The 114122-nt window shown below is 71.8% G+C and carries 98 protein-coding genes, 1 tRNA gene and 3 pseudogenes (1 of these 102 cut by a window edge); 49 read left to right on the forward strand and 53 right to left on the reverse strand.

Features of this window, described 5'->3' with window-relative positions:
- Positions 1 to 87, reverse strand: partial view of a hypothetical protein gene (locus ASC60_RS43755; protein ID WP_267892809.1) — the 5' portion only. It extends 42 nt beyond the left edge of the window; the window shows 87 of its 129 coding nt (coding positions 1–87); it begins with the start codon at positions 85 to 87; its stop codon lies beyond the left edge, outside the window.
- Positions 88 to 202: 115 nt separating this feature from the next.
- Here ASC60_RS43755 and ASC60_RS19660 point away from each other — a divergent pair, with 115 nt between their 5' ends.
- A complete protein-coding gene (locus ASC60_RS19660; protein ID WP_055552671.1) occupies positions 203 to 586 on the forward strand; it encodes a helix-turn-helix domain-containing protein in 384 nt (127 codons plus the stop codon).
- Between the two features lie 46 nt (positions 587 to 632).
- Here ASC60_RS19660 and ASC60_RS19665 read toward each other — a convergent pair whose 3' ends face one another.
- Entirely contained in the window at positions 633 to 1778 is a 1146-nt protein-coding gene (locus ASC60_RS19665; RefSeq protein ID WP_055553104.1) for a class I SAM-dependent methyltransferase, read from the reverse strand.
- A 101-nt stretch (positions 1779 to 1879) separates the two neighbouring features.
- Between ASC60_RS19665 and ASC60_RS19670 the strand changes: the two genes are divergently transcribed.
- The 8 genes from ASC60_RS19670 (at position 1880) to ASC60_RS19705 (ending at position 10572) form a co-directional block, all read left to right on the forward strand.
- Positions 1880 to 2107, forward strand: a complete 228-nt coding sequence (locus ASC60_RS19670) for a zinc-binding dehydrogenase (protein WP_079038494.1) — start codon at positions 1880 to 1882, stop codon at positions 2105 to 2107.
- Between the two features lie 387 nt (positions 2108 to 2494).
- Positions 2495 to 3577, forward strand: a complete 1083-nt coding sequence (locus ASC60_RS19675; protein ID WP_055553106.1) for an NAD(P)-dependent oxidoreductase — start codon at positions 2495 to 2497, stop codon at positions 3575 to 3577.
- Position 3578: 1 nt separating this feature from the next.
- On the forward strand, positions 3579 to 4763 hold the full coding sequence (locus ASC60_RS19680; protein ID WP_055552675.1) for an endonuclease/exonuclease/phosphatase family protein: 1185 nt from the start codon (positions 3579 to 3581) through the stop codon (positions 4761 to 4763).
- Between the two features lie 115 nt (positions 4764 to 4878).
- Positions 4879 to 5937 (forward strand): UbiA prenyltransferase family protein, encoded by a 1059-nt coding sequence (locus tag ASC60_RS19685; RefSeq protein WP_055552677.1) that lies wholly within the window; start codon positions 4879 to 4881, stop codon positions 5935 to 5937.
- 69 nt (positions 5938 to 6006) lie between these two features.
- Positions 6007 to 7182, forward strand: coding sequence for a glycosyltransferase family 4 protein (locus ASC60_RS19690; protein WP_063787172.1), 1176 nt, complete (start codon positions 6007 to 6009; stop codon positions 7180 to 7182).
- Positions 7179 to 8156, forward strand: a complete 978-nt coding sequence (locus ASC60_RS19695) for a YbhN family protein (RefSeq protein ID WP_079038495.1) — start codon at positions 7179 to 7181, stop codon at positions 8154 to 8156. Before ASC60_RS19690 ends, ASC60_RS19695 begins: the two co-directional genes overlap by 4 nt.
- Positions 8157 to 8310: 154 nt before the next feature.
- On the forward strand, positions 8311 to 9702 hold the full coding sequence (locus ASC60_RS19700; RefSeq protein ID WP_055552681.1) for a UDP-glucose/GDP-mannose dehydrogenase family protein: 1392 nt from the start codon (positions 8311 to 8313) through the stop codon (positions 9700 to 9702).
- A 162-nt stretch (positions 9703 to 9864) separates the two neighbouring features.
- Positions 9865 to 10572: a lytic polysaccharide monooxygenase gene (locus tag ASC60_RS19705; protein ID WP_055552682.1), complete on the forward strand. Its 708-nt coding sequence runs from the start codon at positions 9865 to 9867 to the stop codon at positions 10570 to 10572.
- Positions 10573 to 10595: 23 nt separating this feature from the next.
- Here the strand turns inward: ASC60_RS19705 and ASC60_RS19710 are convergent, their stop codons facing one another.
- Positions 10596 to 11654, reverse strand: a complete 1059-nt coding sequence (locus ASC60_RS19710; RefSeq protein ID WP_055552684.1) for a LacI family DNA-binding transcriptional regulator — start codon at positions 11652 to 11654, stop codon at positions 10596 to 10598.
- A 266-nt stretch (positions 11655 to 11920) separates the two neighbouring features.
- On the opposite strand from ASC60_RS19710, the gene ASC60_RS19715 reads away from it, so the two are divergent.
- The 11 genes from ASC60_RS19715 (at position 11921) to ASC60_RS19765 (ending at position 23718) form a co-directional block, all read left to right on the forward strand.
- A complete protein-coding gene (locus ASC60_RS19715) occupies positions 11921 to 13087 on the forward strand; it encodes a Gfo/Idh/MocA family protein (RefSeq protein WP_055552685.1) in 1167 nt (388 codons plus the stop codon).
- A gap of 7 nt (positions 13088 to 13094) precedes the next feature.
- The gene (locus tag ASC60_RS19720; protein WP_055552687.1) at positions 13095 to 14069 is read left to right on the forward strand and encodes a PmoA family protein; all 975 of its coding nucleotides are present in this window, start codon (positions 13095 to 13097) and stop codon (positions 14067 to 14069) included.
- Positions 14070 to 14074: 5 nt separating this feature from the next.
- A complete protein-coding gene (locus ASC60_RS19725) occupies positions 14075 to 14833 on the forward strand; it encodes a cupin (RefSeq protein ID WP_055553108.1) in 759 nt (252 codons plus the stop codon).
- Between the two features lie 65 nt (positions 14834 to 14898).
- Positions 14899 to 16200: an ABC transporter substrate-binding protein gene (locus tag ASC60_RS19730; protein ID WP_055552688.1), complete on the forward strand. Its 1302-nt coding sequence runs from the start codon at positions 14899 to 14901 to the stop codon at positions 16198 to 16200.
- Complete coding sequence (locus ASC60_RS19735; RefSeq protein ID WP_055552690.1) at positions 16197 to 17159, forward strand: carbohydrate ABC transporter permease; 963 nt, start codon at positions 16197 to 16199, stop codon at positions 17157 to 17159. Before ASC60_RS19730 ends, ASC60_RS19735 begins: the two co-directional genes overlap by 4 nt.
- The gene (locus ASC60_RS19740) at positions 17156 to 18031 is read left to right on the forward strand and encodes a carbohydrate ABC transporter permease (RefSeq protein ID WP_107097119.1); all 876 of its coding nucleotides are present in this window, start codon (positions 17156 to 17158) and stop codon (positions 18029 to 18031) included. Before ASC60_RS19735 ends, ASC60_RS19740 begins: the two co-directional genes overlap by 4 nt.
- 6 nt (positions 18032 to 18037) lie before the next feature.
- A complete protein-coding gene (locus ASC60_RS19745; RefSeq protein ID WP_055552692.1) occupies positions 18038 to 18625 on the forward strand; it encodes a hypothetical protein in 588 nt (195 codons plus the stop codon).
- A complete protein-coding gene (locus ASC60_RS19750; protein WP_055552694.1) occupies positions 18622 to 20415 on the forward strand; it encodes a hypothetical protein in 1794 nt (597 codons plus the stop codon). The genes ASC60_RS19745 and ASC60_RS19750 overlap by 4 nt, the downstream gene beginning before the upstream one ends.
- A 161-nt stretch (positions 20416 to 20576) precedes the next feature.
- Entirely contained in the window at positions 20577 to 21737 is a 1161-nt protein-coding gene (locus tag ASC60_RS19755; protein ID WP_055552695.1) for a Gfo/Idh/MocA family protein, read from the forward strand.
- Positions 21734 to 22891 (forward strand): dihydrodipicolinate synthase family protein, encoded by a 1158-nt coding sequence (locus tag ASC60_RS19760; RefSeq protein ID WP_055552697.1) that lies wholly within the window; start codon positions 21734 to 21736, stop codon positions 22889 to 22891. Before ASC60_RS19755 ends, ASC60_RS19760 begins: the two co-directional genes overlap by 4 nt.
- On the forward strand, positions 22888 to 23718 hold the full coding sequence (locus tag ASC60_RS19765) for a sugar phosphate isomerase/epimerase (RefSeq protein WP_055552699.1): 831 nt from the start codon (positions 22888 to 22890) through the stop codon (positions 23716 to 23718). Before ASC60_RS19760 ends, ASC60_RS19765 begins: the two co-directional genes overlap by 4 nt.
- Before the next feature lie 25 nt (positions 23719 to 23743).
- On the opposite strand, the gene ASC60_RS19770 is transcribed toward ASC60_RS19765, so the two are convergent.
- The 4 genes from ASC60_RS19770 to ASC60_RS19785 form a co-directional block, all read right to left on the reverse strand.
- The gene (locus ASC60_RS19770; protein ID WP_055552701.1) at positions 23744 to 24133 is read right to left on the reverse strand and encodes a hypothetical protein; all 390 of its coding nucleotides are present in this window, start codon (positions 24131 to 24133) and stop codon (positions 23744 to 23746) included.
- A gap of 97 nt (positions 24134 to 24230) precedes the next feature.
- Positions 24231 to 24584, reverse strand: coding sequence for a hypothetical protein (locus ASC60_RS19775; RefSeq protein ID WP_055552703.1), 354 nt, complete (start codon positions 24582 to 24584; stop codon positions 24231 to 24233).
- Positions 24581 to 25231 carry a sigma-70 family RNA polymerase sigma factor gene (locus ASC60_RS19780; RefSeq protein WP_055552704.1) on the reverse strand — a complete coding sequence of 217 codons (651 nt, stop codon included), beginning with the start codon at positions 25229 to 25231 and terminating at the stop codon, positions 24581 to 24583. Before ASC60_RS19780 ends, ASC60_RS19775 begins: the two co-directional genes overlap by 4 nt.
- Before the next feature lie 71 nt (positions 25232 to 25302).
- Complete coding sequence (locus ASC60_RS19785; RefSeq protein ID WP_055552706.1) at positions 25303 to 25710, reverse strand: hypothetical protein; 408 nt, start codon at positions 25708 to 25710, stop codon at positions 25303 to 25305.
- 420 nt (positions 25711 to 26130) lie between these two features.
- Here ASC60_RS19785 and ASC60_RS19790 point away from each other — a divergent pair.
- Positions 26131 to 26569 (forward strand): annotated as a pseudogene (locus ASC60_RS19790) (serine hydrolase domain-containing protein); the annotation flags it as partial.
- Positions 26570 to 26773: 204 nt separating this feature from the next.
- Here ASC60_RS19790 and ASC60_RS19795 read toward each other — a convergent pair.
- The 7 genes and pseudogenes from ASC60_RS19795 to ASC60_RS19825 all read right to left on the reverse strand — a co-directional run bounded on the left by ASC60_RS19795 (position 26774) and on the right by ASC60_RS19825 (position 34420).
- A complete protein-coding gene (locus tag ASC60_RS19795) occupies positions 26774 to 27886 on the reverse strand; it encodes an LCP family protein (protein ID WP_079038496.1) in 1113 nt (370 codons plus the stop codon).
- Positions 27883 to 28167, reverse strand: a pseudogene (locus ASC60_RS38480) (transposase); the annotation flags it as partial. The pseudogene ASC60_RS38480 and the gene ASC60_RS19795, both read right to left, overlap by 4 nt.
- A 173-nt stretch (positions 28168 to 28340) precedes the next feature.
- Positions 28341 to 28739, reverse strand: a complete 399-nt coding sequence (gene rbsD, locus ASC60_RS19805; protein ID WP_055552711.1) for a D-ribose pyranase — start codon at positions 28737 to 28739, stop codon at positions 28341 to 28343.
- On the reverse strand, positions 28736 to 29662 hold the full coding sequence (locus ASC60_RS19810; RefSeq protein ID WP_055552712.1) for a ribokinase: 927 nt from the start codon (positions 29660 to 29662) through the stop codon (positions 28736 to 28738). Before ASC60_RS19810 ends, rbsD begins: the two co-directional genes overlap by 4 nt.
- Positions 29663 to 29848: 186 nt before the next feature.
- Positions 29849 to 31798 (reverse strand): substrate-binding domain-containing protein, encoded by a 1950-nt coding sequence (locus ASC60_RS19815; protein ID WP_055552714.1) that lies wholly within the window; start codon positions 31796 to 31798, stop codon positions 29849 to 29851.
- Positions 31788 to 33407, reverse strand: a complete 1620-nt coding sequence (locus ASC60_RS19820; protein WP_055552716.1) for a sugar ABC transporter ATP-binding protein — start codon at positions 33405 to 33407, stop codon at positions 31788 to 31790. The genes ASC60_RS19815 and ASC60_RS19820 overlap by 11 nt, the downstream gene beginning before the upstream one ends.
- Positions 33404 to 34420: a LacI family DNA-binding transcriptional regulator gene (locus ASC60_RS19825; protein WP_055552718.1), complete on the reverse strand. Its 1017-nt coding sequence runs from the start codon at positions 34418 to 34420 to the stop codon at positions 33404 to 33406. The genes ASC60_RS19820 and ASC60_RS19825 overlap by 4 nt, the downstream gene beginning before the upstream one ends.
- A 208-nt stretch (positions 34421 to 34628) precedes the next feature.
- Between ASC60_RS19825 and ASC60_RS19830 the strand changes: the two genes are divergently transcribed.
- Positions 34629 to 36836, forward strand: coding sequence for an ATP-dependent RecD-like DNA helicase (locus ASC60_RS19830; protein ID WP_055552720.1), 2208 nt, complete (start codon positions 34629 to 34631; stop codon positions 36834 to 36836).
- A 186-nt stretch (positions 36837 to 37022) separates the two neighbouring features.
- On the forward strand, positions 37023 to 38312 hold the full coding sequence (locus tag ASC60_RS19835; protein ID WP_055552721.1) for a citrate synthase: 1290 nt from the start codon (positions 37023 to 37025) through the stop codon (positions 38310 to 38312).
- Between the two features lie 477 nt (positions 38313 to 38789).
- Here ASC60_RS19835 and ASC60_RS19840 read toward each other — a convergent pair whose 3' ends face one another.
- The 3 genes from ASC60_RS19840 to ASC60_RS19850 all read right to left on the reverse strand — a co-directional run bounded on the left by ASC60_RS19840 (position 38790) and on the right by ASC60_RS19850 (position 42086).
- Positions 38790 to 41081: a cation-translocating P-type ATPase gene (locus ASC60_RS19840; protein WP_055552723.1), complete on the reverse strand. Its 2292-nt coding sequence runs from the start codon at positions 41079 to 41081 to the stop codon at positions 38790 to 38792.
- Positions 41078 to 41299, reverse strand: coding sequence for a heavy-metal-associated domain-containing protein (locus tag ASC60_RS19845; protein WP_055552725.1), 222 nt, complete (start codon positions 41297 to 41299; stop codon positions 41078 to 41080). Before ASC60_RS19845 ends, ASC60_RS19840 begins: the two co-directional genes overlap by 4 nt.
- 136 nt (positions 41300 to 41435) lie before the next feature.
- Positions 41436 to 42086 carry a TetR/AcrR family transcriptional regulator gene (locus ASC60_RS19850; RefSeq protein WP_055552727.1) on the reverse strand — a complete coding sequence of 217 codons (651 nt, stop codon included), beginning with the start codon at positions 42084 to 42086 and terminating at the stop codon, positions 41436 to 41438.
- A gap of 168 nt (positions 42087 to 42254) precedes the next feature.
- On the opposite strand from ASC60_RS19850, the gene ASC60_RS19855 reads away from it, so the two are divergent.
- Positions 42255 to 44669 carry an MMPL family transporter gene (locus ASC60_RS19855; protein WP_055552729.1) on the forward strand — a complete coding sequence of 805 codons (2415 nt, stop codon included), beginning with the start codon at positions 42255 to 42257 and terminating at the stop codon, positions 44667 to 44669.
- Positions 44670 to 44703: 34 nt separating this feature from the next.
- Here ASC60_RS19855 and ASC60_RS19860 read toward each other — a convergent pair whose 3' ends face one another.
- The 8 genes from ASC60_RS19860 to ASC60_RS19895 form a co-directional block, all read right to left on the reverse strand.
- The gene (locus ASC60_RS19860) at positions 44704 to 44916 is read right to left on the reverse strand and encodes an AlpA family transcriptional regulator (protein ID WP_055552730.1); all 213 of its coding nucleotides are present in this window, start codon (positions 44914 to 44916) and stop codon (positions 44704 to 44706) included.
- Between the two features lie 150 nt (positions 44917 to 45066).
- Positions 45067 to 46089, reverse strand: a complete 1023-nt coding sequence (locus ASC60_RS19865; RefSeq protein WP_055552732.1) for a Gfo/Idh/MocA family oxidoreductase — start codon at positions 46087 to 46089, stop codon at positions 45067 to 45069.
- Positions 46090 to 46123: 34 nt separating this feature from the next.
- Positions 46124 to 46981, reverse strand: coding sequence for a sugar phosphate isomerase/epimerase (locus tag ASC60_RS19870; protein ID WP_055552734.1), 858 nt, complete (start codon positions 46979 to 46981; stop codon positions 46124 to 46126).
- Positions 46982 to 47085: 104 nt separating this feature from the next.
- Positions 47086 to 48105, reverse strand: a complete 1020-nt coding sequence (locus ASC60_RS19875) for a Gfo/Idh/MocA family protein (RefSeq protein WP_055552736.1) — start codon at positions 48103 to 48105, stop codon at positions 47086 to 47088.
- Positions 48106 to 48198: 93 nt separating this feature from the next.
- Complete coding sequence (locus ASC60_RS19880) at positions 48199 to 49119, reverse strand: sugar phosphate isomerase/epimerase (RefSeq protein ID WP_055552738.1); 921 nt, start codon at positions 49117 to 49119, stop codon at positions 48199 to 48201.
- Between the two features lie 185 nt (positions 49120 to 49304).
- On the reverse strand, positions 49305 to 50177 hold the full coding sequence (locus tag ASC60_RS19885; protein ID WP_055552740.1) for an ATP-binding cassette domain-containing protein: 873 nt from the start codon (positions 50175 to 50177) through the stop codon (positions 49305 to 49307).
- A gap of 5 nt (positions 50178 to 50182) precedes the next feature.
- Positions 50183 to 51253: an ABC transporter permease gene (locus ASC60_RS19890; protein WP_055553114.1), complete on the reverse strand. Its 1071-nt coding sequence runs from the start codon at positions 51251 to 51253 to the stop codon at positions 50183 to 50185.
- Positions 51254 to 51261: 8 nt separating this feature from the next.
- Positions 51262 to 52272, reverse strand: a complete 1011-nt coding sequence (locus tag ASC60_RS19895; RefSeq protein ID WP_107097126.1) for a sugar ABC transporter substrate-binding protein — start codon at positions 52270 to 52272, stop codon at positions 51262 to 51264.
- A 289-nt stretch (positions 52273 to 52561) separates the two neighbouring features.
- Here ASC60_RS19895 and iolC point away from each other — a divergent pair, with 289 nt between their 5' ends.
- The 8 genes from iolC (at position 52562) to ASC60_RS19935 (ending at position 61974) form a co-directional block, all read left to right on the forward strand.
- Entirely contained in the window at positions 52562 to 53506 is a 945-nt protein-coding gene (iolC, locus tag ASC60_RS19900) for a 5-dehydro-2-deoxygluconokinase (protein ID WP_055552742.1), read from the forward strand.
- Between the two features lie 81 nt (positions 53507 to 53587).
- Entirely contained in the window at positions 53588 to 54466 is an 879-nt protein-coding gene (locus ASC60_RS19905) for a hypothetical protein (protein WP_055552744.1), read from the forward strand.
- 64 nt (positions 54467 to 54530) lie between these two features.
- Entirely contained in the window at positions 54531 to 55472 is a 942-nt protein-coding gene (gene iolB / locus ASC60_RS19910; protein ID WP_055552745.1) for a 5-deoxy-glucuronate isomerase, read from the forward strand.
- Positions 55469 to 57346 carry a 3D-(3,5/4)-trihydroxycyclohexane-1,2-dione acylhydrolase (decyclizing) gene (iolD, locus tag ASC60_RS19915; RefSeq protein ID WP_055552747.1) on the forward strand — a complete coding sequence of 626 codons (1878 nt, stop codon included), beginning with the start codon at positions 55469 to 55471 and terminating at the stop codon, positions 57344 to 57346. Before iolB ends, iolD begins: the two co-directional genes overlap by 4 nt.
- Before the next feature lie 28 nt (positions 57347 to 57374).
- Entirely contained in the window at positions 57375 to 58871 is a 1497-nt protein-coding gene (locus ASC60_RS19920) for a CoA-acylating methylmalonate-semialdehyde dehydrogenase (protein WP_055552749.1), read from the forward strand.
- A 146-nt stretch (positions 58872 to 59017) separates the two neighbouring features.
- Positions 59018 to 59482 (forward strand): hypothetical protein, encoded by a 465-nt coding sequence (locus tag ASC60_RS19925; RefSeq protein WP_055552750.1) that lies wholly within the window; start codon positions 59018 to 59020, stop codon positions 59480 to 59482.
- An 84-nt stretch (positions 59483 to 59566) separates the two neighbouring features.
- On the forward strand, positions 59567 to 61687 hold the full coding sequence (locus ASC60_RS19930; RefSeq protein WP_055552752.1) for an FUSC family protein: 2121 nt from the start codon (positions 59567 to 59569) through the stop codon (positions 61685 to 61687).
- A gap of 92 nt (positions 61688 to 61779) precedes the next feature.
- Positions 61780 to 61974, forward strand: a complete 195-nt coding sequence (locus ASC60_RS19935; protein WP_055552754.1) for a hypothetical protein — start codon at positions 61780 to 61782, stop codon at positions 61972 to 61974.
- On the opposite strand, the gene ASC60_RS19940 is transcribed toward ASC60_RS19935, so the two are convergent.
- From ASC60_RS19940 to ASC60_RS19950, 3 genes are read right to left on the reverse strand one after another with little or no spacing between them, the layout of a single operon-like run.
- The gene (locus ASC60_RS19940) at positions 61946 to 62704 is read right to left on the reverse strand and encodes a succinate dehydrogenase/fumarate reductase iron-sulfur subunit (RefSeq protein WP_055552756.1); all 759 of its coding nucleotides are present in this window, start codon (positions 62702 to 62704) and stop codon (positions 61946 to 61948) included. The genes ASC60_RS19935 and ASC60_RS19940 overlap by 29 nt on opposite strands.
- Positions 62701 to 64647 carry a fumarate reductase/succinate dehydrogenase flavoprotein subunit gene (locus tag ASC60_RS19945; RefSeq protein ID WP_055552758.1) on the reverse strand — a complete coding sequence of 649 codons (1947 nt, stop codon included), beginning with the start codon at positions 64645 to 64647 and terminating at the stop codon, positions 62701 to 62703. Before ASC60_RS19945 ends, ASC60_RS19940 begins: the two co-directional genes overlap by 4 nt.
- A gap of 1 nt (position 64648) precedes the next feature.
- Positions 64649 to 65395, reverse strand: coding sequence for a succinate dehydrogenase cytochrome b subunit (locus ASC60_RS19950; protein WP_055552760.1), 747 nt, complete (start codon positions 65393 to 65395; stop codon positions 64649 to 64651).
- A gap of 83 nt (positions 65396 to 65478) precedes the next feature.
- On the opposite strand from ASC60_RS19950, the gene ASC60_RS19955 reads away from it, so the two are divergent.
- The gene (locus ASC60_RS19955) at positions 65479 to 66414 is read left to right on the forward strand and encodes a LysR family transcriptional regulator (protein WP_055553117.1); all 936 of its coding nucleotides are present in this window, start codon (positions 65479 to 65481) and stop codon (positions 66412 to 66414) included.
- A 16-nt stretch (positions 66415 to 66430) separates the two neighbouring features.
- Here the strand turns inward: ASC60_RS19955 and crcB are convergent, their stop codons facing one another.
- From crcB to ASC60_RS19970, 3 genes are read right to left on the reverse strand one after another with little or no spacing between them, the layout of a single operon-like run.
- On the reverse strand, positions 66431 to 66805 hold the full coding sequence (gene crcB / locus ASC60_RS19960) for a fluoride efflux transporter CrcB (RefSeq protein ID WP_055552762.1): 375 nt from the start codon (positions 66803 to 66805) through the stop codon (positions 66431 to 66433).
- Positions 66802 to 67134: a DUF190 domain-containing protein gene (locus ASC60_RS19965; protein WP_055552764.1), complete on the reverse strand. Its 333-nt coding sequence runs from the start codon at positions 67132 to 67134 to the stop codon at positions 66802 to 66804. The genes crcB and ASC60_RS19965 overlap by 4 nt, the downstream gene beginning before the upstream one ends.
- Positions 67131 to 67574: a CrcB family protein gene (locus ASC60_RS19970; RefSeq protein ID WP_055552766.1), complete on the reverse strand. Its 444-nt coding sequence runs from the start codon at positions 67572 to 67574 to the stop codon at positions 67131 to 67133. Before ASC60_RS19970 ends, ASC60_RS19965 begins: the two co-directional genes overlap by 4 nt.
- A gap of 121 nt (positions 67575 to 67695) precedes the next feature.
- Between ASC60_RS19970 and ASC60_RS19975 the strand changes: the two genes are divergently transcribed.
- Both ASC60_RS19975 and ASC60_RS19980 read left to right on the forward strand, forming a co-directional pair.
- Complete coding sequence (locus tag ASC60_RS19975) at positions 67696 to 67917, forward strand: MbtH family protein (RefSeq protein ID WP_055552767.1); 222 nt, start codon at positions 67696 to 67698, stop codon at positions 67915 to 67917.
- A gap of 79 nt (positions 67918 to 67996) precedes the next feature.
- A complete protein-coding gene (locus tag ASC60_RS19980; RefSeq protein ID WP_055552769.1) occupies positions 67997 to 68986 on the forward strand; it encodes a zinc-dependent alcohol dehydrogenase family protein in 990 nt (329 codons plus the stop codon).
- A 22-nt stretch (positions 68987 to 69008) separates the two neighbouring features.
- Here the strand turns inward: ASC60_RS19980 and tgmB are convergent, their stop codons facing one another.
- Together tgmB and tgmA are read right to left on the reverse strand one after the other, a co-directional pair.
- Positions 69009 to 69941: an ATP-grasp ribosomal peptide maturase gene (gene tgmB / locus ASC60_RS19985; protein ID WP_055552771.1), complete on the reverse strand. Its 933-nt coding sequence runs from the start codon at positions 69939 to 69941 to the stop codon at positions 69009 to 69011.
- A 25-nt stretch (positions 69942 to 69966) separates the two neighbouring features.
- Positions 69967 to 70158: a putative ATP-grasp-modified RiPP gene (gene tgmA / locus ASC60_RS19990; RefSeq protein WP_055552772.1), complete on the reverse strand. Its 192-nt coding sequence runs from the start codon at positions 70156 to 70158 to the stop codon at positions 69967 to 69969.
- 856 nt (positions 70159 to 71014) lie between these two features.
- On the opposite strand from tgmA, the gene ASC60_RS19995 reads away from it, so the two are divergent.
- On the forward strand, positions 71015 to 72346 hold the full coding sequence (locus tag ASC60_RS19995) for a hemolysin family protein (protein WP_055553119.1): 1332 nt from the start codon (positions 71015 to 71017) through the stop codon (positions 72344 to 72346).
- Complete coding sequence (locus ASC60_RS20000; RefSeq protein WP_055552774.1) at positions 72343 to 73410, forward strand: hemolysin family protein; 1068 nt, start codon at positions 72343 to 72345, stop codon at positions 73408 to 73410. The genes ASC60_RS19995 and ASC60_RS20000 overlap by 4 nt, the downstream gene beginning before the upstream one ends.
- A gap of 52 nt (positions 73411 to 73462) precedes the next feature.
- On the opposite strand, the gene ASC60_RS20005 is transcribed toward ASC60_RS20000, so the two are convergent.
- The 4 genes from ASC60_RS20005 to ASC60_RS20020 form a co-directional block, all read right to left on the reverse strand.
- Positions 73463 to 73741, reverse strand: a complete 279-nt coding sequence (locus tag ASC60_RS20005) for a hypothetical protein (protein ID WP_055552776.1) — start codon at positions 73739 to 73741, stop codon at positions 73463 to 73465.
- Positions 73738 to 74085, reverse strand: a complete 348-nt coding sequence (locus ASC60_RS20010; RefSeq protein ID WP_055552778.1) for a DUF6247 family protein — start codon at positions 74083 to 74085, stop codon at positions 73738 to 73740. Before ASC60_RS20010 ends, ASC60_RS20005 begins: the two co-directional genes overlap by 4 nt.
- Before the next feature lie 29 nt (positions 74086 to 74114).
- On the reverse strand, positions 74115 to 74444 hold the full coding sequence (locus ASC60_RS20015; RefSeq protein ID WP_055552780.1) for a hypothetical protein: 330 nt from the start codon (positions 74442 to 74444) through the stop codon (positions 74115 to 74117).
- 242 nt (positions 74445 to 74686) lie between these two features.
- Positions 74687 to 74759 (reverse strand) — tRNA-Arg (locus ASC60_RS20020).
- A 383-nt stretch (positions 74760 to 75142) separates the two neighbouring features.
- Here ASC60_RS20020 and ASC60_RS20025 point away from each other — a divergent pair.
- The 7 genes from ASC60_RS20025 (at position 75143) to ASC60_RS20055 (ending at position 84298) form a co-directional block, all read left to right on the forward strand.
- A complete protein-coding gene (locus tag ASC60_RS20025; RefSeq protein ID WP_055552782.1) occupies positions 75143 to 76759 on the forward strand; it encodes a dynamin family protein in 1617 nt (538 codons plus the stop codon).
- The gene (locus ASC60_RS20030) at positions 76756 to 78846 is read left to right on the forward strand and encodes a GTPase (protein ID WP_107097120.1); all 2091 of its coding nucleotides are present in this window, start codon (positions 76756 to 76758) and stop codon (positions 78844 to 78846) included. The genes ASC60_RS20025 and ASC60_RS20030 overlap by 4 nt, the downstream gene beginning before the upstream one ends.
- Positions 78847 to 79036: 190 nt before the next feature.
- On the forward strand, positions 79037 to 79489 hold the full coding sequence (locus ASC60_RS20035; protein WP_055552784.1) for a single-stranded DNA-binding protein: 453 nt from the start codon (positions 79037 to 79039) through the stop codon (positions 79487 to 79489).
- A 206-nt stretch (positions 79490 to 79695) separates the two neighbouring features.
- A complete protein-coding gene (locus tag ASC60_RS20040; RefSeq protein ID WP_079038497.1) occupies positions 79696 to 81117 on the forward strand; it encodes a Cys-Gln thioester bond-forming surface protein in 1422 nt (473 codons plus the stop codon).
- Between the two features lie 240 nt (positions 81118 to 81357).
- Positions 81358 to 83022: an energy-dependent translational throttle protein EttA gene (gene ettA / locus ASC60_RS20045; RefSeq protein WP_055552787.1), complete on the forward strand. Its 1665-nt coding sequence runs from the start codon at positions 81358 to 81360 to the stop codon at positions 83020 to 83022.
- A gap of 5 nt (positions 83023 to 83027) precedes the next feature.
- Positions 83028 to 83501, forward strand: coding sequence for a thioesterase family protein (locus ASC60_RS20050; RefSeq protein ID WP_055552789.1), 474 nt, complete (start codon positions 83028 to 83030; stop codon positions 83499 to 83501).
- Positions 83498 to 84298, forward strand: coding sequence for a hypothetical protein (locus ASC60_RS20055; RefSeq protein WP_055552791.1), 801 nt, complete (start codon positions 83498 to 83500; stop codon positions 84296 to 84298). The genes ASC60_RS20050 and ASC60_RS20055 overlap by 4 nt, the downstream gene beginning before the upstream one ends.
- Before the next feature lie 31 nt (positions 84299 to 84329).
- On the opposite strand, the gene ASC60_RS20060 is transcribed toward ASC60_RS20055, so the two are convergent.
- Positions 84330 to 84734, reverse strand: coding sequence for a globin (locus tag ASC60_RS20060; protein WP_055552793.1), 405 nt, complete (start codon positions 84732 to 84734; stop codon positions 84330 to 84332).
- 105 nt (positions 84735 to 84839) lie between these two features.
- Here ASC60_RS20060 and ASC60_RS20065 point away from each other — a divergent pair, with 105 nt between their 5' ends.
- Positions 84840 to 85892: a methyltransferase domain-containing protein gene (locus ASC60_RS20065; protein WP_055552795.1), complete on the forward strand. Its 1053-nt coding sequence runs from the start codon at positions 84840 to 84842 to the stop codon at positions 85890 to 85892.
- A 276-nt stretch (positions 85893 to 86168) separates the two neighbouring features.
- On the opposite strand, the gene ASC60_RS20070 is transcribed toward ASC60_RS20065, so the two are convergent.
- The 13 genes and pseudogenes from ASC60_RS20070 to ASC60_RS20130 form a co-directional block, all read right to left on the reverse strand.
- Positions 86169 to 87410 (reverse strand): FHA domain-containing protein, encoded by a 1242-nt coding sequence (locus ASC60_RS20070; RefSeq protein WP_055552797.1) that lies wholly within the window; start codon positions 87408 to 87410, stop codon positions 86169 to 86171.
- A gap of 60 nt (positions 87411 to 87470) precedes the next feature.
- Positions 87471 to 88830 (reverse strand): annotated as a pseudogene (locus ASC60_RS20075) (VWA domain-containing protein).
- Positions 88831 to 88948: 118 nt separating this feature from the next.
- Positions 88949 to 90244, reverse strand: coding sequence for a PP2C family serine/threonine-protein phosphatase (locus tag ASC60_RS20080; RefSeq protein WP_055552799.1), 1296 nt, complete (start codon positions 90242 to 90244; stop codon positions 88949 to 88951).
- Between the two features lie 3 nt (positions 90245 to 90247).
- Entirely contained in the window at positions 90248 to 92746 is a 2499-nt protein-coding gene (locus tag ASC60_RS20085) for a serine/threonine-protein kinase (protein WP_079038498.1), read from the reverse strand.
- Entirely contained in the window at positions 92739 to 94067 is a 1329-nt protein-coding gene (locus ASC60_RS20090) for a hypothetical protein (protein ID WP_055552801.1), read from the reverse strand. Before ASC60_RS20090 ends, ASC60_RS20085 begins: the two co-directional genes overlap by 8 nt.
- 176 nt (positions 94068 to 94243) lie before the next feature.
- Positions 94244 to 95290 (reverse strand): glutamate ABC transporter substrate-binding protein, encoded by a 1047-nt coding sequence (locus tag ASC60_RS20095; protein WP_055552802.1) that lies wholly within the window; start codon positions 95288 to 95290, stop codon positions 94244 to 94246.
- A 20-nt stretch (positions 95291 to 95310) separates the two neighbouring features.
- The gene (locus ASC60_RS20100; RefSeq protein WP_234357045.1) at positions 95311 to 96720 is read right to left on the reverse strand and encodes a hypothetical protein; all 1410 of its coding nucleotides are present in this window, start codon (positions 96718 to 96720) and stop codon (positions 95311 to 95313) included.
- A 133-nt stretch (positions 96721 to 96853) separates the two neighbouring features.
- Complete coding sequence (locus ASC60_RS20105) at positions 96854 to 97936, reverse strand: N-acetylglucosamine kinase (RefSeq protein ID WP_107097121.1); 1083 nt, start codon at positions 97934 to 97936, stop codon at positions 96854 to 96856.
- A gap of 98 nt (positions 97937 to 98034) precedes the next feature.
- Positions 98035 to 99297 carry a 6-phospho-beta-glucosidase gene (locus ASC60_RS20110; protein ID WP_055552804.1) on the reverse strand — a complete coding sequence of 421 codons (1263 nt, stop codon included), beginning with the start codon at positions 99295 to 99297 and terminating at the stop codon, positions 98035 to 98037.
- Positions 99294 to 100202, reverse strand: a complete 909-nt coding sequence (locus ASC60_RS20115; protein WP_055552806.1) for a carbohydrate ABC transporter permease — start codon at positions 100200 to 100202, stop codon at positions 99294 to 99296. Before ASC60_RS20115 ends, ASC60_RS20110 begins: the two co-directional genes overlap by 4 nt.
- Positions 100203 to 100216: 14 nt before the next feature.
- Positions 100217 to 101170, reverse strand: a complete 954-nt coding sequence (locus ASC60_RS20120) for a carbohydrate ABC transporter permease (protein WP_055552808.1) — start codon at positions 101168 to 101170, stop codon at positions 100217 to 100219.
- 11 nt (positions 101171 to 101181) lie between these two features.
- On the reverse strand, positions 101182 to 102510 hold the full coding sequence (locus tag ASC60_RS20125; protein WP_055552810.1) for an ABC transporter substrate-binding protein: 1329 nt from the start codon (positions 102508 to 102510) through the stop codon (positions 101182 to 101184).
- 96 nt (positions 102511 to 102606) lie between these two features.
- The gene (locus tag ASC60_RS20130) at positions 102607 to 103830 is read right to left on the reverse strand and encodes an ROK family transcriptional regulator (protein WP_055552812.1); all 1224 of its coding nucleotides are present in this window, start codon (positions 103828 to 103830) and stop codon (positions 102607 to 102609) included.
- A 226-nt stretch (positions 103831 to 104056) separates the two neighbouring features.
- Between ASC60_RS20130 and ASC60_RS20135 the strand changes: the two genes are divergently transcribed.
- Complete coding sequence (locus ASC60_RS20135; RefSeq protein WP_055552814.1) at positions 104057 to 105994, forward strand: protease pro-enzyme activation domain-containing protein; 1938 nt, start codon at positions 104057 to 104059, stop codon at positions 105992 to 105994.
- 69 nt (positions 105995 to 106063) lie between these two features.
- On the opposite strand, the gene ASC60_RS20140 is transcribed toward ASC60_RS20135, so the two are convergent.
- Complete coding sequence (locus ASC60_RS20140; RefSeq protein WP_055552816.1) at positions 106064 to 107146, reverse strand: mechanosensitive ion channel family protein; 1083 nt, start codon at positions 107144 to 107146, stop codon at positions 106064 to 106066.
- Between the two features lie 420 nt (positions 107147 to 107566).
- Between ASC60_RS20140 and ASC60_RS20145 the strand changes: the two genes are divergently transcribed.
- A complete protein-coding gene (locus ASC60_RS20145; RefSeq protein ID WP_055552818.1) occupies positions 107567 to 108103 on the forward strand; it encodes an HNH endonuclease in 537 nt (178 codons plus the stop codon).
- 87 nt (positions 108104 to 108190) lie between these two features.
- On the opposite strand, the gene ASC60_RS20150 is transcribed toward ASC60_RS20145, so the two are convergent.
- On the reverse strand, positions 108191 to 111205 hold the full coding sequence (locus ASC60_RS20150; protein WP_055552820.1) for a beta-N-acetylglucosaminidase domain-containing protein: 3015 nt from the start codon (positions 111203 to 111205) through the stop codon (positions 108191 to 108193).
- 465 nt (positions 111206 to 111670) lie between these two features.
- On the opposite strand from ASC60_RS20150, the gene ASC60_RS20155 reads away from it, so the two are divergent.
- Together ASC60_RS20155 and malQ are read left to right on the forward strand one after the other, a co-directional pair.
- A complete protein-coding gene (locus ASC60_RS20155; RefSeq protein WP_055553126.1) occupies positions 111671 to 111916 on the forward strand; it encodes a hypothetical protein in 246 nt (81 codons plus the stop codon).
- The gene (gene malQ, locus ASC60_RS20160) at positions 111916 to 114093 is read left to right on the forward strand and encodes a 4-alpha-glucanotransferase (protein WP_055552822.1); all 2178 of its coding nucleotides are present in this window, start codon (positions 111916 to 111918) and stop codon (positions 114091 to 114093) included. Before ASC60_RS20155 ends, malQ begins: the two co-directional genes overlap by 1 nt.
- Positions 114094 to 114122 lie beyond the last annotated feature (29 nt).

Consider the following 114122-nt stretch of genomic DNA (forward strand, 5'->3'; position numbering starts at 1 on the left):
GTCGTCCGCGTGGCGGAACTCGCCCGCCCCGTCGAGCGAGAGCTGTCCGGAAACGTGGGTCAGATCGCCGGACGTGGTGGAAGACATCGAGGGTGGCCAACAGTCCCGCCCTTTCCGTTCCACTCTCTTGTGGTTACTCGGAAACTGTAGGAGAGTGACGGCTGACCTGGAAGAACACACTTTTCGGTGGCTGAGGAACCTGATGGTGACCAAGCAGCAGCTCAAGGGCCTGCCCGAGGACGCGGACCTGCGGCGCGCGGACTCCCTGGCGCGGGAGATCTTCTCGGACGTCGCCAACAAGTGGGCGCTCCTGATCATCGAGGCGCTCGGCGAGCGCACCCTGCGCTTCAGCGAACTGCGCGACGAGGTCGAGGGCGTCAGCCACAAGATGCTCACCCAGAACCTGCGCATGCTGGAGCGCAACGGTCTGGTCGACCGGAAGGTGTACCCCACGGTGCCGCCGCGGGTCGAGTACACCCTCACCGGGCCGGGCCGGGCCCTGCGCGCCACGGTCGACGCCCTCTGCGACTGGACGCACCGGCACCTCGGGCACATCGAGGGCGCGCGCCACCGCTTCGACGCCTGACGGGCGCGCGGCGCCCGGCGGTCCTCCCGGGCGCGTGGGCGTTCCCTCACCCCGCGGCCAGCCGCCACAGGGACGTCACCTCCGCGGCGCGGGCCCGGTGCAGCGGGTCGGCGGAGTCGGTGGCGCGGGGGTGGACGGGCCGGGTGTCCAGCCGGTCGACGACCCGCAGCCCGGCGGCCTCGAAGGCGTCCAGCAACTCCTCGCGGGTCCGCAGCCCCAGATGCTCGGCGAGGTCGGAAAGGATGAGCCAGCCCTCGCCGCCGGGGGTGAGGGCGTCGGCGAGCCCGTTCAGGAAGCCGTGCAGCATGCGGCTGCCGGGGTCGTACACCGCGTACTCGACCGGCGAGCTGGGGCGCGCCGGGACCCAGGGCGGATTGCAGACGATCAGTGGGGCACGGCCGGGCGGGAAGAGGTCCGCGCACACCACCTCCACCCGATCGGCGACGCCCAGCCGCTCCACGTTCTCCCGCGCGCAGGCCAGCGCCCGCTCGTCCTGGTCCGTGGCCACCACGCGCTCCACACCGCGCCGCGCGAGAACGGCGGCCAGCACGCCCGTCCCGGTGCCGATGTCGAAGGCGGCCGTGGGGGACGCGGGCAGCGGGGCTTCGGCCACCAGGTCGACGTATTCGCCGCGCACCGGCGAGAAGACCCCGTAGTACGGATGGACGCGGTCCCCGCCGAGCGCCGCGATCTCGACGCCCTTGACCCGCCACTCGTGCGCGCCGATCAGCCCCAGCAGTTCCCGCAGCGAGATCACCGACGGGCCCTGCGCCGCGCCGTACACCCGCGCACACGCCTCCCGTACGTCGGGCGCGCGGCGCAGCGGTACGGCGAGGCCGGCGTCCAGCGGCACCAGCAGCATGCCCAGCAGCCGGGCCCGCCGGCCCTGCTCCTGCCGGTGCCGGTGGAACGCCTCGGCCGTGCTCTCCGCCGGCCCGCGCCGCCCCCGGGGCCGCCGCGGCCCCCGGTCGACCCGCCGCGCCAGCGCGGCGAGCAGCTGCCGGGCGCCCTGGTAGTCGCCGCGCCACAGCAGCGCGGTGCCCTCGCAGACGAGGCGGTACGCGGCGTCGGCCGTCATCCGGTCGTCCGCGACCACCACCCGCCGCGGCGGCGGCGCGCCGCTCTCGGAGCGCCACTGGGCGGTGTGGGTCCGGCCGTCCTCGGGCCACTCGATGAGGTGCTGCGTGCTCAGGGGGTACACCTTTGCTCTCGTGCCGTTCGCACCCGCGGTGCGTGTGGGTCGATCCTTCCGGAGGACATCATGCCGATCGCCGGTGGGGCAGGGGGCCGAGCATGAGCGCGGTGCGCGGGCGCGGTCGGGTGCGGTTCTTCAGCGGCAACCCCCGGCGCCCGCTGCTGGCCGACCTCGCCCGTCTCGTGGTGGAGGGGAAGCCGCGTCCGATGGTCGACGCGGTCTTCCCCCTGGAGGAGATCGCGGCGGCGCGCCGGGTCCTGGCGCGGGGCGGAGTGCGGGGCACGTACGTGGTCCGCGTCGACCAGGCGACCACCGGTCAGCCCTGACCGTGATCACTGGTCGGGTGGTGCCCGGTCTTTGATGCTGCCCTGATCACGGGGCCGGCCAACATCGTTTGACAGTGGGACACGTCACTCAAGGGGGCACCTTGATCGAATGTCATGATCATGCCATAGTCATGATCGCTTCGCACTTCGGTGACAGAGGGGAGAGGGGCCCGTGGTCCGTCTCATGAGCCTCGAAGGGGCCGGGAAGATGAACGTCGAGAACGCGCACAAGCTCAGTCGAACGCGCAATGATCCTAGGAAATCCTGGCTGAGGATCTCCTTAGCCTTAGGATCCAGTTCAGGCCAGGTCCTCATCCATGTGGCCGGGGATGCCTCCCCGGGCGCCGCGCTCGTCGGCCGCCGCGCGTGTGAGGGGGCGATCTCGTGGTGACCGGCGCCCCGGACACGCCGCCGTACGCGGGCCGGTCCGCTCTTCCCGCCCGTGTCGCCGTCACCGGTGCCGCCGGGGTGCTCGGCGTCAGCCTGGTGGACCGTCTGGTGGACTCCGGCAGCGAGGTCCGGGCACTCGATCTGCGGCCGATGCCCGCCCAGCCCGGACTCATGCCCATCGCCGGGGACATCCGTGACCCGGCGGTCCTCGCCGAGGCGTTCCGAGGCGTCGACGCCGTGGTGCATTCCGCCTCCGCGCTGCCCAGCTACTCCGCGGCCGACATACGGTCGATCGTCATCGAGGGCACCACGACCGTGCTGAAGGCGGCCCGTGCCGCCGCCGTGCCCCGGGTGGTGCACATCTCCACGACCGCCGTCTACGGACTGCCCCAGAAGGTGCCCACGCCCGAGGACTACCCGAAGAGGCCCGTGGATCCCTACAGCTCCGCGAAGTCGGCGGCGGAGGAGATCGCCGAGCGGTTCCGGGCGGAAGGGATGAGCCTGTCGGTGCTGCGTCCCAAGACCTTCCTGGGCCCGACCCGCATGGGGCTGTTCGACATGCTCTTCCAGTGGGCCGAGGAGGGCAGGAACTTCCCCATGCTCGGCACGGGGGAGGTGCGCAGCCAGATGCTGGGGGTCGACGACCTCGTGGACGCGGTGCTGCTGGCGCTGACCGCCCCGGACGAGGTGGCCTGCGACACGTACAACATCGGCGCCGCCGAGTTCGGCACCCTGCGGGAGGACTTCCAGTGCGTACTGGACGCGGCAGGGCACGGCAAGCGGGTGGTGTCGATACCGAGTAAGCCCGCGGTGGCGGTGCTGCGCGCGCTGGCACGGGCCAAGCTGTCGCCGGTGTACGACAGGCTGATACTCAAGCTGCTCGCCGATTCCTACGTCAGCATCGACAAGGCCCGCGACAAGCTCGGTTTCCGTCCCCGGGTGTCCAACCAGGCCGCCATCTTGCAGTCCTACGACTGGTGGCGTGGCCAACGGGCGACCGCCGCGGCGGGCCGCGCCGGACGGACCAGCGGCGACCCCTGGCGACAGGGCATGCTGACGCTGGCGAAGGCGTTCTTCTGACATGCCGGCCACCGGAGTCGGAGGGTCGGACAACAACCCGCTCTTACCGCCGGCCGACCGGCAGGGCGTGCTCCCGGACGGCCCGCCGGATGGCCCGCCGGACAGGCCGCCGACAGGCCGCCGGCGTACGGCCACGCGCCTGCTGGTGGCGGCCACGGCGGCCTGGACGGTCTTCCTCGTCCTGCTCGTCCTCCTCGCCGGCCGCTGGTGGCCGTGGAACATCGTCCAGCTCATCCCACCACTGACCCTGGTGGTGGTGCCCCTGCTGCTTCTGTGCCTCGTACCGTTGCCGGCGCGGCCGGTGCGCCGCCGGCTCTCCATCGCCTTGGTCGTCCTGCTGCTGGCCGGGGGCCATCTGGCCGGATACGGCCCGGGGTGGGGCACCGCCACCGCCAGCCCCGCCGGTACGCCGGTCAAGGTGTTCGCCTGGAGCACCCGCTTCTGGCAGATGGGCGACGACAAGGACGCCTTCTACGACTTCCTGCGCCGGCAGGACAGCGATGTGTACCTCCTCCAGGAGTATCTGTACTGGAAGGACGACAAGCCGGTCCGCATCGACGACTCGGCCCGGCTGCGCGCGGAGTTCCCCGGCTACCGGGTGTCCGTGGAGGGCGAGTTGATCACCCTCTCCCGGCTGCCCGTGGTGACGGCACACCACCGGCGCGCTGCCGGGGGTGAGGACGCCTGGTACTGGAAGGGGACGAAGTTCCAGCGCACCGACATCCGGGTCGGCGGGCGCACGGTCTCCTTCTACAACGTGCATCTTCCGGTGCCCGTGCACCCCGGCAACCCCCTGAAGGTCAGTACCTACCGAGAACACCGGAACCGCGGCATCTGGTGGACGCGTGAGCTGCGCAAGCTGCGCGCGGATCTGGCCGGCAACCGCCACCCGTCGCTGGTGGCCGGCGACTTCAACTCGCCCTGGATGGAGCTGTCCTCCCTGGGCGCCGGCACTCAGTTGCACAGCCCGACCGGCTCATGGCTGCCCGTCCGCACCTGGCCCATCTCCGGTTTCGCACTGCCCCGGCTGTGGCGCCTCGACTGGCTGTTCACCCATCACGGCCTGGCTGTTTCCAGCGATCGCTTCGATGACGGCGGCGAGGACTTCTCGGACCACGCCGGCCAGGAGATCCGTGTCGTCGTCCCGGACGAGGCGGGCTCCGCACAGCCCACGCACACCCCTTGAACCCCAGGAAGGGAAGCACCGTGGCGCAACCCGACAGGTTCGATGTGAAGGTGACGCTCGACTCCTCCCCGTCCCGCGGAGTCGCCGGCAGGCGGCTCATGAGCGGTGCACGGTCATGAACTGGCTGGGCAGCGACGACATCATGGACGACCAGGGCGGCCCGGCCGCGACGGCGTCGCCCGGTACCCGGGCGGCCGTGCCCACCGCGGCGCCGACGATGCCCACCCCGGAACCGGTCCGCGCCACGAACGGCTCGCACGGTCCGCTCCGGGAGGGGACCGCGGGCGCGGAGCCCCGGCGTTCGCGGTTACCGGCGCCGCTGGTGCTGTTGCGCCCTCGGCAATGGGTGAAGAACATCTTCGTCCTCATCGTCCCGTTGGCCGTGGATCCCGCGGTGTTCTGGCACCGCATCGCATGGGCACTGGTCACCGCGGTCGCGTTCACGGCGGCCTCCGGTGCGGTCTACGTCCTCAACGACTGGCTCGACCGGGAGCAGGACCGGCTGCATCCGGTGAAACGTCACCGGCCGTTGGCCAGTGGCCAGGTCGGTCCACTTGGCGCGCTGCTGCTGGGCGCGGGATGCCTGGGCATCGCGGCGACCCTGGGGGCACTGCTGCCACCGCCGGTACGGGCTGCCGTCGTCGGGTACGCGGTGCTCAATCTGGCCTACTGCCTGGTGTTGAAGAACTACCCGCTGGTCGATGTCAGTGTGGTGGCACTCGGCTTCGTCCTCCGTGCCGTGGCGGGCTGTCTGGCGGTGGCGGCGCCCTTCAGCCCCACCCTGATCATCTGCGTCTACTGCACCTGTCTGCTGATGTCGCTGGGCAAGCGGCGGCACGAGCTGGTGACCGCGAGCCTGCGGGGGCAGGCGGCCGCACAGCGGCCCGCCCTCGCGGGGTACTCGGTGCCCCTGCTCGACCAGCTCACGGCCGTGCTGCTGGCCGCCACGCTGATCAGCTACGAACTGTTCATCCTCTCGGCACCGCAGCCGCACGCCGCCGTGCTGGCCGTCGTCACCGTGCCGTTCGCCGTCTTCGCCCTCTGCCGCTATACACAGCTGCTGTCGGTGCACCGCAGCGGTGGGGAGCCGGGCCGGGACGTGCTCATGGACATGCCGCTCATGATCAACGCGGCTCTGTGGCTCATCTGTCTGGCCGTCGGCCGGCTCGTGTGAGGCACGACGAGACACGACGAGACACGACGAGAGAAGCCGCACATCGTCAGCAGGGGAAGGGAACTGTTCATGCGTGACCACGAATTCGATTGTGCGATCGTCATCAACTACTACGCGCCGTACGTCAGTGGGCTGACGATCCATACCCAGCGCATCGCCGAGGGCCTGGTCGAACGAGGGCATCGTGTGGCGGTGGTGGCCACGCAGCACGACAAGTCGCTGCCTCTTCGCGAGGTCCGAGGCGGCGTCTCGGTCTTCCGCAGTCCGGTCCGCCGGACGATCGGCCGGGGACCGGTGAGCCCGGAGTTCGTGTCCCTGGCCCTGCACGTCGCCCGCAGGTCGGCGATCGTCAACCCGCACGCGCCGATGCTCGAAGTGGGACCCATCGCCCTGGGCGTGCGAGGCCGACCGCTGGTGACGACGCACCACATGGACCTGTGGCTGCCCTCGGGAGCGGTCAACGCGGTCGCGACGCGTGCGGTGGACGTGTCCACGTGGGCCGCGCTGCGGCTCTCCGACGCGGTCGTGGTGAACAGCACCGATCAAGCGCGGGGTTCCAAGCTGTGGCCGCTGATCAAGCGCAGGAACTGGCGGGGAATCGCCCCGCCGTGCCTCGACCGGCGCGGTGGTGAGCCCAGTTACCGCGACGGAAGCGGCATGCACATCGGATTCCTCGGGCGTATCGTCGAGGACAAGGGAATCGAATATCTGATTCGAGCATTCCAGATGCTCGATGATCCGGATGCTCGCCTGCTGATCGGCGGTGACTGGGTCAAGGTGGCCGGCGGCGGAATCGAAGACCGGCTTCGGCCGCTCATCGGCGACGACAAGCGGATTCAGATGCTCGGCCTGCTGAGCGGAAGCCAGATCGACAATTTCTACGCGTCGATCGACGTCTTCGCTCTGCCGTCCGTCGCCGAGTCCTTCGGTACCGTCCAGGCCGAAGCGATGATGGTCGGCGTTCCCTCGGTCACCACGAACCTTCCAGGAGGGCGTTCGCCCGTCCTGGAAACGGGATTCGGCCGCCGTATCCCCCCGCGTGACCCGGCGGCGCTGGCCCGTGCGATCACGGAGCTGGCGGCGCTGACTCCCGAAGAGCGCGCCGAGGGCGGTCGCAGGGCCCGTGACCTCTACAGTGTGGACACCTCCCTCGACGCCTACGAGGAGCTGTTCCAGCAGGTCACCCCGATGCGAGACCACTCCTCGGTGATCGGCGCGCGGCGTCAGAACACGCTCATGCGATGACGGTGAACGCGGTGAAGAATCGCCGGCGCATGCTCAAGCCGCTCAAGGCGATCCTCTATTCATCCATCGTCGTCTTCCTGTGCTGGCAGGTCTGGAGCGTGCGGGACGGACTCGGCGACAGCATACGTTCACTTGGCTGGCCGGTCGTCGGTCTCGCCACCACGTTCACCGTGATATCGCAATTCCCCGGTTTCATCGGGTGGAAAATGCTGGTCGCCAGTGCCGGGATACGGCTCACGTTCTCCGACGCGGCCTGGATCTACTTCACCTCCGGGGCGACGCGATATCTGCCCGGCGCCATCTGGCCCGCTGTCACCCAAGCCGCGCTCGCGAAGAAGGTCGGAGCGCCGGTGACCAAACTCGTGAGCACCGGTCTGGCCGCGGTCGTCCTGACCGCGCTCAGCGGCGGCATGGTGGGCCTGCTGGCGTTCCCCCGCCTGGTGGCGGACGATCCGACGTGGTGGCTCATGCTGCCGGTCCTGCTCTCCGCGTGCGCGGTCATGCTGACACCGCGCCTGCTGGGGAAGCTGCTCGCTCTCGGGCAACGCGTGCTGCGCCAGGGAGAACACGAGGTCGCGCCGCCCGATCGCGGGGCCTCCCTGGGGATGATCGCTCTCAGCATCCTCGGATGGTGTGGCAACGGAGTGCACGCGGCGATCATCGCGATCGCCTTCGGGGCACCCCCGCTCACCGCGGCGACGCTGGGCATCGGCGGTTTCACGCTCAGCTCCGTCGCCGGAACCTTGTCCCTGACACCCGCCGGTATCGGGGTGCGTGAGGCGGTGCTCGGTCTCACGCTCGGCGTTCTGATCAGCGGTCCGAATCTGGTCACGCTGCTCCTGCTGAGCCGGGTCCTCACGACCCTGGGCCACGTGAGCGTGACCCTTGGCGTGCTGGGACTCCTGGCCGGCAACCGTCACCTGAAACGGCGACGGAGCAAAGAGAAGACGCTGGACGCGCTGTCCGCGAGTTGAGCCCGCCCGGGATGCGTATCGGCACCCGCACTGTTCACGTCGAGCGACGTGGCGCGGCGCGCCCGCGTGAAGACGCGCCGCGCCACGTCCGCCGGCGACCCCTCGGCCACCCTTCCCGATCTCGTCTGACCACCGAGAGACTCTGGAGGTATCCATGGCAGCCATCGCAGGACCGGAGAAGACCACCCGCCCGAAGCCCGATGACGGCACCGACGTGCCCGCTCCCCGGCTGACCGTCATCGGCACCGGCTACCTCGGCGCCACCCACGCGATATGCATGGCCGTCCTCGGCTTCGACGTCCTGGGCGTCGACGTGGACGAATCCAAGATCAAGCTCCTCGGCGAGGGTGAGGTGCCCTTCTTCGAACCCGGTCTGCCCGAACTGCTGGCCAAGGCCACCGACTCCGGCCGGCTGCGGTTCACCACCAGCTTCGAGGAAGCGGCCGAGTTCGGCGACGTCCATTTCATCTGCGTCGGCACCCCCCAGCGGCAGGACTCCGACGCGGCGGACCTGCGGTACGTCGACAGCGCGGTGACCGCGCTCGCCCGGCACCTGCGCCGCCGTGCGCTCATCGTCGGCAAGTCGACGGTGCCGGTGGGCACCGCCGCCCGGCTGACCGAGCTGGTCCAGCGCCTCGCCCCGGCCGGTGACCAGGTCGAACTCGCCTGGAACCCCGAGTTCCTGCGCGAGGGCTACGCGGTCGACGACACCCTCCGCCCCGACCGGCTGGTCTTCGGCGCCTCCTCCCCGTGGGCCGAGGAGCGGCTGCGTGCCGCGTTCGGGCCCGTCATCGCCGGCGGCACACCGGTGGTCGTCACCGACCTGACCACGGCCGAACTCGTCAAGGTCGCCGCCAACTCCTTCCTCGCCACCAAGATCTCGTACATCAACGCCATGGCCGAGGTCTGCGAGGCCACCGGCGGCGACGTACGCGACCTCGCCGAGGCACTCGCCTACGACGACCGCATCGGTGGCCGTTTCCTCAAGCCAGGTCTGGGCTTCGGCGGCGGCTGCCTGCCCAAGGACATCCGCGCCTTCGCCCACCGCGCCGAGGAACTCGGCGTCGGCCAGGCCGTCGCCTTCCTGCGCGAGGTCGACGCCATCAACAAGCGCCGCCGGTCCCGCACGGTCGACCTGGTCCGCGAGCTCGCCGGTGCCCCGGGCGGGGACCTCACCGGCGTCCGCGTGGCCGCGCTCGGCGCCGCCTTCAAGCCCAACTCCGACGACATCCGCGATGCCCCCGCCCTCGATGTCGCCTCCACCCTGCACCGGCTGGGCGCCCACGTGACCCTCGTCGACCCGGAGGCCACGGAGAACGCCCGCCGCGTCCACCCCGAACTGGACTACGGCACGGACGCGATCTCCGCCGCCACCGGGGCCGACGTGGTCGTCCTGCTCACCGAGTGGGCCCAGTTCCAGGAGATCGACCCCGAGATCATGGGCTCTGTCGTCGCTCGACGCCGCATCGTCGACGGCCGCGACGCCGTGGACGCGGCACGCTGGCGCGCGGCGGGCTGGGAGTACCGGGCGCTCGGGCGGCCCTGATGCGCGTGGCCCGGGGCGCGGCCCGCTGCCGCGCCCCGGGCGAGATGACGCCGCGTCATGCGTATGGCCGCCGCTCGGATCCCACCCTACGATGGGAGCGCTCCCGCGCGCAGCGCGCGACACCTCGTTCCCGCACACTTCGACGCGGATCCGGAGGCTCTCATGAATTGTCATGATCATGCTCGTCGCTGGGGTCTTCGCGCCTCGGCCGTCGCGTCGGCCGCGACGCTGCTGACCACCCTGGCGCTGGTGGACACCGCCGCCGCCCACGGCTCGGCCATCGGTCCGGCGTCGCGCAACTACGGGTGCTGGAAGCGCTGGGGCGGCGACTTCCAGAACCCGGAGATGAAGACCAAGGACCCCATGTGCTGGCAGGCGTGGCAGGCCGACGCCAACGCCATGTGGAACTGGAACGGCCTCTACCGCGAGGGCGTCGCGGGCAACCACCAGGCCGCGCTGCCCGACGGGCAGCTGTGCAGTGCCGGACGCACCTGGTCCGGGCGCTACAACGCGATGGACGTGCCCGGGAAGTGGGAGGCCACCCCGGTCAACAACAGCTTTACGTTCAAGAACCACGACCAGGCCAAGCACGGCGCGGACTACTACCGCATCTACGTCACCAAGCAGGGCTACGACCCCACGACCCAGCCGCTGCGCTGGAGCAACCTCGAACTCGTCGCGCAGACCGGGAAGATCGCGCCCGGGGAGGGGGAGCCCTCCAGCGATCCCAGCCTCAACGGGGTCACGGTCTCGATCCCGGTCAACGCGCCCGGGCGTACCGGGCGCCATGTGGTGTTCATGATCTGGCAGGCCAGCCACTTCGACCAGACGTTCTACTCGTGCAGCGATGTGATCTTCCCCGGCGGCTGACCCGCCGAGTCGTGGTGTCCGCCTCAGTGCCGAGGCGGGGCCGTGGAGGCGCGGGCCATGAGTTCGGCGCGCACCATCGCCACCCCGCCCGGCGGCTGCGGCTCACGGCCCAGGGCCAGCCGCCCGGCCCGTACGCCCGCCTCGTGCAGCGGCAGCCGGACCGTGGTCAGGGCGGGGACGGCGTCGGCGCTGAAGGGGAGGTCGTCGAAGCCCGCGACCGACACGTCCTCGGGGATGCGCAGGCCCTGGTCGCGCAGGGCCGCGCAGACGCCGAGGGCGATGGTGTCGTTGGCGGCGACGACGGCGGTCAAGCCGACGTCGCGGCGCAGGAGTTCGAGGGTGGCGTCGTAGCCGGAGGCCCGGTCGTACAGGCCGTGGACGGTCAGCCGCCGCGCGTCCGCGTCGAGCCCGGCCGCGGCCAGGGCCTCGCGGTGGCCCTCCAGCCGGTGGCGGGTGGTGGTGCGGTCGGCGGGGCCCGCGACGTAGCCGATGCGGCGGTGGCCGAGGGCCAGCAGATGCTCCGTCAGCCGCCGGGCGCCGCCGCGGTTGTCGAAGGTGAGGGTGATCGCGTCCTCGATCGGGGGCCGTCCGCACAGCACCACCCGGGTGCCGGAGGCGGCGAGCCGGGACGCCTTGGTGGCGACGGCGGCCGCGTGGTCGGGGTGTTCGACCGCGCCGCCGGTGAGGACGACGGCGGCGGCGCGCTGGCGCTGGAGGAGGGTGAGGTAGTTCAGCTCGCGCTCGGGCGAGCCGCCCGTGTTGCAGATGACGGCCAGCTTCTCGGCGCCCCGCCCCGGCTCGGTGCCGGCGCCGCCCGGGGGACCCATCTCGGACTGCACGGCGCCCGCGATGATGCCGAAGAAGGGGTCCGCGATGTCGTTGACCAGCACCCCGACCAGATCGGACGTGGCGGCGGCGAGAGCGCTTGCCGGTCCGTTGACCACGTACTCCAGATCCTCCACGGCACGCAGCACCCGGGCCCGGGTCGATTCGGCGACCGGATAGTTGCCGCTCAGGACGCGCGACACGGTGGCCGCCGAGACCCGAGCCCGTGCGGCCACGTCGGCCAGGGTCACTGCCATGTTTCCTCCGTTGGATGGTCACCTGGGTCGTTGGTGGGACACCGCGTGCGCCAGGGGCTGTCTTGCCGATCATGCCGGGCGACAAGACACCCCCTGGTGGGGCCGGGTCAATGCTCTCACTGGTCAGGGCCGCCGCGGCCCTCGCGTACCGAACCGGGAACGGGTGCGGGAATCTGTTCGCCGGGGTCTTGTCCTGACATCCGGACCGTGCCTAGGGTCGACCCTCGGCAAGCGCTTTCCGTCCCGTTGGCGAGGAGCCTCACTCCATGGCCGCAGCAGCCACCGCCCGTATCCGTGCCGCAGTCATCGGCACGGGAGCCATCGTCACGGGCAGCCATCTGCCCGCCCTGCGTGATCACGCCGACCGCGTCGAGCTGGTCGCCGCGGTCGATGTGGACGCCGGCCGGCTCGACGCCTTCCGCGCGACGGCGGCAGAGAGCGCCGGATTCACCGTCGCCGGCTATCCCGATGTGGCCGCGATGCTGGAGGCCGAGCGCCCCGACCTGGTCCTCATCGGCACCCCGCCGTCCCTGCACCGCGAGCAGACGGTGGCGGCGCTCCAGGCGGGAGCGTGGGTGCTGTGCGAGAAGCCGCTGTGCCTCACGCTCGCCGAGTACGACGAGATCGCACAAGCGGAAACGGAGGCGGGCGGGCCGTACGCGTCCGTGGTCTTCCAGCACCGCTACGGCTCGGGCGCCGTCCACGCCCAGGACCTGCTGACCACCGGCGCCCTCGGCCGCCCCCTGGTGGCCCACTGCCAGACCACCTGGCACCGGGACACCGCGTACTACGCCGTGCCCTGGCGCGGCCGCTGGGACAGCGAGGGCGGCGGACCCTCCATGGGCCACGGCATCCACCAGATGGATCTGCTGCTCCACCTCCTCGGCGACTGGACCGAGATCCGCGCCATGGCCGGGCGGCTGGTCCACGACGTGGAGAGCGAGGACGTGTCCACCGCGCTGGTCCGCTTCGACAACGGAGCCATGGCCACCGTCGTCAACAGCGTGCTCTCGCCCGACGAGGTCAGCCGCATCCGCATCGACTGCGCGGACGCCACCGTCGAGCTGACCCACCTCTACGGCCACCGCAACGACGACTGGGTCTACACCCCCGCCCCGCACGTCCGCGACGAGCCCGCCCGGCAAGCGCACTGGCGCACCCTCGCCGCCGATCTGCCCAGCTCGCACGCGGCCCAGCTGACCGGGCTACTGGACGCCATGCGGGACGGCGTACGGCCGCCGGGCAGCGGCCCGGACGCCCGCCGCACCCTCGAATTCATCGCCGCGCTCTACAAGGCGGCCTTCACCGGGCGGCCCGTGCACGCGGGAGAGATCGCGCCCGGCGACCCGTACTACGACGCCATGCACGGAAACCACCCCGAGTGGGCTCCGAAGGCGCCCCAGGCCACGAACGCCGCGAAGAAGGAGAGCTGAGGCCGTCATGACCCAGCAGATCACCGTCACCCACACCCACGGGACACGGATCTCGGTCGCCTCCGGCGGTGTCGAGCTGATGGCCTACGTCTACGCGCCCGACCCGGACGCCTTCGAGGCCCGCAAGCCGTACGCCCACCCGCTGCGCACCCTCGCCGGAAGCCCGGTCTCCGGCTACCGGCCGAACGACCACCGCTGGCACAAGGGCCTGCAGATGACCTCCAGCCATCTGTCCGGCCAGAACTTCTGGGGCGGCAACTCCTACCTCGGCCCCGACCAGGGCTACCAGCGGGTCGAGGAGCGGGTCGGCTCCATGCGGCACGACGGGTTCGAGGAGTTCACGGTCACCGACGACCGGCTGCGCTTCACCGAGAAGCTCACCTGGGTCGCCAATCCTTCCCTTCACCACAGCGGCGGCCAGGAGTGGGCGCGCGAGCTGCGCACCATCGAGCTGCACTCGGTCGAGCCGGACGAGGGCACCTGGGCCCTGGACTGGTCCATCCACCTCACCAACATCCGCGGCGAGGCGCTGCACTTCGGCTCCCCGACCACCGCGGGCCGTGAGATGGCCGGATACACCGGGCTGAACTGGCGCGGCCCCCGCGACTTCACCGGCGGCGACGCCTTCGGCCCGGACGGGCGCGGCGGCGAGGGCGAGGCGGGCGCCTCGGACCTGATGGGCACCCCGGCCGCCGACGCCCCCTGGATCGCGTTCACCGGGGAGCACGACGCCATCGACGCGCACTCGACACTGCTGTTCGCGCACGCCCCGGAAAACCTGGACAACGCTGCCGCGATCCACGCCTCCCACTGGTTCGTGCGCTCCGAGCCGATCCCCTCGGTCGCCCCCTCGTGGGCGTTCTTCGAGGAGTTCGAGCTGCCGCCGGGGGAGTCCTTCGGCTACCGCTACCGCGTGGTGGTCGCCGACGGCGCGTGGGACCGGACGCGCGCCGAGGGCTACCTCAAGAACCACGGGTGGTGAGCGACATGGCCGCGTCCTCTGCGATGCCCGCCCCTCTGCCGGGTGGCGTGGGGATGTCCCACATCAGCGCGTACGACTGGGAGGCAGCCGACGGTGTGTGCGGCGGCAGCCCCCACCTCCACCTCGCCTGCACCGAGGCGTACGTGGTCACGGCCGGGCGCGGCGCCGTCCAGACCCTGACCGTGGCCGACGGCTTCAGCGAGACGCCGCTGGAGCCGGGCGCGGTGGTGTGGTTCACCCCCGGCACGGTGCACCGCATGGTGCAGGGCGGCGGCCTGAAGGTGACCGTGCTGATGCAGAACAGCGGGCTGCCCGAGGCCGGGGACGCGGTGTTCACGTTCCCGCCCGAGGTGCTGGCCGACCCCGGGCGTTACGCGGCGGCGGCCGCGCTGCCCGCCAAGGAGGGCCCGGCGGCGGAGGTGGCCGCCCGGCGCCGCCGGGACCTCGCGATCGAGGGCTACCTCACCCTGCGGGCCGCCGCCGAGAAGGGCGACGACGCGCCGCTGCGCGCCTTCCACGAGGCGGCGGTGCGGATCGTCGCGCCCAAGGTCGAGGACTGGGAGCCGCGCTGGCGGGACGGCGCGCTCGCCGCCGCTCAGCGCACCGGTGAGCAGCTGACCGCGCTCGCCGCGGGCGACCCGGCCCACCTCGCCGACGCCCGGGTCACCGCGACCGGGCCCAGCCGCCGCGGCGGCTACGGCATGTGCGGACGGCGGGACGAATACGAACTGCCCGGCGCCACGCTCCCGTACTACGGCGAATAGGCACCGGCATCCCCCCCACATGGACAGGCACATCGGCACATCACAGGAGGGAGGTCGGTCCGGCGATGCGCAAAAAAGGGACAACGGTGTCCTGCGCACTGTCTCTCGTCCTCACACTCGGCGGGACCCTGACCCTGACGGGCTGCGGCGGCGGTGAGGGCGGCGGCTCGGGCGGCAAGGTCACCCTCCGGTTCGCCTGGTGGGGCAACCCCGACCGGGCCGCCCGCACCGAGGAGGCCGTCAAGCTCTTCGAGAAGCGCCACCCCGGCATCGACATCAGTACGTCCTTCGCGGGTTTCGACACCTACAAGGCGAAGCTCGCCACCCAGGCCGCGGGCGGTGACGCACCCGATGTGATGCAGCTCGACTACCGGCAGATCGACCAGTACTCGAACTCCGGGATCCTGCTGGACCTGGACAGGTACCCCGAGCTGCGGACCGCCGAGATCGACAAGGGGCTGCTGGCCACGGGTGTGGTGAACGGCAAGCAGTACGCGATTCCGGCGGCCCGCAACACCGAGACGGTGGCGTACGACTCGGCGCTGTGGCGCGCGACGGGCATCCCCGAACCCACCCCCGACTGGACGTGGGACGACTGGGCCGACGCGATGCTCAAGCTGTCCAGGTCGAAGGCCGCGGGGGGCCAGGCCGGCTCCACCGACCCCGGTCAGAGCGAGGACATCTTCGAGGTCTGGCTGCGCGGGAAGGGCAAGGCCCTCTACACCCACGGCGGTACCCGCCTCGGCTTCGACGCCGACGACCTGACGCGCTACTGGCAGTGGTGCACCAAGCTGCGCAAGGAGGGCGCGGTGGCCCCGGCCGAGGTGACCACCCGGATGGACGGATCGGTGGAGACCACCGCGCTGGGCCTGCGCAAGGGCGTGACCAGCTTCAACTGGGACTCGGCGGCCAGCGGTTACCAGGCGATCATCGGCGAGGGAAAAGTGAGACTCGCGGCGCTGCCGGTCGACGTGACCGGGAAGCGGGGCCAGTTCTTCAAGCCGTCGATGTTCTTCGGGGCGTCCGCCAAAACGGCACACCCCAGGGAATCGGCCCGGTTCATCGACTTCCTGCTCAACGACCCGCAGGCGGGGGCCATCCTCGGGGCTTCCCGGGGCATCCCGGCCAATGAGTCCAGCCGGAAACGGGCGCTGCCCAAGCTGGAGGGCTTCGACAAGGTCGTCTACGACTACCAGAAGCAGTTCGAGGGCAAGCTCGATGCCCCGCCGGAGGCCCCGCCCAAGGGCGACGCCTCCCTCCAGACCACCTTCCAGCGCGACTACGACCAAGTGAGTTACGAGCGAATGTCTCCCCGCGAGGCGGCCGAGGACTACATCACCGAGGCGAAGGCGGAGCTGAGGCAATGAGCACGACCATGACCCGCTCCGAGGACGGCGCTGCCGTCCGTACCGGCGAGCGGCGGCGGCCGAAGCGCGAACGGCAGGGCGCCGCCTGGGTGTTCCTGTCGCCGTGGGTGCTCGGTGCCGCCGTGCTGACGCTGCTGCCCATGGCCGTATCGCTGTATCTGTCGTTCACCGACTACGACATGTTCGACGCCCCGAGCTGGGTGGGCCTCCGCAACTACACCCAGATGTTCACCGAGGACCCCCGCTACTGGCGGTCGGTCACCACGACCCTCACCTATGTCGTGATCGCGGTGCCGCTGCAGCTCGCGGCGGCCCTCGCCGTGGCGCTCGGGCTGAAGCCCGTCAGGCGGGGCAAGGGCTTCTACCGATCGGCGTTCTACGCGCCCTCGCTGCTCGGCGCGTCCATGTCCATCGCCCTCGTCTGGCGGGCGATCTTCAGCAACGGCGGCACCGTCGACAAACTCCTCTCCGGCGTCGGCATCCACACCGGTGGCTGGACCACCAAGCCGGGCTGGGCGCTGCTCGCGGTCGCGCTGCTGACCGTATGGCAGTTCGGTGCCCCCATGGTGATCTTCCTGGCGGGGCTCCAGCAGATACCGGTGGAGTTGTACGAGGCGGCGGCCGTGGACGGGGCGAGCTGGTGGCGGCAGTTCCGCTCGATCACCATCCCGATGCTGTCCCCCGTCCTCTTCTTCAACCTGGTGCTCCAGATGATCCAGGCGTTCCAGGTCTTCACCCCCGCCTTCGCGGTCAGCGGCGGACAGGGCGGGCCCGCCGACTCCACCCTCTTCTACACGCTCTACCTCTACGACCGCGGCTTCGTCGCCTCTCACATGGGCTACGCCTCCGCCATGGCGTGGGTGCTGCTGATAGCCATCGGAGCCGTCACCGCGGTCCTCTTCCGGACCTCCCGGGCCTGGGTCTTCTACGCCAACGACAACAACGAGGGGGGCCGATGACCACCGCCCCGATCACCACCACCGCCCCGGTGGCGCGGCGGCGGCCAACGGGCCGGATCGTCCTGCACATCTGCCTCATCGCCGTGCTGCTGGTGATGCTCTATCCGCTGGCCTGGATGGTGGCGACCTCGTTCAAACCCGCCGACGAGGTCATCGCCAGCCTCAAGCTGCTCCCCAGCCACCTGGAATGGAGCAACTACACCACCGCCCTGGAGGGCGTGAACGAGGTCAGCGTCGGCCGGCTGCTGTGGAACTCGCTGCTCATCGCGTGCGGCGCCGTCCTCGGCAACGTCATCAGCTGCTCGCTCGCCGCGTACGCCTTCGCCCGGCTGCGGTTCCGGATGCGCGGGCCGCTGTTCGCCTTCATGATCGCCACGATCATGCTGCCGCACCACGCGATCCTCATCCCGCAGTACATCATCTTCAACCAGCTCGGCATGGTGAACACCTACTGGCCGATGATCCTGCCGAAGTTCCTGGCCACCGACGCCTTCTTCGTCTTCCTCATCGTCCAGTTCATGCGCGGGCTGCCGCGCGAGCTGGAGGAGGCGGCCCGGATCGACGGCTGCGGGCCCTTCCGCTCCTTCTTCAGCGTCATCCTGCCGCTGACCAGGCCCGCGCTGATCACCACCGCGATCTTCACCTTCATCTGGACCTGGAACGACTTCTTCACCCAGCTCATCTACCTCTTCGAGCCGGAGAAGTTCACCCTGACCCTGGCCCTGCGCTCCTTCGTGGACGCCTCCAGCCAGTCGGCGTTCGGCCCGATGTTCGCGATGTCGGTCTTCGCCCTGCTGCCCATCGTGCTCTTCTTCCTCGCCTTCCAGCGCTTCCTGGTCGAGGGCATGGCCAGCTCCGGGCTGAAGGGGTGAGCCGCCATGCCGTCCTCCGCGACCACCCGTGAACCGGGCGAGCTGACCGGCCCGCGCTTCGCCCTCTTCGCCGACGTCCTGGCGGTGGGCCTGGCCACGGCCGCCGCCTCGCTGCCGCTGATCACCGCCCCCGCCGCCATGTCCACGGCCTGCGCCGTCCTCGACCGGCGGGTGCGGGAGGACGCCCCCGCCACCGCGGGCGGCTACCTCCGCGCCCTGCGGGCCCGGCTGCGCACCGGCGACCTGCTGGCCGGGGCCGGGATGCTGGCCGGTGGCGCGCTGCTGCTGTTCAACGCGCTCGCGTCCGGGGCGGGCCTGCCCGGCGCGGTCGCCTTCCGGCCCGCGCTGCTCGCGGTGGCCGGGCTGCTCACGGTCGTCCTGCTGCGGGCCTGCGCCCGCCCCGAATCGGCGACGAGCTGGCGCACCGCGCTACGCTCGGCCGCGTACGCCGGTGTGCGCACCCCGCGCGCGAGCCTCGTGCTGCTGCTGGCCGTGGCCACCGCCGCCGTCTGCGCCTGGGCCTATCCGCCCCTTCTCTTCCTCGTCCCCGGTCCGCTCGCGATCGCCGCCAGAGCCACGGAGCACCACCTTTGAGCCTGCCCCGACGTCACTTCCTCGCCGGATCCGCCGCAGCGGGCGGGTTTCTCGCCGCGCCCGGCGCGCCCCCGGCCGCTGCCGTCGGCCATACCGACAAGCCGTTCCTGGAGCTGCTCACCAAGGCCGCCGACAAGCGGGTGGCCGAAGTGGTCGACGGGCTCGACGCCACCCTCGCCCAGCTGAACAACCTCGGCCAGGCCCGCCCCGCCGCCCGCAGCCTGCGCCTGCTGACCTCCGTCCACGTATGGGCCGACGCCGAGCACCACCACGACGCCGCGCTCATCGCGCCCATGACCCGGCTCGCCGACGCGCTGGCCGCCGCCCAGTTCGACGACGGCCTCTTCGACCAGGGCGCGGTGCACTCCCCGCCGGACACCGCCTTCTCGATCGTCGACCTGGGCCTGCTGTACGGCCTGCTGGACGACGACGACCACCCGTCCACCGCGAAGGTCCGCGCCACCCTGAAGAAGATCCTCCGCAAGGCCGGGGCGGGGCTCTCCACCGGCGGGCTGCACACCCCCAACCACCGCTGGAAGGTGTGCGCCGCGCTCGCCCGCGTCAACTCCTTCTGGCCCGACGACCGCTACACCCGCCGCATCGACGACTGGCTGGCCGAGGGCATCGACCAGTACGAGGCGGGCCAGTACAGCGAGCGCAGCGCCACCTACGCGCCCATCGTCACCAACCCCGCGCTGCTGACCCTGGCCCGGCTCACCGACCGCCCGAAGCTGTACGACACCGTGCGGCGCAACCTGGAGGCCACGCTCCACCTCGTGGAGCCCAACGGCGACGTGGAGACGGTGCATTCGCGCCGCCAGGACCAGAAGACGGTCAAGCACCTGTCCGAGTACTGGCTGCAGTACCGGGCGCTGGCGATCCGGGACAAGGACGGGCGCTTCGCGGCCATGGCCGAGACCGTCCAGCGGCGCGGTGCGGACCAGACCTTCGACGAGACCCCGCTCGGGGACTTCCTCGCCGAGGTGCTGGACGAACCGGAGCTGGCCGCGCCGCTGCCGAAGGCCACCGCCGTGCCGTCGGAGTTCACTTGGCACGACAAGGACAGCGGGCTGGTGCGGATCGGCCGGGGCGCCACCCGTACGTCCCTGTTCGGCGGCACGGACTTCCCCGACGTCCACGCGATCTCCTCGGGCCTGTCCACCAACCCGACCTTCTTCAAGTGGCGCAAGGGCGCCGCGATCCTGGACTCGCTGCGGCTGTCCCCGCAGTTCTTCTCGCTCGGCCACTTCCGCGCCGAGAACGTCGAGCGCACGGCGGACGGCTGGCGGCTGTGGGCGGACGTCCGCGCCGGATACCACCTGCCGCTGCCCCCGCAGCACCGCCACCCCGACGGCCGCTATCCGCTGACCGACGACGGCCGCTTCTGGTCCGCGATGGACTTCCCGCACCGCCCCAAGCAGTGGCGCACCCTGCACACCGAGGTGCGGGCGGCCGAGGCGGACGGCGGCTGGAACCTGGACGTCGAGGTCGGCGAGTCCGAGGTCCCGCTCGCCCTGGAGCTGTGCTTCCGCACCGGGGGCACGCTGACCGGCGTCGAGCCCGTGCCCGGCCAGAAGGACACGTATCAGCTGGTCAAGGGGTACGGGACGTACACGTGCGGCGATGACGTGATCACCTTCGGCCCGGGCAACGGCAGCGGCCCGCGCCAGCCCGCCGTCATGGACCCGGGGGAGCGCTATACCTGGATGGGCGGCGATCTGCCGGTGTCCGGGCTGCGCGTGCTGATCACCGGGCGTTCACCGCTCGTGTATCGCTTGACTCTGCGGTGACTCCGCGGTGAAGCGCTGACTGACCCCTGTGCCGCCCCCGTGCCCGCTCTGTACAGGGATGGCCGGGGGAGTTAGCGTAGCCACTAGTAAGCGCTTACTGTGAAGCGCTTACTGCGATGCTGTTACCACCTCTGGTGACCTTGGTGAGGAGACGAAGCCACGTGACACGTAAGACCGTGCGGATCGCCATGAACGGTGTGACCGGCCGGATGGGATACCGCCAGCACCTCGTCCGGTCGCTCCTCGCCATCCGCGAACAAGGCGGCGTCGACCTCGGCGACGGCAGTGTGCTGTGGCCCGAACCGCTGCTCGTCGGCCGCCGCGAGCACGCCCTGAAGGAGATGGCCGAGCGCCACGGCCTCGACCCCGTCGCCGACGTCTCCACCGACCTGGACGCCGTGCTCGCCGACGACAGCGTCGACATCTACTTCGACGCGCAGGTCACCGCCGCCCGTGAGGAGGCCATCAAGAAGGCCCTCGCGGCGGGCAAGCACATCTACACCGAGAAGCCCACCGCCACCGGCCTCGACGGCGCCCTCGAACTGGCCCGGCTCGCCCAGGCCGCCGGCGTCAAGCACGGCGTCGTCCAGGACAAGATCTTCCTGCCGGGGCTGCTGAAGCTGAAGCGGCTCATCGACGGCGGCTTCTTCGGGAAGATCCTCTCGATCCGCGGCGAGTTCGGCTACTGGGTCTTCGAAGGCGACTGGCAGAGCGCCCAGCGCCCCTCGTGGAACTACCGCGCCGAGGACGGCGGCGGCATCGTCGTCGACATGTTCCCGCACTGGGAGTACGTCCTGCACGAGCTGTTCGGCCCCGTCCGCACCGTCCAGGCCCAGACCACCACCCACATCCCGCACCGCTGGGACGAGCAGGGCAAGCCGTACGACGCCACCGCCGACGACGCGGCCTACGGCATCTTCCAGCTCGAGGGCGGCGCCATCGCCCAGATCAACTCCTCCTGGGCGGTCCGCGTCAACCGCGACGAGCTGGTCGAGTTCCAGGTCGACGGCACCGAGGGCTCCGCCGTCGCGGGCCTGCGCAACTGCCGCGTCCAGCACCGCTCGGCCACCCCCAAGCCGGTCTGGAACCCCGACCTCCCGGCCACCGAGTCCTTCCGCGACCAGTGGCAGGAGATCCCGGACAACGAGGAGTTCGACAACGGCTTCAAGGCCCAGTGGGAACTGTTCCTGCGCCACGTCGCCCTGGACGAGCCCTGGCGCTGGGACCTGCTGGCCGGTGCGCGCGGCGTCCAGCTCGCCGAGCTGGGCCTCGCGTCCTCGGCGGAGGGCCGCCGGCTGGACGTGCCGGAGCTGACGCTGTGACCCTCCACCTCCCCGCGCCGGGCGGCACCACCCGCCCCTACGAGCCCCGCACCGAACCGCTCTCCCCGACGACCGGGGCCCCGCTCACCTCCCGCGTCGTCTTCTCGGCCGCCCACGTGGTCGCCGACCCGTACGCCGACGTCAGTCCCGACAGCCCCGCCGCCGTCGACTGGGACGCCACCCTCGCCTTCCGCCGCCACCTGTGGTCGCACGGGCTCGGCGTCGCCGAGGCCATGGACACCGCCCAGCGCGGCATGGGGCTGGACTGGGCGGGCGCCGCCGAGCTGATCCGCCGTTCGGCGGCCGAGGCGAAGGCGGCCGGCGGCCGCATCGCCTGCGGTGTCGGCACCGACCAGCTGCCGCCCGGGGACCGCACCCTGGACGAGGTCCGCGCCGCCTACGAGGAACAGCTCGCCGTCGTCGAGGCCTCCGGCGCCCAGGCGATCCTGATGGCCTCCCGCGCCCTGTGCGCCGCCGCCAAGGGCCCGGACGACTACCTCGACGTCTACGGCCATCTGCTGCGCCAGGCCACCGAGCCGGTCGTCCTGCACTGGCTGGGCCCGATGTTCGACCCGGCCCTGGAGGGCTACTGGGGCAGCGCCGACCTGGACGCCGCCACCCGCACCTTCCTCGACGTCATCGCCGCCCACCCCGACAAGGTCGACGGCATCAAGGTCTCCCTGCTGGACGCCCAGCGCGAGATCGACCTGCGGCGCAAGCTCCCCCACGGGGTGCGCTGCTACACCGGCGACGACTTCAACTACCCCGAGCTGATCGCGGGCGACGACCGCGGCTTCAGCCACGCCCTGCTGGGCATCTTCGACCCGCTGGGCCCGCTCGCCGCCGAGGCCGTACGCCGCCTGGACACCGGCGACACCGCGGGCTTCCGCGCCCTGCTCGACCCCACCGTGGAACTCTCCCGCCACCTCTTCCAGGCCCCGACCCGCTACTACAAGACCGGCGTGGTCTTCCTGGCCTGGCTGGCGGGCCACCAGTCGCACTTCACCATGGTGGGCGGCCTGCAGTCGGCCCGTTCGCTGCCGCACCTGGCGCGGGCGTACGAACTGGCCGACGGACTCGGTCTGTTCCCGGACCCGGCCCTGGCGGAGTCCCGTATGAAGCACCTGCTGTCCGTCCATGGAGTCGCCCAATGAGTTCCGTGCCGCGCCTGAGCCTGAACCAGGAAACGATCAAGCAGTGGTCGCTGCCGGAGCTGGCGGAGGGCTGCGTCAAGGCGGGCGTCACGGGCGTCGGTCTGTGGCGCGAACCGGTCCAGAAGTACGGAGTGGAGGCCGCCGCCCGGCTCATCCGCGACGCTGGCCTGACCGTCACCTCGCTGTGCCGCGGCGGATTCTTCACCGCGCTCGACCCCGATGAGCGCGCCGCCGCCCTCGCCGACAACCGCGCCGCCATCGACGAGGCCGCCACCCTCGGCACCGACACCCTGGTCCTGGTCTCCGGCGGCCTCCCGCCCGGCAGCCGCGACCTGTTCGCCGCCCGCGAGCGCATCGCCGACGCCCTGGGCGAGCTGGGCCCGTACGCCGCCGAGCGCGGCGTCCGCCTGGCCATCGAACCTCTGCACCCGATGTACGCCTCCGACCGCTGCGTGGTCTCCACCCTGGCCCAGGCCCTCGACCTGGCGACCCGCTTCCCGGCCCACCAGGTCGGCGTCGTCGTGGACACCTACCACCTGTGGTGGGACGACACCATCGCCGCCCAGATCGCCCGCGCCGGCTCGGAAGGCCGCATCGCCGCCTTCCAGCTCGCCGACTGGATCACACCCCTGCCGGAGGGCGTGCTGCTGGGCCGGGGCCAGCTCGGCGACGGCGCGGTCGACTTCCGCTGGTTCCGCGAACAGCTCGACGCGACCGGCTACGACGGCCCCATCGAGGTCGAGATCTTCAACCCGGACCTCTGGGCCCGCGACGGCGCCGAGGTCCTGGCGGAGGTGGCCGACCGCTACCGCGCGCTGGTGCTGTAGCGACCGCCGTCGGCTGCCCGTTCGCCTATGGGACCACCGCTGGGGCCACCGCTGGGGTCACCGCGTATCCGGGCACCGACGGCCACCGCACGGTCAACACCACCGACTCCTCCTCCGCGCACCAGGAGTGGTCGACGCCGCGCCCCCACACGACGTAATCACCCTGCTGCTCCAGGAGGACGCTGCGGCCGGGCAGCTCGACGCGGAAGCGGCCGCTGATCAGCACCAGCAGAGCCGTCCGCTCCTCGCCCCGCACCCACTCCGCCCGCTCGTCCCCGGGCGGGTGGACGCCCCACTTGATCTCCACATCCTCACTGTGGCGGGGGTCGTCGGCCTCCTTGAAGTGCCCGAGGATCCACCCCCGGTCCAGTGCCGCGTCCTTGCCCGCGTTGCCCACGTACACGTTGTCGTTCACGCCTTCGGAAGCTAGCAGGTGGGAGCCCCTGGAGCGCGGGGCGCCGTACGGGCCGGCCGCGATCCCCGCGCTCGGTGCCGATTTCCGCCCCAGCCGGTCAGCGCGGCAGCCCCGGGGCCGGTTTCGAGGGGGACGGCCGGGGGCGGGTGCTGTCGCCCGGGGTGGAGGTGGGGGCGGGGGCGGGGGTGGGGGTGTCGGAGACGCGGGGGTGGTGGGCCGGCGGCTCCGGACGGCTTCGCCCCGGCGAACCGGGAAGGAGCAGGAAGCACAGGACCGCGGTGGCGGCCGCGGCCGCGACGACGAGGGACGCGGTCCGCCGGATCCGGCGGGTCCCCCAGGCCCGGCCCACGGGAGGCCGCGCCGGTGACAGATCGTGGGCGGTGATGAGCCGCGCACGGGCGTCGAGGGCGGTGCGCAGCCGTCGTTCGACGGCGGGACGCCTCGTTGTCATCGGTCCACCTCCAGCAGCTTCTCGAGGGTGTCCAGCGCGCGGCTCGCGGTGGACTTCACCGTTCCACGGGACACGCCCAGGGTCTCCGCTATCTGTGCCTCGGTCAGGTCCGACCAGTAGCGCAGCACCAGTACCTCACGCTGACGCCGGGTGAGTTTCGCCAGCGCGTCCAGAACCTGGCGGTGCTCCTCGGCGAGCAGGAGCCGCTCGTCGACCGGCGCGCCCTGCCCCTGGTGGGGCGGGGTGTACGCGCGCGCCGTGCGGCGTCTGCGCAGCACGGAGCGGGCGGCGTTGACGACAGCGGTGTGCAGATAGGCGTGCGCGTCCTCCAGGCTGTCCAACGCGGAACCGTGCCTGCGGCACACCGCGGCGAAGGCGTCCTGGACGACGTCCTCGGCGGTGTGCTGGTCGTCCACCAGGAACACCGCCAGCCGGACCATGTCCAGCCGCCGGGCCCGGTACAGATCGGCCAGCGTGGGGCTCGGCTCCCGGCCGTTCCGGCCGCCTTGGCCGTCCCGGCCGTCCACCGGCTTGAGCAGCCGGAACCGCCGCCGGGCGCGTGGCGGTTCGACGCCCGGCGGCGTGGCGGTCGTCCGGGTGCGGCGGAGCAGCCGGACCCACCACGGCAGGACATGAGTGAGCTGCATCGTCCTCGTTCACCTCATCGGTGGGCCGGGGCCGGCTCCGGATCCGGCCCCGACCCATCCGGGACTGGCGGCTAGGGGCGGGCCGGAGCGGAGGGCACCGGCTTGGGGTGTGCGGAGCCGGGGACGGACGGGACGGGCTTGGGCTGGGTGTCGTCGGGGGTGGAGGGCACGGGCTTGGGGTGCGTGGAGCCGGGGACGGACGGGACGGGCTTGGGCTGGGTGTCGTCGGGGGTGGAGGGCACGGGCTTGGGGTGTGCGGAGCCGGGGACGGACGGGACGGGCTTGGGCTGGGTGTCGTCCGGGGCGGACGGCACCGGCACCGGGGTGGACGTGCTCGATGTGGTGGCCGGTCGCGCGTGGTCGGCGGTGGCCGCCTGGGCGGCCATGCCGCCGCCCACGAGCAGGGCGATGCCGGCGGCCGACCCCAGCACCCAGGTGCGCGCGGGGCGGCTCGGCTTTTGTGCGCGGATGTGCCGCATAGGGACGACTCCAAGAGGTCGGGGGAACGCTGACGGGTCAGGCGGCGCCGGAGGCCGGAAGACCCACCCCGGAAACCCGCCTTCACCCCACCAGACGTGCGGCCCCACCCGGGGTTGTCGCGGCCACCCGGAAATTTTTCCGCGACGGCGGGGCCACCTCTCCGCGGCGCCGGAGCAAGCCGATCAACCCCCGGGGCGCGAGCCGCGTCACTCACACCACGGGGGCCACCCGGGCCCCACGGCGACCCGGAGGTCTGCGGATGAGACAGAGAACGGCACGCGGGGGCTTATGCGCCCTGGTGGTGAGCCTGGCCGTGGGCGCCGCCACCCTCGCGCCCGCGCACGCCGCCACGACGGACGGCCACGAGGCCACGCGTGACGCGCTGCGGGAGTGGGTGGAGGAGGGCGGGATGCCCGGGGTGGCTGCCCGGGCTGGTCCGGGGCAACGGGAACGACGGTGGCGGGATCACCCTGCGGCGCCTGCTCAACCACACCAGCGGCCTCCACAACTACACCGACGACCCGGACTTCCAGGCCAACACCTCCGGCGGCGGCTTCCCCGAGCACCGCTACGACACCTACACGCCCGAGGATTTGGTGGCGGTCGCGATGAAGCATCCGCCACACTCCGCGCCGGGCGGGGAGCCGCGGTACTCGAACACCGACTACGTCCTCGCGGGGATGGTCATCGAGAAGGCGACGGGAACACTCCTACGCGCGGGAGGCGACGCGGCGGATCATCAAACCGCTGAAGCTGCGCGAAACGTCGTTCCCCGGCACCAGCCCGCGGACGCCCAGGCCGCACCCCGTCGCGTACTCATGGCTCCACGACGACTCCCCCGGCGCCCCGGTCCACGACGGAGTTCTGCGGACCTGAAGTAACGGATCAATAACTTCAGAAAATCGTGCAACCCTTCCGCACCCTGGCCGGTCGTACCTGGCATCGGGCTTCCTGGGAGGGGATCTGGGGGGATTTCAGAGGAAGCCCTGGGGAGGGGAAACGAGGGGCCTGGTCGACGGACCGGGCCCCTCGAAACGCGTCTCCGCCTTGTCCTGGGGGTGCCTAGCGCAGGTCGCGGCTCAGGGGGCGGTCGTGCCTCAGCTCGCCGAAGAGCTTGTTCGCCCGCGCGGTGTTCCACCGTACGGCGCTGCCCTTCGAGGTCCGGAAACCCAGGCTGGAGACGGGGACGTTGATCCGCTGCCCGTGGCCGGCCGTCACGCCCTTCATCGCCTCGAACAGCGACAGGAGATCGGGCATGCTCATGCCCTTGTCGACGATGAGGGTGTCCAGCCCCGCGCGTATCGTCGGATAGAGCGTGAACGGGTCGAGTGCGACACCCGGCGTGGCGGCCTTGTGGGCGAGCGCGGCGAGGAATTTCTGTTGATTCTTGGAACGTCCGAGGTCTCCCTGGGCCTCTTGGTGACGCTGCCGGACGAATGCGAGCGCCTGGGCGCCATCGAGGTTGTGACAGCCCTTCTTCAGATTCAGCCCCGACTTCTCGTCCTTGACATTCTTCTTCACGCACATGTCCACGCCACCGACCGCGTTCACCAGACCCACGAAGCCCGCGAACCCTATTTCCGCGTAGTGGTTGATGCGCAGACCCGTATTGCGCTCGATGGTGCGGATGAGTAAATCGGGACCGCCCAGCGAGTACGCCGCGTTCAGCTTGTTCCGGGCCGCGCGGTAGTGCTTGCCGGTCTCGGGACGGATGAAGGAGGGAATGGTCACCCAGGAGTCACGCGGGAGGCTCATCAAGGTGCTGCCGTGGGCACCGGTGTGGAGCACCATCACCGAGTCGGTGCGGCCGCCGTCGGCGGAGCCGGTGTGCAGTTGCTTCTTGGTGGCGCCGGACAGTCCGTTGCGGCTGTCGGAGCCCACGATCAGATAGTTGGTCCCCTTGCCGTGCGGCGGGCGGTCCGCGGCGGCCTTGTCGAGGTCGACCCGGCGGTCGAGGGCGCTGTCGGCCCAGACGTAGGTGCCCGCGGCTGCCAGGAGCGGCAGGCGGAGCAGGAGGGTCACCGTCCGCGCGATCCGGCGCCGCCGGCTGGCGGGCTGCCTGGGCGGTCTGCGTCTGAGGGACGGGCCTCCGCCGGAGCCCGTCCCGCCCCCGCGCTGGGGCGGGACGCCCGGCCATCCCGCGGCCCCCGGGGGTGCCTCTATGTCTTTCGTCAAGCGAGGCGTGGGGTTCGGGGTTCGTAGAAGGTGCCGTCGCGGAGCATGGCGAACAGCACGCTGATGCGGTGGCGGGCCAGGCGGAGAAGTGCCTGGGTGTGGGTCTTTCCGCGGGCCCGGCACCGGTCGTAGTAGGAACGGGAGGCGGGATCGTGCAGTGCTGCGAACGCGGACAGGAACATCGCGCGTTTGAGCTGCCGGTTGCCGCCTCGTGGTGCGTGTTCGCCGTGGATCGAGGTTCCCGACGACTTCGTTGTCGGGGCGAGGCCGGCGTAGGAGGCGTTCGCCGTGACAAAGAACTCACTTATGGCCGAAGGGCGGCAGTGGCGCCGAGGGCGGTTGACAGGTCGGCGCATTTGATGATCGAATCGCCAACCTCTCAACCGCGAGCCGGAATACGGTTATTCGCGCCGCCGTTGAATTTATTTCGCCGCATCGTTTTCGGCGGAGTGATTCAGAACGGCACGCCGCACCGCAGCAGTACGTTCGCGTACGGCCGCGCCTCACCGGTCCGTACGACCAGCTTCGCCGTGGCCGTCCGGGACTTCAGCTCCTCGTGGGACACGAGATCCAGCGCGGGGTAGGGGAAGCAGGCGTCGAGCAGGGCCATCGCCGCCGGGTTGTGCTCGCTCACCTCCTGCGCCGCGACCGCCCCCTCGGTCACCAGCTCGTCCAGCAGCCCGGTCAGCACCTGCTCGAAGGACGGCACACCCTCCCTGAAGGCGAGGTCGACGACGACGGGACCGCAGGACGGTATCGGCAGGCCCGCGTCGCACACCATCACCGTGTCGGTGTGGCCCAGCAGCGCGATACCCGCGCTGAGATGACGGTTGAGGATCCCCGCGCGCTTCACAGGGCGGCCAGCTCGTCGGCGGTCGGGAACGACACCTGCGCCCCGGCCCGGGTGACCGCGGCCGCGCCGACGCGTACGGCGTACCGGACCGCGGTCTCCAGGTCGTCGCCGACGCCCAGGCGCCAGGCGAGCGCGCCGGTGAAGGCGTCACCGGCGCCCGTGGTGTCCACGGCGTCGACCGGCAGGCTGGGGACATGGACCGTACGGTCGCCGTCGGCGACGAGCGCGCCCGCGCCGCCCAGGGTGACCACCACCGAGCGCGGGCCGCGCGACAGCAGCGCCGACGCCCACGCCTCGGGGTCCGTGGCGTCCCCGGCCGGATCGCCGCTCAGCAGATACCGCGCCTCGTGCTCGTTGACGACGAGGGGATCGCACGCGGCGAGCACCTCGGCGGGCAGGGGCGCGGGCGGGGAGGGGTTGAGCACCACGCGCGGCCCGGGCCGGTCGCCGAAGCCCGCGTCCGCGGTGCGCACCACCTCGGCGACCGTCTCCAGCGGGATCTCCAGTTGGAGGGAGACGACGCGGGCGGCGGCCAGCAGGCTCCCGGCGCCGCGCACGTCTCCGGGGGTGAGCCGGGAGTTGGCGCCGGGGGAGACCACGATGCTGTTGTCGCCGGAGGGGTCCACCGTGATCAGCGCCACTCCGGTGGGCGCGCCGCCGACCAGGACCCCGGCGGTGTCGACCCCGGCCTCCCGCTGCGAGTCCAGCAGCAGCCGGCCGTAGGCGTCGTCGCCGACCCGGGCCAGCAGGGCGGTGCGGGCCCCCAGCCGGCCGGCGGCGACGGCCTGGTTGGCACCCTTGCCGCCGGGGTGGACGGCCAGGTCGGAGCCGAGGACGGTCTCCCCGGCCCCGGGGCGGCGGTCGACGCCGACCACCAGATCGGCGTTGGCCGAGCCCACGACCAGCAGGTCGTAGTCGTGCATGCGGTATGTCCTTTCAGACGGGCGATTTTGTCAGCTGTCACTCGTCAGCCGTCACTCGTCAGCTGTCACTTGTCAGCTGTCATTCGTCGGCTGTGGCTTGTCAGCTGATACCTGTCAGCCGATACCCGTCATCCGTCAGTGGTCAGCCGACACCTGTCATCTGGTACGTGTCAGCCGGTGAGCCGTTCACTTCGCCGCGACGACCTTCACCGGGACCTTGACCGCACCGGCGATCTTCTCACCCTTCGCTGCCTTGATCGCGTTCCGTACGACCAGCCGCCCCAGCTGCTCGGGCTGCTGGGCGACGGTCGCGGTGAGCGTGCCGTTCCGTACCGCCTTGAGACCGTCCGGCTCGCCGTCGAAGCCGACGACCTTGACGGACTTGCCCGCCTTGGAGCCCAGCGCCTTGATCGCGCCGAGTGCCATCTCGTCGTTCTCGGCGAAGACGCCGTCGACGCCGGAGTGGGCCTGGAGCAGGTTGGTGGTCACGTCCAGGGCCTTGGTGCGGTCGAAGTCCGCGGGCTGCTTGCCGACGACCTTGATGCCCGGGTAGGCCTTCAGCCCCTCCGCGAAGCCCTGGCCGCGCTCGCGCGAGGCGGACGTACCGGCGACGCCCTGGAGGACCAGGATCCGGCCCTTGCCGCCCAGCCGCTCGGCCAGCGTCTTGGCGGCGAGCTTGCCGCCCGCGATGTTGTCGGAGGCCACCAGGGAGGCGATGTCCGCCTTGTTGACGGTCCGGTCGGCCGCGAGCACCGGTATACCGGCCTTGTTGGCCGCCTTGACGGACGGGCTCGCCGCGTCGGAGTCGACCGGGTTGATGATGATCGACTTCATGTTCTGGCTGGTGAAGTTCTGTATCTGATTGGCCTGCTGGGAGGCGTCGTTCTGGGCGTCGGTGACGGTGAGGCTGATCCCGGCGCGCTTGGCCTCGGCCTGCGCGCCCGCCTTGAGCTGGACGAAGAAGGGGTTGTTGAGGGTCGAGACCGACAGCCCCACCTTGGTCTTCGCGCCGCTGTCCGAACCGGAGTGCCACAGGGACGAGCCGAAGGCGAACGCGGCGACGACCACGGCGGCCACCGCGAACTTCCCGGCGTTCACGGCCGCCTTGCGGCCGCCGCCGGACGGACCGCCCGCCGAGGCGCCCGGCGCCGCGGGGCGGGCCCCGGCGCGCCGGCGCACCGTGTCGAGCAGTACCGCGAGCGCGATGACGACACCGATGACGACCTGCTGCCAGAAGGCGGAGACCTCCAGCAGGTTGAGCCCGTTGCGCAGCACGGCCAGGATCAGCGCGCCGATGAGCGTGCCCGACGCCTTGCCGACGCCGCCGGACAGGCTCGCGCCGCCGATGACGACCGCGGCGATCGCGTCCAGTTCGTAGCCGACCGCCGCCTGCGGCTGCGCGGAGGACAGCCGGGAGGCGAGCACGATGCCCGCGATCGCGGCGAAGCCGCCGGACAGGGCGTAGATGACCAGCTTCTGGCGGCCCACCCGGATGCCGGAGAGCCGGGCCGCCTCCTCGTTGCCGCCGATCGCGTACATCGCGCGGCCCGTGTACGTACGGCCCAGCACCGCGGAGGTGATCAGGCCCATGGCGATCATCACGAGCACCGGGACCGGCAGCCAGCCGCCGAGCGTGTCGCCGAGGCCGGACACCGAATCCGGGACGGAGATGGGGCTGCCCTGTGAGATGACCAGGGCGAGGCCCCTGCCGACCGACAGCATCGCGAGCGTGGCGATGAACGACGGCAGCTTGCCGAACGACACCAGCGCCCCGCTGACCAGGCCGCATGCGACGCCGGTGGCGACGGCGAGCAGCGCCGCGAGCCATACCGGCAGCCCCTGCGAACTGGCCGACCAGGCGAGCACGGTGGCGGACAGCGCGGCCACCGAGCCGACCGACAGGTCGATGCCCGCGGAGACGATGACGAAGGTGACGCCGAAGGCGAGGATCGCGGTGACCGCCGCCTGGACGCCGACGTTGAGGAGATTGTCGGTGGTGAGGAAGTCGCCGGACAGCAGCGACATCGCCGCCACCAGCAGCACCAGGGCGCTCAGCGCGCCGTTGTCGAGCAGCACGCGGCGCAGTACGGCCGGGCCCCCGGGGTCCTTCGTGGACGCGAGCGTGTCAGTGGCCACGGGAGCCCTCCTTTTCGTTGACGCCGACTCCTTCGTCGGCGCCGTCTGTGCTTCCTTCGACGCCCTTGACGTCCTTCACCGCCAGGGCCATGACGGCGTCCTGGGTCGCTTCCCGCGCGGTCAGCTCTCCGGTGATCCGGCCCTGCGCCATGACCAGGACCCGGTCGCTCATGCCCAGCACCTCGGGGAGGTCGCTGGAGATCATCAGGACGGCGTGGCCGGAGGCGGTGAGTTCGTTGATGAGCTGATAGATCTCGACCTTGGCGCCCACGTCGATGCCGCGGGTCGGCTCGTCGAGGATGAGCACCTTGCTGTCGGCGAGCAGCCACTTGCCGATGACGACCTTCTGCTGGTTGCCGCCGGAGAGGGTGCGCACGCGCTGGTCGAGCCCGGCCATCCGGACCGCCAGCTGCTCGGCGATCCGTTCCGCCGCGCGGCGCTGCCCGGCCCGGTCGACGAACCCGGCGCGGGTGGCGCCGCGCAGCGTGACCAGGCCCAGGTTCTCCTGTACGGACGCGTCCAGGACCAGTCCCTGGCCCTTGCGGTCCTCGGGGACGAGGCCGATCCCGGCGTCCATCGCGGCGACCACGTCATGGCGGGGCAGCGGCACGCCCGCGACCTCGACGGTGCCGGTGTCGTACGGATCGGCGCCGAAGAGGGCCCGTACGACCTCCGTGCGGCCCGCCCCGACGAGACCGGCGAGGCCGACCACCTCCCCGGCACGCACGTCGAAGTCGATGTCCTGGAAGCTGCCGCCGCGGCCGAGCCCCCGGACCTTCAGCAGCGGCTCACCCGCGTTCCCGGACGCGCTGCCGGAGGCCGGGCGCTCCCTCGGGTACTGCTGCTCGATGGACCGCCCGACCATCAGCCGCACCAGTTCGTCCTGATCGGTGGTGGCCGGGACCTGGGTGACGCTGCGGCCGTCGCGCAGGACGGTCACGCGGTCGCCCAGGGCGGCGATCTCCTCCAGGTGGTGGGTGATGAAGACGACGCCCACCCCGTCCGCGCGCAGGGTGCGGACGATCCGGAAGAGCTTGTCGACCTCGTCCGTGGTGAGCACGGCGGTCGGCTCGTCCATGATCAGAACGCGGGCGTTCAGGCTGAGCGCCTTGGCGATCTCGACCATCTGCAGCCGGGCGATCCCCAGGTCGCTGACGCGGGTACGGGGAGAGACGTCCACGCCGACGCGGGCGAGGAGTTCGGCGGCCCGCTCGTCCATCGCCGTACGGTCGACCAGCCCGAAGCGGCGCGGCTGACGGCCCAGGAAGATGTTCTCGGCGACGCTGAGGTCGGGGACGAGGTTGAACTCCTGGTAGATGGTGGCGATGCCCAACCGCTCGGCGTCCTGCGCGCCCTGGATGCGGACCGGGTTGCCGTCGACCAGTACGCGTCCCCCGTCGGGGCGGTGCGCGCCGGACAGCATCTTGATCAGCGTGCTCTTGCCCGCGCCGTTCTCGCCGAGGAGGACGTGCACCTCGCCCCGGCGGAGGTCGAAGTCGACGCCGTCCAGCGCGACCACGCCGGGGAACGTTTTGCGGACCCCCTCCATCCGCAGGATCTCCTCCCCGTGGTCCGCCGGTTCCGGCTCGGGGCTGGGCGTCGTGGTCATGGCGTGTTCCCTTCGGGCTCGCCGCAGGAGCGGCGGGGGACCAGGCGGGCGGACAGGGTCACCGATGCGGCGGTCCGCCCCTCCACGCGGTCGATCAGCGCGCCGACGGCGGCGTGGCCGAGGTCTCCGGTGGGCTGGGCGATGGCGGTGATCGGCGGATCGGTGTGGACGAACCACGGGATGTCGTCGAACGCGGCGAGCGCCACGTCGTCGGGCACCCGCAGCCCGCGGGAGCGGATCTCGTCCATCGCGCCGAGCGCCATCAGATTGTCGGCGGCGAAGATCGCCTCCGGGGGCTCGGGCAGGTCGAGGAAGCGGGCGGTCACGCGCCGCCCGCTGTCGGCCTGGAAGTCGCCCTGGCCGATGTGGTCGGCGGGCAGGGCGAGGCCGAACTCGCGCAGGGCGGAGCGGAAGGCGTCCACCCGTTCGCGCCCGGTGGTGGTGGCGGCCGGGCCCGCGATGATGGCGAGCCGGCGGTGGCCGAGGGCGTGCAGATGGGCGACCAGATCGCGGACCGCGCCCCGGCCGTCGGTGCGCACGACGGGCACCTCGTCCAGCCCCTCGCCCTCGATCCAGCGGTCGACGAAGACCATGGGCGTGCCGGTGCGGGCGGCGTCCAGCATCAGCGGGGAGCCGCCGTCGGTGGGGCTGACCAGCAGGCCGTCGATGCGGCGGTCCACCAAAGTGCGGACGTGGTGGTCCTGGAGGTCGGGCCGCTCGTCGGCGTTGCCGATGACCACGCTGTAGCCCCGGTCCCGGGCCGCGTCCTCGACCGAGCGGGCCAACTCGGTGAAGAAAGGGTTCAGCACATCGCTGACGACCAGCCCGAGGGCACGGGTCTGATGGGTGCGCAGCGAGCGGGCGACGGCATTGGGCCGGTAGCCGAGGTCGGCGACGGCGGCGAGCACCTTGTCCCGGGTATCCGTACGGACGGCCGGGTGGTCGTTGAGCACCCGGGAGACCGTCGCGACGGAGACCCCGGCGCGCCGCGCCACGTCCTTGATGGCCGGCATCGCCCCACCTCCTCGTGGAATCGATTACATCGATGACGCCGAGGGAGATTGGAATCGATTACACGAGGGCGGGGCAAGATGCCGGAGCGGGCCGCAATCGGATCGTGATGTTCCGCTCCGCCCGAACCGTCACCGCGGGCCCTTCGGATGACCCACAGGCTCGCTTTCGCCCCGGCCCGGTGTCCGCCCCTGGCGGTACGGTCGGTGCATGCTCAAACTCGCGGTGGTCGAAGGGGTTCTGGAGCGGATCACCTACGCCAATGAGGAGAACGGGTACACGGTCGCCCGGGTCGACACCGGCCGTGGTTCGGGCGATCTGCTGACCGTCGTCGGCTCGCTGCTGGGCGCACAGCCGGGCGAGTCGCTGCGGATGGAGGGCCGCTGGGGTTCCCATCCGCAATATGGCAAACAGTTCACCGTCGAGAACTACCGGACCGTCCTGCCCGCCACCGTGCAGGGCATCCGGCGCTATCTCGGATCGGGTCTCATCAAGGGCATCGGCCCCCGGATCGCCGACCGGATCACCGAGCACTTCGGCGTCGACACCCTCGACGTCATCGAGGAGCAGCCGAAGCGGCTGATCGAGGTCCCCGGCCTCGGCCCCAAGCGGACGAAGATGATTGCCGCGGCCTGGGAGGAGCAGAAGGCCATCAAGGAGGTGATGGTCTTCCTCCAGGGTGTCGGAGTCTCCACCTCCATCGCGGTGCGGATCTACAAGAAGTACGACGACGCGTCGATCGCGGTAGTGAAGAACGAGCCGTATCGGCTGGCCGCCGACGTCTGGGGCATCGGCTTCCTCACCGCCGACAAGATCGCCCAATCGGTCGGCATCCCGCATGACAGCCCCGACCGGGTCAAGGCCGGTCTGCAGTACGCGCTGTCCCAGTCCGCCGATCAGGGCCACTGCTACCTCCCCGAGGAGCAACTGATCGCCGATGCCGTGAAGTTGCTCCAGGTCGACACCGGTCTGGTCATCGACTGCCTGGGCGAGCTGGCGGCCGAGGACGAGGGCGTGGTGCGCGAACCGGTGCCGGGCCCGGAGGACGGCGAGCCGGTCTCGGCGGTCTATCTCGTGCCCTTCCACCGCGCCGAGATCTCGCTGGCCGGTCAGGTGCGGCGGCTGCTGCGCACCGAGGAGGACCGGATGCCCGCCTTCCAGGGCGTGGACTGGGACGCGGCGCTGGGCTGGCTCGCGGGGCGCACCGGCGCCGACCTGGCCCCCGAGCAGAGCCAGGCGGTGCGGCTCGCGCTCACCGAGAAGGTCGCGGTGCTCACCGGCGGCCCCGGCTGCGGCAAGTCCTTCACCGTGCGGTCCGTGGTGGAGCTGGCCCGCGCCAAGAAGGCCAAGGTGGTGCTCGCGGCCCCCACCGGCCGGGCCGCCAAGCGGCTCGCCGAGCTGACCGGGGCCGAGGCGTCCACGGTGCACCGGCTGCTGGAGCTGAGGCCCGGCGGGGACGCGGCGTACGACAAGGACCGCCCGCTGGACGCCGACCTGGTGGTCGTCGACGAGGCGTCGATGCTCGATCTGCTGCTGGCCAACAAGCTGGTCAAGGCGGTCCCGCCGGGCGCCCATCTGCTGTTCGTGGGGGATGTGGACCAGCTGCCGAGCGTCGGCGCCGGGGAGGTGCTGCGGGATCTGCTGGCCGACGGCAGCCCGGTGCCGGCCATCCGGCTGACCCGGATCTTCCGCCAGGCGCAGCAGTCCGGGGTGGTCACCAACGCCCACCGGATCAATTCCGGCGCCCCGCCGATCACGCGGGGCCTGTCGGACTTCTTCCTCTTCGTGGAGGACGACACGGAGGAGGCCGGGCGGCTCACGGTGGATGTCGCGGCCCGCCGCGTGCCCGCGAAGTTCGGCCTCGACCCCCGCCGTGACGTGCAGGTCCTCGCCCCGATGCACCGTGGCCCGGCGGGCGCGGGCACGCTCAACGGACTGTTGCAGCAGGCCATCACCCCGGCCCGGCCGGACCTGCCGGAGCGGCGTTTCGGCGGCCGGGTCTTCCGTGTCGGCGACAAGGTGACGCAGATCCGCAACAATTATGAGAAAGGGGCCAACGGGGTCTTCAACGGCACGGTTGGAGTCGTCACCTCCCTCGATACCGATGAGCAGCGGCTGACCGTGCTGACGGACGAGGACGAGGAGGTGCCGTACGACTTCGACGAGCTGGACGAGCTGGCTCACGCCTATGCGGTGACCATCCACCGCTCCCAGGGCAGTGAGTACCCGGCCGTCGTGATCCCGGTGACCACCGGGGCCTGGATGATGTTGCAGCGGAACCTGCTGTATACGGCCGTGACCCGGGCCAAGCGCCTTGTGGTGCTGGTCGGATCGCGCCGCGCGCTCGGGCAGGCGGTGCGTACGGTCTCGGCGGGCAGACGCTGTACGGCGCTGGATCACCGGCTCGGCGGGGCATAGGAGTCGAGTGTGTCAAGAGGGTTTCCGAACGGTGACGAACGGGGCAGGATGGCCGTGGAGGCGGCACTGAGTGCCGCCAAAAGGCCCTTCAGTCGACCCCGAGTGCAGCTTCATCACCCGAGTAGGGGAAGGTGGGGGGAGTCAGGGCACCTCGAGGAAGAGAACCAGACGTCGGTGAGGGATGACGTGAGCGACAACTCTGTAGTACTGCGGTACGGAGACGACGAATACACCTACCCGGTGGTCGACAGCACCGTCGGCGACAAGGGCTTCGACATCGGCAAGCTGCGCGCCCAGACCGGTCTGGTGACCCTGGACTCCGGTTACGGCAACACCGCCGCGTACAAGTCCGGCATCACCTACCTGGACGGTGAGCAGGGCATTCTGCGGTACCGCGGGTACCCCATCGAGCAGCTGGCGGAGCGCGCCTCCTTCCTGGAGACGGCCTTCCTTCTGATCAACGGTGAGCTGCCGACGGTCGACGAACTGGCCGCGTTCCGTGAGGACATCACCCGCCACACGCTGCTCCACGAGGACGTCAAACGGTTCTACGACGGCTTCCCGCGGGACGCGCACCCGATGGCGATGCTGTCCTCCGTGGTCAGCGCGCTGTCGACGTTCTACCAGGACAGCCATAACCCGTTCGACGAGAAGCAGCGCAACCTGTCGACGATCCGGCTGCTGGCCAAGCTGCCGACCATCGCGGCGTACGCGTACAAGAAGTCGGTGGGTCACCCGTTCGTCTACCCGCGCAACGACCTCGGTTACGTCGAGAACTTCCTGCGCATGACCTTCTCGGTCCCGGCGCAGGAGTACGAGCTGGACCCGGTCGTGGTCAGCGCGCTCGACAAGCTGCTGATCCTGCACGCCGACCACGAGCAGAACTGTTCGACCTCGACGGTCCGGCTCGTCGGCTCCTCGCAGGCCAACATGTTCGCCTCCATCTCGGCGGGCATCAACGCCCTGTGGGGCCCCCTGCACGGCGGCGCCAACCAGTCGGTGCTGGAGATGCTGGAGGGCATCCAGGCGTCCGGCAGCGATGTCGACACCTTCATCCGCAAGGTGAAGAACAAGGAAGACGGCGTGAAGCTCATGGGCTTCGGGCACCGCGTCTACAAGAACTTCGACCCCCGGGCGAAGATCATCAAGTCGGCGGCGCACGATGTCCTCTCCGCGCTCGGCAAGTCCGACGAGCTGCTCGACATCGCGCTCAAGCTCGAGGAGCACGCGCTCGCCGACGACTACTTCGTGGAGCGCAAGCTCTACCCGAACGTGGACTTCTACACCGGTCTGATCTACCGGGCGATGGGCTTCCCGACCGAGATGTTCACCGTGCTGTTCGCGCTCGGCCGGCTGCCGGGCTGGATCGCCCAGTGGCACGAGATGATCAAGGAGCCGGGCTCCCGCATCGGCCGCCCGCGCCAGATCTACACGGGCGTCGTCGAGCGCGACTTCGTCCCGGTGGAGCAGCGCTAGGGTTCTGGCAGAGCCCCAGGGTGCCCCCGTCTGACCGGCCGGGGGCACTTTCGCGCTCGGGTGCCCCGTTCTTCCGGCGAGTGAGCCGAAGGCCGGCCGAGCCTCAAAAGAAGCGAGAAGCGCCCCGCTTCCGATCCCCCCACGGGTCGGAGCGGGGCGCTTCCCTTGTCCCGGTTCGGATTCCCCCCACGGGATCCGGCCCGGGCGTTCTGTGGGCCGTACGGGCTCGTACGGACGCGATCTGCCGGGACGCGTACGTACGGGAGGGCCGCTCAAAGCTCCCCGAGTACGTCGCCCCGGCCACGCGTAGCAGGATGCGTCCCCCAAGACGTATCCCCACCGTCCCATTAGACTCGCGACCCGCCTCAATGGTTACGTTGGGTTGCCTGTGATCTGCGTCTCTTGCCATATGGGGGCGTAAAAGGGCAAGAGCCCCGATTTAAAATTCGAGGCTCTTGTGTATGGGTGTTGTGTGGCTTATGGGGACTTGGTGGAGACCGTGGACGCCGTGAAGGAACGCAGTCGCAGACTGTTGCTCACGACGAACACGGAGGAGAACGCCATCGCGGCGCCCGCGATCATCGGGTTGAGCAGACCGGCCGCGGCGAGCGGCAGCGCGGCGATGTTGTAGGCGAACGCCCAGAACAGGTTGCCCTTGATGATGGCGAGGGTCCGGCGGGCCAGCCGGATCGCGTCGGCGGCCACGCGCAGGTCGCCCCGGACGAGGGTGAGGTCGCCGGCCTCGATCGCCGCGTCCGTCCCGGTGCCCATGGCGAGGCCGAGGTCGGCGGTGGCCAGGGCGGCGGCGTCGTTGACCCCGTCGCCGACCATGGCGACCGTCCGGCCCTCGTCCTGCAGCCGCTTCACGACGTCGACCTTGTCCTGGGGCAGGACGCCGGCGATGATCTCGTCGATGCCGACCTCGCGGGCGACCGACTCGGCCACACGCCGGTTGTCGCCGGTGAGCAGCACCGGGGTGAGTCCGAGGGCGCGCAGCCGGGTGACGGCTTCGGCGCTGGTCTCCTTGACGGCGTCGGCGACGGTGAGGACGCCGCGGGCGTGCCCGTCCCAGGCGACGGCGACCGCCGTGTGGCCTTCCGCCTCGGCCGCGGCCTTGGCGGTCGCCAGGTCCTCCGGCAGTTCGATGGACCACTGGGCGAGCAGCGTGTCGCGGCCGACGAGCACCGCGTGGCCGTCGACGACGCCCCGGACGCCGAGCCCGGGCTCGGACGCGAAGCTCTCGGGCGCCGGGAGCGTCCCGGTGCGCTCGGCCGCGCCGTCGGCGATGGCGCGGGCGATGGGATGCTCACTGGCGTGCTCCACGGCGCCCGCGAGCCGCAGCAGCTCGTCCTCGCCGGTGCGCTGGGCGGGGATGATCTGGTGCAGCCGCATCCTGCCGGTGGTCACCGTGCCGGTCTTGTCGAGGACGACGGTGTCCACCCGGCGGGTCGACTCCAGCACTTCGGGGCCCTTGATGAGGATGCCCAGCTGGGCGCCGCGGCCGGTGCCGACCATGAGCGCGGTCGGGGTGGCCAGGCCCAGGGCGCACGGGCAGGCGATGATCAGAACGGCGACGGCGGCGGTGAAGGCGGCGGTCGCGTCGTTCGTCGTCAGCCACCAGGCCAGCAGGGTGCCCACGGCGATCAGCAGCACGATCGGCACGAAGACGGCGGAGATCCGGTCGGCGATCCGCTGTACCTCCGCCTTGCCGTTCTGCGCGTCCTCCACCAGGCGGGTCATCCGGGACAGCTGGGTGTCGGCGCCCACCCGGGTGGCCTCCACGACGACGCGGCCCGCCGTGTTGACGGTCGCGCCCGCGACCGTGTCACCGACCGCGACGTCCACCGGTACGGATTCACCGGTCAGCATCGAGGCGTCGACGGCGGAGCTGCCCTCGACCACCGTGCCATCCGTGGCGATCTTCTCGCCGGGACGTACGACGAAGCGGTCCCCGACTGCCAGGTCGCGCACCGGGATCCGTACTTCCCCTCCTCCGCGCAGGACGGCGACGTCCTTGGCGCCCAGCTCCAGCAGTGCGCGCAGCGCCGCCCCCGCCCGCCGCTTGGACTTCGCCTCCAGATAGCGGCCGATGAGGATGAAGGTGGTGACCCCGGCGGCCGCCTCCAGATAGATCGAGGACGAGCCGCCCGCACGGGTGACGGTGAGGTCGAAGCCGTGCCGCATGCCGGTCATGCCCGCGTCGCCGAAGAACAGGGCCCACAGGGACCAGCCGAGCGCCGCGAGGGTGCCGAGGGAGACCAGGGTGTCCATGGTGGCCGCACCGTGCCGGGCATTGGTCCAGGCGGCCTTGTGGAAGGGGGCCCCGCCCCAGACGACGACCGGCGCGGCGAGGGTGAGGGAGAGCCACTGCCAGTTGTCGAACTGGAGCGAGGGCACCATCGCCAGCACCACGACGGGCAGGGACAGGGCGAGCGAGACGAGCACGCGGTGGCGCAGCGGGTCGTGCCGGCCCGGCGCCGGGGCCGTGGTCTCGGCGCTGTCGGGGGCGGGCTCGGGCTCCGGCTCGGCGGGGGGCGGTTCCTCGGCGGTGTAGCCGGTCTTGATGACCGTGGCGATGAGGTCCGCCACCTCGACGCCGCTGCCGTAGGACACCTGGGCCTTCTCGGTGGCGAAGTTCACCGTGGCGGTGACGCCGTCCAGCCGGTTGAGCTTCTTCTCGATGCGCGCCGCGCAGGAAGCGCAGGTCATGCCGCCGATGGCCAGCTCGACCCGCGTCTGGTGCCCGGCGTCGGGAGCCGTGATGGTCATGCGAGCTCGTAACCTGCCTCGTCGACGGCGGCGCGGACGGCCGTCTCGTCCAGCGGGGCGGCCGAGACGACGGTGACCTGGCCGGTGGAGGCCACGGCCTTGACGGAGCTGACGCCGTCGAGGGCGCCGATTTCCTCGGCGACGGCACCCTCGCAGTGGCCGCAGGTCATGCCGGTCACCTGGTAGACGGCGGTGACGGTGTTCGCCTCGGAACTCATGGATTTCTCCTCTGTGGGTGAGTGGCTGACGGTGCGCGAGGGGCGCCGGTTGGCGCAGCGCCTCCTGCCCTTTCAACTTTATACCCCTAGGGGGTATTCCCGGAAGTCGGGGGTGCGACCGCTCTCGACAGGGGGGTCAGTGCCGGGCGGATGCCGCCTCGGTGCCGATGGCGGGGGCCAGGTACCCGTAAAGGCAGGCCTTCATCTCGGTGATGTACGCCGCCTGCTCCTCGCCCTCGTGGGAGAGGATCAGCTCCAGCCCGGCCTTGAACAACGCGAACGCCATGTTCGCGACGCGCGTGCGGCGCTCCGCGGGCAGCTCGGGGGCGTAGGTGCCGATCAGCTCCTCGACCCGGGCCTGCAGCGCGGCGTGGAGCGCGGCGTGCTCCTCGGTGACCGCGCCCGGGGTGTCGGAGGAGCGGATCAGGGTGAGGAGGACGGGATTGGCGCGGTTGAACTCGATCAGCGGGTCGAGGACCACGTCCAGCATCTCGCCGAGCGGCAGGGCGGCGTTCTCGTCGGTGAAGGCCACGCCGTGGGCGTCCCGCATCTGCCGGGTGAGGCGGTCGCCCAGCTCGACGGCGATGGCCTCCTTGTTCGGGAAGAACTGGTACAGCGTGCCGGGGGAGACCCCGGCCTCGCGGGCGATCGCGTTGGTGCTCGCGGAGGTGTAGCCGATGCGGCAGAAGACGCTGGCGGCGGCCTCCAGCAGCTGCTGGATCCGGCGCTCACCGCGCGCCTGCCTGCGGCGAGGGTTCGCGGGTCGGTCTACCTGGCTCTCGGTCACAATCCACAGCTTCCCATGTGCGATTGACAAACACGAGTGGCCGCTCGCATTCTTGAGAAATGCGAGCGGTCGCTCGTATTTGCCGCTCCGTGGCAATCGGCGACCCATGCTGCCTGCCTGCCCGAGCGGGGCCGGCCGCATGGGCACAGGTGAAGGGGACACCGCGTCATGACCGATGTCAATCGGCCGCCCGGCGAGCGGATCGGAGGATGGACCCGCCTGGTCACCGCCAGGCCGCGGCTGTCCCTGCTGGTCGCCCTGCTCTTCACGGCGCTCGCCGTCGTGGCCGGGAGCGGAGTCGCCGACCGGCTGTCCGGCGGCGGCTGGGAGGACCCGGCGGCCCAGTCCTCGTACGCCACCAAGGCGCTGGAGAAGCGCTTCCCCGCCTCCCAGCCCAACCTCATCCTGCTCGTCGACAGCGGCGGCAAGAAGGTGGACGACCCGGCGGTCGCCGCCGAGGCCCGGGCGCTCGCCAAGAAGCTCGCGGGCGAGAAGGCGGTCACCGGCGTCACCTCCTACTGGGACACCGGCGCGTCCGCCCTGCGCAGCAAGGACCGCGGTGAGGCGATCATCGCCGCGCGCATCACCGGCGACGAGACGGCCGCGGGCAAGGCGCTGGAGCGCATCGCCCCCGACTACCGCGGACAGCACGGACCGGTCGAGGTCTCCGTCGGCGGACCGGTCGCGGTCAAGCAGGAGATGCAGACCACCATTCAGGAAGACCTGCTGCGCGCCGAGATGATGGCCCTGCCCGTCACCCTGGTGCTGCTCGTCATGGTCTTCGGCAGCGCGGTGGCCGCCCTGCTGCCGCTCGGCATCGGCGTCATCGCCATCCTGGGCACCGACGCCGTGCTGCGCGTGCTCACCGAGTTCACCGATGTCTCGGTCTTCGCGCAGAACCTGACCACCGCGCTCGGCCTCGGGCTCGCCATCGACTACGCCCTGTTCATCGTGCGGCGCTTCCGCGAAGAGCTGTCGGCGGGCGGGGAGACGCTTCCGGCCGTCGCCGCCACCCTGCGCACCGCCGGGCGGACCGTGCTCTTCTCGGCGCTGACCGTCGCCGTCTCGCTCGCCGCGATGATGGTCTTCCCGCAGTACTTCCTGCGCTCCTTCGCCTACGCGGGCATCGCCGTGGTCCTCATCGCCGCGGCCGCCGCCCTGGTCGTGCTGCCCGCCGCGCTCGCCCTGCTCGGCGCCCGGGTCAACAAGTGGGACCTCACCCGGCTGCTGCGCCGCGGCCGCCCCGCCGGTCGAGCGGCCGCCGGGACGGACACCGGGACCGCCACCGGGACCGCCGCCGACCGGGCCGAACCGGGCGCGGGCTGGGGGCGGTTGGCCCGGCTGGTCATGCGGCGCGCCCCGGTCTTCGCGCTGGCCACCGTCGCCGGGCTGGTGGCACTGGGGCTGCCGTTCCTGCGGGTGGAGTTCGGCGCCGCGGACGACCGCCAGCTGCCCTCCGGCGCCGAGTCCCACGTGGTCCAGCAGCACATCCGGGACGGCTTCGCGGGCGGACCCGGCGGCGGGGTGGAGATCCTCGCCGAGGGCGAGCCCGGTGCCGCCGCGCTCGCCGACTACAGCGCCAAGGTCTCCGCCCTCCCCGGAGTGCTGCGGGTGGACAGCCCGGCCGGGCACTTCGCGGACGGCCGCCAGGTGGGCAAGCCCGGCCCGGCCGAGGCGGCGCGCGCGGCGGGCGGCGCGGCGTATCTCAGCGTGCAGCCCAAGGGCGAGGGCGTGGAGCCCGCCACCCAGGACCTGGTGCGGGACATCCGGGCCCAGAATCCCCCGTTCCGCACCTCGGTGACCGGCACCGCCGCCGTCGTGGTGGACACCAAGGAGTCCCTGGGCGACCGCGCCCCCTGGGCAGGCGCGATCATCATCGCCGTCACCCTGCTGCTGGTCTTCCTGCTCACCGGAAGCGTGCTGATCCCGCTCCAGGCCGTGCTGCTCAACGCGCTCAGCCTCACCGCGATGTTCGGTGCCATGGTGTGGGTCTTCCAGGAGGGGCATTTGTCCGGGCCGCTGTCGTTCACCAGCTCCGGCGACATAGAGACCACCCTGCCGGTGCTGATGTTCTGCGTCGCCTTCGGGCTCTCCATGGACTACGGCGTCTTCCTGCTCTCCCGGATCAAGGAGGAGTACGAGCGCACGGGGGACCATGAGGCGGCGGTGGAGTTCGGGCTGCGGCGCACCGGCGGGCTGATCACCGCGGCGGCGCTGATCCTGGCCGTGGTCATGGTGGCCATCGGCACCTCCCGGGTCACCAACACCAAGATGCTCGGCCTCGGTATCGCCCTGGCCGTGCTGATGGACGCGATGGTGGTGCGCAGTCTGCTGGTACCGGCGGTGATGAAGCTGACTGGCCGGGCCACTTGGTGGGCCCCGGGCCCGCTGCGGCGGCTGCACACCCGGTTCGGGCTGAGCGAAGGGGAGTCCGCGCCCTCGTCCGGCGCTCCCTCCGGTGGCTCTCCGGGCGGCGGTGGCTCTCCGGGCGGCACCTCCGAAGACCCCGGCGGGAAGGCGGACGGGGACGCGGGCTCCGGGCAGGAGAAGGGCCGCCGCCGGGACCGGGCGAGCGCCCGCTGACCCACCGCTGCGCCCGGCGCGATCCGCACGGCACTCACTGGTCCTTGCCCTCGCGGCGGGCGCGGCGGTTGCCGGGTCTGCGGGCCACCCAGGCCCGGACGGTGTCCGCGTACCAATACGGCTTGCCGCCCTCCACCAGGTCGGGGGGCGGCATGTGACCGTGCTTGCGATAGGACCGTACGGTGTCGGTCCGCACACCGATATGTGCGGCGATCTCCTTGTAGGACCACAGCCTTCGATCGGTCATCACTCGCGCCCTTTCACTCGGCCTGTGTCCGGTGAACGACGCCGGGTGACGGGCGGCTAGGGGCTGTTGAGCACCTGTGACGTAAGCCGCGCGGAGATGTGACGGCTGTGACCGCCGGGTGACGCGCGGGCCCGGGGGCCGGCCCGGGGGTCAGTGCTCCAGCTCGGACATCCGTCTGGTGATCTCGGCGAGCCGCACCGGGCGGTGCTCCAGCCGGGACAGCTCGCACGCCTCGGCCACCAGCAGCGCGGAGAGCGCCTGCCGGCCGGAGCACGGGTTGGGCGCCTCGCCCCGGGCCGCCGCGACGAAGGCCGCCAGCTCCGCCCGGTAGGCGGCTTCGAACCGCTCCAGGAAGTTGGCCCAGGGCCGGGCGGGCCCGGGGGGACCGCCCGGTTCGGCCGAGGTGAAGGGCGTACGGTCGTCCAGGCCGACCACGAACTGGTCGCGGTCCCCGGACAGTTCCATCCGTACGTCGTAGCCGGCCCCGTTGTAGCGGGTGGCGGTCGCGGTGACCAGTGTGCCGTCGTCCAGGGTGAGCAGCGCCGCCGCCGTGTCGACGTCGCCCGCCTCGCGGAAGAAGGCCGCGCCACCGTCCGAACCGGAGGCGAACACCTCCACCACCTCGCGGCCCGTCAGCCAGCGCACGGCGTCGAAGTCGTGCACCAGACAGTCCCGGATCAGCCCGCCCGAGTGGGGCAGGAACTCCGGCGGCGGGGGCGCGGCGTCGGAGGTGATCGCCCGCAGGGTGTGCACCCGGCCGAGCCGCCCGTCCCGCAGTGCCTCCCGCGCCGCCAGATATCCGGCGTCGAACCGGCGCTGGAACCCCATCTGGAGCATGGTCCCCGCCCGTTCGACCTCGCCCAGTGCGCGGACCGTGCCCGCGAGGTCCAGGGCGATGGGCTTCTCGCAGTACGTGGGCAGGCCGGCGCGCGCCGCCCGGGTGATCAGCTCGGCGTGGGTGACGGTCGGGGTGGCGATCACCAGGGCGTCGATGCCGCCTTCGAAGACCGCGTCCACCGACGCGGCGGCCCGGGCGCCGACGCGCATCGCGGCGTCGGCGGCCCGCCCGGCGTCGGCGTCACCGATCAGCAGGTCGTCGACCCCGTCCGTACTGGCCAGAGCGGCGGCGTGGAAGGCGCCGATGCGGCCCGCGCCGAGGAATCCGATGCGCATGGAGGCGTGTTCCCGTCTGTCGTGACGTCCGGTGCTACTTCCAGGTGGAGAGGTACTCGTCGATCTTCTTTCGCATGAAGAGGGACGATTCGCGGGCCCGGTCCTCCCAGGCGAAGACGCAGGAGGTCAGCGTGCCGTCGAAGTCGTTGGCGCGCAGCGCGCCGAAGAGCGCGTCGAAGTCGACCTCGCCCTGCCCGATGTCCAGGTGCTGGTGGATACGGGCCGTCGAACCGGGCGGGTTGATGATGTAGCGCAGTCCCGAGGAGGCGGTGTGATCGAAGGTGTCGGCCAGATGCACATGGGTGAGCAGATCGCCCGCGTGCTTGATCAGGCCGGGGGCGTCATTGCCGTGGTGGAAGGTGTGCGGGGCGCAATAGAGGTAGGAGACCAGGGGGTGGTTGATGCCCCGGATCATGTTGATCGCCTCGTACCCCTCCTCGATGAAGTCATCGGGGTGCGGTTCCAGCGTCAGCTTGATGGACTCGCGCTCGAAGACCGGCAGCAGCTCCTCGATCGACCGCCAGAACTGGCCCTCGCTGCGGCTGGGGTCCTCGGGGCGGCCGTTGAACTCCGAGATCATGCTGTCCACGCCCAGATCGGCGGTGATCCGGATGGCCCGCTTCCAGTAGCGGACGGCGGCCTGGCGCTCGTCCTCGTCGGGTCCGGACCAGCGGAACAGCGGCAGTACGGAGGAGATCTTCACCCCGGCGGCGTCCAGCGCCTTGCGGAACTGGCGCACCGTGCCGTCGTCCACCCGCGGGTGCTTGAAGAAGGGGATGAAGTCGTCCCGGGGCGACAACTCGATGTACTCGAAGCCCAGCTCGGCGACGAGGGCCGGGAGTTCGAGCAGGGGCCCCTTGCGCAGCATGTGCGGGTCGAGTGCGATCTTCATGAGCGAGCAGAAACCTCTCGAACAGTTCGAACAGGGAGAACGCGCGGGCGTACGGAAAGGGGAGGGCGGGCCGGCCGTGGCGGCGGCCGGCCCGCCCGTAACCGTCAGGCGTAGAAGGCGGGGCGCACGACCATGTCGACGGGCGTGCGCTCACCGGTGCTCTGCGCCCGCACCCCCGCCTCGCACACGGCGGCCGCGGCGTAGCCGTCCCAGGCGCTCGGGCCCTCGACCTCGCCGCGCTTGGTGGCGTTGACCCAGGCCTGCACCTCGCGGTCGTACGCCTCCTCGAAGCGGGCCACGAAGTCGGGGGCGATCTCGCCGCCCCAGGTGCCGGGGCGGTTGACGAGCATGCCGTGGGCGTCGCCGACGCGGGCGGTGCCGCGCTCGCAGACCGCCTCGGCCTGGACCTGGTAGCCGAAGCCGCAGCTCGCGAAGATCTCGACGTTGACGATCGCGCCGCCGGTGGTCTCGAAGATCACCAGCTGGGGGTCGGCAAGCCCCTCGGGGGCGTGCGAGTTGGAGGTCGGCTTGAGCACGGTGACGTTGGTGATCTCCTGCTCCAGCAGCCAGCGCGACTGGTCCATCTCGTGCACCACGGAGTCGTTGATCAGCATCTCCGTGGTGAAGTACGAGTGCACCGAGGCGTTGCGGTGGCGGCAGTGCATCAGCAGCGGGCGGCCCAGTTCACCGGAGGCGAGCAGCGACTTGAGCTTCATGAACTCGGTGTCGTAGCGGCGCATGAAGCCGACCTGGACCCGGCGGTGGCCGAGCCGCTGCTCGGCCTCCAGCACCCGCAGCGCGGACTCCGGGTCCGGGGTCAGCGGCTTCTCGCACAGCACCGGCAGATCGTGCTCGAACGCGCTGAGCAGCGCGGCCTCGTGGGCGGGGCCGGGCGAGGCGATCAGTACCGCGTCCACGCCCGGTGCGGCCATGGCGGCGGCCGGGTCGGTGAACGCATGGCAGCCCTCGGACAGGTCGGCGACGGCCTTGGCGCGCGCCTCGTCGATGTCGACCACGGCCGCCACCCGGGCGCCGCTGATCACGTCGTTGATGCGGCGGACGTGGTCGGCGCCCATCTTGCCGGTCCCGATGACGGCGATCCCGAGGGTGCCCTGCTGGCTCATAGGTGTCTCTCTTCTCTTTCTGCTCGTCCGGAGGATCGAAAGGGGATCGAAAGGGGATCGAAAGGGGATCGAAGGCGATCGAGGGGCGGGAGGTCAGGCGCCGCAGGAGCGCAGGAAGCGGCGGGTGCGCTCGGCGATCGGGAAGGGCTGGTCGGGCGGGCAGGGGTACATGTCCTGCTCGACGATGGCGAACAGGTCCACGTCCAGCTTCTGGGCGGCCGCCAGGACCGGTTCCAGCTCCGGGACCCCCTTGGGCGGTTCGCACATCACGCCGCGCTTGACGGCCGGGCCGAACGGCACGCCGTTCTTGACCACGTCGGCCAGGATCTCCGGGTCGACCTGCTTGAGGTGGAGGTAGCCGATGCGCTCGCCGTAGGTCTCGATGAGCTTGACGCTGTCCCCGCCGCAGTAGGCGTAGTGGCCGGTGTCCAGGCAGAGGTTGACCAGGTCGGAGTCGGTGGCGTCGAGGAAGCGGGCCACGTTCTCCTCGCCGTCGATGTGGGTGTCGGCGTGCGGGTGGACGACGATGTCGAGCCCGAAGCGCTCGCGCACCTCACGGCCCAGGCGCTCCATGCCGGTGGACAGGTGGCGCCACTGCTCGGCGGTCAGCTCGGGCGGTTCGATGATCTCGGCGGTCTTGTCGTCGCGCCAGAAGGAGGGGATGACCACGAGGTGCTTCGCGTTCATGGCCCGGGTCAGCTCCGCCACCTGGGAGACGTGCTCCCAGGTGGCGTCCCAGACCTCGGGGCCGCGATGCAGGGAGGTGAAGATCGTGCCCGCCGAGACGGTGAGGTTCCGGCGGGTGATCTCCTCGGTGAGCCGGGCGGGGTCGGTCGGCAGATAGCCGTACGGGCCCAGCTCGATCCACTCGTAGCCGGCCTCCGCGACCTCGTCGAGGAAGCGCTGCCAGGGGACCTGCTGCGCGTCGTCGGGGAACCACACCCCCCATGAGTCGGGGGCCGAGCCGACCCGGATGCGGTCCAGGGCGGGGACGGGGGAGGCGGCGGCAGTCATGGAAGAGGGTCTCCTCTCGCCGGCCCTGGAGACCGGGGAAGGGGGCAGTGCGGGTCGCTTGCTCCGGGTGGTGTCCCGGCCCGCGTTTCATGCTGGTTTGGGCAGCTTTGCTGGCCGGGTCGGTGGCCGTCAAGAGTTCGTCAGGACATTCGGACGTAATGTCAGGAGGAATGTCCGGTGGATGGTCAGGGTGAGGGGGTCTCGACGACCTCGGGAAGCTCCTCCACATCGACCCCGCGCACCTGTGCGAGCTCGTGTTTGAGGGCGGCCAGCTCCGTGCCGCCGGCCATGTGGTTGGTCAGTTCCTCCAGGCTGACCTCCTCCCGGGTGGCGTTCAGCTCCAGGGCGCCGAGTCTCAGCACCGAGAAGTGGTCGCCGACCATGTACGCGTGGTGCGGGTTGTGGGTGATGAAGATGACGCCCAGGCCCCGCTCGCGGGCCGCCGCGATGTACTTCAGGACGACGCCGGACTGCTTGACGCCCAGCGCCGCGGTGGGCTCGTCCAGGATCAGCACCCTGGCGCCGAAGTACACCGCCCGCGCGATGGCCACGGACTGCCGCTGGCCTCCGGAGAGGGTGCCGATGGGCTGTTCGAGGTTGTCCAGGTGGATGCCCATGGCGGACAGCTCCGCGTGGGTGGTCTCCTTCATGCGCTCGATGTCGAGCCGGCGGATGGGCCAGGGGCCGCGGGTCAGCTCGGAGCCGAGGAAGAAGTTCCGCCACACCGGCATCAGCGGCACCGTGGCCAGGTCCTGGTAGACGGTGGCGATGCCGAGGTCCAGGGCCTCGCGCGGGTTGTGCAGCCGCACCGGCTCGCCGTCGACGATGTACTCGCCCTCGTCGTGCTGGTGCAGTCCGGAGATGATCTTGATGAGGGTGGACTTCCCGGCGCCGTTGTCGCCGAGTACGCAGGTCACCCGGCCCGGCCGGACGTCGAGGTCGATGCCCTCCAGGGCCCGGATGTTGCCGTAGAGCTTGCCGACGCCCTTGAGCTGGACGACCGGCTCCGTCCCGTCCTCGGCGGCGGGGGTGGCCTTCGTGAGGTCATTGGCGGACATTCCCATCACCTCCTGGCGGCCTGACGGCGCACCCACAGATTCACCAGCGTCGCGAGCAGCAGCATCACGCCGACGAAGAACTTGAACCAGTCCGGGTTCCAGTTCGCGTAGACGATGCCCTGGTTGACCATGCCGAAGATGAACGCGCCGAGGAGCGCGCCGATCGCGGAGCCGTAGCCGCCGGTCAGCAGGCAGCCGCCGATCACCGCGGCGATGATGTAGTAGAACTCGTTGCCGACGCCCTCACCGGCCTGCACGGTGTTGTACTCGAAGAGCAGGTGCATGCCGACGAACCAGGCCGCGAAGCCCACCGTCATGAAGAGGGCGATCTTGGTGAGGTTCACCGGTACGCCGACCGCCCGGGCGCTCTCCTTGGAGCCGCCGGCCGCGAAGATCCAGTTGCCGAACTTGGTGCGCAGCAGGACCCAGGTGGCGAGGGCGGCGAAGCCCAGCCAGTAGAACACGGTGATGTTCACATCGACGCCGAGGACCGGGACGTCGGAGGCGAAGACCGCCCTGGCCGAGTCGAAGCCGTCCATGTCGTTGATGGTGTTGGTGGCGACGTTGTCGGTCAGCAGCTTGGTGATGGCCAGGTTCAGGCCCTGGAGCATCAGGAAGCTGGCGAGCGAGACCAGGAAGCTGGGCAGCCCGGTCTTGATCAGCAGCAGACCGTTGATCAGGCCCACCGAGAGCGAAAGGGCCAGGGCGACCCCGACGCCCACCCAGACGTTGGCGGTGAGCTGGAAGCTGAGCAGGCTCGCGGTCAGCGCCGAGGAGGTGACGGCGACACCGGCCGACAGGTCGAACTCGCCGCCGATCATCAGCAGGGAGACGGCGAGCGCCATGATGCCCAGGGTCGAGCCCTGGTAGAGCACGGTGGCGAACGAGTCCGCCTGGCGGAAGGTCGGGGCGACGGCGAAGAAGAAGACGTAGACGCCGACGGCGGCGACCAGGGCGCCGATCTCCGGCCGGGCGAGGGCCCGGCGGGCCAGCGAGCGTTCGGTGGTGCGGCTCTTGGGGCTCGCCGCCGGGGCGGCCGGTGGCATGGCGGCGGTGGGCGGGGCGGCTTGGGTCAGTGGCCGGATCACCGCGTGCCCTTCGCGGCGAACTCGGCGATCTTCTCCACGTTGTCCTTGGTGACGAACGCGGGCCCGGTCAGCACGGGTGCCTCGCCACCACCGCTGAAGTTGCCGTTGTTCTTGTAGAGCCACAGGGAGTCGACGGCCAGATAGCCCTGGAGATAGGGCTGCTGGTCCACCGCGAGCTGCACGTCCCCGCTCTTGACGGCGGCGATGAGGTCCTTGTTGAGGTCGAAGGTGGCGACCTTGGCCTTGCCGCCCGCCTCCTTGGCGGACTGCACGGCGGTCAGTGCGAACGGCGCGCCGAGCGTGACGACGTAGTCGATGCTCGGATCCTGCTTGAGCTTGGCGGAGATCGTGGACTTGACCGACGGCATGTCGGTGCCGTTGACGTAGAGGGTTTCCGTCTTGCCCTTGAAGGTCTTCTTCACGCCCGCGCAGCGGGCCTCCAGGGCGACATGGCCCTGCTCCTGGATGACGCAGATGTTGTGCTTGGCGCCCAGCTGGTTGAGGCGCTTGCCGAAGGCCTGTCCGGCGAGGTTCTCGTCCTGGCCGAAGTATTCGAGCAGTCCCTGGGACTTCCAGTCCTCCAGACCGGAGTTGAAGCCGACGACGGGGATCCCGGCCTTCTCGGCCTTGGCGATCGCGCCCTTCATCGCGGCGGGCTTGGCGAGGGTGACGGCGATGCCGTCGACCTTCTGGTTGATCGCGTTCCGGATGAGGTTGGCCTGGTCGCCGCCGTTGGGGTTGCTGGAGTAGACCAGATCGACGTTGTCCTTGGCCGCGGCCGCCTTGGCGCCCTTGCGGACCGTGTCCCAGAAGGTGTCACCGGGGGCGGCGTGGGTGATCATCGCGATCTTCATCCGGGGGGTGTTGGCCTTGCCGGCGGAGATGTCGTCCCCGGCGTCCTGGGCCTTCTTCCCCCCTTGGCTGCTGCAGCCCGTTGCGAGGAGAACCGTTACGGCGGCGATGGTGGCGAGTCGCACTCTGTGGCGTCGGTCGAATCTGAGGTCCATCTGCTCCAGCACCTCTCAAGCCAGGTCCGTGTTGACAGAGCCGTTGATGTGGGGGAGCCAACTCCTCGTGGCCGCCGCCTGTCAAGGGTTTGTCATGACAACATTTCATCTGGACGTAACGAGGCGATAACGCGCCCCGCGTCGGCTCTCGTGAAGACGTCCGAATGTAATGACAAATCCTTGACAGCGGGCCGTGAGCACGTCTAGACCTGAAGGGGCCGGGTGGGGACCGGTGTTCGCCACCCCAACCCTGAGCTGCGTCTTTCCCGAATTTCCCGAAGGGGTACGCATGAGTGAGCCGTACGACCTGATCACGATGGGCCGCATCGGAGTGGACCTCTACCCGCTGCAGACCGGAGTGCCGCTGCCGCAGGTCGAGTCATTCGGAAAGTTCCTGGGCGGCTCGGCGACCAACGTCGCGGTGGCCGCCGCCCGCTTCGGCCACCGCTCCGCGGTGATCAGCCGTACCGGCGCGGACCCGTTCGGGGAGTACATCCACCAGGAACTCCAGGGGTTCGGCGTGGACGACCGCTTCGTCACACCGGTCGAGGACTACCCGACCCCGATCACCTTCTGCGAGATCTTCCCGCCCGACGACTTCCCGCTCTACTTCTACCGCCGCCCCAAGGCCCCCGACCTGGCGATCCACCCCGACGAGCTGGACCTCGACGCGATCCGCGCCGCCCGGATCTTCTGGATGACCGGCACCGGCCTCAGCGAGGAGCCCAGCCGAGGCAGCACCCTCACCGCCCTCGCCCACCGCGCCAAGAGCGGCACCACCGTCTTCGACCTCGACTGGCGGCCCATGTTCTGGAAGGACCCCGAGACGGCACGCCCCTTCTACGCCGAGGCCCTGCGCCACGCCACCGTCGCCGTCGGCAACGTGGACGAGTGCGAGATCGCCACCGGTGTACGGGAACCGAAGGCATGCGCCCAGGCCCTGCTCGACGCGGGCGTGGAGCTGGCCGTCGTCAAACAGGGCCCCAAGGGGGTCCTCGCCGTGCACCGCGACGGCACCGCCACCGAGGTCCCGCCCGTCCCGGTCGACGTCGTCAACGGACTCGGCGCGGGCGACGCGTTCGGCGGCGCCCTGTGCCACGGGCTGCTGGCCGGCTGGGACCCGGAGCGGATCATGCGGTACGCCAACGCCGCGGGCGCGATCGTCGCGTCCCGCCTCGCCTGCTCCTCCGCGATGCCCACCCAGGCCGAGGTCGAGGCCCTGCTCAGCCACTGAGTGGTGCGGTTCGCCCGTGGGCTGCCTCCGGCGCTCGGGTGCCCTGGAGGCGAACCGAGCCTTAAAAAGAAGGAGCTTTCCTTGAGCATCAGCATCTCCGACCTCGTGACGGTACGGAGCCGGCATCCCGAGGCCATCGCCGAGGCTGCCGCCCGCCGGGTCCGCCGCCCGCTCATCGGCGACAGCGGCCGACTGATGATCGTGGCCGCCGACCACCCGGCGCGCGGCGCCCTCGCCGTCGGCGGGCACAAGCTGGCCATGGCCAACCGGGCCGATCTGCTGGAGCGGCTGTGCGTGGCGCTGTCCCGCCCGGGCGTCGACGGGGTGCTGGCCACCGCCGACATCCTGGAGGACCTGCTGCTGCTCGGGGCCCTCGACGGCAAGGTCGTCATGGGCTCGATGAACCGCGGCGGGCTGGCCGGCGCCTCGTTCGAGCTGGACGACCGCTTCACCGGCCACCGCCCGCAGGACATCGCCCGGCTCGGCTTCGACGCCGGGAAGCTGCTGCTCCGTGTCGACTACGACGACGCCGGGTCGCTCAACACCATGCTCACCACGGCCCGCGCCATCGACGAGATGGCCGAGCGGCGGCTGCCGGTGTTCGTCGAGCCGTTCATCTCCCGCCGGATAGACGGCAGGGTCTCCAACGATCTGAGCGCCGAGGCCGTCACCAAGTCCATCGCGATCGCCTCCGGGCTCGCCGGGACCTCCGCGTACACATGGCTGAAGGTGCCGGTCACCGAGGACCCGGACGAGATGGCCGCCGTCATGGAGACGAGCACGCTGCCGGCGGTGCTGCTCGGCGGCGAGGTGGGGAAGGATCAGGAGGGGGCGTACGAGAAGTGGCGCAAGGCGCTGCGTCTGCCCACCGTCCAGGGCCTGGTCGTCGGCCGCTCGCTGCTCTACCCGGCGGAGGGCGGCGTGGAGACCGCCGTGGACACCGCCGTCGGCCTGCTGTGACGTACGTGCTGTGAAGTCGGCCCGCTGTGAAATCGGCCCCGGAACCGGAGGAAACACTGACGCCATGACCACCAACGAATCGTCCCTCGGCTTCCATGTGCAGGCCGGTAAGGCGGCCGACGGTCCGTACGTCCTGGCCATCGACCCCCAGCGGGCCGGCTGGGGCTACTCCAGCCTGCGCGTGCTCGACCTGCCGCCCGGCGGCTCGCACCAGCTGGTCACCGGCGACAGCGAGTGGATCGTGCTGCCGCTCAGCGGCGGCTGCACGGTGATCACCGAGGGCGAGACCTTCGAACTGCACGGCCGCGAGAACGTGTTCAGCGGGGTGAGCGACTTCGCGTACGTCCCGCGCGACGCGCACGCCACGATCGCCAGCGGCGCCGGGGGCCGCTTCGCGCTGACCGGCGCCCGGTGCGAGCGCAGGCTGCCCGCCCGCTACGGGCCCGCCTCCGCCGTCCCCGTCGAGCTGCGCGGCACCGGCAACTGCTCGCGCCAGGTCAACAACTTCGCAGCCGCGGCCCCCGCCGGAGGCGGAAGACCAGGTGGCAGTTTCGCGTGCGACAAGCTCATCGCCGTCGAGGTGCTCACCCCCGGCGGCAACTGGTCCTCCTACCCGCCGCACAAGCACGACGAGTGCCGCCCCGGCGAGGAGAGCGAGCTGGAGGAGATCTACTACTTCGAGATCGCCGAGGCCCACGGCAACGAGGGCGTCGGCTACCAGCGGGTCTCACCTTCCGGCCACGGCCGTGGCACCGATGTGCTGGCCGAGGTCCGCTCCGGCGACGCGGTCCTCATCCCGGACGGCTGGCACGGCCCGTCCATCGCCGCGCCCGGCCACGCCATGTACTACCTCAACGTCATGGCGGGCCCCGGCGAGGAGCGCGCCTGGCTGATCTGCGACCACCCCGACCACGGCTGGATCCGCTCCACCTGGCCCGACCAGCCCGTCGACCCCCGCCTTCCGCTGTACGAAGCCCCTGAAACTCCCGCAGGAGACGCCCGATGACCACCCGCCGCCTCACCGTCGCCCAAGCCCTGGTGGAGTTCCTGGCGCACCAGTACACCGAGCGGGACGGTCAGCGGCACCGTCTGATCAACGCCACCTGGGGCATCTTCGGCCACGGCAATGTGGCCGGGCTCGGCCAGGCGCTGCTGGAGGCCGGGCAGGACACCATGCCCTACCTCCAGGGCCGCAACGAGCAGTCCATGGTGCACGCCGCGGTCGGCTTCGCCCGGCAGTCCAACCGGCTCGCCGCCCAGGCCGTCACCACCTCCATCGGCCCCGGCGCCACCAACCTGGTCACCGGTGCCGCGCTGGCCACCGTCAACCGGCTGCCGGTGCTGCTGCTGCCCGGCGACATCTTCACCACCCGGCCCGCCGACCCCGTGCTCCAGCAGCTGGAGGTGCCGTACGCGGGCGATGTGTCCGTCAACGACGCGCTGCGCCCGGTCTCCCGCTACTTCGACCGCGTCGTCCGTCCCGAGGCGCTGATCCCGGCCGCGCTGGCCGCGATGCGGGTCCTCTCAGACCCGGCCGAGACCGGCGCGGTCACCCTGGCCATGCCGCAGGACGTGCAGGCGGAGGCGTTCGACTGGCCGGAGGAGTTCTTCGCCGACCGGGTGTGGCGGGTGCGCCGCCCCGTCCCGGAGGCGGCCGAGACCGAGGCCGCCGCGCGGGCGATCCGCGCGGCCCGGCGGCCGCTGGTCGTCGCGGGCGGCGGCGTCCACCACAGCGAGGCCGAGGGCGCCCTGCGGGCGTTCGCCGACGCCACCGGCATCCCGGTCGCCTCCACCCAGGCGGGCAAGGGGTCGCTGCGCTACGACCACCCCGCCGACATCGGCGGCATCGGGCACACCGGCACCGCCGTCGCCGACGACCTGGCCCGCACCGCGGACCTGATCATCGGGGTCGGCACCCGCTACAGCGACTTCACCACCGCCTCCGCGACCCTCTTCGCCCATCCGGACGTCCGGTTCCTCAACCTCAACATCACCGGCTTCGACGCCCACAAGCTGAGCGCCACCACGCTGGTCGCCGACGCCCGCGCCGGTCTCGAGGCGCTGACCGCCGAGCTGGCCGGTCACCGGGTCGATACGACGTACGAGGCCGAGTACCGGACCGGCAAGGCGCGGTGGGAGCGCCGGGTGGACGCCGCGTACGCCGCCGAGGACGACTCCGTGCGCCCCTCCCAGCCCCAGGTGCTGGGCGCGCTGGACACGGTGGTCGGCGACGACGACGTGGTGATCAACGCGGCGGGCTCGCTCCCCGGCGACCTGCACAAGCTGTGGCGGGCCCGCTCGCCCCGCCAATACCACCTGGAGTACGGCTACTCCTGCATGGGCTACGAGATCCCGGGCGCCATCGGCGTACGGCTCGCGGCCCCCGACCGCCCGGTGTGGGCGCTGGTCGGGGACGGTACGTACCTGATGATGCCGACCGAGATCGTCACCGCGGTCCAGGAGGGCATCAACATCAACGTCGTCCTCCTCCAGAACCACGGCTACGCCTCGATCGGCGGCCTGTCGGAGACGACCGGCGCCGAGCGGTTCGGCACCGCCTACCGCTTCCGCTCCGCCGACGGCACGTACACCGGCGATCCGCTCCCCGTCGACCTGGCCGCCAACGCCGCCTCGCTCGGCATGGACGTGCTGCGCGCCCGGACCGTGGCCGAGCTGCGGGAGGCGCTTGCCGCGGCCCGCGCCTCGGACCGTCCCACATGTGTCTATGTGGAGACGGAAACGGGCGACACAGTGTCGGGCGCCCCCGACGCACAGGCGTGGTGGGATGTGCCCGTAGCCGAGACCGCGACCCGCCCGGCCGCCGTGAAGGCCCGCGAGGAGTACGACCGGCACGCCGCCGGCCGCCGCCGCCACCTCTGACGTTTTTCGAGAGAAAGGCTTCGCACCCATGAAGACCGTCAACCACTGGATCGGCGGGAAGTCCGTCGAGGGCACGTCCGGCAATCACGGTCCGGTGTTCAACCCGGCCACCGGCGCCCAGGACACCCGGGTCGCCCTCGCCTCGGTCGAGGAGGTCGACGCGGCCGTCGCCGCCGCGAAGGAGGCGTTCCGGTCCTGGGGCACCGTTTCGCTGTCCAAGCGCACCGCGATCCTCTACAAGTACCGCGAGCTGCTGGACGCCCACCGCGACGAGATCGCCGAGCTGATCACCGCCGAGCACGGCAAGGTGCACTCGGACGCGCTCGGCGAGGTGGCCCGCGGTCTGGAGATCGTCGAGCTGGCCTGCGGCATCGCGGAGAAGCTCAAGGGCGAGCTGTCCACCGGGGTCTCCACCGGGGTCGACGTCTCCTCGATCCGTCAGCCGCTGGGTGTCGTCGCGGGCATCACACCGTTCAACTTCCCGGCCATGGTGCCGATGTGGATGTTCCCGGTGGCCATCGCCTGCGGCAACACCTTCGTCCTCAAGCCCAGCGAGAAGGACCCGTCGGCCTCTCACCGGCTGGTCGAGCTGGCGGCCGAGGCGGGGCTGCCGGACGGTGTGCTCAACGTCGTCAACGGCGACAAGGTGGCCGTGGACCGGCTGCTGGAGCACCCGGACGTCGCCGTGGTGAGCTTCGTCGGCTCCACCCCGATCGCCAAGTACATCCAGTCCAGGGCCGTCGAGCACGGCAAGCGGGTGCAGGCGCTCGGCGGCGCCAAGAACCACATGCTGGTGCTGCCCGACGCCGACCTGGACTTCGCCGCGGACAACGCGATCAACGCGGCCTACGGGTCGGCCGGTGAGCGCTGCATGGCGGTCTCCGTCGTCGTCGCCGTCGGCGACATCGGCGACGACCTGGTGAAGAAGATCGCCGACCGTGCCGCCAAGCTCCGCATCGGCCCCGGCAACGACCCGTCCTCCGAGATGGGCCCGCTGATCACCAAGGAGCACCGGGACAAGGTCGCCTCCTACGTGCACGGGGCCGCCGCCCAGGGCGCCGAGGTGGTCGTGGACGGCACCGGCTACACGGTCGAGGGCCACGAGAAGGGCTTCTTCATCGGCGTCTCGCTGCTGGACAAGGTCCCCACCACCGCCGACGCCTACCGCGACGAGATCTTCGGCCCGGTGCTGTGCGTGGTCCGCGCCGAGACCTACGACGAGGCCATCGAGCTGATCAACTCCTCGAAGTGGGGCAACGGCACCGCGATCTTCACCCGCGACGGCGGCGCCGCCCGCCGCTTCCAGCTGGAGGTGGAGGCGGGCATGGTCGGCGTCAACGTACCGATCCCGGTGCCGGTGGGCTACCACTCCTTCGGCGGCTGGAAGGACTCGCTCTTCGGCGACCAGCACATCTACGGCAACGACGGCGTGCGGTTCTACACCCGCGGCAAGGTCGTCACCACCCGCTGGCCGGAGCCGTCGGAAGAGGTCGGCATCAACCTGGGGTTCCCCAAGAACCACTGACCCGGGTAGCGCGCGTCGGGAACCCTCGCCGGTCATCGACCGGCGAGGTTCCTTCGCCTCACCGTGCAACCATCCGCCCCTCCTGTAGGTCTTGTTGAGTGTTCGCCCGAACCATGGGCACACGACCACATTCAGGGGGATCTCCTATGCTTCGTACCCTTCGTCGCTCCGCTGCGGTCGCCGGAAGCTGCGCGGCCGCGCTCGGCCTCGGGCTGGTGCTGGCCGCGGGCTCGCCCGCGGCCGCCGCGTCCCACGGCGTGAAGACCGATCCGAACGGCCGCTTCACCGCCGAGGAGATCCACCACTTCCTGGAGGGCTTCTACGGCAACCACGGGCCCCGCCCCTGGGAGCGCGAGCACCTGGTCTCCGAGTACCTCAAGGAGCGGATCGCCCAGACGCCCGACTACGACCTGCTGCTGTGCGCCCAGAACGAGCCGCGGGACATCGAGGTCGGCGAGGTGACCACGGCCCAGTCCGCACGGGTCGGCTGGGCGACGATCACCACGTACTGGGGCCAGGGCTCGCCCAGCTCCTTCACCGCGTACGTCGACCTCGACGCGAGCCGGCCCATCGAGCTGCTGAATGTGGACTGCGCGACACCCGAGGGCTGACGAGGGCCGAAAGGGCGGGTACGCGAGGAATCGGCCCGGGACGGCCGGTTCCTCGCTTGCAGATCAAGGTCGTAGTCTCGGCGTATGAGCTGGTCACACGCGCTGAAGCAGACTGCCCAGGCCGGTTTCAGGATCGAGCGCATCCGGCTGGAGCCGCTGGTCGCGGTTCGTGGCGCCTGTGGTGTGGCCATCGTGGTCGGGCTGACCCTGTGGCTCGGCTCGCCGACGCTCGCGGTGTCGTCGGCGTTCGGCGCGTTCTCCGCCGGGATCGCCATCTTCCAGAAGAGCTGGCGGCCCCGCCCGGAGCTGGCGCTGGCCGCGGCGTCCCTGCTCGCGGTCTCCACCTTCCTCGGCTATCTGGCCGCCGCCCACACCGCGACCTTCGTCGTGATGCTCGCCGTGTGGACGCTGCTGACCGGCATGTCCTGGGCGGTCGGCCCGGTCTCCGGACTGGTCTCGACCCAGATGGTCGCGGTGATGCTGGTCACCGTCACCCTCCCCACCTCGGCGCTCGGCGCCCTGGAGCACGCCGCGCTGATCGGCCTCGGCGGGGTCGTCCAGGCCGCGCTGATCGTGCTCCTCCCGGTGCGGCCCTGGGGTGTGCAGCGCGACGCCCTCGCGGACGCGCTCGCCGGCGTGGCCGACTACGCCCGGCGGCTGCGCCACGACCCGCAGGCACCGTTCGACCCGCAGCCGCTGATGGACGCCCGCAGCGCCGCCGCCGTCACCCCGCGCGCGGCGAAGCGGCGCCCGAGCCAGCTGCGCGGCTACCGGCTGCTGGCCGAGCGCATACGGCCGGTGCTCGCCTCGATGGCCGACCCGGTGGTCGGCGCCCCGATGCTCGGACCCGAGCGCGACCGGGTGCGCGAGCTGCTGGCCGCGACCGCCACCGTGCTGGACGCGGTGGCCCACGCCATCCGCTGGAACAAGCCGGTCCGGCTGCCGCCCGAGGCGATGGCGGTGCTGGAGGTGCCGGAGAGCGGGCCGATGCTGGGCGGGGCCGCCCGCCGCGCCGCACTCCGGCTTCTGGCACTGGTGAACGATGTCGTGGAGTCCTCGGACGAGCGGGTGGAGGAAGTGACCGCCGAGGGCGCCAAAGACCGCCGCCATCTGCCCCGCCACAGTGTCCCCGGTCTGGTGCCGGTGGTGCTGCGCGCCCTGCGCCGCGAGGCCCGCTGGGACTCGCGGATCCTGCGGCACGCGGTACGCCTCACCGTGGTCGCGGTGTGCGGCTATCTGCTGGGCGCCGTGCTGCCGTTCGGCCACGGCTACTGGGCGCCGCTGACCTCGGTGATGGTGCTGCGCCCGGACTTCGGCCAGACCTTCTCGCGCGGGGTCGCCCGCTTCTTCGGCACCCTGGCCGGGGTCCTGATCGGCGGATCGGTGGTGACGCTGGCCCACCCGGACCCGTATGTGAGCGCCACGCTGGCCGTGGTGTGCGCGGCCTTCATGTTCATGCTGCTGCGCACCGGCTTCATCGTGGCCTCGCTGTGCGTGAGCGCGTACGTGGTCTTCCTGCTCGGCATCGCGGGCGCGGAGGTCGGCCAGACCGTCCAGGCGCGGGTGGCGCTGACGCTGCTGGGCGGGCTGATGGCGATGGCCTCGTACGTGGTCTTCCCCGCCTGGGAGACCCCGCTGCTGCGCGACCGGCTGGCCGACTGGCTGGCCGAGGGCGGCCGGTACGCCATCGCCGTCTTCGACGCCCACGCCCGCCCCGCCGAGCGCCGCCCCCGCCAGGTGCGGGAGGCGCTGCTGGACCAGCGGGCGGCCCGCAGCGAGTACGAGCAACTGGAGAGCCGGGCCCGCCGGGAACCGGTGCGCCACCGTGGGCTCGGCCCCCGGGCGGCGCAGGCGGCACAGACCGCGCTGTCCACCATGGGCCGTGTCACCATGCTGCTGGAGGCGCATCTGCCGGACCGTGACGCGGCCCCGTCGAGGGAGGCCGAGGACTTCGCGGCGGCGCTGCGGACGGCGGTCCCGAAGGCCGTGGAGGCGATACGGGAGCGGCGGCCGCTGGACTGGACCGCCGTACAGGAGTCGCTGGAGCACTGGCAGGAGCGCGCCGGGGAGCGGCAGGGGGTGGCGGTGCGCGGCGCAGACCTGTTGGTGGAGGCGCTGGACGACCTGGCGCAGGCGCTCGCGGGGGGCGCGCGGCAGCAGCCCGCGCTCCAGGACCCCACGCATGGGGGTGACCCCTCGCATTAGGGGTGCCCCTCCATCAAGGCGCGGCTCGTCAGCGTCGCCCGGCGGGTCGGCTGACGCAGGAACAGGGTGAAGCAGCGGAACACAACGACAACGTGAGGCTGATCTCGCTGGTCCCCGGGATCCTCTACGTGGTCGCCTCCTGCGGTACGTTCGCCCACCGCGCCGCCGCCCTCCGGCGCGACGCAATCATCGGCTGGACCATCACCCGGTCCGCCTTCCAGCGCCGGGCGGGGCTGCTCACGTTGGGGGACCGGCTCCTCAACGAGCCCCGTGACCGCCGTTCTTGAGGCTCGCCCGCAGGAACTCCCGGTTCATGTTCGAGATCGACTGGAGCGGGATGCCCTTCGGGCAGGCCACCGCGCACTCACCGGTGTTGGTGCAGCCGCCGAAGCCCTCCTCGTCCATCGTGCCGACCATGTCCAGCACCCGGGACTCACGCTCGGGCTGCCCCTGCGGCAGCACGTTCAGATGCGTCACCTTCGCCGAGGTGAACAGCATCGCCGAACCATTGGGGCAGGCCGCCACGCACGCCCCGCACCCGATGCACTCCGCGTGTTCGAACGCGGTGTCCGCGACCGGCTTCGGCACGGGCGTGGCATGTGCGTCCGGGGCGCTCCCCGTCGGGGCGGAAATGAAACCACCCGATCCGATGATCCGGTCGAACGCCGACCGGTCCACCACCAGATCCTTGACCACCGGGAAGGCGGCGGCGCGCCACGGCTCCACGTCGATGGTGTCGCCGTCGTGGAAGTGCCGCATGTGCAGCTGACAGGTGGTGGTGCGCTCCGGGCCGTGCGCCTGCCCGTTGATCACCATGCCGCACGCACCGCAGATGCCCTCGCGGCAGTCGTGGTCGAACGCGACGGGCTCCTCCCCGCGCAGGATCAGCCGCTCGTTGAGCGTGTCGAGCATTTCCAGGAAGGACATCTCGGGCGAGATGCCCTCGATCTCGTAAGCGGTCATGGCGCCCGGCTGCTCGGGGCCGCGCTGGCGCCAGATCCGCAGGGTGAGCCTCATGCGTAACTCCGCTGGGTGGGGTGGACGTTGGCGAAGACCAGGTCCTCGCGGTGCAGCACGGGAGCGTTGCCCGTGCCACGGAACTGCCAGGCCGCCACGTACGAGAACGCCTCGTCGTCGCGGGCCGCCTCGCCGTCCGGGGTCTGGCTCTCCTCGCGGAAGTGGCCGCCGCAGGACTCGGTGCGGTGCAGCGCGTCCAGGCACATCAGCTCGGCCAGTTCCAGATAGTCGACGATCCGGTTCGCCTTCTCCAGCGCCTGGTTCAGCTGCTCGCCACTGCCCGGCACCTTGATCCGCCGCCAGAACTCCTCGCGCAGCGCCGGGATGCGGTCCAGCGCCTTGCGCAGCCCGGTCTCGGTGCGGGCCATGCCGCATTCGTCCCACAGCAGCTCGCCCAGCTCGCGGTGGAAGGAGTCCGGGGTGCGGTCGCCGTCGTTCTCCAGCAGCCGCCGCAGCCGGTCGGTCACCGACACCACGGCCTCGGTCACGGCCGGATGGGCCGGGTCGACCTCGTCGTGCGGATGGCGGGCGAGATAGTCGTTGATGGTGGCCGGGAGGACGAAGTAGCCGTCGGCCAGGCCCTGCATCAGGGCGGAGGCGCCGAGCCGGTTGGCGCCGTGGTCGGAGAAGTTGGCCTCGCCGATCGCGAACAGCCCGGGCACCGTGGTCTGCAGGTCGTAGTCGACCCACAGGCCGCCCATCGTGTAGTGGATGGCGGGGTAGATGCGCATCGGCACCTCGTACGGGTTCTCCGCCGTGATCAGCTGGTACATCTCGAAGAGGTTGCCGTACTTTTCCTCGACCGCCGCCCGGCCCATCCGGGCGATGGCGTCCGCGAAGTCCAGATAGACGCCCTGCCCGCCGGGACCCACCCCGCGCCCCTCGTCGCACACGTTCTTCGCGGCCCGGGAGGCGATGTCGCGCGGCACCAGATTGCCGAACGCCGGATAGACGCGCTCCAGGTAGTAGTCGCGCTCGTCCTCCGGGATCTCGGCGGGCGGGCGTGTGTCGCCCTTCGCCTTCGGCACCCAGATGCGGCCGTCGTTGCGCAGCGACTCGCTCATCAGCGTCAGCTTCGACTGGTGTTCGCCGGAGCGCGGGATGCACGTGGGGTGGATCTGCGTGAAACAGGGGTTGGCGAAGTACGCGCCGCGCCGGTGGGCCCGCCAGATCGCGGTGGCGTTGGAGTTCTTGGCGTTCGTCGACAGGTAGAAGACGTTGCCGTAGCCGCCGGAGGCCAGCACCACGGCGTCCGCGAAGTGGGTGGAGATCCGGCCGGTGAGCAGATCGCGGGCCACGATGCCGCGGGCCCGCCCGCCGACCACGATCAGGTCGAGCATCTCGGTGCGCGCGTGCATCTCCACGTTCCCGGCCGCGATCTGACGGCTGAGCGCCTGATACGCGCCGAGCAGCAGCTGCTGACCGGTCTGGCCGCGGGCGTAGAAGGTACGGGAGACCTGGACACCGCCGAACGAGCGGGTGTCCAGCAGACCGCCGTACTCACGGGCGAACGGCACGCCCTGCGCCACGCACTGGTCGATGATCTCCACCGACACCTGGGCGAGCCGGTGGACGTTCGACTCGCGGGCGCGGAAGTCGCCGCCCTTGACGGTGTCGTAGAAGAGGCGGCGGACGGAGTCGCCGTCGTTGCGGTAGTTCTTGGCGGCGTTGATCCCGCCCTGGGCGGCGATGGAGTGCGCCCGGCGCGGCGAGTCCTGGTAGCAGAACTGCACCACGTGGTAGCCCTGTTCGGCCAGCGTCGCCCCGGCCGCCCCGCCCGCCAGCCCCGTACCGACCACGATGACCGTGTACTTGCGGCGGTTGGCCGGGTTGACCAGCTTCGCCTCGAAGCGGCGGCGGTCCCAAGCCTGCTCCACGGGTCCGTCCGGGGCCTTGGCGTCGGCGATCGGCTCACCGGTCGCATAGTCGGTGTACGCGTTCATCTCAGCTCACCACTCCAGTCATCACGCCGACGGGTACGGCGATGAAGCCGCAAGTCAGGATGGCGGCCAGGGCGTTCGCTGCCCGTTTGAGGGCCCGGTCGCGGCGCGGCCGGCCCGCCCCGAGGGTCTGGGCGGCGCTCCAGAAGCCGTGCCGGATGTGCAGGCCGAGGGCGAGCATCGCCACGATGTAGACGGTGTTGCCGTACCAGGTGGAGAAGGTCGCCACGACGTTCTCGTACGGATGGCCGGGCTCGGCGCGCTCGTTCACCGTGAGCGTCGTCAGGTCCAGGATGTGCCAGACGATGAACAGCCCGAGGATCACCCCGCCCCAGCGCATCGTGCGGGTCGCGTAGCTCGCCCGCCGCCGCCGGTGCGCGTAACCGCGCGGCCGGGCCGCCCGATCCCGGCGGCTGAGCTGGTACGCGGCCACGCCGTGCAGCACGACGGAGGCCAGCAGCCCGATCCGGGCCAGCCACAGGAACCCCTCGTACGGGAGGAACGGCTCGCCGAGGGTGCGCAGCCAGTGCGCGTAGCCGTTGAGGTCGCCGGGACCGAAGAAGACCTTCAGATTGCCCAGCATGTGGGCCACCAGATAGGCCAGCATGATCAGCCCGGTGACGGCCATCACGGCCTTCTTGCCGATGGTCGACCGCCACACGGAGCCGATGAAGGACGGCTTCCGCGGCGGCTTCCGCTTCTGGCCGGGCCGCCGGTCGTGGCCCGTGTCCGTCCGTGTCGCCAGTGCCATGTCCTTGACGCTAGGCAGCGGCCGGCTGATCAGTCCAAGACATGCTGTGGCTGGATTCCATAGGCCATGCCTATTATCGCTGGGTGCAGCTGCAGCAGCTCCGGTATTTCGCCGCCGTCGCGGACACCCGCCACTTCACCCGCGCCGCGCAGCGGCTCCATGTCGCCCAGCCCTCGCTGTCCCAGCAGATCAGGGCGCTGGAGCGGGAGCTGGGCGCCGAGCTGTTCCACCGCGCGCGCGGCCACATCGCCCTCACCGACGCGGGGGAGGCGCTGCTTCCGCTGGCCCGCCAGATCCTCGCCGACACCGACACCGCGCGCCGTGAGGTGCAGGAGGTCGCCCAGCTGCGGCGCGGCCGGGTGCGGCTCGGCGCCCCGCCCAGCCTGTGCGCCAGCCTCGTTCCGGATGTGCTGCGCCGCTTCCACGACGAGTTCCCGGGCATCGAGCTGATCATCGACGAGGGCGGCTCCCAGGACCTGGTCCGCACCCTGGCCGCCGGTGAGCTGGACCTCGCCCTGATCATCACCCCGCTGCCCGGTCAGGCCCCCGCGCTCGCCGCCACCGAGCTGCTGCGCGAGGAGCTGGTGGTCGCCTCCTCGCCCACGTCCCCACCGCCCGCGAAAGCCCGCCGGATCCGGGTCGAGGATCTGCGCGACCGGCCGATGGTGATGTTCCGCCGCGGCTACGACCTGCGGGAATTCACCACCGCTGCCTGCCGGGCGGCGGGCTTCGAGCCCTCGTTCACGGTCGAGGGCGGCGAGATGGACGCGGTGCTCGGCTTCGTCCGGGCGGGCCTCGGCATCGCCGTCCTCCCCGGCATGGTGGCGGCGCGCTCGGGACTGCGGGTCACGCCCTTCGCGGGCCGCGCGATGCGGCGCACCATCGCCGTCGCGCACCGCAAGGACGTCGCCCCGCCGAGGGCCGCGCGCGAGCTGCGCCGGGTGCTGCTGGAGTATCTGCGCTCGGCCGACGCCGACGACCTTCCGGGCCTGCCGCCCGGCACCCGCCTGCTGCCCTGACGTGTGCGCGGCGGGGTCAGCCCCACAGCGCCGTGGCCGCCGCGCCGCCCGCGAAGGCGGCCGCCACCCCCGCCACCACGCTCCCCACCACATTGGCGGCCGCGAAACCGCGTGCCCCGTCCTCCGCCAGCCTCAGCGTCTCGTACGAGAACGTCGAGTACGTGGTGAGCGCACCGCACAGCCCCGTCCCCAGCAGCAACTGCACCCGCGACGACGCGGCCCCGGCCGCCACCGCCCCGGTCAGCACGCCCAGCATCGCGCACCCCACCACGTTCACCACGAACGTCCCCCACGGGAACACCGAGTCGTGCCGGGCCTGCACCATCCGGTCGGTCAGATACCGCAGCGGGGCGCCGGCCATCCCGCCGGCGATCACCAGGAGCCAGTTCACCGGTCGCGCCCCGGGAAGCGGACGATCTCGACCGGGTCCAGAACCACCGGGCCGTCGCCGATGATCTCCTCCAGTTCGGGCAGGAAGGTCCTCACCCGCTCCTCCGTATCAACGATCACCACGCAGACGGGCAGATCCTCGCCGAGCGACAGCAGCCGCGAGGTGTGGACCATGGACGAGACGCCGAAGCCCTCCACCCCGCGGAATACGCTCGCGCCCGCCAGCCCCGCCCGGTGGGCACGGTGCACGATTTCGGCGAAGACCGGTTTGTGGTGCCAGGTGTCGTTCTCGCCGACGAAGACGGTCAGCCTCAGCCCGTTCGCGTTCATCCCGTGCTCCCGTTGTACGCCCCCGCGACCCCGACGACCCGACGGGTGCCCGCCACCGCGCCCCCTACCGCCGCCATCGCCGCCAGCAGCGTCACCACCAGATAGACCGCTCCGCTCGCGGCGTGGCCTCCCAGGACGAGCCGCCTGAAGTCCACGGCGTACGTCGAGAAGGTGGTGAACCCGCCCAGCACCCCGGTGCCGAGGAAGGGCCGCATCAGCCGGTGGGCCGTCCACACCTCGGCGATCAGCACCAGGAGGACGCCGATGAGCGCGCAGCCCACCACGTTCACCAGCAGCGTCGTCCAGGGGAAGGCGCCCGTGGGGGTCGGCCACAGCAGGGACGCCCCGTACCGGGCGGTCGCGCCGGCACCACCGCCGACCGCGACCACGCCCACCACCGGCCCCTGCCCATGCCACGACCGCCTTCTGCCCTGCGCCATACCGCTCAGGCTAGTGGTGTGGGCACCACTTCACTCCGCCCGGCCCCGGCCGGTACCGTCAGGCCCGGAAAAGATCGTGAGGCGTGCTGGAGAACGAGTTGAGACACCGAGGAGACAGCTCATGAGTAACCCGTTCGACAACCCCGACGGCCGTTTCGTCGTGCTCGTCAACGACGAAGGGCAGCACTCCCTGTGGCCCTCCTTCGCGGAGGTGCCCGAGGGCTGGACCGTCGCCCACGGCGAGGACGACCGCCAGGCGTGCCTGGACTACGTCGAGGAGCACTGGACCGACATGCGCCCGAAGAGCCTCGCGACCGCGATGGACGCCCCCGCCGGGTCCTGACCGGCCCCGACTGCGGGCGGTCCCGTCACGGCGTTACGTTGGGCGTGTGACGGGTGCGAATGCTGACACTTCGGGCACCATGCGGGCCTGGGTGGTTCGTACGCCGGGCCGGATCGAGCAGGCGGACCTGCCGATTCCGCGCCCGGCGGCCGACGAACTGCTGGTCCGGGTCCGGGCCTGCGGGGTGTGCCGTACCGATCTCCACATCCGCGACGGCGACCTGCCGCCGCACCGCACCCCCGTCGTCCCCGGGCACGAGGCCGTCGGCGAGGTGATCGCGGCGGGCGAGCGGGCCGCCGGGCCCGCGCCGGGCACCCGGGTGGGCGTCCCATGGCTGCGCCGCACCTGTGGCCGCTGCCGGTTCTGCGTGCGCGGCCACGAAAACCTGTGCCCCTCGTCCGTCTACACCGGCTGGGACGCGGACGGCGGCTACGCTCCGTACGTCACCGTACCGGCCGCGTACGCCTATGAGCTGCCCGCCGGGTACGCCGACGAGGAACTGGCCCCGCTGCTGTGCGCGGGCATCATCGGCTACCGCGCGCTGCGCCGCGCCGACCTCCCCGCGGGCGGACGGCTCGGCATCTACGGCTTCGGCGGCTCCGCGCACCTCACCGCGCAGGTCGCCATCGCGCGCGGCGCCGTCGTCCATGTGCTGACCCGCTCGGCCGCCTCCCGAGCCCTCGCCCTCGAACTCGGCGCCGCCTCCGCCCGGGGCGCCGACGAACGGCCGCCCGAACCGCTCGACGCCGCGATCCTCTTCGCCCCGGCGGGCGAGCTGGTGCCGGTGGCCCTGGAGGCGCTGGACGCGGGCGGCACGCTGAGCGTCGCCGGAATCCACCTCTCCGACATCCCCGCCCTGGTGTACGAGCGCCATCTGTTCCACGAGCGCACCCTGCGCAGCGTCACCGCCAATACCCGTGAGGACGGCCGCGAGTTCCTCACCGCGGCCGCCGCCCACCACATCCGCGCCACGGTCACCCCGTACCCCTTCGCCCGCGCCGACACCGCCCTGGACGACCTCGGGCATGACCGGGTGAACGGCGTCGCGGTGCTGACGGGCGCCGCCTGAGCGTGAGCGGGGCGGCTCCCGCTCACGCGGGGCGGGGCGCGGCGAGCCAGGAGGCGATGGCGGCGGCGATCGGCTGGCCGGTCTCCAGCTCGATGAACCCGAACTGGCCGCCCTGATTGCACTCCAGAAACCACCAGGTGCCGTCCTCGTCCTCGGCGAAGTCGAAAGCTCCGTAGGCGAGACCGGCCAGGGTCATGTATTCCCGTACGGCCTGGTCGATCGGGTGGGGAACGTCCACCGCGTCCCATAAATGGCCATAGAAGCCATACCTCCCATCGACCTGTCCGGAAGCGGTGGTCTTCCGGGCGGCGAACATACGGCCGCCGACGCAGGTGAGCCGGATATCGGCCGTTTTGGGAATGTAGTGCTGAAGAAGTGTGGCACCTGCCGCGACGCCCGAGAAATCCGTGTCGGGGGCGATGCGGGTGGTGGGCAGCGCCATTGGGGGATTGACCGGCGGGGGGCCCGAGACGGTCTTCACCACGATGTCCTGGAACTGCCCGGCGAACTCCTTGGCGGCGCGCGGATAGGTGGTGATGAGCGTCGGGGGAACGGCGAATCCGCTGCGGTGCGCGGTGCGCAACTGCCATGGTTTGGAGCGCGCCAACAGAGCGGCACTGGGATGGTTCATCCAGCGCGCCTCGGTGGAATACAGCATTCCGTACAGGGCCTGGCCGCACTCGGCGCTCAGCCACTCGGAAGGCTCGGGGGCGTGCGCCGCCGGTTGACCCGGGCGGCGCACCCAGATGGACCGCAGGCTGTGCACGCTGACCAGGCGGCCGTCGGTCGACAGATAGCCGGTGAAGTCACCGTGCTCGAATTCGGTCGAGATCCCCGCCGTTCCGGGGAGGTCGGCGGGGTCGAAGCGGATCAGAGGGACATTCCGCTCCCGTAATTCGGCCACCACCAGGTCCGCTGTCACATCCTCCTGGCTGGTCAGGATGAGTACCGTCATCGACGTGGGAGGCAGGTGGGGTCGGTCAGTCGTCGAAGTGCGTCTTGGAGCCCGCGGTGGAGGTCGTCGTGCCGCATTCCAGAAGCACCCCCCGGTCGGAGATGGCGGGGCGTCCATCGGGCAGCACATTCAACTGCAGGGCCGCGTTGTACGAGTACGGAATGACAGCTGGTGATTGATCGGCCGGGACCGCATGGTTCAAGGCGAAGGGCTGCATGACTGACCTCTAATGCTCCACGGGATTCGCTTGATTCGAGATGGGCTTCACCAACACACAACAGTACGTACTAAATAGGTAGGAGTCTCGCTACGCGCTGTTATGTCAGATCTGTGACAGCATGAAGTACGTCACACCGTCTGCGCAATTCCATTACCGCCGGCCCGCTTCCGGGTCGCGGCCGACGGTGCGACGCCCCCGGCGCGAGCGCCGGTCACCTGCCGGAACCATGCCTCCACCTCCGCTTTCGCGGAGGGAGTGCGCCCCTCCGCGAACAGCCCGCCATGCCTCTCGCTCTTCAAGACGCCATTCCGGCCGTCCGGGTTGGCCGATAAGTTCGCCTCGATCTTCCCGGCCGCCGGGGCGCACGTCGGCGCCGGTGTGAGCTGGGTCTCTCGCGCCTCGCCCCGCGCCGGCCCGCCGGGCCGCGCCGGGCCGGCGGCCGGTGCCGGAGGCGCTGTGGGGTCGTCGGCACCGAATCGACCAGGCAGTCGTTTGAACACCATCGCGGCGTTCACTCCTTCTCTGTGTGCCGTTCACTGTTCTCGCCGGACCGAACGCTCCGGCCGGGTGAAGCAACTCCCATGCCCACGTCATGGGGGGATCAATCCGGCCATATGGCCGGATGTCGCCCGCACTTCCCCGAGGCCCTTGCCAGGGAGGGGGTGCGGGTGACCGGCCGGGAACCTTCGATCGCGCTTTGCCGTTTCTTTACCGACAGTCCCTCGAGTCATGAAGGAGTCGCGGTCGCCGCGATGGACGAGCCTCCAAGTACCCCCCTCCCCCTTCCCGACGCGCACGCGCCGGATTTCGCCCACGAGTGGTCCGTCGAGCGCGCGGGAAGGGGCCCGGCATGCTGACCGAAGCGCTGCTGGTTCTGCTGGCCCTGGCGCTGACCCTCGCCTGCGCGGTCTTCGTCGCCGCGGAGTTCTCACTGACCACGGTCGAGCGCGGTGAGCTGGAGCGCGCCGCCGCACAGGGTGAGCGGGGCGCCGGAAGCGCGCTCAAGGCCGCCCGGAGGCTGACGTTCCAGCTGTCCGGCGCCCAGCTGGGCATCACTGTGACCTCGCTGGTGATCGGCATGCTCGCCGAGCCCTCACTGGCCGCCCTGCTGCGGGGCCCGCTGCGCGCCGCGGGGCTGGGTTCCGCCGCCCCGTCCGTGGCCTCCGTGCTGGGCGTGGCGATGTCGACCGTCGTCCTGATGGTGATCGGCGAGCTGGTCCCCAAGAACTGGGCGATCTCCCGGCCGCTGGCCGTGGCCAAGGTGGTCGCGGGCCCCCAGCGCGGCTTCACCGCCGCCTTCGCGCCGCTGATCCACCACCTCAACAACACCGCGAACCGCCTGGTGCGCCGCGCCGGCCTGGAGCCCGCCGAGGAGCTGGCCTCGGCCCGTACCCCGGACGAACTGGTGGCGCTGGCCCGCCATTCCGCCGCCGAGGGCGCGCTGGAGCCCGACTCGGCCGAGCTGTTCGTCCGTACGCTCCACCTGAGCGAGCTGACCGCGGAGAACGTGATGACCCCGCGGGTGGACGTCCAGGCGCTGGAGGCGCACGCGACCGCCGTCGACGCCGCCAACCTCACCCTGGCCACCGGCCTGTCCCGGTTCCCCGTCTACCGCGACACCCTGGACGAGGTGGTCGGCACCGTGCACATCCGCGACGTCCTCGCGCTGGACGCCGCCCGCCGGGCCACCACCCCGGTCACCGAGCTGGCCACCGCGCCGCTGCTGGTCCCCGACAGCCTCCCGGTGGACCGGCTGCTGGACCGGCTGCGCGGCGCGCACACCATGGCCGTCGTCATCGACGAGTACGGCGGCACCGCCGGTGTCGCCACCCTGGAGGACATCGTCGAGGAGGTCGTCGGCGACGTACGCGACGAACACGACCCCGACGAGTCCCCCGCCCTGGTGCCCGCCGGCCCCGGCGTCTGGGAGGCGGACGGCGCCGTACGGCTGGACGAGCTGTCCGCCATCGCCCTCACCGTGCCCGAGGGCCCCTACGAGACCGTCGCGGGCCTGATGGCCACCGCCCTGAAGCGCATCCCCCGGGCGGGCGACGGCATCGAGACCGACGGCTGGCAGCTCACCGTGCTCAAGGTGGACCACCACCGAGCCGACCGCGTACGGATCACCGCCCCGGCCTCCGCCGAAGCGGCGACCTCCGCCGGCAGGGGGAAGGACGCCCGATGACCCTGCTGCAATTGGCCATCGGCGCCCTCACCCTGCTCACCAACGCCTTCTTCGTCGGCGGCGAGTTCGCCCTGATCTCCGTGCGCCGCAGCCAGATCGAACCCCGCGCCCAGGAGGGCGGGAAGCGCGCCCGCACCGTGCTGTGGGCGCTGGAGCACCTGTCCGCCCTGCTGGCCACCGCCCAGCTGGGCATCACCATCTCCTCGCTGGTCCTCGGCGCGGTCGCCGAACCGGCCATCGCCCATCTGCTGGAGCCGGTGTTCGCGGCGGCCCGCGTCCCCGAGGCCCTGGTGCACCCGATCGCCTTCGTCCTCGCCCTGACGGCGGCCACCTATCTGCACATGCTCATCGGCGAGATGGTCCCCAAGAACATCGCGCTCGCCGCCCCGGAGCGCACCGCGCTGCTGCTCGGCCCGCCCCTGGTGGCCCTCACCCGCGCACTGCGCCCGGTCGTCTTCGGCATCAACGCCTTCGCCAACGGGCTGCTGCGGCTGCTGAAGGTCGAGCCCAAGGACGAGGTCGAATCGGTCTACACCGACGCCGAACTCATCCGGCTGGTACGGGACTCCAGCGACGCGGGCCTCCTCGACGCCTCCGGCAGCGAGCGGCTGCGCGACGCCCTGGAGCTGGGCACCCGGCGGGCGGGCGACATCCTGGTCCCGCTCGGTGAGATGGTCACCGTCGACCACCGGGTCACCCCCGGCGCGCTGGAGCGCGCCGCGGCCGCCTCCGGTTTCTCCCGGCTGCCGGTCACCGGCCCCAACAGCACGGTCCTGGGGTACCTCCACATCAAGGACACCCTCGGCGTGACCGACCGCGACCGGCCCTTCCCCCGCGGCGCCCTGCACACCGTCACCCGCGTGCCGGCCGACACCCCGCTGGACGACACGCTGACGGCGATGCGCGCCGCCGGTACCCACCTGGCCGCGGTGACCGGCGACGACGGCTCGGTGCTCGGCTTCGTGACCATGACGGACGTGCTGGAGGAGCTGGTGGGGGAGGCGGCGTCGGACGCCGCCCGACCGGCCCGGCGGGGCCTTGAGCCCCGCTCGTCTCCGGCCTGAGGCCACCTGGGGCGCCGCCATCGGCGGCGCCCCAGGCGCCGGCCGTAGGGATTCAGCCGTCGGTGACCCGCGGGCCGGGCTTGAAGGGTGTACGGGCCTTCGGGCTGGATTTTCCGGATCTCGGCCACATCCGCCGCTGCCATCGAGCGCGAACCTCGGCCGACCGTTCTACGGCATCGATGCCTCGGAAGTACGGGTCTGCGGCGGTCACGAGTTCGGCGCGGGCGGCATCCACCAGGGCACGGCCCTGGTCGGGAAGGGTGTTCCTGTTGTCCTCGGCTTCCTTGGTCCAGTCGGCCTGCCAGGGCGGTCCCATGAAGTCGTGCGTCACTGGCCGGGTTCGGCCTTCGCCGCTGCCCGGCGGATGCGCCCGGCTTCCTCGATCATCGACTTGGCGCGAGCGTAGTCGCGCTCCTGGGCGGCCTCGTCCTCCAGGCGGTGGACTCTGGCTTCGAGTTCGGGATTACGGGCGAGGGCGTACTCGCCCCACCAGCGGGCCATGAAGGCGGGGACGGGAGCAAGGTCGTAGGCATCGGCGATGTCGCGGCGCCAGTGCCGGTCGAAGTCCACAAGGAGTTGCGGCGCGTGCTGGGCGATGGCGGCGCGCAGAGACTTCGGAGTCCGCTCGGGCATGGGCGGGACGGCTGTCCCGCACTCGAAGGATGCGGTGGTCATGAGCGTGGGGATTCCCTTCGGCTCACCGGTCAGGTGGCGGTGTGGACTGAGGACGGCACGGCGGTTGCGGATTCGGATGGCTGTTGCGCCCTTCCGGTCCGGCTCCCGCGGACCACGGTGCGGATCTTGGCGACACGGTCGCGTTTGACGCCGAGAAGGCGTGCGACATGTTCGACGCGGCCGTAGGGGATCGGGCTGCCGGGCGTCCTGGTGGTGGCGGCGTACACGAGTTCGGCGAGCTTTCTCCGCTCGTTGCGCATGTCGTCCTCCAACCGTCGGACCACCTGCTGCTGGCGGGCGATGGCCGTCAGCGCCGATGTCTTCAGGTCGCGTTCGTATCGCAGGTCCTCAGCACTCACGTGCCTGACAATGGCACACGGGCATCACCCCCAACAATCGATCCCTCGAGAATGCACTCTTGCGAACGCTGTCCCGCGCGCGGTGGCTGGGTGAGCGCCACCCCGCTGCTCGGGCGAACGAACGTGTCCGGGCTCTCCGCGGATCTTGGGTCGTGGGCGGTCAAAGCGCTTGACCCATGAGCGGTGTGCTTCCGGACACATAAGAGCCTCACCGGCGTTTTCGCAGGTGAGGCTGGCGTATGCGCCCCCGGCAGGACTCGAACCTGCGGCCAAGCGCTTAGAAGGCGCCTGCTCTATCCACTGAGCTACGGGGGCCGGTGGTGGGCCTGGAACTGCTGAGCCCCCGGGTGCCGACGGGCCCGCGGTGCGGCCGTGGTGCCGGTGGCCGGGCGCGGCGGATCCGTGACCTTGCCGGGGACAAGGATAGGGCTCCCTGCGCCTCGCCCCGGTTGCTTCACCTCCGTGGCACGTTGTGGAGGTTCGGTGAAGCGGTCCGATAATCGCAGGCAGGTACGAAACTCGCATCGTTTTTCACGCCTCAAACGGCGGGTGTTGTCTACTCGTTATGCCTGAGGCTCGTCTGTCACGTCTGCCTCGTGTCCGATCTGGGGTGATCCGGGTGGGTCTCTTTGACGCACACGAATGACCATACGCTTCAAAAAGACATCAAAACCGGGCATTCTTCGCATGTGGCGATCTTGGACGTACGGCCCCGGCTGCTCGACGCGCTGACCGCACTGCGCGACCGCGTTGACGCCGCACGGTTTCCGCTCCCCCTTCCCGGCGCCGACCGCGCTCGCCGCAGCCGTGCCGAGTTGCTCGCTCAACTGGACGACTACCTCGTGCCCCGGTTGCGCGCCCCCGAAGCACCCCTGCTGGCAGTGATCGGGGGATCGACCGGAGCCGGGAAGTCCACTCTGGTCAATTCGCTGGTCGGACGGCGGGTGACGGAGGCCGGTGTGCTCCGGCCCACGACCCGTACACCGGTACTGGTGTGCCACCCCGACGATCACTCCTGGTTCGCCGGGAAACGGGTGCTGCCCCAGCTCACCAGGGTGTGGGTGCCCGCCCAGGGCGACCGGGCGGAGGGCCTGTACGACGAGGAGGAACGGGCCCGGGAGGGCGACGGGCCCGCCGCGCTGCGGATCGAGACGGATCCGTGGCTCGCCCGGGGGCTCGCGCTGCTCGACGCGCCCGACATCGACTCGCTCGTCGCCCGCAACCGCGATCTGGCCGCCGAGCTGATCTGCGCCGCCGACATCTGGGTGCTGGTCACCACGGCCACCCGCTACGCCGACGCCGTCCCCTGGCATCTGCTGCGGACCGCGAAGGAGTACGACGTGACCCTTGTCACCGTGCTCGACCGGGTGCCGCACCAGGTCGCCGCCGAGGTCTCCCGGCAGTACGCCGCGCTCCTCGACGAGGCCGGGCTCCGCGACGTCCCCCGCTTCACCATCCCCGAGCTGCCCGAGTCGGCGGGCGGCGGCAGCGGCCTGCTCCCGGCCACCGCCGTCGCCGCGCTGCGCGACTGGCTCACCCGGCACGCCCAGGACCCGCAGGCGCGTACCGTCGCCGCCGCCCGCACCGCGGCCGGTGTCCTCGCCTCCCTCCAGTCCCGGATGCCCGCGCTGGCCGGTGCGGCGGCGGCCCAGCACGCCGCGGCGGTGCGGCTGGTCCAGCGGGTCGAGGGGGCGTACACGGAGGCGGCCGAACGGGTGCGGCGGGAGATCGACGCGGGCGCGGCGCTCGCGGGCAGCGCGCTCACCCACTGGCACGGCCAGCCGCACGACAGCACCCCCGGTGAACTTTTCACGGCGCTCACCGACTCCCTCGCCACCCTGCTGCGCAGCGCGGCGGCCGCCGCCGACGAGCGCGTCGCCGAGGCGGGGAGACGGGACCCCGCCGCACGGACCGGGCTCGCCCCGGCCGACGCGCGCGCGGCCGGGGAACGGATCGGCGTGGCGGTACGGCGCTGGCGGCGCTGCGTCGAGGAGCTGGCCGAGGAGGAGACCCGCGCCCACGTCCCCGACGACGGCGGAACCGATGCGTCCGATGAGGTCGCCGCCCTGCTGGTGGCCGCCCTGCTGGGCGGGCGCCGGGCCCGTAAGGCGGGCGAGAAGCTCGCCGAGACACTGGGCGCGCACCGCGCGCTGCGGCTGGGCGACCGCGGCGGACGGCTGCTCGACGGCTGTGTCACGCGTGCCCTGGAGACGGAGCGCGACCGGCGGCTCGCGCCCCTCGACGCCCTCGACGCGACCCCGGACCACCAGGTCCAGCTGATTGCCGCGCTGTCCCTACTGCAGAAGGAGAGGTGACCGAGGTGACGGCCACTGCTGCTGGTCCCGACGGCGGGGATGGAGGCGGGCGCGGGGACGATACGGGTCCCGAGGACGCGGTGCGGGCGCGGCAGACCTGGGACGACGGGCTGATCGCCCGGCGCGCCGGGCGCCGCGCCGCCCGCCGAGTCCCGCGCGCCCCACGGGAGGCGCCCGGCCCGGAGACGGCCCGGACCGCTGAGGGGTACGAGCCGCGGGAGCTGGAGGAGGCGCACGAGCCGCACCGGTCCGGTGAGGTGTATGGGACCGGCCAGCCTTCGTACGACTCCTACGGCTCCCAGGGCCCCGGCGACACCTACAGGACGTACGAGGCCTACGAGGCCTACGAGGCGTACGCGTCGTTCGAGCGGCCCTTCGGGCCCGGCGCCCGCAGCTTCACCGCGGGCAGCCTGCGGCCGCGCCTCGACGCCCTGCGCCAGCTCGTCGGGCTGTCCCGCACCCGGCTGGACGGGCGCACCCTCGCCGGGGCGGGGCGGGTCCTGGACGAGGCCGCCGCGCGCGGACGGCATCCGCTCGGGCACACCGTCGTCGCCCTCGCCGGAGCGACCGGAAGCGGCAAGTCGACACTCTTCAACGCGCTCGCCGGGGCGCCGCTCTCGGAGGCCGGGATCCGCCGGCCGACCACCGCCACGCCGCTCTCCTGCGCTTGGACCGACCACGCCGACGGGCTGCTGGACCGGCTCGGCATCCCGCACGCGGACCGCCGCCGCCCGGCGTATCCGTACGATCCCGCGCTGCGCGGCCTGGTCCTGCTCGACCTGCCCGACCACGACTCGGCCGCCCCGGGACACCGGGACCGGGTGGACCGGCTGCTGGGGCTGGTCGACGCGGTGGTGTGGGTGGTGGATCCCGAGAAGTACGCGGACGCGGTGCTGCACGAGCGCTATCTGCGGCCGCTCGCCGGGTACGCCGAGGTGACCTTCGTCGTCCTCAACCAGGTGGACCGGCTGCCGGGCGACGCCGCCGACCAGGTGCTGGACGACCTGCGGCGGCTGCTGGACGAGGACGGGCTGGCGCTCGGCGAGCACGGGGAGCCGGGCGCGGCGGTGCTCGCCCTGTCCGCGCTCACCGGGGAGGGCGTCGGGGAGCTGCGGGAGATGCTGGGCGGGCTCGCGGCCGAATGCGGCGCGGCGGAGCGACGGCTGGCGGCGGACGTGGACGGCACGACGGCACGGCTGCGGCCGCAGTACGTGGCGGACGGGGCGCCGGTCGGGTTCACCGCCCGGGCGCGGGCGGAGTTCGAGGACCGGCTGGCGGAGGCGGCGGGCGCGGCGGCGGCCGGGCAGGCCGCGGAGCGGGCCTGGCTGCGGGACGCGCGGTGGACGTGCGGCACACCGTGGGGGCGGCTGGTGCGGGGCCGGAGGCCGGCCGGTGGGCGGGCGGAGGGGACGTGGGGTTCGGCGGCCCCGGAGAGTGCGGCGGGATCGGTGTCCTCGCCGGGCGCCGGGCGGTCGGGGACGCGGCGGGATGGCCGCCGGCGGGCGGAGGACGAGCGGGAGGTCCCGGGAGCGCGGGCGAAGGCGGCGGCGATGGAAGCGGTCACGGCCCGGCCCGCGGTGGAGGAGGCCGTGCGCACGCTCGCGGACGAGGCCACGTCCGGGCTGCCCGGGCCCTGGGCCCAGGCGGTGCGGGAGGCGGCGGGCTGGGGCGGCCGGGGACTGCCGGAGGCGGTGGACGAGGCGGTGGCGGCCGCGCGGCGCGGACAGTGCCTGATGCGGCCCGCGTGGTGGTCGGTGGTGGCGGCGACCCAGGTGGTGCTGCTGGTGCTGCAGGTGGTGGGGGCGGTCTGGCTGGTGGGGGCCGTGGCGGGGCTGTTCGGCGGGCCGCGGTGGTGGGCGCCCGCGGTGCTGGTGGCGGGCGCCGCCCTGGCCGGGACGGGGCTGGCGTGGGCGTGCGGGCTGGCGGCGCGGGGACCCGCGCGGCGGTACGGCCGGGCGGCGGAGGCGCGGCTGCGGGACGCGGCGGTGGACTGCGGACGGGCGCGGGTGCTGGGGCCGGTGGGGGCGGAGCTGGCGCGGTACCGGGAGGTGCGGGCGCAGTACGTGATCGCGGCGGGGGAGGGATGAGGTGAGGCGGGCCCGCCGTCCGGCCGCGGTTCACCGGAACGAGGCCGCGGTTCACCGGAACGAGGGAGCGGGTTGTCCACAGCCCGGGGGTTGTGCACAGGGCCCGGCGAGGGGCACCGATCGCGGGCAGCATGGGGGTCAGCGGTCCGGTGGGCCGCCGGGGGAGAGCGGGAGACCGGGGGAGCGGGGCATGAACGAGATCTGGACGACGGTGGTGGGGAACGCCGCGACGCGGCCGGATTTCTGGGAGACGGCGGCCGGGGTCGCGGTGGCCCGGTTCCGGCTGGCGGCGACGGTGCGCCGCTGGGACCGGAAGACCGAGGGGTGGGTGGACGCGTATACGAGCTTCTATACGGTCTGGACCTGGCGGACGCTCGCGGCGAATGTGGCCGCCTCGGTGTCGCTCGGCGAACCGCTGCTGGTCCACGGCACCTTGCGGGTGCGTGAGCGGGAGAAGGACCGGGTGCCGGAGAAGGCGCGGCCGGGCGCGGCGGAGGGGGAGAGCGGCCCCAAGCGGTGGATCACCGCGGAGATCGACGCGGTGGCGGTCGGGCACGATCTCACGCGCGGCACTTCCGCCTTCCGGCGCGTTTCCCAGGCCAAACCCCTCGTGAGCGCACCGACCGGGACAACATCGCCGTGACCAGGGGCGATTTATCGATAATCCCAGGTCATGCGGGGTCTGTGGGGGAGATAACAATTCCGATTCGGATCGGTTGGGGTCAGGTCCAATGGGGAGCGTGCGGCTTTTCGCTCCCTAGGATCCCTGAGTGCCCAACGGGGGTTACCGAGTTTTGAGTTCGCTGGCGAGGCGCACCAACTGACTGGCGCTCGCCCGGAGGGGAAACCATGCTTTCTGTGAAGAGGCGGGGTGCCGCCCGCCTTGCGGCCGCCGTTATGGCGTCAGGGCTGGTCGCCGTGGGCGCGATGGCCGGTGCCGGTCCCGCCGCCGCGGACGACGTGGCTTCGGGAAACGGTGGGGCCACCGCCACGTTGAGCGGCCTCAAGACCTTCGACAGGGCGGTCATTCACGACAAGGGTGACCAGGAAGTCGGCGCCGGTCTTTTCGAGATGGCGGTCGACGACGGCGGCAGTATTCAGACGTACTGCATCGATCTGCACAACCCGACGCAGAGCAAGGCGAAGTACGAAGAGAAGTCCTGGAGTCAGACCTCGCTGGCGAACAACCGCGAAGCGGGCAAAATCAACTGGATTCTGCAGAACTCCTACCCCCAGGTGAACGACCTCGCCGAACTCGCCTCGAAGGCGGGCTCCGGTGCCCTCAACGAGAAGACCGCGGCCGCCGGTACGCAGGTCGCCATCTGGCGCTTCTCCGACCGGGCGAAGGTCGACGCGGTCGACCCGGCGGCCGAGAAGCTCGCCGACTACCTGGAGAAGAGCGCGCGGAACCTGGCCGAGCCCAAGGCCTCGCTGAGCCTCGACCCGCCGGCCGTCTCCGGTAAGGCCGGTGAGCTGCTGGGCCCGGTCACGGTCCGTACCAACGCCGAAAGCGTCACTCTCACCCCGGGCACCGAGGCCGCCGGTTCCGGCGTCAGGCTCGTCGACAAGAGCGGCAAGACGATCACCAGCGCCGCCAACGGTGGCGAGGTCTACGTCGACGTGCCGGCCGACGCGGCCGACGGCTCCGCCTCGCTGACCGCCCAGGCCGCCACGAAGGTTCCGGTCGGCCGCGCGTTCTCCAGCGACACCAAGAGCCAGACCCAGATACTCGCAGGTTCCAGCGAGAGCACCGTCTCCGCCTCGGCCAGCGCCCACTGGGCGGAGAAGGGCGCGGCCCCGGCCGTCACCGCCGAGAAGAACTGCGCCGAGGGCGCCGTGGACGTCACGGCGGCCAACAAGGGTGACGAGGCGTTCACCTTCACGCTGCTGAACCAGAAGTACACGGTCGAGGCCGGTCAGTCGAAGACCGTCAGCGTCCCGGTGAACGAGGACCGCAGCTACGAGTTCCGCGTCCAGGGCCCGAACGGGTTCGGCAAGACCTTCTCCGGCGTCCTCGACTGCAAGATCACGGGCAGCGACAGTGACCTCCCCTCCACCAAGGCGGGCCCGGCGTCGGCCGGCGGTACCGGCGGCGGCGAGATCGTCAGCGGTGACACCACCGCCGTCGACGCCACCGAAGGCGGTGACCTCGCCGAGACCGGCAGCAGCAGCTCCACTCCGCTGATCGCGGGCATCGCCATCGCCCTCGTCGTGGCCGGCGGCGGCGCGATCCTCTTCGTCCGCAAGAAGAAGACTCCCTCGGGCGGGTGACCGCCCGGCGTCGGTGACGCCGAACGACGGACGGAGAGGAAGGGCCGGACCCGGAAAGCAGGGTTCCGGCCCTTCCTGCCGGGGCGGCCGCCCCGGACGGCGGAACAATGGGTTTCCGCCTCGGGGCCGCCGTACGGCAAGATGGGGTGGGGTGTCTCTGCCCTGGACGCGGCGGAGCCCGCATGCACCCATGCGGCGCGGCCGCACATCGATACCTACCAGATTGCCGGACGGTTTCTCTTGGCTGAGTTCATCTACACCATGCGCAAGACGCGCAAGGCGCACGGCGACAAGGTGATCCTCGACGACGTCACGCTGAGCTTCCTGCCCGGCGCGAAGATCGGTGTCGTGGGTCCCAACGGCGCCGGTAAGTCGACGGTGCTGAAGATCATGGCCGGGTTGGAGCAGCCGTCCAACGGCGACGCCTTCCTCTCGCCGGGCTACACCGTCGGCATCCTGCTGCAGGAGCCCCCACTGGACGAGTCCAAGACCGTGCTGGAGAACGTCCAGGACGGCGTGGCGGAGACCAAGGGCAAGCTCGACCGCTTCAACGAGATCGCCGAGCAGATGGCGACCGACTACAGCGACGCGCTGCTCGAGGAGATGGGCAAGCTCCAGGAGGAGCTGGACCACGCCAACGCGTGGGACATGGACGCCCAGCTGGAGCAGGCCATGGACGCCCTCGGCTGCCCGCCCGGCGACTCGCCGGTCACCACCCTCTCCGGTGGTGAGAAGCGCCGGGTCGCGCTCTGCAAGCTGCTGCTGGAGGCCCCCGACCTGCTGCTCCTCGACGAGCCCACCAACCACCTGGACGCCGAGTCGGTCCAGTGGCTGGAGCAGCACCTCGCCAAGTACGCGGGCACCGTCGTGGCCATCACCCACGACCGGTACTTCCTGGACAACGTCGCCGAGTGGATCCTCGAGCTCGACCGCGGCCGCGCCATCGGCTACGAGGGCAACTACTCCACGTACCTGGAGAAGAAGCAGGCCCGCCTCAAGGTCGAGGGGCAGAAGGACGCCAAGCGTCAGAAGCGCCTCAAGGAAGAGCTGGAGTGGGTCCGCTCCAACGCCAAGGGCCGCCAGGCGAAGTCCAAGTCCCGGCTGACCCGCTACGAGGAGATGGCCGCCGAGGCCGAGAAGACCCGGAAGCTGGACTTCGAGGAGATCCAGATCCCGCCGGGCCCGCGCCTGGGCAATGTCGTGGTCGAGGTGGAGAACCTCTCCAAGGCGTTCGGTGAGAAGGTCCTCATCGACGACCTCTCGTTCACCCTGCCGCGCAACGGCATCGTGGGCGTCATCGGCCCCAACGGCGCCGGCAAGACCACGCTCTTCAAGATGATCCAGGGCCTGGAGACCGCGGACGCGGGCAAGATCAAGGTCGGCGACACCGTCAAGATCTCCTACGTCGACCAGAGCCGCGCCAACATCGACCCCAAGAAGACGCTGTGGGCGGTCGTCTCCGACGAGCTCGACTACATCAACGTCGGCCAGGTCGAGATGCCCTCCCGCGCCTACGTCTCCGCCTTCGGCTTCAAGGGCCCGGACCAGCAGAAGCCCGCCGGGGTGCTCTCCGGCGGTGAGCGCAACCGCCTCAACCTCGCGCTCACCCTCAAGCAGGGCGGCAACCTGCTGCTCCTCGACGAGCCGACCAACGACCTCGACGTCGAGACCCTGTCCTCCCTGGAGAACGCGCTGCTGGACTTCCCCGGCTGCGCCGTGGTCGTCTCCCACGACCGCTGGTTCCTCGACCGCGTCGCCACCCACATCCTGGCGTACGAGGGCAACTCCAAGTGGTTCTGGTTCGAGGGCAACTTCGAGTCGTACGAGAAGAACAAGATCGAGCGGCTCGGCCCGGACGCCGCCCGTCCGCACCGCGCCACCTACAAGAAGCTCACCCGGGGCTGAGGGGAATGGCCCGGCACATCTACTCCTGCCCCCTGCGCTGGTCCGACATGGACGCGTTCGGCCACGTCAACAACGTGGTCTTCCTCCGCTATCTGGAGGAGGCGCGCGTCGACTTCATGTGGCGGCTGGCGCCGGGGAACGGAAGCGACGCGTTCACCGGCGGGGTGGTCGTGGCCCGGCACGAGATCGACTATCTGAAGCCCCTCGTCCACCGGCACGCGCCGGTGACCATCGAGACCTGGGCGACGGAGATCCGCGCCTCCTACATCACCCTCCGCTACGAGATCAAGGACGAGGAGACGGTGTACGTGCGGGCCGCCACCCGCATCGTCCCCTTCGACCTCGCAGCGGGCAGGCCGCGGCGGGTCACCTCCGAGGAGGAGAGCTTCCTGACCGACTACCTGGAGCCCGAGCCCGGCACCCGGCAAGCGGCCAGGAAGGCATCCGGGAAGTCCGCCGAGGGGGCCGTCAGGGTATGACGGCCTCCCGGCACGAGCTGCACTTCGCCGACGCCGGAGAGGCGGCCGATCTCGCCGCCTTCCTGGCCCGGCTGATCCACTACGACCGCGCCGCGGCGGTGCGGCTGCAGGCGGGCGGCGGGGTGCTGGCCGTCTTCGGCCGGCCGCCGTCCTTCGAGGTGCTGGCCATCCGTACGGCACGGCTGGAAGCCGTCGTCACCGCGGGCGTCACGGACGCCGGGACCCCCGGCGGGCCGGGGGCGCTGGACACCACCGTCTCTGCCGGTCAGTTCGCCGACGCGCTGGACGCGGCGGGCTCCGGCCGGACGGCGCCGGGCGCGTCCGGTGGGCTCACCGTCGCCGTGCCCGACGCCGTCACCGGCCCGCCCTGGGCCGGGCTGCTGCCGCCGCGCGGCGGCTGGCGCCGGGTCCCCGGGCTGCCCGGCGCGGACGAGGCGCGCAGGGCGGTCGCGGCCGCGGTCGCCGAGTTCCGGGCCCGCGACGAGGCGCTTCCCGAGGAGCGCCGTACGCGCGCGGAGCGCGACCGCATCGGCCACGAGATCTGGTCCCGCACCCTCGGGGACACCGGGCTGCCGCTGCGCGCCGTGCACGCCGCCCAGTCGCTGGGCTTCCTGCGCCCCGCCGCGGCGGGCGCGCCCGCCGCCACCGGCTCCGCCCGCGGAGCCACCGCCCTCGCCCCGGCGGCCGAACCGCCGGCCCTGCTCGCCGCGGGCGGCTGGCTGCGGCTGCGCACCCCGTACGGCTCGATCGCGGTGCGTACGTCGGGGCTGCTCGGGCTGTCGGTGACGCCCGCGTAGGTCCTGCCCGGCGGGCGTCCGGGGTGCGGTCTCAGCCCTCCGTGTTGATCATGGAGGCGGCCGCGTAGGTGAGGTAGTTCCACAGCTGGCGCTCCAGGTCGGGCGCCAGCTCCAGTTCGTCCACCGCGTCCCGCATATGGCGCAGCCAGGCGTCATGGGCCGCCCGGTTCACGGTGAACGGCGCGTGGCGCATGCGCAGCCGCGGATGGCCGCGGTTGTCGCTGTAGGTGCGGGGCCCGCCCCAGTACTGCATGAGGAAGAGCACCAGCCGCTCCTCCGCCGGGCCCAGATCGTCCTCGGGGTACATCGGCCGGAGCAGCGGGTCCTCCGCGACCCCCTGGTAGAAGCGTCGAACCAGGCGCCGGAAGGTCTGCTCGCCGCCGACCAACTCGTAGAAGGTCTGCTCCTGAAGTGTGCCGCGCGGAATGTCTTTCACGCCTCCATGCTCTCAGACCGCCCGGCCCGGGTAAGGGGGCGTGGGGCATGCCCTGCCCGGCGGCCGGAGGTAGCGGGCCGGGGGCGGGCGCAGGACAGTGGAGGCATGGGTGGCGCGGGCGTGACGGAGACCGGCGGCGGGCGCGGACGTACGGGCGACGGGCCCGACCCGTACGCCGAGGCGGCCGCCGTGGCGCGGGCCGGGCTCGTCCGGGAGATCACGGCGGGCGGCGGGCTGACCGACCCGCGGTGGCGGGCGGCGTTCGAGGAGGTGCCGCGCCATCTTTTCGTGCCCTATTACTACGAAGCGGGTGAGGCGGACGAGGTGGGCGGCGAGAGCGGGGCGGCGCTCACCACGCGGCTGTGGCGGGACGACCGGAACCCGCTGCGCCGGGCCCGCTGGCTGGCCGGGGCGTACGCCGACGCGCCCCTCGCGACGCGGGTGCGCGACGGCGAGCTGATCTCCTCCAGCAGCCAGCCGTCCCTGATGGCGCGGATGCTCGACGCGCTGCGGGTGCGCGACGGGGACCGGGTGCTGGAGATCGGCGCGGGCAGCGGCTACAACGCGGCGCTGCTCGCCCATCGGCTCGGCGACGCCCGGGTGACGACCGTCGATCTCGATCCGGAGATCACCGAGGCCGCCCGCAGGCATCTCGCCGCGGCCGGATTCCGTCCGGCGGTCATCACCGGTGACGGGGCGCGCGGCTGTCCCGCCCGTGCCCCCTACGACCGGATCATCGCGACGTGCGCGGTGCCGTCCGTACCGTCCGCGTGGCTCGGGCAGTGCCGGCCCGGGGCGCTGGTGCTGATGCCGCTGGCCACCGGGCTGGTGCTGCTGCGGATGCGCGGCGACCGGCACGCGGAGGGCCGCTTTCTGACCACGCCCGCCTACTTCGTCCCGCTGCGCGGCAGCGGGCCGCCGGGCCCGGTGCCCACGCACGGGCTGCCGTCGTGGCCGCTGCTGGACGAGTCGTTCCGCTTCCTGCTGCACGTGGCCGCGGGCCGGCTGGAGCCGGTCGAGGCGCTGGCGCTGTGGGAGCACGAGGGCAGGCCGGGGCGCGAGCGCTACGGGGTGACGGTGCGGGGCGAGCGGCAGTGGGCCTGGCTGGACGACGCGGAGGGCCCGTACGCCTGGCCGCTGGGCGCGGAGCGCACCTGACAGAGCCCGGCCGACGGGGACCGGGCCGGGGCGGAGCGCCCCGGCCCGGGTGCCAGTCCCAGTCCTAGGGGGTGTCTTGTGGGTCAGGCCGGATCAGCGAGCGGCGTCTGGTGCAGGGGGCACCTCCCAGCGGTAGCCGGGGGAGGCTCAACCCGGGTGAGGAGAGCGCGGCGGCGCTGTGTGCGACGAGCGCGGGGCCGCGAGGTGCCACCCGCCGCGGCAGCGGCTGATGTCACAGCGGGCGTCGGGAGCCCGGCATGATCGGCAAGGCACCCCCTAGCCGCGGCGGACGGTGATCGTCGTCCAGGCACCGACGTGCACGCGGTCGCCCTCCTGGAGCGGGATCGGAACGTACGGCTGGATCGGCTCCTCGCCGCCGTTGATCGTCGTGCCGTTCGTCGAATCCTGGTCGACCACCGCCCAGCCGCCGTCCGGCTGCTGGACGAGGACCGCGTGCTGGTGCGAGACGCCCGGGTCCTCGGGCGCGCGCCCGAGGTCGATGTCGGGGGCCTCGCCCGTGCTGTGGCGGCGGCGGCCGATGGTGATCTGCTGGCGGCCGCTGAGCGGCAGCTGCTGCTCGGGGGAGTACGCCGGGAGGTTCAGCCCGGCGGCCTCCGGGCCGCTGCGGTTCATCATCGCCATGAAGTAGTCACGGTCCGGCGCGACGACCGCGACCCAGTTCGCGGGCCCGGCCGGGGGTGGGGGCGTATGTCCTCCGCCCTGGCCGTACGGACCGGGCGGCGGGGGCGCGCCGGGACCCTGGTACGCCTCGTTGCCGTAGGACGGGGCCGGGGGAGCCGGCGGCTGCGGCGCCTGGGGGTAGCCGTAGCCGTAACCCTGCTGCTGCGGCGGGGCCGGAGCCGGGGGCGGCGGGGCGGCGCCCGCGGACGCCTGCGGCGGTGCCAGTGGCCAGTCGTCCTCCGCGGCGCCGAAGGCCGGGCCGGAGGGCTGGTTCGGGTCCGACGGGGACAGCGGCTCGGCCGGGCGGTTGATCTGGGACGGGCGCGAGGCCTGGTAGTCGCCGCCGTGCGTCTGGGGCGGCGGCTGCTGGCCGTGCGGCGGCAGCGGCTGCCCGTGCGACGGTTGTCCGGGTGACGGCGGGCCCTGCGGCGGCTGCCCGTGCGGCTGCGGCGGCCCGGGCGGCGGCGGGAAGCCGCCCTGTCCGGGGGGTGGCGGAGCGTACGAGGTGGGCTGCTGCGTCAGGAAGTTGTAGCGGCACTCCTCGCAGAACGGCGCCTGCGCCTCACGCGGCGTACGGCACTGCGGGCACACCTCCGGCTGGTAGGCGGCGCCCGGCTGCGGCGGGGCCGGATAGCCGTACCCGCCCGGGGGCGTGCCGGGCGGGGGCGGCGGGCCGCCCGGGGCCGGGTAGCCATAGCCGGCGGGGCCGCCCGGCATCGGAGGGGGCGGAGGCGGCGGGACGGGACCGGAGGGCATGGGCGTCCCCGACATCCGGTGGCCACACACCTCGCACCAGTCGTCGGCCGCCGATTGGTGGCCGTTAGGGCAAGTCGGCATGTCGGTGATCCCCCTCTTGTGCCGTTCTTGGCATTTCTGCCGTAACGCGATCTTTTTCTGCTATTTCTTGACGCGAACTGTCTTGGTTGACCGGGTTTCGAGTGTCATCTCGTCCGCCTCCGCGACCTTCGCTTTCAGTCGCACAGTACCTGTCGCCGCATCGACGACGTCCACCACCTTCGCAAGCAGTTTCGCCGTTTCCCTGTTCCCCGAGGCGTTCGCCAGCTGTACGGCCCGTCCCAGCTTGGCGGTCGCTCCCTCGGTATCGCCGGACTTGCGCGCATCCATGCCCTGTTGGATGGCCTGTGCCAGTTCGGCTTGACCCGTGTAGTGCGCGACCTCTGGATTCATCGAGGTCGAGGTGGCCATGTCGGCGGTCCACACGGCCCGGACGAGCCCCTGGGCCAGCGGGGGCGGCGGGCCCTGGCCATCCGGCTGCGGCAGGACGAGGGAGACCCGGGCCGCGAGCATTTCCTGGCCGATTTCCGCCGCCGGAACCCGCAGAGACACGTGGTAATCGCGGGATTCGTCCCCCCACGACCCGGTCGGGTAGTCACCGGAGCGCGGTCCGGCCCCGGCGCGCCGCCCGGTCAGGTCCTCGACCGTGGGTGCGACCTGTTTCACGTACAGCACCTCGGCACCCGCCGGGGTCCACAGCCGCAGATGGACGTCCGCGACCTCCTTCCGCATGGCCGTAGCCATCATGCGTGTGAAGTCCGCGGACAATTCGGCCGGATTCGCCACGATATCGGCCGTCCCGAGCAAGGCGGAGGCGATGCCGGTGACCTCCTTGACCTCCCAGTCCGTGCCGACCCCGCGGGCGTCGCAGGTGAAGCGGCCCGCGCAGGCGTCGAGCGCGGCCCGCAGCTCCTCCGGCTTCTCGTGCTCGTTGCGGCCGTCGGTGAGCAGGATGCCGTGCCGGATCGAGACATCGGCGGCCCCCAGCAGCCGGTCGGCGAGCCTCAGCCAGGTGCCGATCGCCGTGCCGCCGCCCGTGACGAGCCCGCGCACCGCGTCCTTGGCCTCGGCGCGGGTGACCGGATCAGCGGTCGCCAGATGCCCGTTGCCCGGATAGACCTCGACCGCCTTGTGGGTGCCCGCGATCACGGCGAAGGCGACCCCGTCGCGCACCGTGTCGATCGCGGCGGCGGTCGCCTCCCGGGCGTGCCGCATCTTCGTCGGCGGATAGTCCATGGAACCGGAGCAGTCCAACATGATCACCACGGCCGCGCCGCCGCCCCCGGCGTACCCGCCCGGGGCCGGCGAAGGAAGCGGGGGGCGGCATCCCTCCGGTCGTCCCGCCGCCGGTCGAGGTGACCGTGACGATCGCGTTGACCTCACGGCCTCCCTCCGGGAGGTACTCGTTCTGATAGACGTCGACCGAGAACCGCGGCGCGTGGGACTTGGAGAAATTGGCCATCTGATCCGCTCCTTGGCGCTCCACAGGGACGTTCGGGCGTCGCGGCGTGCCGCGAGAGCGTGGGCGATGATGGCGCGCGGCTACCGCCCCCGGGCCGGAGCCCGTCCCCCTCGGGCCGTCAGGCGGATCCTGCCCCTCCCGGCGCGGCGGGGAACGGCACCACGGCCACTGTTACGTTGTCGTGGCCCCCGCCGTTGAGGGCGTGGCCCACCAGAACCCGCGCGCTCTGCAGCGGCCGGGCCCGGGCGTCCGGCGGCACCGCGCGGGCCATCTCCTCCGCCGATTCGGCGTAGTTCCACAGCCCGTCGGTGCACACCACCACGACCCCCGGCCGGTCGGGCTTGAACGAGGCGGCGTGCGGCTCCAGTTCATAGGCGTCCGCCCCGAGCCAGCCGGTGATGGCGTGCGCCCGCTCGTCCGCGTACGCCTCGGCCTCCGACATCAGCCCCGCCGCCACCATCTGGGCCGCCCACGAGTCGTCCTCGGTGAGCCGGGAGGGCTGGGTCGTACGGTCGTCGGGCACCCAGTAGACGCGGCTGTCGCCGATCCAGCCGACGGTGAGCAGGTCGCCGGTGACGACGGCGCTGACGATGGTGCAGGCCGGAGCGTTCTGATGGCGCTGCTGGGGCTCCTCGTGCGGGACCGGCGCGCCGGCTTCCATGGCGAGCGCGGTGACCGCGTCGGCGGCGGCCACGATCGCCTCCTTCATGGCCTGCCGGGGGTGGGCGCCGCGGGGGAGCGAGGTGAGCAGCGACACTTCCGCCGCGTGGGCGGCCGCGGCTGACGCGTCGTCGGGGCGGGTGGCCGAGGAGACCCCGTCGCAGACCACCGCGACGACGGCCGGTGAGCCGTCCTGGAGCGCCACCGTGGCCACGGAGAACGCGTCCTCGTTGCGGTGGTGGCGCAGCCCGCGGTCACTGGCCGCGGCGACGCCCGCCAACTCCCGCTCCATATGGTCGCGCTCACGCGCTTGCGCGTGCCCGCAGTGCTCGCAGTATCCGTCCCTGTCGATGGTGCCCTCCTGGCACGCGGCGCACCGGGGGCGGCTGTCGCCGCCGGGCAGCCGGGGGTCAGCCCCGGTGCCGGTGCCCGCGCTCGTTGCCGTGCCTGTGCTGGTGCTGGTGTGCGTCCGAGTGTGCGGGTGCGGGCCGGCGGACGCGCCGGCGGGGGTGGTCGGCTGCGCGCCGGGCGCCGCGGGGCCCGGCGGTGTCGGGGCGTCGAGGGCCGCCGCGGCCCGCGGGTCGGCCACCGGTGCCGGGGCCGCCAGCCGGTAGTCCTCCGGCTCCTGCCGCGCGGACGGCACGGCCGCCGGCACTTCGGCCCCGCACCCGCCACAGTAGTTGTCTCCCGCCTCCAGCGGCTCTGCACAGGTCGGGCAGGCTGACAGCTGGGGCAGCTGCGGCATCTGCGACATCGATCACACCCACGTCCTGGGGCGGTAGCGGTTGGCCCGCTCCACCAGTTCGATCCTCTCCTCGCCGCGCTGCGCGAGCCTGGCGAGTACCCGGTACGAGCGCTCGAGTCCGAACCGCAGCCCGCGCTCGTCCAGGCTGCTGCCGAGCAGCGGCGGCCGGGTCTGGCCCGGCGGCGCGCCGCTGCTGCCGGACAGTACCCAATCCAGCGCACTGCCCAGGACTTCCGTGCACAGCCGCTCGCGCCGCACCGCGTCGAGGCCGAACTCTCCCAGCCGCTCCACCTGGAGGGCGGCCGCCGTCAGATCGGCCAGCAGCGCCTCCCGCGCGGCGCGCTGGCGCAGCCGGGCCCGCACCGCGGCGACCCGGGCCGCCGTGTAGTGGATCGACGACTCCGGGACCGACTCCAGCACCCGCACCGCGTCCGCCCGGTCCCCGGAGCACAGCCGCACCCGGGCCAGCCCGAAGGCGGCGCTCACGAAGCTCGGATCGGTCGCCCACACGAGCCGGTAGTACTCCGCCGCGTTGTCCAGCTGGCCCAGCACCTCGGCGCAGACGCCGAGCGCCAGCTTCGCCGCGGGCTCCCCGGGGAACGCGTCGTAGACGGCGTCGAACGACAGCGCGGCCGTCTCGTGGTCACCGATGGCCAGCGCGTGCACCCCCCGATACCAGACGATCCGCCAGTCGTCGCGGAACGCGGCCTCCAGACCGGTCAGCGCGACACCCGCCTCATGCGCCTGCCCCAGCTCCAGCAGGGCGCGCACCCCGCGCAGCCGCAGCTCGGGCGAGTCGAAGGGCGCGGTGTGCAGCGCCGCGCCGACCTCGGCGGGCGGGGCGGACAGCAGCCCGGCCAGAAACCCGGCGTTGGGGTCCGACGGATCCACCAGCGGCACGGGCAGGGCGAGCGCGGTCGCCCGGGTGTCCAGCGGTGCGATCGCGGGCAACGCCAGGACCGGTGGGCCCTGCGCCGGTACGGGGCCGCTCGGCGGCGCGCCCCGGCCCGCCGCCCGCCCGCCCAGCAGGGACGGGTCCTGGCCGTGCTCGGCGAACAGCACCGTGTCCACCACGCGGGTCTCCGGCCCGAAGAGAGTCGACAGCGCGGGCCGGGGCCGCCCGGTCTGCAGCGCCACGGCCTCCCGCAGCACACCGGTCAGCTGGTCGGCCATCTCCCGCGCGCAGGAGAACCGGCGCCCCGGGTCGGGGTCGGTGGCCCGCACCAGCAGCCGGTAGAAGGACTCGTACCGCCGGAAGACCTCGATGTGCTCGGGGTCCGGGAGGCTGTCCACGAAGACGTTCGTATAGCCCTGGAAGTCGAAGGTGAGCACCGCGAGCGTGCGCGCCACCGTGTACAGGTCGGAGGCGACCGAGGGGCCCTGCTCCGCGACCTCCGGGGCCTGGTAGCCGACCGTGCCGTAGATGGCGCTGTCCACGTCGTCCATCCGCCGGACCGCGCCCATGTCGATGAGCTTGAGCTGGTCCTGCTGCTGTATGGCGTTGTCGACCTTGAAGTCGCAGTAGAGCAGATTGCGGCTGTGCAGATGGCCCAGGGCCTCCAGAGCCTCGATCCCGTACGCGCACGCCTGCTCGACCGGCAGCGGATCGCGCCTGCCGTCCGGGGCGCGCCGCTCGTTGGCGATGTCCTTGAGGGACTTGCCGCCGACGTACTCCATGACGATGTAGCCGTCGAGACTGCCGGTGTTCTGGTCCAGGTGCTCGACGAAGTTGTAGATCCGGACGATGTTGGAGTGCTCGATCTCGGCGAGGAAGCGGCGCTCGGAGACGGCGGCCGCCAGCGCCTCCTCGTCGCCGGTGTCCAGCAGGCCCTTGAGCACCACCCAGCGGTCCGACACCGCGCGGTCGATGGCCAGATAGATCCAGCCGAGCCCGCCGTGCGCCAGACAGCCCGCCACCTCGTACTGCCCGTGCACGATGTCGCCGGGACCGAGCTTCGGCACGAACGAGTAGGGGTGACCGCACTTGGTGCAGAAGCCCTCGGTGCGGCCCGGCCGGTCGCCGCGGGCGCGGCCCACCGGCGCCCCGCAGTCGCCCCGGCTGCAAAAGCGCTTCCGCTCCGGCACCTCGGGGTTGGCCAGCACCGCCGAACGCGGATCGGGACGCGGCACTCCGGGGACGCTGACCAGGCCCGCGCCCAGCGCGTTCCGCCCCGAGGCGGACGAGGAGGGGCCGGAGCCGCGCACCGTGACCGAACGCGAGGAGCGCCCGGAGACGGAGCGGGACAGCCGTCCGGACACCGAGCGCCGGGCCGACGACGATCGAGACGGCCGGGACGCGCCCGAGGAGCGGGACGATGACGAGGCCGAGGCACGGCCCTCGCCGCCCTCGCCGACTCCGCCGCCCGCGACGCCGGTGGGCGGCGAACTCACCATGCCCTGTGGGGAGACCACCGGGGCCATCCCACAGGTGTCGCAGTACAGCTCGCCGCCGCCCACGTCCTCGTACGCCCCGCCGCACTCGCGCCGCTGGCAGGTGACGACGTCACTCATAGCGCTCCCCCTCACCGCCGTGATCGGCGGGGTCCTGCTGCCGGGGCGCGAACGCCTCGGCGGCCGCCCGTTGATAGCGCAGGACCGCCTGCTCGGCGGCGCGCAGATCGCACGGGGCGCTCCACAGCATCCGGCGCGCCATGTCATACCGCTCCACCAGCAGCGGATCCTCCGCCATACCGTGCCGGGCGACCTTCGCCTTGTACGCGTCCAGCCGGCCGCGAAGCTCTGCGCGGACCGCGAGCGGTGCGGTCACCGCCGTCAACGACTCGCGGGCGCGCAGCAGTTCGTCGTCGGCGCGCTGCTCCAGGCTGTCCAGCAGCGGGGAGAGCCGGTGCCACTGGGAGCGGCGGCGGTAGTCGGCGGCCGCGACCAGCTGCTCGTGCAGCGCGGTCGGCGGGCCGCTGACCGCGGGCACCTCGGACGCCGCGATCTTCGCCAGCACCTCACCGCGCGCCTGCCGGGCCTCCGCGAGGGTGCGATCGGCGCGGGAGAGCACATCGCGCAGCCGCATCAGACGCCGCTCGGCGTCCTGCCGGACGTCCAGGACGGCCTCGATCTCGCGCCGCACGTCGTCCAGGGCGCGGGCGGCGCGGTCGTAGCGGACGGTGTCGGGGCTGCCGCCGCCGGGCGCCGAACTCCCGGCGGCGGGTTTCCAGAAGGCCAGCGGATCGGAGACCACCTCGGCGCGCAGCGCGGTCAGCTCGGCGGTGATCTGCTCCAGATCGTCTCCCGAGGGGTGCTCCCCGGGCCGCACCCCGACCGAGTGGGCGAGCGAACGGGTGCGGTGCAGCTCGGCGGAGAGCATGTCGATCCGGGCGGGCAACGCGGACCACACGGCGTCGGCCGTGACGATGACGTCCAGCGCCTCGGCATACCAGCGGTTCATCCGGTCGGTCAGCTGCTCCAGGCTCAACTGCTCGCTGAGCAGCGGCGTGCCGGTGAGCGTGGCGGTGCTGGGCAGGGTGATACCGGGGCCGCGCAGCAGCTCGGTCAGCTCGGCCAGCTCGCCCGGGGTGGACCAGCGGTGCCGGGAGCGCACCTCGCGGGCCCGCTGGAGGGCGTCCGTGTAGGCGTCGAAATAACTCCACAGCAGGGAGATGGCCTGTTCGGTGGTGGCCCACCGGTCCTTGGTGACGCCGGCCAGCTCGGCACCCTCGAGCAGCCTTCTGCCCGCGTGATCCTGGAGGGCGAGCAGCGACGTCTCGATCGCCTCGTGCTCGGCGCCGAGCCTCGCCAGCGCACGGTCCACCTCTTCGCGGCCCATGGCCGGCCCCTCGGGTGTCCCCGTGGAGCCGGGGAAGGGTCCCGGGACCTCCATCGATCACCTCTCCGAGTCCGTGTCCGTATCCGTCAGGCGTGATCCGTCTGCTGCCGACATCCCTACGCGCGGGGACCGGGCGCTAATCCTTGCCGGTCCCTCAACCCTTGGCCCTTCTCACTGGGCCCTTCGGCCTTGGCCCCTCGGTTCTTGGCCCCGTCAATCCTTGGCCCCCCTCAATCCTTGTACAGGGGATCCGGAGGTGCCGGGTTCCGCTGTGTCCTGCCGAAATCCTCCGCGAGCCAGGTGCGGTAGGCGCGCTGCCAGGGGCTGTCGGCGCCACCTCTGCGGTAGTCCTCCAGGACCTTGTTGACCCGGCGTACCAGGTCGTCGTCCTTCTTATTCATCGCCACGCCGTACAGCTCGTCGGTGAATCGGGGGCCGACCAGCTTGACGGAGGGGTCCTGGGCGGCCTGGCCCGCCGCCAGCGCGTTGTCCGTGATCACCGCGTCCACCTGCCCCATCTGCAGTCTGACCAGGCAGTCCAGCTGGTTGGGAACGGGCTTCACCTTGATCGCCCCGAGCGCCTTGGCGCCCTTTTCCGGGTCGTCCAGCACGGCCTCGGCGGTCGAACCCTGCGCCGTGCAGACCCTCTTGCCGCGCAGGGTCGTGTTGTAGCCGGTGATGGACGAGGTGTCGGGGGCCAGCACCTGCTGTCCGGCCTGGAAATAGGCGGTGGAGAACGCCACGTCCTTGATCCGGTCGCAGTTGATGGTCATGGTGCGCACCACGATGTCCACCTTGTGCTGCTGGAGGGCCTTGATGCGCTGGTTGGTCGGGATGGTCCGGTAGATGACGGCGTCCGGATCGCCGAAGATGTCCTTGGCGATCGCGCGCACGAGGTCGATGTCGAACCCGGTCAGCTCGCCGGTGGCCGGGTCGCGATAGCCCCAGCGGTAGCTGTTCTGGTCGACGCCCGCGATCAGCTTGCCGACCTTGTGCCCATGGATCCTCCGGTCCTTGATCCGCTCGATGGCCTTACCGCTCGCGCTCGACGGCCGCAGGCTCGCCTCCGGCTTCTCACAGTCCTCCGCCGCCGTCTCGGACCCGGCGCCCAGGGTGTGCGGACCCAGGCGGGAGCTGTCGGACGGCCGGGGCTGCCGGGCCTCACCCCCGCCGTCCACCAGCGCGGGCCCCACGATGGCCGTGGTCACCCCGAGGGCGCACACCACCGCGGCGAGGCCCGATCGCAGTCGTGCCGATCGCAGTCGTGCCGGTCGCATGTCTCTGCCCCCCATCGCCGTCACCGGTACTCCGACAGCCTGCGGCCTATGCCCAGGACCGCGCCCGCCGCGCCCAGCACCGCCAGCGCCCCGGCCCCGGCCGCCATCCCGGTGAACGCCCCGCGCCCGCTGTCGGCGGCCTGCCGGAACTGCCGCTGCTCATGGTCCAGCGCCTTCGCCAGCTCGTCGTCCACCCGGTCGAAGGACTCGCCCGTGCTGTCCTTGGCGCCGATGACCTTCTCCAGCGCACCCTTGTAGTCGCCCGCGTCGTCGGCGCCGCGCGCCGCCTTGTGGCGGGCCTGCCACGCGCGGACCGCCGTGGCGGCCGCCTCCACCGGCGCCCGGCCCCCGCCGTCGTCCGCGAGCTGCCGCGCCCGGCCCAGCAGGCTGCCCTTGGCGGGACGGCCGCCGGGCTCGCGGCCGACGAGCCCGGCCATCCGGGAGGCGTAGCTGACCTCGTAGGCGTCCTTGCCCTTGTCGGCGCCGTCCTTGTCGACGACGACCGCGCCGCGCGCGACCAGCGTCAGGTTCTCGTCGGCGCGGGCCCGCAGCGAGGCGATCCGCGCCTCGTTGAGCACCCGCAGGGACTTCGCCCCGTGGTCGTCGGACTCGTTCAGATCGGCGCGGGCGATGGCATGGCCGGCCACCAGCCACACCAGCACCACCGCGGCGGCGGCGGACGCGCCCAGCAGACCGTGGTTGAACACCCGGTTGGTCCGGCGGTAGTTGCGGCGCTGGGCCCAGCCCAGGGTGGCCAGCGCGGCCACGCCCACTCCTATCGCCGCCCAGGGCCAGGACTTCGCGTCCCCGTAGTCCTCGCCGAGCCGGGCGGTCTCCACCTCGTACAGCCGGTCGGCGGCGGGCAGCAGCCGGGTGCGCATCGTGTCGTTCGCATACCGCAGATACGCGCCGCCCAGCGGCAGTCCCTGGCGGTTGTTGGCGCGCGCGGACTCGACCAGGCCCGTGTAGACCGGCAGCAGTTGGCTGATCTTCCGTATCTCGGCGCGCGCCGAGGCCGAGCGGTCGGTGTTGGCCGCGGCCCGCACCAGCAGCTCGGACGCGGTGCCGATATCCCGCTCATACCGCCGCCGCACCGCGGCGGGCTCCTGGCCGCCCGTCAGGAAGCCGCTCGCCGCCGTGGTGTCGGCGTCGGCCAGCGAGCGGTAGATCCGCGCGGCGTCCGCGCTCAGCGGCTGGCTGCGCTCGGCCACCGCGTCGGCCGCGGTCTCGCGGTCGGAGACCTGCCAGGCCGTCACCGCCCCGAACGCCACCAGCAGCGCGGCCAGCACGGCTCCGATGATCCGCAGCCGCCCGGGCTCCGTCGTGGCCGCGGTCCGCACCCGGTCCAGGCCCTCCCGCCACGCAGTCCGCGGCGGCGGCGGGGCCGCGGGCGCGGGCGGCGGCGGCGCGGGTCTGCCGATGGCCGACAGATGTGACACAAGACCTCCCCCTTGGTCCGGACCCCACGGTCACTGTCCGCAGAAGTATGGACCGCGCCCCCCGACCAGGTCACCGGTCGTGCCTGGATCTTGCTCGGATCGCGATCTCCCCTCCCCACTCTGATTACGCCCGGGAAGGACTTCCGGTTCCCCTTTCGTCACCGTCAGTTTCCGTGACGCCCCTTCGCGCACGCTGCGTTGCCACCTGCGTTGCCGCCTGCGCTGCCGCTCCCTCGGCCCCGTCGTAGTGCGCGCGCAGCCGGGCGTACGCCGCCGGTGGCGCGCCGGTGCGGTCCAGGCCGAGCAGCGCCGCACCGAGAACGGGCGGGGCCGTGACGACCCGGGGCGCGGCCTTCGGGGCGCGCTCCGCGAGGAGCGCGCGGACCCGGTCGTCCAGCTGCGGATGCCGGGCCGCCAGCACCCCGCCGCCCAGGATCACCGGCGTCTCCTCGGCCAGCAGGTCCAGCCGGGTCAGCGCGACCGTGGCCATCGTGACCACCTCCTCCGCCTGGCGGTCGACGATCGCGCGCGCGACCTCGTCGCCGCCCGCGGCCACCGCGAACAGCACCGGGGTCAGCGCATAGCGGTGGGACGGCTCCAGCCGCCCCAGGTGGACGGCCTCGATCAGCTCGTACATCGTGCTCAGGCCGAAGTGCGCGGGGAGGGCGCGGGCCAGCTCGGTCGGCTCGCCCCGGCCGTCCTCCGCGCGGGCCGCCCACCACAGCGCCTCCTCCGACAGGAAGCCCCCGCCGCCCCAGTCGCCGGAGAGCCGCCCGATGGCGGGGAAGCGGGCGGTGCGCCCGCCGTGGCCAAGACCGGCGCAGTTGATACCCGCGCCGCAGACGACGGCGACGCCGGTCGGCTCGCCGTCGTCCGCGGCCCCGGCCCGCAGCAGCGCGAAGATGTCGTTGGCGACCGTGACGGTGTCGCCCCAGCCGTGGCCGGCCAGCACCTGCGTCAGCTCCGCCTCCTCGCTCGGCAGATCGGCGTTGGCCAGGCACGCGGAGACGTGCCCGACCCGCGGCGGACCGGAGCCTCCGGCCTGCCGTGCCGCCTCCTCCACCAGCCGCGCCAGCGCGCCGACGGCCCGCTCGGTGCCCACGGCGGGCGGCCGGAAGCCGCCGCCGCGGGCCGTGCCGAGCACGGTGCCGTCCGGGCCGACGAGCGCGACGTCGGTCTTGCTGTTGCCCGCGTCGATCGCCAGCACGGACGGCCCCGGCGCGGCGGAGGAGGCTGGTGCCGCGGCGGAGGAGGCTGGTGCCGAGGCGGTGGAGGCCGGTGCGGAACCGGCCGGTTCGGACTGCGTCAGGCCCACGCCAGGTGCTCCCGGTTGTGCGCGATCAGGTCGTCGGTCAGCTTCTCGGCGTAGTCGATCTGGCCGATGAGGGGGTGGGACAGCAGCGCCTGGAAGACACGCTCCCGCCCGCCCTTCAACGCTGCCTCCAGCGCCAGGTGTTCATACGCCGTGACATGGGAGACCAACCCGGCGTACAGCGGCTCCAGGGGGCGCACCGGAAGGGGCTTCGCGCCTCGCGCGTCCACGGTCGCCGGGACCTCGATCACCGCGTCGTCGGGCAGGAAGGGCAGGGTGCCGTCGTTGAAGGCGTTGACGATGCGCACCTCCCCGCTGTCGCGCAGCAGCGACGACGCCAGATCGACCGCCGCCTCCGAGTAGAACGCCCCGCCGCGCCGGCTCAGTAGCTCCGGCTTCTCCTCCAGCGCGGGGTCGCCGTACATCTCCAGCAGCTCGCGCTCGATCGCCGCGACCTCCGCCGCCCGTGACGGCTTGGTGCGCTGCTCCCGTACGACGGCGTCGTGCTGGTAGTAGTAGCGCAGGTAGTAGGACGGGACGACGCCCAGCCGGTCCACCAGGTCGCGCGGCATCCGCAGATCGTCCGCGATCGCCCCGCCGTGCTCGGCGAGCAGCTTGGGGAGCACGTCCTCCCCGTCGGGTCCGCCGACGCGCACCGCCCGCTCCCAGGTGAGGTGGTTGAGGCCGACGTGCTCCAGCGTCACCTCCCCGGGTGCCACGCCCAGCAGTTTCGCGAACTTGCGCTGGAAGCCGATGGCGACGTTGCACAGGCCGACGGCCCGGTGCCCGGCCGTCAGCAGCGCCCGGGTCACGATGCCGACCGGATTGGTGAAGTCCACGATCCACGCGTCCGGGTTGCGGCGGCGCACCCGCTCCGCGATGTCCAGCACGACGGGTACGGTACGCAGCGCCTTGGCGAGCCCGCCCGCGCCGGTGGTCTCCTGGCCGACGCAGCCGCACTCCAGCGGCCAGGTCTCGTCCTGCTCGCGCGCTGCCTGGCCGCCGACGCGCAGCTGGAGCAGCACCGCGTCGGCGCCGTCCACGCCCGCGTCCAGGTCGTCGGTCCAGGAGATCTTCCCGGGATGGCCCTGCTTGGCGAAGATCCGGCGGGCGAGCCCGCCGACCAGCTCCAGCCGGTCCGCGGCCGGGTCGACCAGGACCAGTTCCTCCATCGGGAGCGCGTTCCGCAACCGGGCGAACCCGTCGATGAGTTCGGGGGTGTAGGTGGACCCGCCCCCCACGACTGCGAGTTTCAACCCTTGACTCCTGTCAGTGTGACGCCTTCGACGAAGGCTTTCTGGGCGAAGAAGAAGACGATGATGACGGGGGCCATGACCAGCAGTGTCGCGGCCATCGTCAGATTCCAGTTGACGCTGTGCGCGCTCTTGAAGCTCTCCAGCCCATAACTGAGCGTCCAGGCGCCCGGATTCTGCGCGGCGTAGATCTGTGGGCCGAAGTAGTCGTTCCAGCAGTAGAAGAACTGGAAGAGCGCGACGGCCGCGATGCCCGGTTTGGCCATCGGAACGATGATGCGCAGCAGGGTACGGAACTCACCGCAGCCGTCGACCCGCGCCGACTCCAGGTATTCCCTCGGAATCGTCAGCAGGAACTGGCGCAGCAGGAAGATGGAGTACGCGTCCCCGAACGCCATCGGGATGATCAGGGGCCACAGCGACCCCGACAGGTGGAACTGCTGCGCCCACACCAGATACATGGGCACCACGACGACCTGCGGCGGCAGCATCATCGTCGAGATGACCAGCAGCATGGCGGTACGGCGGCCGCGGAAGCGGAACTTGGCGAGCGCGTACGCCACCGGAATGGACGAGCAGAGCGTGAACAGGGTGCCGAGCACCGCGTACATCAGCGAATTGCGCCACCAGTCGAGGAACCCGGGGGTCCGGAAGACCTCGGCGTAATTCGACCAGTGCCATTCGGTGGGCCACAGGGCGCCGCTCATCGCCTGGCTGTCGCTCATCACGGCGGTCAGGAAGACGAAGACGAACGGCAGCAGGAAGAAGAGCGCCGCGGCGATGGCGACGGTGTGCACGGCGATCCAGTGGAGCGCCGCGCGGCGGCGGGCGGCCGGGGCGGGGGAGCGCCGGGTTCCGGGGCGGACGGGCGCGGAGGGCGCGGTGAGAGTGGTGGTGGTCGCGGTCATGGCGGACGGTCCTCTCAGTCCTCGGCCGACAGCAGGCCGGCGCGCCGGCGCATCAGCAGCGTCGTCACTGCCATCGCGATCGCGAAGAGTACGAGCGAGAGCACGCAGGCGGCTCCGGTGTTGAAGTTCTGGAAGCCGAGCGAGTAGACGAGCTGCGGCATGGTGAGGGTGGAGTGGTCGGGGTAGCCGGGCTGGATGACCGAACCGGGCCCGATGGTGACGCCGGAGGCGAGCTTTCCGGCCACCAGCGCCTGGGTGTAGTACTGCATGGTCTGGACGACGCCCGTGACGACCGCGAACATCACGATCGGGGTGATCGACGGCCAGGTCACATAGCGGAACTTGTGCAGCGCCCCGGCGCCGTCCAGTTCGGCCGCCTCGTACTGGTCCTTCGGCACGTCCAGCAGCGCCGCCATGAAGATGACCATGAGGTCGCCGATGCCCCACAGGGACAGCAGGACGAGCGAGGGCTTGGCCCATGCCGGGTCGTTGAACCAGTTGGGGGCGGAGATCCCGACGTTTCCGAGGATGTCGTTCACCGGGCCGGTGCCGGGGTTGAGCAGAAAGACGAAGGCGACCGTGGCCGCCACCGGGGGAGCCAGATAGGGAAGGTAGAACGCGGTGCGGAAGAAGCCGACCCCGGCCTTGACCTTGGTCACCAGAAGGCCGATCCCGAGGCCGAAGACGACCCGCAGCGCGACCATCACCGCGACCAGCCAGAGCGTGTTCCACAGCGCCGGCCCGAACAGCGGCATCTGCTCGAATACGTACCGCCAGTTCCGCAGGCCCACGAAGGTCGGGGCCTCGATCTGGTTGTAGTGCATGAAGGAGAAGTAGACGGTGGCGACCAGCGGATAGCCGAAGAAGACGGTGAATCCGACCAGCCAGGGGGAGAGGAAACCGAGGGTGCGCAGCCGCCGGCGCGTGGCCTTACGGCGCAGGGCGGGGGAGTTCATCACTGTGGCCATGTCGCGCTCCGTCAGTTCTGGGCCTGGAGGTTGTCGGCGTCGATTTCCTCGTCGAGTTCCCTCAGCCCCTTGTCCAGGTCGTGCACCGTGCCCCCCTCGACGCCGTAGGAGAAGTCCTGGAGGGAGACCACGTACTGTCCGCCGTTGATCGAGGCGGGCAGGGCGGTGCTGTATCGGTTCTGCGCGATATCCAGGAAGGCGCGGAAGGTGGGGTCCGGGTCGAGCTTGGGGGAGGTGAGCGCCGCCTTGGTGGACGGTACGTTGTGGATGGCGTTGGCGAAGGAGACGACCTGGTCGGTGTCGGCGGTCAGGAACTTCACCAGTTCCCATGCCGCGTTCTGGTGCTTGCTGCTGTGCCCTATGCCGATCACCGTTCCGGTGAGATAGCCCCGGCCGTAGGTCTCGGGCTTGTCGTCGGGCACCGGCAGGGGAGCGGTGCCCCATGCGAATTTCGCGCCCTTCATGAACAGGCCGCGCCATTCGCCGTCCATGTGCATGGCCAGCTTGCCGGTGAGGAAGGCGTTCTGCGAGGACATCTCGTCGCCGAAGGTGGTACGGAACTTCTCCAGCGGACCGTAGCCGCCCTGGCTCCGCACCAGATCCCGCGTGGTGGCGAAGAAGTCCTTGGCGGCGCTGCCCTTCGCCAGCCGCGCCTTTCCGTCCTTGCCGAAGTAGGTCGGCCCCCACTGGGCGAAAAGCCGGTCCGGGCTGTTCTGGTAGAGCCGGAAGTTCGGCATGAAGCCGACCCGCTCGTAACCGCCGTTCTTGGTGCGCTTGGTCAGCTTGACGGCGTCCCGCTTCAACTCCGACATCGTGCGCGGCGGGCGGGAGATCCCGGCTTCCCGGAACGCGTCCTTGTTGTAGTACATCCCGTACGCGTCGGCGAGCAGCGGCAGGGCGCACTGGTCGCCGTCGTAGCCGGTGTAGTCCAGCAGCGTCTTGGGGAAGACCTTGTTCTTGTCCAGGCCGGTCTTCTTCATGAACGGGTCGAGATCCACCCACATCCCGGACGAGCAGTACTGTCCGACATTGTTGGTGGTGAACGACGAGGCCACGTCCGGAGCGTCGTCCCCGCCGGCTCGCAGCGCCTGGTTCAAGGTGGCGTCGGTGACATTGCCGGTCGCCTTCACCTTGATGTTGGGGTGGAGCTTCTCGAACCGGGCGATACCGGCGTCGATCGCCTTGACCTCGTTCTTGTCCGACCAGCCGTGCCAGAACTTCAGCGTGACGGGTTTGGACGGATCGTCGGTCGCGCTGCCGGTGCTGGGATTGGCGCAACCGGTCAGCAGCAGGGCACCGGCGCTCAGTACCGGGACGAGGGCGGCCGGCATTCGGGGCATGGGGGTACTTCCTTTACTGCGGGGGACGGCAGGGGAAGCGGCGGTACGGGCGCCGGATGGACGGTGAATTTCAGGTGGCGTCTGAGGCGGTGATTCTCAGGCCGTGTCGAAAACGGTGTTACGCGCATCGGCGACCGCCTGACGCAGCGCGCCGATGAGTATCGGATCCCCCTCGATATCGCTGATCCGCAATTCCGGCCGGGGCAGCGCCAGCCCGGTCAGCTCGGTCTCGACCAGCTCGCGCAGCCGCTCCCCACCGGCCTGCGCGACCTCCCCCGACAGCACCACCAGCTCCGGGTCGACCACCGCGACGACGGAGGCGAGCCCGGCGGCCAGCCGCCGGGCCAGTTCGGTCAGCACCCGATCGCCCGCCCCCGGGGTGCGCAGCGCGGTGGCGAGGGCCTTGGCGGCCGTGGGTGCCTCGATGCCGTGCTCCCGGGCCAGCTCCACGACGGCGGGGGAGCCGACCAGCTTCTGGAACCCGCCGCCTCCGTCCGGCGCGGCCGCCGCGTCCGGTCCGCCGCGGGCGAGCGGCGCGCCCGGCAGCGGCATGTAGCCGATCTCCCCGGCTCCGCCGGTGGCCCCGCGCAGCAGCGTGCCGCCGAGCACGATGGCCGCGCCGACCCCCTCGTCGGCCCAGACGAGGGCGAAGTCGTCGAAGTCCTGGGCGGTGCCGTGGTGTTGTTCGGCGACGGCCGCCAGGTTGACGTCGTTCTCGATGACGATCGGTGTGTGCAGCACCTCGGCCAGCTCGTCCCGCAGGGCGCGCGACTGCCAGCCGGGCAGGTGCGGCGCGTAGCGCAGCTTCCCGGTGCGCGGGTCGAGGGCGCCGGGGGTGCCGATGACGGTCCCGTGCAGATCGGACCGGTCGAGCCCGGCCGCGGCCAGGGCGCCGTCGACGGCCTCGGCCACCAGCTCCGCGGTGCGGCCGGTCAGGGACTCGTCGGTGGTGGGGGCGGTCACCCGGTGCTCGCCGACCACCTGGCCGGTGATGTCGGCGACGGCGGCGGTGATGCCCTCCTGGTCGACGGCGAGCGCGGCGACATGGGCGGCGGCCGGGTTGATCTCGTACAGCTGGGCGTTGGGTCCGGGCCGCCCGGTCACATTGCCGGTCGGACGGACCAGCCCGGCGGACTCCAGGCGGGCCAGCAGTTGTGAGGCGGTCGGCTTGGACAGCCCGGTCAGCTCCCCGAGCCGGGTCCGGGTCAGCGGGCCGTGCGCGGCCAGCAGGTCCAGCGCGGCCCGGTCGTTCATGGCGCGCAGGACCCGGGGGGTCCCGGGCGTGCCGTTGGGGGTGTTGCCGGGGGGTGGTGCGGCCATGGTGGTGCCCCGCCTCACTCTGTTAAGAAACTTTCCTATTGATGAAGAGGAAGGTAAGACGCTTCCGGGGCGACGTCAATGGGTGTGAGCGTCCGGATTTGGTGTCTTCTTGGCGAAGCCATGGACCTGGCATGGACAAGTCACCGAGAGAGTGGCCTATCGACCATATGGATCACTCACAGGGGGTCAGGTGAGATCGTCTTCTTTCAGGTCGTCTTCCTTCCGCGTGCGCGCGGCCTTGGTGGTGGCGACGGCACTGCCGCTCACGGTGGGCGTACCCGTCGCTCAGGCCGACTCGGCACCGTCCGGACGGGACACCCTGAGCGCGACCAAGCCCGCCTGGGCGACCGCGAGTTCGGACCAGGGGGCCGCCGCCGACAGCGGTAAGGTCGCCGCGCGCGTCTACCTCGCCGGGCGGGACGCCGAGGGGCTCGCGGACTACGCCGCCGCCGTGTCCGACCCCTCCTCACCCACCCACGGCGAGTATTTGACGGCCCGGCAGACCCGGGAGCGGTTCGGGCCGACCCGGCAGCAGACCGACGCCGTGACCGACTGGCTGCGCGGCGCCGGACTCACCGTCACCGGCCACAACGAGCACTACGTCTCGGTGACCGGCCAGGTGGTCGCCGCGGAGAAGGCGTTCGGCACCCAGCTGCACAACTACACCAAGGACGGAACGGTCTACCGGGCCCCGGCCAAGGCCGCCACCGTGCCCGCCTCGCTGAACGGCGCCGTCCTCACCGTCGTCGGCCTGGACAACGCGCCCAAGCGGGCCAGGCACATGGCCACCCAGGGGGAGACGCTGCCGCCGCCCGGAGCGGTCTTCAAGAACGCCGGGCCCTTCTCCAGCTACTACGGCTCCCGGACCGACAAGAGCCTGCCCTCCGCGTACGGCGCCAAGCAGCCGTACGCCATCAAGGGGTACACCGGCGAGCAGCTGCGCGCGGCCTACGGCGCCACAAGCCGCAACACCGGCAAGGGCGTGACGGTCGCCATCACCGACGCCTTCGCCTCGCCGACCATCGCCGCCGACGCCGCCCGCTACGCGAAGCGCAACGGCGACCCCGGCTACAGCAAGGGCCAGCTGACGCAGGTGCTGCCCGCCGAGTACCGGAACACCGAGGACTGTGACGCGAGCGGCTGGTACGGCGAGGAGACCCTCGACGTCGAGGCCGTGCACGCGCTGGCCCCCGCGTCCGACATCGTCTACGTCGGCGGCGCGTCCTGCACCGACAACGACCTGCTGGACGCGCTCGCCAAGGTCGTCGACAACCGGCTGGCCGACATCGTCTCCAACTCCTGGGGCGATGTGGAGGCCAACCAGACCCCGGACCTGGCGCTCGCCTACGACCAGATCTTCCAGCAGGGCGCGGTCGAGGGCATCGGCTTCTACTTCTCCTCCGGCGACAACGGCGACAACGTCGCCTCCACCGGCACCAAGCAGGTCGACACCCCCGCCAACTCGGCGTGGGTGACGGCCGTCGGCGGCACCTCACTGGCCGTGGGCAAGAAGAACACGTATCAGTGGGAGACCGGCTGGGGCACCACCAAGGCCACTCTCACGGCGGACGGCAGCAACTGGGACTCGCTGCCCGGCGCGTACACCTCGGGTGCCGGAGGCGGCACCAGCAAGACCGTGCCGCAGCCGTTCTACCAGCGCGGTGTGGTGCCCGACGCGCTCGCCCGGGCGAACGGCGGAACCGCCAAGCAGCGCGTCACCCCGGACGTCGCGGCCGTCGCCGACCCCAACACCGGCTTCCTGGTGGGGCAGACCCAGACCTTCCCCGACGGATCGCTCCAGTACGGCGAATACCGCATCGGCGGCACTTCGCTGGCCGCCCCGGTGATCGCCGGCGTCCAGGCGCTGGCCCAGCAGGCGGGCGGCGGACGGCCGCTCGGCTTCGCCAACCCGTCGCTGTACGGCCGGTACGGCACCGCCTCGTACCACGATGTGACCGACCATCCGCTGGGCGCCGGGGTCTCGCTGGGCGTGGTCCGGGTCGACTACGTCAACAGCCACGACGCCTCGGACGGCCTGGTCACCTCGCTGCGCAGCCTCGGCCGCGACAGCTCGCTCAGCGCGGTCGTCGGCTACGACGACGTGACCGGGGTGGGCACCCCGGCCGCCGGATACCTGGCGTCCTTCGGCGCGCACCGCCGCTGATCCGCCGCTGATCCGCGCCCTGCGCCCGCCGTGCCGCCCGCCCCCTCGCTTCGAGGGGGGGCGGGCGGTTCACTTCGAGGGGGCGGGCGGGGTCGTCGTGGGCGGCGCGAGGGGGCTGGCCGCGGCGGACTGCGGCGACTCGGGGTTGGCCAGCGCGGACGGCGCGGTCATGGAGGCCGTCGGGTCGGCCGCCTCGCCCGCCGGATCGCCCTCGGGCGGGCGGCCGACCAACTGGATGCCCGCCTCGTTCAGCGCCTTCTTGATCCGCCAGCGCAGCTCGCGCTCGACGTTGAGGGACTTGCCCGGCATGGTCCGCGCCGAGACCCGGACGATCATGGAGTCCAGATAGACCGCGGTGAGTCCCAGCACCTCTATCGGCTCCCACAGCCGCTCGTTCCACGGCTCGTCCTTGGCCATGTCCACACCGACCTGGTTGATCACCTCGCGGACCCGGTCCAGGTCCTCGTCGGCACGGATCTGGACGTCGACCCCGGCCGTCGCCCAGCCCTGGCTGAGGTTGCCGATCCGCTTGACCTCGCCATTGCGGACGTACCAGATCTCCCCGCTGTCCCCGCGCAGCTTGGTGACCCGCAGACCGACCTCGATCACCTCGCCGGAGGCCACCCCCGCGTCGATCGAGTCACCCACCCCGTACTGGTCCTCAAGGATCATGAAGACGCCGGAGAGGAAGTCGGTGACCAGGTTGCGGGCGCCGAAACCGATGGCCACACCCGCCACACCGGCGCTCGCGAGCAGCGGCGCCAGATTGATCTGCAGGGCGGAGAGGATCATCAGCCCCGCGGTCCCCATGATCGCGAACGAGGCGACGGAGCGCAGCACCGAGCCGATGGCCGCGGACCGCTGCCGCCGCCGTTCGACGTTGACCAGCAGCCCGCCGAGCGCGGTGCCGTTCACGGCCTGGGCCGTGCGGTTCATGCGCTCGATCAGCTTGGTGATCCCCCGCCGCACGACGGACCGGAGGACGAACGCGATCACCAGGATCAGGGCTATGCGCAGCCCGACGCTGAGCCAGGTGGACCAGTTCTCCTCCACCCAGCCCGCGGCGTTGGTGGCGCTCCTGTGCGCATCGTCCAGAGTTGGGGTCGTGGGACGAGGCGTCGAGTCAGCGGCCAGAGCGGCGGACCAGAACACAGCGGAAACCCTTCGTGTACGGCATGCCCGCGCGGATGGCGCACGCGCAATTCCTTCACACAGTAGCCGGGCGCGGGAAAGCGCCGTTCCTGTGTTCGAGAGCGCGCGAGCGCGCCCGGGGGGCGCACAAAAGCAGGGGGAACGGCCTCAGCTCGCGGTTTCCGCCGCCGCCCGGAGGCCGGTCGTCCGCAGAGCGGCCCGGCGGCCGCCCGGGGCCGTGATTCTTGCCACTCCAGCGAAGCTCTCGTGGGCCTCGTGTGCAGTGTGGATGGGTCGTGGGCGGGTCGTCCACGCGCGGTACGCGGAAATGCCTCTCAACCGTTAACCCGGTGATAGTGGCGTTCCGGCCAGGGTTCAGGGGAAACTGGGGGAGATCGTCCCGGCGCGAGCCACGCGCCGCCGGCGTACAAGGAGGCATCCGTGCCGCATGTCCTGGTCCTCAACGCGTCGTACGAGCCGCTCGGCGTCGTACCGCTCCGTCGCGCGCTCATTCTCGTCCTCAACGACAAGGCCGTCAGCCTCGAGGACTCAGGCGCCCTGATGCACAGCGCAACCCGTGCGATCCCCGCTCCCAGCGTCGTCAGGCTGAAGCGCTTCGTGCGGGTGCCCTTTCGCGGGCCCGTCCCGCTCACCCGCCGCGCCCTGTTCGCCCGCGACGGCGGCAGATGCGCCTACTGTGGTGGCGTCGCAACCAGCGTCGATCACGTCATCCCGCGCAGCCGTGGCGGGCAGCACACCTGGGAAAACGTGGTCGCCGCGTGCCGTCGCTGCAATCACGTCAAGGCGGACCGGCACGTCGCCGAGATCGGCTGGCGGCTGCGCCATCAACCCGCGCCGCCGTCCGGCCTCGCCTGGCGCATCATCGGCACCGGCCATAGGGACCCGCGCTGGCTGCCATACCTGGAGGCATTCGGCGCGGACGACGCGATGGCCCGGATCGACGGCAAATCCGCCTGAGATACCGGGCTCGCCCTTTTTCGGGACCGGGTTCCGCCGGCAGGTGCCCCCGACCGTTGAGGTGGGGGCACCGCACGGCGATGGGGCCTATCTGTCTGGTTTCCCCGGTTTCCCCGTTCTCTCCGGTTTCTCCGCCGCGTACGCCGCTACCGACCAGAGCGAGTAGCCGAAGCGGGTGCCGCGCTCGATGCCCTGGATCCGGACGAACCGGGTGCCCGGGGCGTCCACCCCCACCATCTCCAGGCCGCCCTTGCCGTCGGTGACGGTCGCCGCCGTGCGCCAGATGCGTCCGTCCGCCGAGACCTGGACCCGGTAGCGCGAGGCGTACGCGTCCTGCCAGCGCAGATCGAGCCGCCCGAGGTGGGCCGGGCGGGCCAGTTCGAGCTGGAGCCAGGCGCCGTCCTCGGCAGGGGAGGACCAGCGGGTCCCGGGGTCGCCGTCGACGGCCGCGGAGGCCGGGAAGTCGGGGGTCTCATCGCCGGACGAGGTCGCCTTCGTACCCTTCGCGCGGGCCAGGTCGGGGCCGCTGGTGCGGGGCAGGGCCCGGACGGTCAGCATGCGCTGCTCCGACCCGAAGCGGACCGGGACGGCGTATGCGCCCGGCTTGGTGTCCTTGTCGACGGAAATCTCGATCCGGGCGGTCGCCGTGGCCCCGCGCGGGGCCGTCACCCCCTCGGGGGCCCGGGCCGTGATGCCGCGCGGGGTGCGCAGCGTCAGGTCGTCGTTCACATCGCCCGGGCGCAGTGAGGTCAGCTCGGCCCTGAGGGTCACGGACCGGCCGCCGGCCTCGGCGTCCACGGATTCGCGCGACAGCCGCAACTCGGCGGCCGGGGTGTCGGCGAACCAGGGGGTTATCTCGTGCACGGTGGGCGGCGTGGTGCCCGCCGCCCAGCTCAGCCGGACCGCGTCGGCGCGTATGCCCTTGCCGCCGACCTGCGTGAAGCCGTCCGTGGCCAGCGCGCCGAGCCGGCGCCAGCCCTCGCCCGGCACATGGGCCTCGACGGTGCCCGAGCCCTCCGCGGACCGCCCGGTGAGCGCGGAGACCGAGGACAGCGGGCGGGTACGGCCGAAGCGCACGGTGACCGGTTTGCGCGGGGAGGCCACCGCGGTGGTCGCCTTGCCGTCCGCGGCCGCCTGATCGGCCTCGCGCGTACGGAGCTTCTCGCTGCCGGACCGCTTCACGCCGGACCAGTCGTCCGCCTGGGCCAGGGCCTTCTTCAGGAAGGGGTCCAGCACGTCCTTGCCGACCGTGACCCGGCTGTCCGCGATCTTCTCGCGCAGCCCCTCCACCGCCAGCCGGGCCGTCCAGGCCCTGTCGCCGTCGCCGTGCGCCTGGGCGGTGAGCATGTCCACCGCCCGCACGCCCGCGTCGCCGTAGCGCCCGAGCTGGTCGAGCCAGGGCCGTACGTCGTCGCCCAGCGTCCCGGACAGCCGCTCGGGGGCGTCCCGCATGGTGCGGAACGCCGCGCGCAGCCGGTCCGCCGCCCGGTCCAGCCGCCCCACGTCCGTACGGCCGACCGCCGACCAGAAGGCGTCGGTCAGGGGGCGCAGATACGCGGACTCGTCGCCGCCGAGCACCGAGGACGCGTCGTTCCCGGCGAGCGCGTGCAGCGCCGCGCGGGTCTTGCCGTCCGGTCCGGCCAGGTCGTCGATGGCTGCCCGCCAGGACTCCTGGGGGCGGTAGCCGCGCGGGTTCCAGGCGAAGTCGGCCGCCGTGAACAGCGGGATGCGGGACGCGGTCGGCTGCTCCATGGCGTTGGCCAGTAAGGCGGCGGACTGGGTGGCCACGGCCGGGTCCCGGCCGGTGTAGGGGCCGAGGAAGATCCGGTCCTGGGCGTAGTCGTTGACCGGGTAGTTGTCCATGGTGACCAGCCGGTGCCCGAAGGCGGCCCGGGCGCCGGCCAGCTCACCGCCGGTGATCGTCCGGGGCACCACCCCGACGCCGGTCCAGGCCACCTCGACGGCGGTGTCGAGATCGGCGGCCAGCGCGCGCCGGAAGTCGGTGTCGCCGTCCTGGTAGTACTCGGTCGGCATCAGCGAGAGCGGCGCCGCGTCCGGGTGCCGCCCGGCCAGGTGACGGGCGACCGCGTTGGCCATCCTGGCCTGCGCCTTCGCCGCCGCCTCGGGGCCGGAGCCGAAGGTGTCGGCGTCCTTGCCGCAGTGCCACTCGCTGTAGCTGACGTCCTGGAACTGGAGCTGGAAGGAGCGCACCCCCAGCGCCCACATGGCGTCGATCTTCTTCAGCAGCGCCTTCAGATCGCTGTCGGAGGAGAAGCACATCTCCTGGCCGGGGGAGACCGCCCAGCCGAGCGTCACATGGTTGGCACGGGCGCGGGTGGCCAGCTCGCGGAACTCCTCGCGCCGCTCGGCCGGGTACGGATCGCGCCAGCGGGCCTGGCGGTACGGGTCGTCGCCGGGCGCGTACAGGTAGCGGTTCTGCTTGGTGCGGCCCATGAAGTCGAGCTGGGCCAGCCGGTCCCGGTGCGACCAGGGGGAGCCGTAGAAGCCCTCGGTGGTGCCCCGGACCGCCGTACCGGGCCAGTCGCGGACGGTGACCCCGGCGAACGCCTTGGCGTCCTGGCCGCCCTTCCGCTGGACGAGCAGCTGGCGCAGCGTCTGGACGGCGTGGAAGAGGCCGTCCGGCCCGACACCGTCCAGCGCGACCGTGGCGCGCCCGTCCACCCGGCCGGTGGCCAGCCGGTAGCCGCCGGACGGGAGGTCGTCGCGCTCCGGCGCCCGCAGCGCGCGCAACGCGGTCTGCGCGCCCTTGCCTCCGGCGTGCACCACGAGCCCGCGCGCCGGGGGTGTGCCCCCTGGGGTCGCTTCGGTGACCGTACGCACCCCCGCGTCGTGCAGCAGGGAGCGCAGCGCGTCCAGCGCGTACGGATCGGCGTCGCCGTCGGCTATCAGCGTGGCCTCGCCGGATATCGCCACATCCGCCCCCTGGGCGCGCAGCGACTGGGGCCGCGGCCAGACCGGCGGCACGGCTCCGGCGCTGTCCCGGTCCGGTGTGGAGGTCCCGGCGGTGCCGGGCTGATCGACGGGTGCGGCGCTCGCCCCCTGGGCGCCGCCGAGCAGTCCACCGATGACCGCGGCCGCCATGGCCGTCGCCCCCGCTGCCCTCGGCTTCTTCCCCCGGAAGTGCACGGGTGTCTCCTCGATTCAGATAGCCGGCCCCGTCGTGTCGGCCACAAAAGGCGCCAATCGGCGACGAGCCCACCAGTACGCCGGTGAGGGTGTCAACGCGCATGACCGAACTGTCGGCATTGCCGCGACCGCGGTGGTGCCTGCGGTTGCGCGCCCCCTGTGGCCCGCCCCCTGCGCGCCGTCGTGTCGCCCCCGCAAGTCTGACGGATGAAGGCGGCCTCTGTCCGTAAGCTCTGTGTTCCCGACCCCTCCCGGCCGCGAAATCGCCTGTCCCGCGGGTGTGACGTACGGCACGTCCAGGCATCGTTTACGTCTGCGGCCGGATTGAGTGGGTAGGGCTCGTCATTGACACACTGCCGACACCCCACGGAGGTCCGTGTGGCCGCGACAGCTCTTCTCCCCAGCGCCCTGTCCAAACCCATGCCCGAGGTCGTTCGCGAGCCGGACCCGTTCGCCGGGGTCTCCGACCCCGACTGCGGACTGTGCGGACTGGACGGCTTCGGGTCCGGTGTCGCCACCGAAGCGCCCCTCACGAGCGAGCCCCCGCTCGCCGACAACATCCCCCTGACCAGCGAGCCCCCGCTCGCCACCGAACGCCCCCTGACCAGTGAGCCGACCGCCGCCGGTACCGGCGCGGAGACAGCCATGGAGCCGATGGAGTACTGATGGGCAGAGCGCGGCTCGCCGAGCTGCACGGTGTCGCCACCTCTTACGAGCCCGCCCCGGGCCGCACCGTCCAGGTGCCCGAGGACACCGTCGTGGCCGTACTCGCCGCGCTGGGTGTGGACGCATCCACCCCCCGATCAGTGAAAGACGCGCTGGACCGGCACGAACGCCGACAGCGTGACCGGCTGCTGCCCCCCTGCGTGGTCCTGCGCCCCGGCGGAACGCCGCGCCAGGCCCTGCCCGACGGCCTGGCCGAGGCCCTGCCCGACGGCACGGAGCTGCGCGTGCGCACCGAGGACGGCGCGCCACGCGGGGGGTGGGGACCGGCGGCCGCCGAGCGCCCGTTATCACCCCCTGATGCGCGCCCGGGCACAAAACCCCCTCCGGGCGCGGAACCGTCCCCCGGTACGGGACTGTCTCCGGGCGTCGAACTGCCCCTGGGCACGCACACCCTCACCGCGCACGCCCCCGACGGGCGCACCGCCACCGCCGCCCTCATCGTGGCCCCCGACCGGATGCCGTCGCCCCCGGCCCGCACCCACGGCTTCCTCGTCCAGCTCTACTCGCTGCTGTCCGCCCGCTCCTGGGGCATGGGCGACCTCGGCGACCTGGCCGACCTCGCCGCCTGGTCCGGGCGCGCCTTCGGCACCGGGTTCATCCAGCTCAACCCGCTGCACTCGGCGGTGCCCGGCACCCCGGCCGCCCCCACCGACCCCTCCCCCTACCGGCCCTCCTCGCGCCGCTTCCCCGACCCCGTCCACCTGCGGGTCGAGAACGTGCCCGAATACGCCCACCTCGGCGCCGCCGCCCGCGCGCGGGCCGACCGGCTGCTGGAGGCCGCGGCCGCGCTGCGCACGTCCGTCCTGCGCGACGGCGCCCTGATCGACCGGGACGCGGTCTGGGCCCTCAAGCGCGAGGCCCTGGAGCTGGTCCGGGCCGTCCCCCTCGGCCCCGGCCGCCGCGCCGCCTACCGCGCCTTCCTCGCCGAGCGCGGCCGGGCCCTGGAGGACCACGCCCTGTGGTGCGCCCTCGCCGAGACCTACGGCCCCGACTGGCGCGGTTGGCCCGACGGCCTGGCCGACCCGCGCTCCGCCCGCACCGCCCGCGCCCGGGACGAGCACCTGGACCGCGCCGACTTCCACTCCTGGCTCGCCTGGCTCACCGACGACCAGCTCGCCGCCGCCCAGCGCGCGGCGCTCGACGCGGGCATGGGCATCGGGCTGGTGCACGACCTGGCCGTCGGGGTGCACCCCTCGGGCGCCGACGCCTGGGCCCTGCAGGACGTCTTCGCCTCCGGCATGTCCGTCGGCGCGCCCCCCGACGCCTTCAACTCCCGAGGCCAGGACTGGGGCCTCCCGCCCTGGCGCCCCGACGCCCTCGCCGCCACCGGCTACGCCCCGTACCGCGAGCTGCTGCGCGGTCTGCTGCGGCACGCGGGCGCGCTGCGCATCGACCACGTGATGGGGCTGTTCCGGCTGTGGTGGGTCCCGGAGGGCCGCCCGCCGACCGAGGGCACGTACGTGCGGTACGACGCGGACGCGATGCTCGGCGTGCTCGCCCTGGAGGCGCACCGGGCGGGGGCCGCGGTCATAGGGGAGGACCTGGGGACCGTCGAGCCCGGCGTGCGGGAGGCCCTGGCCGGGCGGGGTGTGCTCGGGACGTCGGTGCTGTGGTTCGAGCGCGACTGGAACGGCGACGGCCCGGCCCGTCCGCTCGCCCCCGAGGAGTGGCGCGCCGACTGCCTGGCCACGGCCACCACGCACGACCTCCCCAGCACCGCGGCCCGGCTCACGGGGGACCACGTCGCCCTGCGCCACCGGCTGGGCCTGCTCACCCGCCCGCTCGACGCCGAGCGGGCCGCCGAGGCGGCCGAGGTCGCCGAGTGGACGGAGCTGCTGGGGCGGCTCGGCCTGCTGCCGGAGGGCCCGGGCGACGAGGAGGCCGCGATCAGGGCCGTCCACCGCTTCCTGCTGCGGACGCCCGCGCGGATGGTGGGGGTGTGGCTCCCGGACGCGGTGGGGGACCGGCGACCGCAGAACCTGCCGGGCACATGGGATCAGTACCCGAACTGGCGGCTGCCGATCGCCGACGCGGCGGGGCGGCCGATGACCCTGGAGGATCTGGCGTCCTCGCCCCGCCTGCACGCCCTGATGACCACCCTGACCGAGGGAGCCTAGGGGCGCGGTGGGTCACGGCCTGTGCCCGG

The sequence above is a fragment of the Streptomyces sp. NBRC 110028 genome (genome assembly GCF_001417735.1).
GTDB lineage: Bacteria > Actinomycetota > Actinomycetes > Streptomycetales > Streptomycetaceae > Streptomyces.

What these genes read in the sequence shown, in the direction of transcription:
- ASC60_RS19660 (WP_055552671.1), top strand. Translation starts at nt 203, where the DNA reads ATGGTGACCAAGCAGCAGCTCAAGGGCCTGCCCGAGGACGCGGACCTG.
- ASC60_RS19670 (WP_079038494.1), top strand. Translation starts at nt 1,880, where the DNA reads ATGAGCGCGGTGCGCGGGCGCGGTCGGGTGCGGTTCTTCAGCGGCAAC.
- ASC60_RS19680 (WP_055552675.1), top strand. Translation starts at nt 3,579, where the DNA reads ATGCCGGCCACCGGAGTCGGAGGGTCGGACAACAACCCGCTCTTACCG.
- ASC60_RS19685 (WP_055552677.1), top strand. Translation starts at nt 4,879, where the DNA reads ATGAACTGGCTGGGCAGCGACGACATCATGGACGACCAGGGCGGCCCG.
- ASC60_RS19690 (WP_063787172.1), top strand. Translation starts at nt 6,007, where the DNA reads ATGCGTGACCACGAATTCGATTGTGCGATCGTCATCAACTACTACGCG.
- ASC60_RS19695 (WP_079038495.1), top strand. Translation starts at nt 7,179, where the DNA reads ATGACGGTGAACGCGGTGAAGAATCGCCGGCGCATGCTCAAGCCGCTC.
- ASC60_RS19700 (WP_055552681.1), top strand. Translation starts at nt 8,311, where the DNA reads ATGGCAGCCATCGCAGGACCGGAGAAGACCACCCGCCCGAAGCCCGAT.
- ASC60_RS19705 (WP_055552682.1), top strand. Translation starts at nt 9,865, where the DNA reads ATGAATTGTCATGATCATGCTCGTCGCTGGGGTCTTCGCGCCTCGGCC.
- ASC60_RS19710 (WP_055552684.1), bottom strand. Translation starts at nt 11,654, where the DNA reads ATGGCAGTGACCCTGGCCGACGTGGCCGCACGGGCTCGGGTCTCGGCG.
- ASC60_RS19715 (WP_055552685.1), top strand. Translation starts at nt 11,921, where the DNA reads ATGGCCGCAGCAGCCACCGCCCGTATCCGTGCCGCAGTCATCGGCACG.
- ASC60_RS19720 (WP_055552687.1), top strand. Translation starts at nt 13,095, where the DNA reads ATGACCCAGCAGATCACCGTCACCCACACCCACGGGACACGGATCTCG.
- ASC60_RS19725 (WP_055553108.1), top strand. Translation starts at nt 14,075, where the DNA reads ATGGCCGCGTCCTCTGCGATGCCCGCCCCTCTGCCGGGTGGCGTGGGG.
- ASC60_RS19730 (WP_055552688.1), top strand. Translation starts at nt 14,899, where the DNA reads ATGCGCAAAAAAGGGACAACGGTGTCCTGCGCACTGTCTCTCGTCCTC.
- ASC60_RS19735 (WP_055552690.1), top strand. Translation starts at nt 16,197, where the DNA reads ATGAGCACGACCATGACCCGCTCCGAGGACGGCGCTGCCGTCCGTACC.
- ASC60_RS19740 (WP_107097119.1), top strand. Translation starts at nt 17,156, where the DNA reads ATGACCACCGCCCCGATCACCACCACCGCCCCGGTGGCGCGGCGGCGG.
- ASC60_RS19745 (WP_055552692.1), top strand. Translation starts at nt 18,038, where the DNA reads ATGCCGTCCTCCGCGACCACCCGTGAACCGGGCGAGCTGACCGGCCCG.
- ASC60_RS19765 (WP_055552699.1), top strand. Translation starts at nt 22,888, where the DNA reads ATGAGTTCCGTGCCGCGCCTGAGCCTGAACCAGGAAACGATCAAGCAG.
- ASC60_RS19775 (WP_055552703.1), bottom strand. Translation starts at nt 24,584, where the DNA reads ATGACAACGAGGCGTCCCGCCGTCGAACGACGGCTGCGCACCGCCCTC.
- ASC60_RS19780 (WP_055552704.1), bottom strand. Translation starts at nt 25,231, where the DNA reads ATGCAGCTCACTCATGTCCTGCCGTGGTGGGTCCGGCTGCTCCGCCGC.
- ASC60_RS19785 (WP_055552706.1), bottom strand. Translation starts at nt 25,710, where the DNA reads ATGCGGCACATCCGCGCACAAAAGCCGAGCCGCCCCGCGCGCACCTGG.
- ASC60_RS19810 (WP_055552712.1), bottom strand. Translation starts at nt 29,662, where the DNA reads ATGCACGACTACGACCTGCTGGTCGTGGGCTCGGCCAACGCCGATCTG.
- ASC60_RS19820 (WP_055552716.1), bottom strand. Translation starts at nt 33,407, where the DNA reads ATGACCACGACGCCCAGCCCCGAGCCGGAACCGGCGGACCACGGGGAG.
- ASC60_RS19825 (WP_055552718.1), bottom strand. Translation starts at nt 34,420, where the DNA reads ATGCCGGCCATCAAGGACGTGGCGCGGCGCGCCGGGGTCTCCGTCGCG.
- ASC60_RS19830 (WP_055552720.1), top strand. Translation starts at nt 34,629, where the DNA reads ATGCTCAAACTCGCGGTGGTCGAAGGGGTTCTGGAGCGGATCACCTAC.
- ASC60_RS19840 (WP_055552723.1), bottom strand. Translation starts at nt 41,081, where the DNA reads ATGACCATCACGGCTCCCGACGCCGGGCACCAGACGCGGGTCGAGCTG.
- ASC60_RS19845 (WP_055552725.1), bottom strand. Translation starts at nt 41,299, where the DNA reads ATGAGTTCCGAGGCGAACACCGTCACCGCCGTCTACCAGGTGACCGGC.
- ASC60_RS19855 (WP_055552729.1), top strand. Translation starts at nt 42,255, where the DNA reads ATGACCGATGTCAATCGGCCGCCCGGCGAGCGGATCGGAGGATGGACC.
- ASC60_RS19860 (WP_055552730.1), bottom strand. Translation starts at nt 44,916, where the DNA reads ATGACCGATCGAAGGCTGTGGTCCTACAAGGAGATCGCCGCACATATC.
- ASC60_RS19865 (WP_055552732.1), bottom strand. Translation starts at nt 46,089, where the DNA reads ATGCGCATCGGATTCCTCGGCGCGGGCCGCATCGGCGCCTTCCACGCC.
- ASC60_RS19870 (WP_055552734.1), bottom strand. Translation starts at nt 46,981, where the DNA reads ATGAAGATCGCACTCGACCCGCACATGCTGCGCAAGGGGCCCCTGCTC.
- ASC60_RS19875 (WP_055552736.1), bottom strand. Translation starts at nt 48,105, where the DNA reads ATGAGCCAGCAGGGCACCCTCGGGATCGCCGTCATCGGGACCGGCAAG.
- ASC60_RS19880 (WP_055552738.1), bottom strand. Translation starts at nt 49,119, where the DNA reads ATGACTGCCGCCGCCTCCCCCGTCCCCGCCCTGGACCGCATCCGGGTC.
- ASC60_RS19885 (WP_055552740.1), bottom strand. Translation starts at nt 50,177, where the DNA reads ATGTCCGCCAATGACCTCACGAAGGCCACCCCCGCCGCCGAGGACGGG.
- ASC60_RS19895 (WP_107097126.1), bottom strand. Translation starts at nt 52,272, where the DNA reads ATGGACCTCAGATTCGACCGACGCCACAGAGTGCGACTCGCCACCATC.
- iolC (WP_055552742.1), top strand. Translation starts at nt 52,562, where the DNA reads ATGAGTGAGCCGTACGACCTGATCACGATGGGCCGCATCGGAGTGGAC.
- iolB (WP_055552745.1), top strand. Translation starts at nt 54,531, where the DNA reads ATGACCACCAACGAATCGTCCCTCGGCTTCCATGTGCAGGCCGGTAAG.
- iolD (WP_055552747.1), top strand. Translation starts at nt 55,469, where the DNA reads ATGACCACCCGCCGCCTCACCGTCGCCCAAGCCCTGGTGGAGTTCCTG.
- ASC60_RS19920 (WP_055552749.1), top strand. Translation starts at nt 57,375, where the DNA reads ATGAAGACCGTCAACCACTGGATCGGCGGGAAGTCCGTCGAGGGCACG.
- ASC60_RS19925 (WP_055552750.1), top strand. Translation starts at nt 59,018, where the DNA reads ATGCTTCGTACCCTTCGTCGCTCCGCTGCGGTCGCCGGAAGCTGCGCG.
- ASC60_RS19930 (WP_055552752.1), top strand. Translation starts at nt 59,567, where the DNA reads ATGAGCTGGTCACACGCGCTGAAGCAGACTGCCCAGGCCGGTTTCAGG.
- ASC60_RS19940 (WP_055552756.1), bottom strand. Translation starts at nt 62,704, where the DNA reads ATGAGGCTCACCCTGCGGATCTGGCGCCAGCGCGGCCCCGAGCAGCCG.
- ASC60_RS19945 (WP_055552758.1), bottom strand. Translation starts at nt 64,647, where the DNA reads ATGAACGCGTACACCGACTATGCGACCGGTGAGCCGATCGCCGACGCC.
- ASC60_RS19950 (WP_055552760.1), bottom strand. Translation starts at nt 65,395, where the DNA reads ATGGCACTGGCGACACGGACGGACACGGGCCACGACCGGCGGCCCGGC.
- ASC60_RS19965 (WP_055552764.1), bottom strand. Translation starts at nt 67,134, where the DNA reads ATGAACGCGAACGGGCTGAGGCTGACCGTCTTCGTCGGCGAGAACGAC.
- ASC60_RS19970 (WP_055552766.1), bottom strand. Translation starts at nt 67,574, where the DNA reads ATGGCGCAGGGCAGAAGGCGGTCGTGGCATGGGCAGGGGCCGGTGGTG.
- ASC60_RS19975 (WP_055552767.1), top strand. Translation starts at nt 67,696, where the DNA reads ATGAGTAACCCGTTCGACAACCCCGACGGCCGTTTCGTCGTGCTCGTC.
- ASC60_RS19980 (WP_055552769.1), top strand. Translation starts at nt 67,997, where the DNA reads ATGCGGGCCTGGGTGGTTCGTACGCCGGGCCGGATCGAGCAGGCGGAC.
- tgmB (WP_055552771.1), bottom strand. Translation starts at nt 69,941, where the DNA reads ATGACGGTACTCATCCTGACCAGCCAGGAGGATGTGACAGCGGACCTG.
- tgmA (WP_055552772.1), bottom strand. Translation starts at nt 70,158, where the DNA reads ATGCAGCCCTTCGCCTTGAACCATGCGGTCCCGGCCGATCAATCACCA.
- ASC60_RS20000 (WP_055552774.1), top strand. Translation starts at nt 72,343, where the DNA reads ATGACCCTGCTGCAATTGGCCATCGGCGCCCTCACCCTGCTCACCAAC.
- ASC60_RS20010 (WP_055552778.1), bottom strand. Translation starts at nt 74,085, where the DNA reads ATGACCACCGCATCCTTCGAGTGCGGGACAGCCGTCCCGCCCATGCCC.
- ASC60_RS20035 (WP_055552784.1), top strand. Translation starts at nt 79,037, where the DNA reads ATGAACGAGATCTGGACGACGGTGGTGGGGAACGCCGCGACGCGGCCG.
- ASC60_RS20040 (WP_079038497.1), top strand. Translation starts at nt 79,696, where the DNA reads ATGCTTTCTGTGAAGAGGCGGGGTGCCGCCCGCCTTGCGGCCGCCGTT.
- ASC60_RS20050 (WP_055552789.1), top strand. Translation starts at nt 83,028, where the DNA reads ATGGCCCGGCACATCTACTCCTGCCCCCTGCGCTGGTCCGACATGGAC.
- ASC60_RS20055 (WP_055552791.1), top strand. Translation starts at nt 83,498, where the DNA reads ATGACGGCCTCCCGGCACGAGCTGCACTTCGCCGACGCCGGAGAGGCG.
- ASC60_RS20065 (WP_055552795.1), top strand. Translation starts at nt 84,840, where the DNA reads ATGGGTGGCGCGGGCGTGACGGAGACCGGCGGCGGGCGCGGACGTACG.
- ASC60_RS20070 (WP_055552797.1), bottom strand. Translation starts at nt 87,410, where the DNA reads ATGCCGACTTGCCCTAACGGCCACCAATCGGCGGCCGACGACTGGTGC.
- ASC60_RS20080 (WP_055552799.1), bottom strand. Translation starts at nt 90,244, where the DNA reads ATGTCGCAGATGCCGCAGCTGCCCCAGCTGTCAGCCTGCCCGACCTGT.
- ASC60_RS20085 (WP_079038498.1), bottom strand. Translation starts at nt 92,746, where the DNA reads ATGAGTGACGTCGTCACCTGCCAGCGGCGCGAGTGCGGCGGGGCGTAC.
- ASC60_RS20090 (WP_055552801.1), bottom strand. Translation starts at nt 94,067, where the DNA reads ATGGAGGTCCCGGGACCCTTCCCCGGCTCCACGGGGACACCCGAGGGG.
- ASC60_RS20095 (WP_055552802.1), bottom strand. Translation starts at nt 95,290, where the DNA reads ATGCGACCGGCACGACTGCGATCGGCACGACTGCGATCGGGCCTCGCC.
- ASC60_RS20115 (WP_055552806.1), bottom strand. Translation starts at nt 100,202, where the DNA reads ATGACCGCGACCACCACCACTCTCACCGCGCCCTCCGCGCCCGTCCGC.
- ASC60_RS20120 (WP_055552808.1), bottom strand. Translation starts at nt 101,170, where the DNA reads ATGGCCACAGTGATGAACTCCCCCGCCCTGCGCCGTAAGGCCACGCGC.
- ASC60_RS20125 (WP_055552810.1), bottom strand. Translation starts at nt 102,510, where the DNA reads ATGCCCCGAATGCCGGCCGCCCTCGTCCCGGTACTGAGCGCCGGTGCC.
- ASC60_RS20130 (WP_055552812.1), bottom strand. Translation starts at nt 103,830, where the DNA reads ATGGCCGCACCACCCCCCGGCAACACCCCCAACGGCACGCCCGGGACC.
- ASC60_RS20150 (WP_055552820.1), bottom strand. Translation starts at nt 111,205, where the DNA reads ATGGCGGCCGCGGTCATCGGTGGACTGCTCGGCGGCGCCCAGGGGGCG.
- ASC60_RS20155 (WP_055553126.1), top strand. Translation starts at nt 111,671, where the DNA reads ATGCCCGAGGTCGTTCGCGAGCCGGACCCGTTCGCCGGGGTCTCCGAC.
- malQ (WP_055552822.1), top strand. Translation starts at nt 111,916, where the DNA reads ATGGGCAGAGCGCGGCTCGCCGAGCTGCACGGTGTCGCCACCTCTTAC.